Raw genomic sequence first — 85,641 nt, 5'->3', positions numbered from 1 at the left:
TTCGTGTCTGGCCGGTATCGCCGACTGCTGTCTACGAGAGAAACGTTAGACCCACCCACGAGCAATGTCTACTCCGGCGCACACAGATTTTGCGATGCTCTGGGGTGAGGTAACCTTCCGCTGCGCGGCGGCGGCAACCCCCCGAGCCGCCGCCGCGCGCGGCCTTGGCCGCTGGGGCCACTCTTTCTCGACAAGCGGAGCCGCCCCCGTGTGGGCAACGACTACACCGCGTGGAAGCTGTTGCGGAAGGCGGCGTCCGACTGGACCGTCATCGACCTGCCTGCCATCGCGGGCAGCCCCGACGATGCCGTCGGCCGCAAGGTCGGCGAGTCGCTGTGGCTGGCCCGGTACGGCTGCAAGGCGCTGGTCGGTATCTGGCACGCCGTCGGCGAGCGGCTGTGGTGGTTGTTGTTCATGTAGAAGCCGCGCCCCGTCGAGGGGTGGGGTGTGGCGGCGGGCGTGGATCGACACGGCCCGGATCGTCCCCGTCGAGTTCTCGGGCCGAGGGCATCACGTCGGGCACTACCCGGAGCTGGAAGGACAGATGCTGGCCTGGGTCACCGGGATGGACAGCCCCGACAGGATGGACGCCGCGGTGTACGGCCCGACCGAGCTGGCCGGCGCCGGGCAGCTCGACGTACTCGCGCAGGGCATGGACGACAACCGCCTGTCCGGACGCCGCTGACCAACCCGGATGGGAATGGGGTGCGGGGGTGCAGCCCCAGGGCCGCACCCCAGACTGTCAACGCCGAGGTCGAGACCCTGCTCGCCGCCCAGAGGAACGGCGACGTCGTGATGGTGGCCGCTGCCCTGCAGTCGTCGGTGCTGCGGGAGCTGGACCAGTAGCAGAAGGGGCTCGGCAACCTCAACCTCGCCTATGCCTTCGCCGCGCTACTGACCCAGGAGTGCCCCCAGAGGGGTGCGACGTCCTCGGCGTGCCGGACCTGCGCCGGTTGGTGCGGGCGGCGACCGACGAGACCCTTCACGCCCGACTGGAGATCGCCGACGAGATCGGGATGCCGTTCGGCATCGCGGATGCCAAGGCCGAAAACGCCCGGTTCATCGCCGCCGTGCCGCTCGCGCAGGAGTTCGTGAAGCTCTGCCGCCTTCAGCCTGACGCCACCGCCGAGTTCGTGCGGCAGGCCCGCCGGTCCGCCGTGATGGTCGACGAGGTGTGGGCTGTGCTGTACGAGGCATGCGCCACGGTGCGCGGCCACTGCCTGTAAGCGGGATAGCGGACTTCGTCGCGGCGTGGAGGATTTCATCTCAGAAGTGCCTTGTCGATTGTGCGTGCTGGAAGCGTGAAGAACTCCCATCATCGCATGTCACAAGGCACTTCCTCGTTTCTGAGGGAACTATCCACGGGCATCAGGCCGGTGGATCCGGGTTCAGTGGACCGTCACGCTCGGCCCTTCGACAAGGGGGTCCAGGGTCGTGTAGTTGTCACTATCATCCCACGGTTGAACTTTCACGGTAATCCTGGGCGAACCATTGGGATTGTTCAGGGTCGGAGTGTAGAGTTGATAATCACCTGGACCATGAAGGGAGAGTGTGTCGACCTTTACTTCACCGGCCCGGGTGTTAAATTCCGCTTTATGATAGCCGGGCTCCTTTTTTATGCGACTACCCTTTTTCCTGAGTGAGAGGCCATCGCGACCCATGACGCACTCCACGTTGTCCCCCCACCCTTCGGGCGTATAGTACCAAAGGGCTTTCCCGAAAGGACTTCGATAGTGCCCGCATCCGCGGATCCTGAGGACCGGGGCAACCTCTTTTTCGGGGGTGACTTGCAGGCAGGACTGTAGCCATGCTTGAACCCAATTATCGCGGTAATGGGTCCTTGTCAGTTCATTGCACTTTGTCCTGTTTCGCGCCCTGGGGGCGTACTTGTCTTCTTCTCCGATGGTCGTTTCGGCGAGTGTGTCCAGGGTTTTCTCTTGCGTCCATGGGTCGTTATAGTATTCGCCATGGGGCAAGCATGTCGTGACGATATTTTCTGCCCCTCGGAGGGTGGAGGTCTTTCCGCCTCGAACATTCGGGCCCTTTCCTTCGTACGCCCAGGCGCCCTGTTCGGTAATTCCGAATACGACACCGTCGCACAGGCCAATCTGGGGCTTAAATTTGTTTCTGGTATTGAGGTAGACCGCCGGCTCGTCGTCTATGTTGGAGCGGAAGGTTGTGTACCTGGGGTACCCATCAGCCCCATGTGGCGCCTCGTCTCCCGAGTTCAGCGACCGCAGGAAAGCTGACCCGCTTGCCATGTCATGGCATTGAAAATCGCAATTCTCGGCAAGTTCCTTTGCGTAGCCAACCAGGATATTATGGTCCCCCAGGAATGCCCCGATTGCACGGACGGCTTCGGATGCTCCAACTCCCACGTCGGCCACGATTGTTCCATGGTGGGGGCTTCCCATGGATACGAAGTGTTTCACTTTTTCTGCTCCGCCCAAATTCTTGATATAGGCGCGTGCTACGAGACCTCCCATCGAGTGGGCCACAATATCGACCTTGCCGTCCGGTGACGTCTTTGCGATCTCGTTGACTTCCCTGGCGAAGCCTGCGGCGATGTGGTCGATTCCAGGATTGGGAGGATTGGTCTGGCCGGGCTTTGTCATCTTGCTGTAATCGTAGACGTGCAGTTCGCTTTCTTTGTATCCCTGTGTTTCGGCGTATCCTTTCATCCCGTTCCAGACCGCACCTTCGGAGTGCCAGCCATGGACGAAGATGATGGGCCGGTGTGGCCCGCTGGCGTATGCGCTCCGCTGGGCCTGATTCGGGGCGGCAGGCGCTGGTAGTGCGCTAGCGGGTGTGGCCGTCGCCATCGAAAGGCAAAGGGCGCCGGCTGTCACCGCGGTCCACGCGGGGCTCGGCCGCCTCCTCTGCTGGACGGTGATATTGTTCAGGCTGGCCGGCAGGAGCCGGGCCTTCAGTTCACTGTGGATCATGTTCAGCAACCTTTCGCTGTAGCTTGGGTCGGAACTTTCACCGTGCACACTGAAGATGCCAACACGCGACCGCCCCGACAGCGGCCGCGCATAATGAAGCACGCTTCATGAAACTCCCTTTCCTTCATTGATGTAGGCCAGCTTCCAAATACTCCTCAATGTGGACGAAAATTCCTCACATGCGGAATGGTGTCGCGCATGATGGTGCGGCCAAACAGTGATCATCAGGCCGAGATCCACTTTCGCAACGTGCCCTCGGCGGTGGGGCGGGACGTCTGGCGCACTACCTGGACGCCGCCGCAACGCTGTCCCGCAGCACTTTGATGGCGGGCGTCCACGTGTTCACCCCGTCCAGGGCGTGCAGTCAGTGGCCTTGTGGGGTTGGTGGGCAGCTGCTGGGCCGGTCGCCTCCGGGGGTGCCGTAGGCGAGGGCGGCGACCGTGCGCAGGTCGACCTGGGATCCGCGTGCGCGGGTGGCGTCGTGGACCAGCCGGGACATCGCCTGCCGGCCGGAGCGGCCGAGTTCCCGCATCGTGGCCCGCACGGTGGTCTCGTGGATGCCGCCGCGTCGGGTGAGGTTGCCGAGGACCGTGCCGATGCTGGGGCCGCCGACACGGTGGGCCTGTCGGTCGGGTGCGGTGACGGTGAGTGCGGCGTGGACGGCGAGGGCGTTCTCCTCGGCGAGGACCTGATCGCGGTGTTCGCTAAGTGGAACATAAATGCACCATCCTGGATCTGGCAAGGCGAGATCAGCCGAGTGCGGCAGGGACCGGCGGACGCCGCACGATGATCACGGGCAGGTGGAGTTCGCGTGCGGCGGTGAGTTTGGGTGCGGTCGCGGCGCCGCCGCTGTCCTTGGTGACCACGACGTCGATGCGGTGCTCGCGCAGGAGTGCCCGTTCGCCGTCGAGCGTGAACGGCCCCCGGTCCAGCAGGACTTCGAAGGACGGTGGCAACGGGGGCTTGGGCGGGTCGACTGACCGGGCGAGGAAGTGGACCCCGTCGAGGTGGGCGAAGCCGCCGATCCTCACCTCTCCGGCGGGCAGCCGGGGTTGGGCGACCCGGCCGGCCAGTGAACTGGTGACCCGCAGGGACGGCGGCTCGGCGAGTGCGGCGGCCAGCGCTCGCCCCTCCGTCGTCCCGCCGAGGATCAGGACGTGCCGGGTCATGGGGTTCACGCCCCGCAGGGCTCGTGCGGGCGTTCGCGTTCCGCCGAGTAGAGGTGGCTGTCGCGGAAGTGCTCGGCGGCCAGTGTCCGTCCGACCAGGATGACGGCGGTGCGCACCACGCCCGAGGCCTTGACCTGCCCGGCGATGTCGGCGAGGGTGCCGCGCAGCACCAGCTCGTCCGGGCGGCTGGCCATCGCGACGACGGCGGCCGGGCAGTCGGCGCCGTAGTGCGGGAGCAGTTGCTCGACGACGTCGTCCACGTATCCGGCGGCCAGGTGCAGTACCAGCAGGGCGCCGCTGCGGCCGAGGGTGGCCAGGTCCTCGCCCTCGGGCATCGGGGTGGCGCGCTTGGCGATCCGGGTGAGGATGACGGTCTGGCCGACGGTCGGGACGGTCAGCTCCCGCTTGAGGGCGGCTGCTGCGGCGGCGAAGGCGGGCACGCCGGGGACGATCTCGTACGGCACGCCGGCCGCGTCGAGGGACCGTCATCGCCGCGAAGGAACCGACCGCCGGCACTGTCGGCCGGACCTGGCAGGCCCTCGATCCGGGCGGGGCCAGCACCGTGGAAGTCGTGCGGATCATCAGGCTGGACGAAGTAGTTCTGTCCTGACCGGTCCAGGTGCGGTCTCGGTCTCTGGTGGGGCCGGTTCACAGAGTGGTCCCACCGGACGTCGTCGTGGTGTCGGTTACCCGATGTTCTCCGCGAGGTGGATGAGTTCCTCGTTGGTGAGTCGTGGGGGGCCGCCGGTGGTGACGACGAAGGTGTAGGTGCCGTCGGACCAAGTCAGCGAGTGGGGGTCGCCTTGGGAATCCGAGTGCGTGATGGTCGCGGGGTGGCCCTTGACGGTGGCGGCCTTGCCGGGTGGTGGTGTGCTGCTCCGGAGGGTCTGGCTGATGATCAGAGAGCCGGCTTCGGGACCGGTGCCCAGCCGGTAACCGACGGCCCAGGCCGGGGTGTCGGTCGGGATCGCTTCCAGGCCGGGCAGGAAGACCATCCTGCCCGCGGGGTAGGGGTAGTAGTTCTCCGGCAGGAACGCGGGCCGGAGAAGGTCGCGCTCGTCGAAGTGGACGGCGGGCTTGCCCGTGGCGTCGTTCAGGGCCCTGGTGCCGAGCGGTTTGTTCAGGTGAGTGGTGATCTGCGCGAAGCCGCCCGGGCCGCAGAACCCCGGATGGACCGTGTGCCGCAGGGAGACCTTCACCATGCCGGTGGACTCACGGGTCACGAGCTCCGGTCGGTCCTCGCAACCCCAGCCGATGTTGAGTGTCAGGGTTTGGCCGTCGGAGCTGACCAGTAGCGGGTAGCCGGCCACGGCGCCTTCGTGGGCCTTGATCTCCGGGCCCCGGTTCATCCATGCGTTGATTGCGAACCCGCTACCGAGAACGGCTATCGCAGCCACGGCGGTCAAGCGATTCCGTCGCCCGCGCTTCGACTTCTGACGGACGGTACTTTGCGTCACGGGCCCTCCCCGGCAGTCATGGCCATGCTTGCGGTAGGTCGCGCCTGCCGGATGCAAGCCCGGCAGGCGTGACCACCCCGGCCTTCACCAGAGGTGCAGGAAGGTCCGGATGTCGTCGTAGCCGTCGAGGGCCCGTCCGTCCACGTCCGCCGGGTCGGCGGCGGCCCGCTTCGACAAGGAGTGCGCCAGGTCGAGGGCTTCGTCGCTGAGGCGGCCGAAGCGGCGGGCGATGTGGCTCAGACACAGGACGGCCAGCCCCAGCAGGGGACTGCCCGGTGCGGCCCGTGTGCCGGTCTTCACGCAGCAGTGCTCGGCGAAGTCGCGGTCGTCTCCGTGCAGGGCGATCCCGACCAGGGCCTCAGCCGTGTGGTCAGCTGCGGATCGGTCGTCCAGAGCCCCTTCCAGGGCTTCCGTCACCATCTCGCGAGCCGGCGCGGGCGGGTTCTCCAGGGTCCTGTGCATGCCGCGAGACTACGGCCTCCGCCACGGTCGCGTTGCCCAACAGCCAGTGGTGAGCGATGGGTTGGGCGAAGTGGCGCTGGAGTGCGAAGCCGGCGTGCGGTGGGCGTGCGTGCCGGGCCGCGGTCGGGAACGGCCGTCGTGTCCGTCGAGGCTCCTGGGCTCGCGACCATGACCCCCACCACCAACCCCCCTGAGCAGCGGCATGTCCGTATCCAGGCGACCGGCCCGACCGCGCGTCTGGAGATCGACGGCCAGGACCTCGCCGACCAGGTCCGCTCGTACGAGCTGCGGCACACCGTCGGGCAGCTCCCCGAACTCCAGTTGCTGCTGCGCCCGACCGCCAACCCCGTGTGGGAGGGCGCCGCCCGCGTCGTGGTCGGCGAGGACCCGGACCCGGACCCGGATCCGGCGGACGCGGCGTTCCTGGCCGCCCTCGGCCCCGCCGAGACCGAGCGGGCGCTCCTCGCCCGGCTCGACCTCCTCGACGGCGGCGCGCACGAGTTCGCGAGGGCGCTGCTCACCCAGCTGGGCGAGTGGGCGCCCGGTGTGCGGCAGCCCGGCGAGCACGGGGCGGTGGACGGTTGATGGCGCAGGTGACCAGCGACGCCGGGGTCCTGGCCGCGCAGCTGGAGTCGAGGGCCGCCGTCGCGGTGCCGGCGGCCACGGCGGTGGTGCGGCACCACGCGATGATCCTGGAGACCGCGATCCGCGCCGGCGCATCGGGCCGTCCTGGGCCCGGCGTTTCAGAGCGGCGAGTACCGGAGGTCGTGGACCACGGAGGTCCACGCCACCGCCACCGGTGTGGAAGCGACCGTGGGCACCAGCCGCCCGCAGGCCGTGCGCCGTCGATGCGGACCATGTCCGCCAGCGCGTGGGCGCCGCCCTTGTCGCTCTTGGCCCCCGAGGTGCCGTACCTCTCCTTGAACCGGGCAGCCTGGCGGGGGTTGGCCGCGTGGACGCGGCAGCCAGCGGCGATCAGGGCCTGCACCCACGGGCCCCGGTCGGTCTCGATGCAGACCGTCACCTGCCCGGGCTCCAGGTCCTGGCCGCCGTGGCGGGCGACGAGGCGTGCAGCTTCGCGGTGCCCTCGGAGCCCTCCGGTAGTCGTGCGCTCGCCGGCTTCCGGCCCGTCTCGTTCTGCAGCTCCGCGTCGTGGTGGCCTTCGGCCCAGTCGTCGCCGATGAACAGTACTGGTCTTCTCCGGCTTCTCTTGGCGTTCTGTGTGTGCAGCCTGCGGAAGGCGTGGCTCGCGTTCTCATGGATCAAGTGCTCACGCCCAACCTGCCTGGCGGGCACGCGATCCCATCAGCAGTCAAGCCCCCGGCCGACCAGAGGCGGCACGGTCTGACCTCAGAGCTCACGATGGCTCCGAAGAAGGAAGTGCTCACCTGCTGGCGGCTACGGGCCGTAGTCTCTCCTACGGCCCGACGGGGCCATTAGAAGGAGCTGCTGCTTCCGGCGAAGGGGCTGGGCTCCTCCGAAGGACTGAGCTCGCCCGGGTGGCTGGGTGCAGTGAAGAAGCTGGGTTCCCCCGAGGGGCTGAGCTCGCCCGGAGGGCTGGGTGCGGCCGGGGAAGCGGGCGTGGCCGAGCGGCTGGGCGCGGCGGAGGGGCTGGGCGCAGCGGAGGGGCTGAGCTCGTCGGAGGGGCTGGGTGCGGCCGGGGAACCGGGCGTGGCGGAGGGGCTGAGCTCGTCCGAGCGGCTCGGGTACGGCTGAGGGGCCGGCTGTGGGCGAGCGCCGCTGGGTGCGGCGGAGAGGCTGAGCCCGTTCGAGGGGCTGGGCGTGGCCGAGGGACTGGGTGCGGCCGGGGAACCGGACTTGGCGGAGGGGCTGGGCGTGGCCGAGGCGCTCGACGTGGCGGAGGGACTGACCGTGGCCGAGGGGCTCGGGCGGGGGTCGTGGGGGCAGAGCACGGCAGGGTCTTTGAACCCGTAGCTCAGGTCCCAGTCCCTGTCGCAGCCGCCCCAGTAGGTCCTCACCCAGCCGCAGTAGGGTCCGCCGTAGCTGAAGCAACGGGGCACCGAGTCCTCCGAGTCCTCCGAGTCCGGATTCGTGGAGGGAGACCAGGATGATTCGGCTTCGCTCTGCGAGGTGCCGAGGGCGTTGACCGCGCGGACCTGCGTGGCATCGGAACTCTGGGACGTCCCGCCCGTGAAGAGGACGGCCAGGCCAAAGGCTGAGGCGGAAGCCGCCACGATTGAAGCGGCGAGAACGCGGCGGGTGGAGCGCATGGCTGGTCCTCTTGGCTGCGTGGTCTGTGGCACGTGGGAATGCACTCCGGGCACGAGCACCGCCGCTGTGAGCGCCGGAGTTAAACATATGGTCGGAAGACCTTTTCATCGCCGACGAAGCGCCAGTCAGGCGGCCTTGCTCCGGTTTTTCACTCGAAGAGGCTCGCCTCGACCCACGTGCCGCGACCGCGCGCAGATCTTCGCCCACGGGGGCCTCGGCCGGGCCCGGTGATCGGCGGACGACCGGCGATCGACACGGTCAGCGCAGGGAGCGGACCGCCGGGCTCGTGGCGACCAGGCCGGCGCAGGCCAGGACGGCGCTGCCGCAGACCAGGAACAGCGTGGTCGTGCCGTAGGGGAGCAGGGCGCCGGCGATCACGTAGGAGAACGGGTCGAACGCCACCGTGGCCAGCACGACGAGGCTGAGTACCCGGCCCAGCAGTTGCTCGGGCACCCGCTCCTGCAGAGTGGCCACGACCACCACTCCGAGGAACCCGGATCCGAGGCCGATGAGCGAGACGACCGCCGTCGCGGCGACGACATGGGTGACGGCGGCGAGTCCGGCCATGCCTGCGCCGATCGCCGCGACACCGCCGACCACGGTCCGGCCGCGCCGGGCGGGCGGCCGCCACCCGGCCATCAGGGAGCCGGCCAGTGAGCCGGCACCGAAACCGGAGAGCACGACGCCCAGAGATCCCGCGCCGCCGAGGCGTTGATCGGCGAGCACCGCGCCGCCCACGAGCACGGGGCCCACGACCGCGATGTTGATCAGGGCGATGGCTGCCAGCATCCCTCGCACCAGCGGTTCGTGCCAGGCGTACCTCAAGCCCACGCCGAGGGCACGCGCACTGCTGAACTGCTCGCCGTCGACGGTGGCCGGACCGGCGTCGTCCCCGGCACCTCCGCCACGTCGCACCACCCGGATCAGCGTGCTGAGGACGACGGCGGCCAACGCGGCCATCGCCACGATCCCACCGAGCGTCGCGGCGAAGCCGACTGCGGCGATGCATCCGGCGGCCACCGCCGGGCCGACCAGGTCGCCCCCCGACTCCGCGCCCTGCACCAGCCCGTTGACCCGGGAGAGCTTGTCGGTCGGCACGACGGCGGGTAGCAACGCCAGGGCCGCCGGGAAGTAGGCGGCGTCGGCGGCGCCGAGCAGCCCGCCGAGCAGCGCGACCGTCGTCAACGACGGTGAGGTGAAGGTGACCAGGGCGCCGAGGGCGAGCAGGACGGCGACCCGGAGCCAGGCGGCACTGGCCACGACACGGGCGGGACCGAGGCGGTCGACCAGTACTCCCGCAGGAGGCAGGAGCACCGCTCGCGGCAGCGCCACGGCCACCAGAACCAACCCCGTGGCGATTCCGGGTTCCGACAGGTCGAGCACGAAGAGCGTGAGCCAGACGATGAACAGCGCATCGACCACGGCCGCCAGCCCTTGACCCACGATCAGGCGGCGCAGGTGCGAATCGCCGAGCGGTTCGCGCGGAAGGGGCGGGGCGGTCGGCTCCGTCGTCATCGGTGGCTCTCCGGGGCTCGGGTACGGGGCGTCAGCCATGGCGTGGCGGCGGCCCACCGGCGACGCCGGCGGGTCCGGCGCCGGGTGTCACTATGCGATGTGGGTGCCCCCATCGACCGTCAGGGTGGTGCCGGTGATGTAGGACGCCGCGTCGGAGACGAGGAAGACCAGAGCCGCAGCGAGCTCCTCGGGCCGCCCGATGCGGCCTGAGAGCACCCGCGGCATCATCGCCTCCAGGTAACCCTCGGCGTAGCCGTCGGTCATCGCGGAGGTGAAGAGGCCCGGCGCGAGGGCGTTCACGCGAATGCCCTTGCCGGGGGTCCACTGCTGGGCGAGATCGCGGGTGAGCCCGAGGATCCCGGCCTTCGACGCCGAGTAGGCGGCCTGCGGCAGCCCGCCCGTGACCAGGGCGAGGATGCTCGAGACGTTGACGATGGAGCTGCCGGGCAGCATCACCGCGCCCGCGGCCTGGGCCATCCAGTAGGAGCCGTTCAGATTGATGTCGATGACCTCGCGGAACTGCTCCGGGGTCTCCTCCGCCGCGGGTTGCTCACTGCTGATCCCGGCGTTGTTGACGAGAATGTCCACCCGCCCGAATGCCCGCACGGCCGCGTCGACCAGCCTGCGGCAGTCCTCCGGCTCGGCGACGTCGGTGCGCACGGCGACGGCCCGGCGGCCGAGCTTCTCGACGGCCGCGCGCACGGTCTCCAGCCGCTCGGTGCGCCGCGCCCCGAGCACGACGTCGGCGCCGGCCTCCGCCACCGCGGTGGCGAAGGCGACGCCCAGCCCGGAGGAGGCGCCGGTGACCACGGCGACGCGACCGTCGAGCCGGAAGCGATCGAGGACGCTCATGGCTGTCCGACCTCCTGGGGAGCCTCGTGGGGAAGGGTCGTCCCGGCGGAGGTCACCGGTGCTCGGCGACGTAGTTCACCGCGTCGCCGACGGTCCTCAATCCGGTGACCCGGTCGTCCGGGATCTTCACCTCGAACCTGTCCTCGACCGCCACGGCGATCTCCATCATGGCCAGGGAGTCGACGTCGAGGTCGTCGGTGAACGACGTCTCGGCGCTCACCTCGGCGGAGTCGATGCCGAGGACCTCTTCGACGATCTCGGCAATGGCGTTGAGGATGTCGATGTTGTCCACCACGGGTTCCTTCCTCTGGGGATGGGGATGGGGATGGGGTCGGCGTCGGTCAGAGGTCGGTGGGGCGAGCCTCGGTGCGGCGAGCGTCGGTGGGGAGGTCAGAGCCCGAGGCGTCGTCGGTAGGCGAGGAGGGTGTGCAGGAAGCCGTCCATCTGCTCCTCGGTGTGGCCCGCGTGCGGGAACAGGCGCAGGAGCGCCTGGTTGCGCGAGACGGCCGGGTAGGAGAAGACGGGTACGAGGTAGCCGTCCTCGACGAACCACTCCCGCATCTGCAGGGCGGCGGCGTCGCTTCCGATCGGCACCGAGAGCATGTACGACTCGGTCGGCGTCGTCGCCGTGCCGGCCTCGTGCATCTGTCGGCGAAGGCGGGCGGCATGCGCCAGGTAGTCGTCGACGATCCCCGGATCGTCGGCGAGGACGCCGATCGTGCGGTCGGCGGCGTAGGCGGTCGGCGGCTGGATGGCGGCCGTGAACATCGAGGTGCCGGAGAGCAGTTCGAAGGCGTCGATGGCCGCCGCCGGCCCGGCGATCGCGCCGCCTTCCAGACCGATGGCCTTCGACAGCGACACCATGACGAAGTCGGCCCGCTCCCGGATCGCCGCCGCCTCCCGGGCGTAGGGACGGTTCTCGGGCCCGTAGACCATGAAGCCGTTCGCGTCGTCGATCATGCTGACGGCGCCGTGCCGGTCGCACTCGTCGAGGATCTCCACGATCGGTCCCATGGTGCCGTCGGCCGAGTAGATGCTCTCGGCGATCACCACGGTCTTGTGGGTGCGGACCCGCTCCAGGACGCGGGCCAGGTCGGAGACGTCGTTGTGCCGGAACGCGTGGACGTTGCGGCCGTAGCCGAGCCCCTGGAGGCCCTTCCAGATGCTCCAGTGGACGTCGCGGTCGACGACGAACACGGTGTCGTGGTTGCGCACCTCGATCCCGGCGTCGAAGTGCGCGGAACTGCTCATGGCGTGGACGAACCCGATGTTGGCCAGGAGCCCCGTGGCGAAGCTGATGGCTCGCTCCTTGCCGGTGTGACGGGCGATCGTCTCCTCCAGCACCTGGTGCGGGCGGCAGATCCCCTGGGTCATCCTGGATCCGCTGGTGCTCAGGCCGTGGGCGAGCGCCCCCTCCGCGAAATGACGCCGTACGGGGACGTGGCGCTCCAGATCGAGGAAGCTGATGCTGGCGAAGTTCACCAGCTCGCGGCCGTTGCGGACGATGGTCGGCCCGACGGGACCGTCCACCACCGGCGGGCGGTAGGCCGTGTCGTGGGTGTTCGCCTCGACGAAGGCGGCGAAGGCCCACGGGGCCAGGCGGTCCGCGGACGGGCCGGCGGTGCGGGACGCGGTCATGGCGAGGTTTCTCCTCCACGATGGGCGCGGGGCGGTGAGGGCTCCAGGGCTGTGGCGAGGTGGCCGAGCGAGGCCGTTCCGGCCAGTTCGTCCGACGCGATCCCGGTGAAGCCGGACCGGTGGAGCAGCGCCAGCAGACGGGGGACGGCGACCAGGGTGACGCCGTGGTCGGCGAGGCAACGGTTCATGTCCACCGCGTCAGGGCTGTCGGAGGAGCCGTCCGGCGGATCGCCGGGTGCGACAGCGGCCACGGCGGCGGCCAGCGCCCGTTCGGCGCCCGTCGCGGGCGGGCGCGACGGGACCCGCGGCGTTCCCGCGCCGGTGGTGGCGGTGCGGGACCGGTCGGACCCGGGGCCGGCCGGGGACAGGACGTAGCGGCCCGGGGCCGCGATGCCGGGCACTTCGTCGAGGTGGTCCAGGACGTGGCGGTGCAAGTCGTCGGGGGTGACACCGGGGGCGGTGCGAGCGCGTGCGACGAGGTGCGGTTCGCCTTCCCCCGCTGCGTCCCCGCTGGGCGCCACTGTCACGTCGAGCACTCCGGGGTGGCCGCGCAACACGGCCTCGACCCTGGCCGGGCACACCCATCCCTGCGGGGCGCGCCACCATCCGGCGGCGGCCGGTGTCGGCGGGCGCGCCGGAACCGGGCACTCGGCACCGTCGGCGAGCGCGCGCAGGAAGGCGCACAGACGGACGGGCAACGCCACGGCCTGCCCGGCGTCGAGCAGGTGGTCCCCGACGGTGACATCGAGGGTGACGACCCCCGCGTCGAGGCTGAGGTCGACGTACAGCGTGTCGCAGGGCTCGTCGGGTGCGCTGCGGATCCAGGTTGCGGACCCGTCCGGCGGAGCGTACTGCGCGGGGACCAGGTACCCGGGGACCAGGTAGTCGCGCGGCCACGAGTAGCAGTTGTACTCGATGGTCGGTACGGTCACGACACCCCGGCGACGGTGCATCCGCGCCTCGGCGGCGACCAGTTCCGCGGGGCGCCACTGACCGTGCCGGTAGGCGGCGGAGGAGGCGGCGGCGACCGAGGCGACCACCTCGCCGAACGCCGCGCCCGGGCGGAGGTCGATCTGCACCGGAACCGTCAGGGCCCGGACGCCGACGCTGTTCCGCAGAGCGGCCCGGGCGCGGTTGGAGACGACCACGGACGCGAGGAACCGGTGCTCACCGGTGCGGGTGGCGACGTCGTGGGCCAGCGCCGCGAGCACGACGACCTCCGGACCGGCCCGATGGCGCCGGGCGACGCGGTGGAGGTCGTCGTACGCACCCGCCGAGCGGTGCTGGAGGCGGTGGCGCCCAGCGCCGTCGTCGGTCCCGCCGAACGGGGCCAGCACGCCGGTCGGGTTGCTCGCGAGCCGCGTGAGCCACTCGCGCTCCGCCGCGCGGGCGCGTTCCACGGGCTGGGCGGCGACCGTGTCGAGGGGATGCTGCACGCGTGCCTCCGCCGGTGCGCCGACGCCGCGCAGTTGGTCGTGCAGCTGGTTGATCAGCACCGCCAGCCCCCACCCGTCGATCACGACGTGATGGGCGGCCAGCAGGACCGCACGCGGCCTCCCCGCCTCCAGCAGCACCCTGGCGCGCCAGGGCGGGTTCCGCTCGGGATCGATCGGACGGGCGGCCAGCGCGGCGGTGGCGGCGTCCAGGGTGTCGGCATCGACGGCGCGGACGTCGACGTGGTCGACCGGCAGCGGCGCCCAGTCCGCACGGTGGACGTGTTGGACCGGGCGGAGCGGGTCGACCGTGGTGCGCAGCGCCTCATGGCGGGCGGTGAGGGCCGCGAGTGCCGCGTGGACGTCGGCGACGGTGGCCGGGGGCGGGACGTGGCAGTGGTCGGCGAGCGGCGTCGGGTTCACCCGCCGTGGTGCGGGAACGGTGCGCTCGAACCAGTGCCACTGCTGGACCCAGGTCAGCGGCCCGCTGCGGGTGACGGTGGCGGCGCTCGGGGGCGGCTCCGGGAGGCGGTTCACGGCCGGGCCCTCACACGGCTCGGACCACGAGAGCGGCATTGTGGCCGCCGAAGCCGAACGAGTTGCTGAGAGCGATCCGCATCCGCTCGTGGTGCTGCGCCCGGTGCGGCACGAAGTTGATGTCCGGGTCGATCGGGTCGTCGCAGTTGATGGTCGGCGGGACGTCACCCGTGCGCAGGACCTGGATCGAAGCCACCAGCTCGACCGCTCCGGCGGCACCGATCATGTGCCCGGTCATCGACTTGGTGGAGCTGACCGGGATCCGGGTGACACGGTCACCCAGCACCGTGCGCAGGACGGCCGTCTCGGTGGCGTCGTTCAGCAGCGTTCCGGTGCCGTGCGCGTTGACGTAGTCCACGTCCGCCCCCGTGATGCCCGCGTCGCGCAGCGCCGCCTCGACGGCGAGGCACGCGCCGCGTCCCTGCGGATGCGGGGCGGTCCAGTGATGAGCGTCGGAACTCGCTCCGTAACCCGCGAGTTCGGCCAGAGCCGTGGCCCCTCGCCGGTCGGCCACCTCGGCGGCCTCCAACACCACCACGGCGGCCCCCTCGCTCATCACGAACCCGTCGCGGTGCGCGTCGAACGGCCGGCACGCCGCGGTCGGGTCGTCGTTGCGCGTGGACAGCGCGCGGGCGTTGCCGCTGCCCGCGAGGTCGACGGTGGTGACGCAGGCGTCGGCGCCGCCGACCAGGACGACGTCGGCCTCCCCGTTGCCGATCATGCGCATCCCCGCGCCCACCGCGTCCGCGCCGCTGGCGCACGCCGTGCTCTGGGCCCGGCTGGGCCCCTGCGTGCCGAGACGCATGCTGATCTCGCAGGCGGCGCTGTCCATGGCGGTGGTGACCTGGGTGAACGGGCTGATGCCCCGGGGCCCTTTGTCGCGCAGCGTGTTGGCGGCGCGGTAGATCGACCCGACCGGGCCGTAGCCACTGCCGATGATCACGGCGACCCGCGGCGCCAGGCGGTCGTCGACGACGAGTCCGGCGTGCTCGCACGCCTCCAGTGCCGCGGCGAGGGCGTACTGCGCGTACGGGTCGGCGCGGCGGCTGACCGTCAGCGGCATGTAGCGGCCGGGTGTGAAGCCGCGCACCTGGCCGCCGATCCGGACTCCGAGACCGGTCACGTCGATCGCGTCCACGGTGGCGATGCCGCTGCGGCCGGCGAGCATCGCCGCCCAGGTCTCGCCGACACTGTGGCCGAGCGGCGTCACCGCCCCGTACCCGGTGACCACCACCTGGCGCCGGGGTCGGCTGGGCCCGGCGTCGCCCCGCTCTCCTGCGTTCGTCACTGGGGAACCACCTCGGCGTCGCGGATGCAGGGGAGGATGTCGTCGGGTGCGACGGGCACCATGAGCACGGCTGTGCCTCCCCGGGAGCAGAACCGCCGCGCGGCGAGAATCTCAGCGGTCAGCGCGGCCTTGTCGCGCAGCACTCGACAGTGGATGTCCGGCCCGTCCACCACGGGCGGCGGTGCGCCCGGACGGGTGAAGGGGTGGCGTTCGGCGTCGAGACCGAGGCGGGCGCGTTGGGCGTCCAGCCAGCCGTAGCCGCCGTTGCACAACACCACGTACAGCACGCCGCCGTGGGCCGGAGCGGTGACGGCGATGTCCGCGCGGGCCGCGAGGAACGCTCCGTCTCCGATGAACGCGGTGACCTCGTGGTCCGGGGCGGCCCGTTTGACCCCGATGGCCGCGGCCGCGCCGAAGCCCAGGGGGGTCTGCTCCGACGGCACGACGGACCCGCCACCGACGTGGAAGGGGAAGCCGTAGGACCACATGTCCTGCAGCCCGTTCTCCTGGACGAGCACGCGGGGCTCGCCGGCGGTGGCATCGAGCGCGGCGAGCAGTTCGGCGATGCGGATCCCCGGGAGTGTCGCCGCGCGGACCAGTTCCGCCTCCGCCTCAAGTGACATGGCCTTGCGGGCGACGGCGATCCTGTTCGCCCACACCTCGGTCGCGGCCGCGCGCTCGGCCTCGCCGTCCTCCTCCAGCGCCCGCGACCAGCCGAGCACGGCGTGCCGGGCGTCCCCGAGCACCCGCGGGCCCGAGAACTCGGCCGACAGGCCGCCCGGATCCACGTTGACCTGCACCACCGCGACCGGGGGCCACGGTGTTCCGCCTTCGACGACCGTCTCCTCCAGCCGCCCGGCGAGCGAGACCACCAGGTCGCAGGACGACCACAGTTCGCGGGCGGGGGCCGCGGCGTAGAGGCCCGCCACGCCGCAGAACAGCGGGTGGTGCTCGTCGACGGCACCGCGGCCGGACGCGGTGGTGAAGAGTGCCGCGCCGAGGCGTTCGGCGAAGCGCTCGACCACGCCAGCGCCGTTGCGGTGCCGCATTCCGCCGCCCACCAGCACCACCGGACGCCGGCTCTCGCGGATCGCCGCCAGGGCCGGTCCCGGCGTCACGGGAACGGATTCGAGGACCAGTGGTTCGGGCAGCGTCGGCCACGCTCCGGTGACGAGGACCTCCGCCGTGCGGACGTCATCGGGTACCTCCAGGTACACGGGCCCGGACGGCGGCCCCACAGCCCGGGTCAGCGCCGTCACCGCCGCGGGGACGACCCGGTCCGGGTGCCCCACCCGGTGCGCCCACCGCACGAGCGGCGCTGTCACGGCGACCTGGTCGAGTTCCTGGAATCCGCCGCTGCCCCGGCGGCGTTCGGGCACGCCGGCGGCGAGCACGAGGACGGGTGCACCGGACTCCCGCGCTTCGAGCAGCCCCGTGGCCGCGTGGGTGACAGCCGGGCCCTTGCCCAGTGCGCATACGGCGAGCCGGCCGGACTGCAGCGCGTAACCGGTCGCCATGTACATCGCGTTGCGCTGGTCACGGCACGGCACGAGGTCCAGGCCGGCGGCGTCGAGGGCGCGGAGCAACTCCAGATCGTCGCCGGGCAATCCGAAGCAGGTGTCCACCCCGTTCGCCACCAGCAGGTCGACGATTGCGGACCACGCGTCGGCGTACCGTTTGCTCACCTTGCTCACCTGGCTCACCTGGGTCACTCCCCACTCGCCGTGACGGGCGCAGCCGCCGGGAGGGTCTGCGCCACGGCCTGCGACATGAGCAGCGGTTCGGCGTGCCGCTCGCCGCCGTAGGAGATGTAGTTCGCCCGCATCCCGAATCCGCCGAACGGGCGGTTGCCGTCCTCGGCGTCGAGCAGCGTGTGGTCGACACAGGTCTGGTGACGCCTGGCCAGGACATCCACCGTCTGCGGATCGTTCCCGTAGACCATCGCTCCCAGCGCGCGTTCGCTGAAGTAGGGGTTCGACAGCCGTTCACGCAACAGCCTCGCGCTGGGGTAGGCCACGACGTTGAACACCGGGGCGAACATCTCCTCGAGGGGGATCTTGTCGTCGAAGCCCCAGAGCAGCACGGTCGGCTCGATCTTGCGGGACGGCAGGTCGATGCGCCCGCCGTGCCGGATGCGGCGGGCATGGTGCACCAGGTAGCCCGAGCAGTTCACCAGCGCCGAGTCGTAGAAGATCGGACCGTAGTCGGCGCCGGGGTCGCCGTTCTGCCCGAAACGCAGCGAAGCCAGTTCGGCGGACAACAGGTCGACGAATTCCTCGGTGCGGCCCTTAGGTGTGAACACGACGTCGGGACCGAAGCAGTCCTGTCCCGAGTTGTAGAGCCGGAGCCTCGTGACGTCGTGCACGGCGCGGGTGAGGTCGGCGTCGGGTGCGACCACGAAGGGATTGATGCCGTTACCGAAGAAGAGGAGGAGTTGGTCCTCCGCCAGCCCCTCGCGGACGGTCTCGGCATTGGCGTAATTGCCGGTGAAGACGATGAGGTCCGCTTCGCGTACCGGTCCCGTCACGAACTTGCGCTGGCTGAGCTCGGAAAGGCTGATGGGCAGGCCGTGAACCGGTGCCAGCAGGTCGTGCAAGCGCCGCATCTGGCTTTTGATCTCCGAGGACGGCCGAAAGGTGATTCTTTCGCTGTAAAGGGATGCTATGAGCATGTAGAGCGCGTAGGAATGGAGCGGCATGTTGGAGGGCATGAAGACCGCGACCCGAGGCACGCGGCCGGGCCGGACGCGACGGATCTCCTCCTCCGCTCCGTCCAGGGTGGCGAGGAACGAGCGGATCTCCGCGCCGGCGGTGTGGTGGGGCGAGATCTCGGTGAGGATCCCCATCACCGCGTCCTCGTGGTCGGCCACGTACCGGCGCACTGCGCGCAGCGCGTCGACGCGGTCGGCGAAGGGGATGCGGTAGCCGCTCGCACCGCCGGCCGAGCCGGTGGTCGAGCCGGACGCGGTGACGTCGGTGGTCGTCCCGGGTGATGCGGACAGCGAGCTCATGGCGATCTTCTCCAGAACGGCCCGGTCGGGCTTTCCCGTGTTCGTGAGGGGCAGCGAGGGAAGCACGACGATCTGATCGGGCTGCTCGTAGCGGGCGAACACAGGGCGCAGCAGCCGTTTCCAGTGCGCAGGCTCGTGAGCGTCCGGGTCCGCGATCACGAACACCAGGCGGCAGCCCAGACGGGCGTCGGGGACCGCGACGACCTCCGTCTGCGCGCCGGCCGACTCGGCCAGCTTGGCGAGGTGGTCGGGATAGAGCGTGTGACCGTCGCGGTGCGCGGCGTGCTTGCGCCCGACCGGGAAGACGCGGCCGGCGTCGTCGATCAGGCCGATGTCGCCGGTGCGGTGAACGGGACTCGAAGCCGGAACGATCTCACCGTCAGTGCCGAGGTGGCCGGTCATCAGGCCGTCACTGCGGACGACGAGCTCGCCGAGCCGGCCGTGGGGAAGCGGCCTGCCGTGGTCGTCGTGGACTTCGACGACCACACCGGGCAGCGGCGTGCCGCACCCGACCGGATCGGTCGGGGGCGCCAGCGCGATGTTTCCGGCCTCGGTCGCTCCGTAGCCGTCGAGCAGGTGCCGGCCCGTGCGGGCGTGGAACCGGGCTGCCAGGTTGCTCCCCAGTGGCGCGCCGCCCACGCACCAGGCTCGTACCGTCCCCAGCGCGTTCACGAGGGCGGGGCGACGGTCGAGCAGGTTGAGCAGGCTGTAGTAGGTCGACGGGGCCCCGTCGACGATGGAGAGGCCGTGGTCCACGCCGACCGCGAGCGCACGGTCCAGGCGCGTGGTCGATCCGTAGACCACGAGCGTGCCTCCGCCCAGCCACCAGCAGAGGACCAGTGACAGACCGTACTGGTGGGAGTACGGCAGGATCGGCAGGAAGACGTCGTCAGGCCGGTACCCCATGCGTTCCGCACTGAGCGCGAGGTTGTCCAGGATCGAACGGCCGGAGCGGACGATGCCTTTGGGGCTGCCGGTCGTCCCCGACGACCAGGAGATCGCGGCGTCCTGACGCCGTGCCCAGCTCGCGACGTCGGGCACGGTCGCGGTGTTCGAAGCGGGGCGCGGCGCCGCGGTGCGGCCCGCACCGTCGCTGATTTCGAGCACCACGCGCGCCTGGGTGCGGATCTTCGATCGCTGTGACGGGGTGGCTCGATGATCGGCCAGGACCACCGAAGCGTCGAGGTGAATGAGCGCGAGCAGGGTGACGACCCATTCCGGGGAATTGGCCCCGCTCATCATCACCCGTGAACCGGGTTCGACGCCACGGCGTGCAAGAAGTTCGGTGGCGGCGAATACGCGGGCCACGATTTCGTCGGTCTCCCAGATGCGCCCGTCGGGCGAGATCAGTCTCCTGGAAACGGGCAACTTGTGCTCCTCAAAACCAGGTGGTTCAAATTGACTGTCCCATAACTGCGGAACGGTGTCGAGTGCTTCGACGAAATTCCGCTACCTGTGCAGGGTGATTGGGTGCGCAGTGACGAAAGAGGCATATGAGGAGCGAGATATTCTCAATATAAATAATTTCATATTGCTATTGAAGGTGAGGGTGGCCCCGCCACCCCGGCCCGCGCTCCGGACCGGCCCTGGCTCAGCCCAGGGCGTCCAGCAGGGCGGTGACGTAGGCGTCCAGCCGCTGCTCCACGGCTCGCGTCGTCAGCTCCGTCCGTCCAGCCTCCTGCCAGGGCTGCGCCACCGACCGTACTTCCTCCGAGCACGCCAGTCCGTCCCGCACCCGCCAGTACAGCCGCTCGCTCGCGGTCACGGCCAGCACCCCGCCGGCCTCCTCGTACGCCTCGGCGAACCGCTGACCCCACTCCGGGCCGTGCAGCAGCGCGAGATTGGTGGAGCAGTGCGCCACGTCGAGATCCGCCGGGCCCCAGGAGGCCGCCGCCCAGTCGACGACGCCGGTGATCCGCGCACCTGCCGGCCCTGGGGGCGGCACGTCGAACAGCACGTTGCCGGGTTGGAAGTCCCGGTGCAGGAACCGCCCTTCACCGGGCGGCGGGGGCCTGCGGATCACGTCGATCGCCGCGGCCCATGCCGCCGCGTCGGCGCCCTTCGGCACCACGACGGTGTCGGCGGTCGTCAACGCCACATAATCCCGGGGCCGTTCGGCGGGCCGCAGCGCGTGGATCGCCACGAGCTGACGGGCCAGCAGGGGGACGCGTTCCTCCACCCCCTCATCGTCGAGGACCGTCCGGCCCGCCAGATGCGTCATGAGGAGCGACGGATACTCGCACTGTGCGGCGCTCGGATCAACCGCGACCAGCGCGGGAGCCGGGACGCCGGTCCCCGCCAGCAAGGCCAGGGCGCCGGCCTCCCTGTCCAGCCAGTCCTCGGCGCGTTCCACGGAGAACGGGTCGACGAAACTCCGCAGCACCAGGTCGCGGGTGCCTCCGTCCCGCGTGCCGATGGTCAGCCTCCGCATTTCGGCGGTGATGCCGCCGTGCAGCGCCTCGATTCCGACGATCCGTTCGCCGGCCTCCAGGTGCCGGCCCACCCAAGCCAGTGTCAACGGCCGCACGGCTGAGATCTCATGAGGGTCGGTCACCCTTCCACCTCATCATCCGGGCGGCAGCACGCGCAAAGGACTTCAGCGGTACGACGGTCAACGGTCAGCCGCAGGCCGCCGCGATGCCGCCGGACGGTGAGGTCCCCCGATCGCGGCGGTACCGCCCGTGCCGGCTTCCTGGCCTTCGACGGCGGAAGTCAGGCCGTCGAGGAGCGTCTTGAGGCCGAATTCGAAGAGCGCGTCGAGACGCAGGTCGTAGCCGTCCTCGAAGGCTCCGACCGCCTTGGTGAAGGCCGGGAAGCGGCCGGATTCCACCAGTTCCTGGAGGGCGGGGGCGCGGCTGTCCATCCACTGGTCTTCCGACTGGCCCGTGGCGGCTTCGGCGTGCGCCTCCATCTCCAGGTGCACCGCCAGGCCCTGGACATGGCTGTAGAGCAGGACGTGGATGTCGAACAGCGTCGTGGGGTCGAGTCCGTGGCCGTCGAGGGCGCCCAGCACCCACTCGCCGTGGACCATCAGATTGGGTACGAGCAGCGGGCGCGTGAGGCAGCCGAGCTGGGCCAGCCACGGGTGCTGCCGGTACAGGCTCCACAGGGTCCGGGCGCCCAGCTCGATGCGGGTACGCCAATCCTCGGGGGCTTCCGCGGGGTAGGACTTCTCATGGGCCTGCTGGAGCAGGCGAGCCGCGTACGGACCCGGATGCGCGGCATGTCGATCCTCGACCCCGACGGCCGCGAGGTCGGCCGCTCCACCGAGGCGACCTTCAGCAGCGGACGGCTCGACAGCGAAGACCTCGAGGTGCTGCGTGAGGACCTGGTGAGGATGGTGCACGAGCACACGCGCGCAGGCGTCGAGTACCTCTTCGGCGACAGCATCACCGCGCTGGACGAGGACGAGACCGGCGTGCGCGTCGACTTCGCGCACGGACCGTCCCGCACCTTCGACCTCGTGGTCGGGGCCGACGGCCTGCACTCCACCGTACGGCGCCTGGCCTTCGGTCCGGAGGAGCACTTCGCCCACCACCTGGGCAGCTACCTCTCGGTGTTCAGCGCGGACAACTTCCTCGCCCTGGACGACTGGCAGGTGTGGCTGCGGGGCGGCGACACGGGTTTCGGCATCATGCCCGTACGCGACAACACCGAACTCAGGATCGCCTTCGGCTTCGAGTCCGTGCCCCTCGCCCACGACCTCCGCGGCGGGGGCGCCCTCCGGCAGCTCGTCGTGGACAAGCTCGCGTCGATGCGATGGGAAGGGACCCGCTTGGCCGAGGCCGCCCGGACGGCCCCCGACTTCTACTGCGACGCCATGGCCCAGATCCGCATGGACCCGTGGTCGCGGGGCCGGGTGACCCTGCTCGGAGACGCCGGCTACTGCCCTTCCCCCCTCTCGGGGCAGGGCACCAGCCTGGCCCTCGTGGGCGCCCACGTGCTGGCCGACTGCCTTGCCCGGGCCGGCGGCGACCACCGCACCGCGTATGCCCGCTACGAGCGGCGGATGCGCCCGTTCGTCACCCTCAACCAGGCCCTGGCCACCGAGAACCCCGGCGGACCCGCCTCGGAGGAATCCGTCGCGCACGCCAAGAACGCACTCTCGCTGGACGGCTGAGCCCTGCCCTGGACGGGCACCGAAGCCGACAGGGGAGGGCTTGAAGCGGTGGCGAGGCCTGCCCGACGCAGGCGTCGGCCCCCTCTACCAGGAGGGGGCCTCTACTGCTCCTGCGACTTACACTCTCGTTCCTGACGCCTGCAATGCTTTCGAATGCTTTCGTTGGTGCCGTCCGTGCTCACTGGCCGGACGGAGCGTCGCGTACGACGCGGCGAGATGCTGTTCCGAGAGCGACCCCCGCTGGGGGCCTCCGTCCGTGCGCAGTCGGACCGGACGGTTTGTTTCGTTTCACCCGGGTGTGCTCGGGATGGGCCGCTCCTCCGGACGGGCGGTGACGCTCCCGAACTCCCTGCTTTCCGTGGGGCTCTCGCCCTACGCGGCTTCCAGGGGACAGCTCCAGCCTGCGCCTTGCCGGCCGCGGAGGCAACCCCAGCCGGGCCTTCACCGAAGGTGACGGCGGAGGAGCGCGGTGTCGCCGGGCCGCGCGTGGGCGGGCAGTTGACCGGGCTTGCGCCTTCAGCCGGTGGGGGTGCCGACCTGGTCGCGTTCGAGCGCGGAGCGCAGCCGGCGGAGGGCCCGGGCGGCGGCTGCCGTCGTGGACTGGTCGAGGGCGCCTTCGACCAGTTCGCTCAGGCCCGCGGTGAAGGTCGCCTCGGCGGCGTCGAGGAGCTGTGAACCGTCGTCGGTCAGGGCCAGGAGCGAGGACCGGCGGTCCGCCGGGTTGGCCTGGCGGACGACCCAGCCCTGCTTCTCCAGACGGTCGACGCCCTTGCTGGTCGCGCCGGCTCCGATGGCGAACTCCGCGGCGAGGTCAGCGACTCGGGCCCCCGGGTGCTCGCGCAGGAACCGCAGGAACTCGAACTGCGAGGTCACGATCCCGTGCCGCTCGCGCAGGCGGTCGTTCAGCGCGTTGTACAGGCGCGTCTCGCAGCGGACGAGATCCGCGAAGAATCCTTGGAGGTCGGCGATGCCATCCGATGTATATTCCACGGCATATAGTGTAGAGGAAGTCATTCCATAGGAGGAGCGCAGATGAGCAAGGAACAGCTCGCCAAGATCGACGCGATGCTCCGCCGGCCCCGGCCGGAGGGCCGGCGCTCCGTCGAGGAGCTGCGCGCCGGGTTCAGGGCGCTGATGGACACGATGATCGTGCCGGACGACGTCCGCACCACTCAGGCCGCGCTCGGCGGCCGGCCCGCCCTGCACGTCACACCGGACAGCGGCGCGCGCCCGGGCACGATCCTGTACTTCCACGGTGGCGGCTTCGTCTTCGGCTCTCCCGAGACCGCGCTGTCGCTGACCGCGCAGCTCGTCTCGAGGACCGGGTTCGACGCGTACTCGGTGGACTACCGGCTGGCCCCCGAGCACCCGTTCCCGGCTGGTCTGGAAGACAACCTGAGCGCTTACCGCGCCCTCCTCGACAGCGGCCTGGACCCGTCCGCCATCGCGTTCGCCGGGGACTCCGCCGGCGGCGGTTACGCGGTCACCACCGCCCTCGCCGCCCGCGACGCGGGCCTGCCGCTGCCCGCCGCGATCGTGGCCTTCTCCCCGGGCGTGGACGCCACCCGGAGCGGGGAGAGCATGACGACCAAGGACGGCATCGACCCGATCTTCACCCGCGAGGCCGTGATGCACACCGGGGCCATGTACCTCGCCGGCCAGGACCCCGCGCAGCCCCTCCTCAGCCCGGCCCTCTTCGCCGACCTGACCGGCTTCCCCCCGCTCCTCATCCAGGTGGGCGCCAACGAGATCCTCCTCGACGACTCCACCCGCCTCGCCGCCCGCGCCCGCGACGCCGGAGTCGACGTCATCCTCGACATCACCGCCGACGCCCCCCACGTCTTCCAGGCCTTCGCGGGCGGCCCCCTCGACGAAGCCGACCAGGCACTCGACCGCGCCGCCCTCTTCCTCGCCCAGCGCATCCCCGCTCCCTGACGCTCCGCGCCCTCACCGGCCGCCGGGCCGCTGGCGTGGCCAGGTGATCGTTCAGGCCGGTGCCTGCGGTCCGGCGGCTGCTCGTCGCCGGGGCGACCAGTTCAGCAGCCGGGCCGGGTTCACGGTGACGGCGGCGCGCAGGACCGACGGGTCGACGTGCGCGGCCGGCCAGGCGAGGCAATCGGCGAACGTCCTGCCGCGTTCGTGGCGGGTCCAGGGCCAGTCGCTGCCCCACAGCAGGCGCTGGTGGCCCGCTTCCTCCAGCACGCGCCGCAGCATGAGGCCCGGCGCGTCGGGCGCGCCGGGGGCGCAGCGGTAGGGCGCGGAGGCCTTGATCCACACGTGGTCGCGCGTGGCCAGATCCAGTACCGCGCGGTCGGCGCCCTCGGACGCGCCCGGCAGACCGAGGTGGTCGATCACCACGGGGGACGGCCAGCTACGGAGGGCGGGCGCGATCGCCGTCCACTGTCCGCCCGCCGCGTGCACCTCCAGGTGCTGCCCGCGCTCGGCCAGCAGTGCGGCCACCTGCCGCCAGTGCGGCCCGGCCAGGTCGGGCACCCGCCGGCCGATCAGGTTGAGGCGGATGCCCGCGACGCCGTCGAGGGCGAGCGGGGCGAGCGCGTCCGGCCGGCAGGGGCGGTCGTGGTCCGGCACGATGACGGCGCGGAACCTGGCGGGGTGCCGGGCCAGGCAGCCGAGCAGGAACTCGTTGCGCGATCCCAGGAAGCTCGGCTGGACGAGGACCGCGCCGCCGATGCCGTGCCGGTCGAGCAGCGCCAGGTACGTCGCCGGGAGGGCGTCGTAGTCCGGCACGTAGCGGGGGCGGTCGGCCCTGGGCAGGCCGCGGTGGAACACGTGGGCGTGGGTGTCCACCGACTCCACCGACTCGGCCGATTCGCAGATCACCCGTCGATGGTAGGTCCGGGGAGCCAAGGGTCGGGGGCCTCTGGACCTTCACCTGACCGACTGTCATATTGGCCTGCATGTTCGACGACGTACTGACGTGCTCATGTTCAGGGCGGCCGGTGCCGCGGAGGCGCTGCCGCTGCGCCGTGCCGGTCGTTGGTTCCTTCCGGCACCGCACCGACCTCGGGTAAGGAGCGAGCATGCGTCAGTGGTACCGCTCGGCGTCGCCCGGGGGGCGACGGGCGTTCTGGGCCACCTTCGGCGGCTGGGCGCTGGAAGGGGCCGACGCGCAGATCTACGGCCTGGTGCTGCCGACCCTCACCGCGCTGTGGCATCTCACCAACGGCCAGGGCGGGCTGGCCTCCTCGGTCACCCTGGTCTGCACCGCGCTCGGCGGCTGGCTGGCCGGGGCGGCCTCCGACCGGTGGGACCGGGTGGCCGTCCTGCGCTTCACCATCGCCTGGTACGCGGTGGCGACCGCGCTCGTCGGCTTCGCCGACGGCTTCGAGTCCCTGCTGGCCTTCCGGTGCCTACAGGGCATCGGCTTCGGCGGTGAGTGGGCCGCGGGCGCGGTACTGATCAGCGAGTACGTGACCACGCGGTACCGGGGGAGGGCCCTCGGGGCGGTGCAGAGCGGGTGGGCCGTCGGGTGGGCCCTCACCCTCGCCGCCTACTCGGTGCTGGTCGCCGTCCTGCCGCAGGCCTGGGCGTGGCGGGCGATGTTCTGGCTCGGCGTGCTGCCCGCCCTGCTGGTGCTCGCCCTCCGCCGCGGGATCGCCGACCCCACGGCCGACCAGCGGCGGCGGGAGAAGGCCTCGCCGACGGAGATCTTCCGCCCCGGCCTGCTGAGGGTCACCGTCTTCGGCGCGCTGCTCGGGCTCGGCAGCCACGGCGGCTACTACGCCCTCACCACCTTCCTGCCCACCTACCTCCACACCACCCGGCACCTGTCGGTGATGGGCAGCAGCGGGCACCTCGCGGTCTTCATCGCCGGCTCGTTCCTCGGCTACCTCGCATCCGGGTGGCTCTCCGACCGGGTCGGCCGCCGCCGCAACGTCGTCCTCTTCGCCCTGTGCTGCCTCGTGACCCTCGTTCCCTACCTGCTGCTGTCACTCGGCGATCTCGGCACCCTCATCGCGGGCGCGCCGCTCGGGTTCTTCTCGGCCGGCATCCCCGGCGGACTGGGCGCCCTGTTCGCGGAGTTGTACCCCACCCGCGTCCGGGGTACCGGGCAGGGCTTCTGCTACAACCTGGGCCGCATCGTCAGCGCCGCTTTCCCCGCCCTCGTCGGCTACCTCTCCGGACGCCTCGGACTCGCGGCGAGCATCGCCCTCTTCGCGGGGCTCGCCTACGCACTGGCGGCCATCGCCGCCACCTGCCTCCCCGAGACCCGAGACCGCGAACTGCCCCATGACCCGGCTCCCGTGGCCTATCCAGAGCGAACCGCCAAGCTCCCCAGGTAGGGGGCGGGCTGCGCGGACGCTCGGGAGCGTCCGCGCGGCCCAGGGGTGGGGCAGCGTGAGCCTGCGGATCCTGACCTGACCGGCTCTGCCGTCGCGCCCCTTCCGGGGGGAACGCCTCACGACATTCAACCGGCCGAGGTCGCGCCGGCACCGACCTGGTGGACGTAGGTGGTCACAGTGTCAGGAGGCCTCCTCGACGGTGTCGGAGAGGCGGTGGGCGGTGGAGGTGTCGACGCCGAGGGCGGCGAGCAGGTCGAGGACGACGGTGAGGGGTGGGGCTCCGGCCAGGCGAGCGGCTGCAAGGTGGGTGGGGAGGCGGTCGGCGGCGATCAGGGCTGTCCACTGGGTGGCGGAGAGGGCGAGGTAGCGCAGGCCGGGGAGATCGGCCAGCAACGCCAAGTCCGCGGTGGGGCAACGGGACAGGTCGAGGGAACGCAGTCCGGGGAGGGTGCGCAGCGGGGCGAGGTCGACGGGTGACGGGACGTCATTGAGGTGGATCGCCTGGACGCCCGGCGCGAGCCGTTCGTCCAGGGCTGAGGCCACCAGCTGGCGCGAGTCGTCCCCGGACTGCTGCGGGGCGTGCGGATCGGGCTGGCCCAGGATCTGGCCGAGCCAGGCGGTGACGGAGGAGGCGACGTAGCGCGGGCCGCCGTTGTCCGGAAGAAGGAGCCCGGACGGCTCGGCACCACGTACCCGCCGCCGGACAGGCCGACGCTCCCTCGGCTCCCGTGCCCGCGCAGCACGCACTTCGTCCAGCCCTCCGGCGCCTGTGCGACGACCTCCGCCGTGATCTGCCGCGCCGCCTGTTCCACCGTCAGGTCCACACCCACCCTTTTCGTCCCACTGTTCGGACGATCATGTCAGCAGGGTGTGACAGAGCGACCGGCAGTCGGCGCCGACGAGCCGCTTGCCGTCTCCGATCTCGTCAACGCCAACCCGGCCGACCTTCTCGGTCACGGCGCGGGCGTTTTGCGTCGGACGTCTGGGCGAACCCGTACCCGGGACCCACCGCGGCCACCGGCTGGCGTGCGGGTTCCGGCTCCTCGGCGCTCAGGATTCCGGGAACCCGCGCGTGTTACCGCGAACCGGAGCGATGCCCGCCATGGGTCACGCGGGTCACGCGGGTGACGCGGTGACCTTGGCGACGAAGCCGGCGACGTTGGCCACGGTGCGCCGGATCTTCTCCTCGACGGTGAGCGACTCGTGCAGCCGGGTACCGGTCTCCCGCTTGCCGCGCACGTAGAGCGAGCAGGCGAGGTCGCTGCACATGTAGGCGCCGACGGAGTTGCCCTGCTTGCCGGCCTTCCCGGCCAGGGGTGCGACCAGCAGCGAGACGCCCCCGGTGTGGGTGGTCACGCAGAGCGAACAGATGCTGCGGCGGGCCTGCCAGGAGGCGGCACCGGAGGAGCGCAGCGCGACCGCCACCGCGCGGCCGTCCGACTCGGCCGCGAGGTAGGCGCGATCGGGCGCCTGCGGGTCGCGCCACCCGAGGAAGTCCAGGTCGTCCCAGGGCTGTTCGGCCAGGTCGCGGGGGATGTGCAGTCGCTTCGCCTCGCCCTTGGTGCAGTTCACGAAGGCGGCACGGATCTCTTGGTCGGTCAACGGCTTCATAGGAGCCAACGTAAATTACCTAGGACTATTAGGCAAATGTATAATGGCCTCAGTCGATCGGAGGGAAGGCCATGGCGCGCGTAGGACTGAACGCGGAACGACTCACCCGGGCGGGAGCGGAACTGGCCGACGAGGTCGGCTTCGACAAGGTCACGGTCTCGGCGCTGGCACGACACTTCGGCGTCAAGGACGCGAGCCTGTACTCGCACGTCAAGAACTCCCAGGACCTCAAGACCAGGATCGCCCTGCTCGCACTCGAGGAACTCGCCGACCGGGTCGCCGCCGCCCTGGCCGGACGCGCCGGCAAGGACGCCCTGGCCGCCTTCGCCAACGCCTACCGCGACTACGCCCGCGAACACCCCGGTCGCTACGCCGCCGCGCAGCTCGAACTCGACCCCGAGACCGCGCGCGCCAGCGCCGGCGTCCGGCACTCGCAGATGACGCGCGCGATCCTGCGCGGCTACGACCTCGCGGAACCCGACGAGACCGACGCCGTCCGGCTGCTCGGCAGCACCTTCCACGGTTACGTGGCCCTGGAACGGGCCGGGAGCTTCCAGCACACCCCGCGCGGCACGGAGGACACCTGGGCGCGCATCCTCGACGCCCTCGACGCACTGCTGCGCAACTGGCCGGCGGCCTGACCGCCCGCTCGCAGGCCGCCTGCGCCCCGGGGCGGCCGGTAGGAGGCCATCACCGCGAGGCGGGTGAGCCCGAGTCCGCCCCGGGCCCGGCGGTCGGCGCCGGTGTCGGCGGCGCGGCCACACCGGCCCTCTGACGGGGTGACCCCAACCACCCCGAAGAACTCAATGGCGGGCGTCCGCTCCCGGGCCCCTCACCATGGAGCCATGACCGGATCACTGCACACCACACTCGTTCTCGGCGGCACCGGCCGCACCACCGGTTGCATGCCGACCGCGTTCCGGGAGTTCGCGCAGCGCAACGCCCACGCCTGGACCGCAAAGGCGGGTGCGTGACCATGACCATCGGGAACCTCGAGGACTTCGCGGCGCTGGACCCGTTCTTCCGGATCATCCAGGAAGGCCTCGCCGGTCTGGTCGACGGCGGCCACTTCTTCGACCTCCTGGCCGAGGACGTCGTCGTCGAGTACGTGGTCTCCGTCCCCGGCTACCCGCGCCGAGTCCAGGGTCGCCAGGCGGTCGCCGACCTGTACCGGGGTTACGGCGACGCGATGGTCCTGACCGGCGCGGACGAACTGGCCGTCCACCGGGACCCCGACACGTCCGTGGTCGTCCTGGAGTACGCCGTGCATGGGCACGCCGTCCACACCGGGCTCCGCTACGACAACCACTTCGTCTCAGTGATCACCGTCAAGGACCGCCGGGTGACGCACTGGCGCGACTACCTCGACCCCGTCGCCGTCTTCCGCGCCCTCGGATGGCCGTCCGATCGCCACTGACGGAGCGAGCCGCGGTCGCGCACGGGTGACACTGCCACGGCCGTGTCCCGGGCCGACCCGGCCGCCCGGGCCCGAGGCCAGCACCCGTTCCCGAGTCCTGGCCTGTCGCGACGGGCACGGAGCGGCCGCGCGGTAGACATGGAGACCATGGAGCGCGCGCGAGACGACGTCTCGGACCCGGACCGGGCCATGCCGAGGCCCGGTCGCCCCCGGGCCTGGGCTGGACTCTGGTACCCGGGCCGTGTGCGGCGGCGGGAGGAAGGTGGTCCGTGAACGTCGTGTTGAGCGAGGTGACGCCGCTCGCCCTGGCCATCGCGCTGTCGCCGCTGCCGATCGTTCCGGCGCTCTTCCTGCTGTTCACTCCCCGGCCCAGGGCGACGGGCGGAGCCTTCCTGGCCGGGTGGGCGGCCGGGATCCTCGTGGTGGCGTCGGTGTCCACGGCCCTCGCGGCCCTCATCGAGACCCGCGAGGAGACGCCCACCTGGGCGTCCTGGACGAAGGCCGTCCTCGGCGTGGTCCTCGTCCTGCTCGCCGGGCGGCAGTGGCGCTCCGGCTCCAAGACGGGGACCCCGGCCTGGATGCGGAGCCTCACGGATGCCACGTCGGCCAAGGCCCTGCGGCTGGGCCTTCTGCTGTCGGCAGCCAACCCGAAGAACATCCTGCTGTCCGCGGCGGCGGGGCTGACCATCGGCTCCGCCGAACTGGGTCCGTCCCGTGGCGTCACCGCCGTGGCGGTGTTCACCGCGATCGCCGTTTCCACCGTCGGGCTTCCCCTGCTGCTCCACATCGCGGCGGGGGAGCGGGTCCTCACTCCGCTGGGCAGGGCCAGGACGTGGTTGGAGACCCACAACAGCGCCGTCACCGCCCTGGTCCTGGCCGTGATCGGCGTGCTCCTCGTCGTCGAGGGTGTCACCGGACTGTGACCGGTACGAGGACCGCCTCCGCGGCGGTCCCCTCTCGGACCGTACGGCCCGGCCCTCCCGGCCGTCGCACGATGCGGCAGGAGGGCTGAGGCCGTGAGCGCGCGAGGCTAGAAGAACGTGGGCCGGCGCGGGACGTAGGGCTCTTCGAGGGAGTCGGTCTCCTCGGCGGTGAGCGTCAGGTCGAGCGCGGCGACGGCGTCGGCGAGGTGGTGCGGCTTGGTCGCGCCCACGATCGGGGCGGAGACCACCGGGTTCTTCAACACCCAGGCCATCGCGACCTGTGCCATCGACACACCGCGGGCCAGGGCGATGCGCTGGACAGCCTCGACGACGGCCCGGTCGCTGTCCAGGAAGATCGGCCGGTCCTGCTGGTCGACTGTCCGGTTGAGCTCCGCACGTGGCGTGGAGCGTTCGCCCCAGGGCCGGGTGACCAGCCCCCCGCCCAGGGGGCTCCACGGAATGCTTCCCACGCCCTGGTCGGCGAGCAGGCCGAACATCTCGCGCTCCTCCTCGCGGTGGATCAGGCTGTACTGGTCCTGCATGGAGACGAACCGGGTCCACCCGCGGGCCTGCGCGGCATGCTGCATCTTGGCGAACTGCCAGGCCCACATCGACGAGGCACCGATGTAGCGGGCCTTGCCCGCCTTGACCACATCGTGCAGCGCCTCCATCGTCTCCTCGACCGGCGTCTGCGGGTCGAAGCGGTGGATCTGGTAGACGTCGACGTAGTCGGTGTCCAGGCGCCGCAGCGAGGCGTCGATCTGTTCCATGACGGCCTTGCGGGACAGCCCCGACCCGCCCGGTCCCTGGTGCATCGGCGCCCACAGCTTGGTGGCCACGACGATGTCCTCACGCCGGGTGTACTTGCGCAGCGCCCGCCCGACGACCTCCTCCGAGGTGCCCAGACCGTAGATGTTCGCGGTGTCCCAGAACGTGATGCCGAGTTCGACGGCCTGGCGGAAGACCGGCTCGGCCGCGTCGTCGTCGAGCGCCCAGGTCGTCCTCCTGGCCGGGTCGCCGAAGCTCATACAGCCCAGGGCGATCCGGCTGATCCTGAGCCCCGACGTTCCCAAACGCGTGTACTCCATGGCGTACTCCTCTTCCTCGGTGACGTGGACGTGTGCACCTGCTCCGAAAGGCCGCCGCGCTCACTCCCCCCCCCCACCGTGAACTCACCCTCGGCTACGAGGCCCTGGAACTCGCCGCGACACCGGACTGACCCTCATGGCCTACGGCGCCGAACCCGCCATACCCGCGTGCGACGCCCTGAACCTGCTGGCCGGCTGGGCCGCGACGATGGATCGGGACCATGATCTCCGGCTCGGAAGCTCATCCCTCTCCCACCCTGCGGCCCGGCACCTCCGCCTGACCTCGCGCTCTCATCGCGCGTCCTCCCCGGCGACTGGTCAAGGGCGATCGTCGGCATTCATGGGGTCTGCTCTGTCGTGGGAGGGCCGGAGCGGCCGGCGGCCCTCGCGAGCGGTCAGGTGTCCGGGACGACGGCGACCGGGCAGCGGACGTGGTGGATCGCGGCGTGCGCCACCGGGCCGAGGTGGGCGCCGAGAGGCATCCGCCGGACGTGGCGGCCGAGGACGACCATCCGGGCCGTCTCCGACGCTTCCACCAGGACGATGGCGGCGTTGCCCCGGACGAGCTCGGACGTCACGGTCACCTGGGGGTAGCGGGCCAGCCAGAGGGCCAGGACGTCGGCGAACCGCTTCCGCTCGGAGGCGGACAGCTCCTTCTCCAGCCCTCCGATGGCGTCGAACGCCATGTACTCGCTGCCGGCCGGCGGCGCCCAGACGTGGACGATCCGCAGGGGTGCCGAGCGGTGGGCGGCCGCCTCGAAGGCGAACGCGAGGACGTCGTCCGGCGGATGCGCGAGGTCGACGCCCACCAGGACGGGGTCGGTGGCGGCGCCCCCCTCGCCCTCACCGGCCCGGACCAGCACCACCGGGCAGGTGGCCCGGCGCAGCACCTCCTGGCTCACCGAGCCGACCAGGAAGCCGCGCACGGGCCCCAGCCCCCGGGAGCCGAGCACGAGGACCGCGGAGGTCCGGCCGGCGGTCTCCAGCGCCTTGGCCGGGTCGTCGGGGACCTGGCGGGAGGAGACCTGGAGGCCGGCGTGCGTGGCGCGCAGCTCCGCCTCGCGGGCGGCCAGGGCGTCCTGGCTGCGGTTGTACACCTCGCTGGTGCCGACCGAGTCCCGCTTGGGCCAGGGCCAGGCCTGGAGGAGTTCGAGGGCGAGCCCGCGGCGCAGCGCCTCCCGGGCGGCCCACGCGGTGGCGGCGAGGCTCTCCGGCGAACCGTCGAAGCCCGCGACGACGGGACCGTTCACGGTGACGGGACCGTTCACGGCGACCTCCCAGGGGTCGGGTCCGGGCCGGTCGGGCCCGCAGCGAGTCGAGGGCGGCGGCGACCGTTCGACCGCCTGCCGGAAGGGGCGGTCGAGCCGGACGCCGCGACCGTGGTCCATGCCGCGTCCCGCAGGTCGTACGTGGCCCGGGCACCCCGGCCAGTATCGGCGGGAGCCGCTGCCGGCGCCTCCCGGCGCAGGGCCGCGCCCCGGGCGGTCCGGCCCCGGCTCGGCGGATCGGCCTGGGGAACGTGGGTGGTCAGAGCACCGGTCAGGCGCGCGGGGCGGTGTGCAGGACGGCGAACAGGCCCCGTGCGCGCGTGCCGTCGGGCAGCTGCCAGAGGCCGCCGAGGTGGCCGGCCGTCTCCGGGGCCGGGAGGGCCGCGTCGTCCGCGGCGGGGTGCAGCACCCGGTGCAGGCGCAGGGTCGCGCCCCGGGGTGCCGACAGCTCGGTGCCCTCCTGGTCGTCGTCGACGGCGGTGGGGCTCAGGGGAGTGTCGCCGCGGTAGGAGCGGGTGACCTCCAGGTCGGGGGTGTCGCTGATGTTCTGGTCCTGGGCTTGGACCCGGCCCTCGATCAGGGCCGACAACTGGGCGACCAGCACCGGGTCGTGGCAGCCGTCGTAGGCCCAGCGCCGCCCCAGCTCGCCGTGCTCCATGGTGCCGACGAGCGCGTGCTCCGCTCCGTCGAGCGGGGCGCCGCGGTAGGTGAGCGGGACGAAGTAGGTGGCGGGGGCTGGGCCCGAGGTGTCGGTGACCACCATGAACTCGATCCCGACCTCGCCCTGCGGGTCGTCCAGCCGGAAGCCGCCGGCCTTGGCCAGGTCCGGGGCTCCCGCGCCGCCGCGGTACCAGGGGCGGGAGGGGAGCCAGGAGGCGAGCAGTTCCAGCTTGCTCGGCTGGAGGGTGGTCTGGTGGATGACGGACATGCCGGGGGTCTCCTCCGTTGTGCGAATGCGATGGTCATACCCTCCCACCCATGCGGGGCTGACGGGCGGGCAGGTTCCGCTGCGACGTTCGTTGCCGTTCCGGCCCGGTCCTGGTCCTGGTCCTGGCCCAACTCGCCTCCCCGTCCTCCGCCGTCCACCGGCGGGTCTCCCGCCCGGCACCCGCGCGGCCGTCGGGCGGTAGGGCGTACCGGCACCAACTCGCCAGTCTGGCTGGAAAGATGGTTTCGGGTCGGCCGAACTTGCGATCTTTCGGACAAGCAGGCGATCAAGGTCTTGATCTGCTGAGGGGTCACCCTTAGATTGCAGTGCAATGTCACACTGAACCGACCGACACGGCGTGCCTGGGGGACCGGTGCCGGACACTGCACAGCAAGTACCGCACCAGAGCGCCGACAAGCTGCCCCGGGTGTTCTACCGGCTGGCACTGGGCGACGCCCTGTCCACGTACGGGAGCCAGCTCGACCTGGTGGCGCTCAGCCTGTTCGCCTACGAGGCGGCCGGGAACGCGCTCGGCACGGCCGGGTACCTGATCATCCGGCTGGCCGGCGGCCTCGTCGGCGGCCTGGTCTCCGGGCGGCTGGTGGCCCGGACCGACCGGCGGCGGCTGATGACGGGTTGCGCGCTGGCCCAGGCGCTGGCCCTGGTCGTGGTGGCCCTCGCGCCGGTCCCGGCACGCATCCCGGTGCTCTACTCGCTCGCGCTGGTCTTCGGCGGCGCGGCCGCGGTGTGCGCCGTCGCGCTGCGGACCAGCATCCCGGAGATGGTCGGCTCCGAACGCAGGGCCCGTGCCAACAGCCTGATGGCCAGCTGCCGTTCGGCCGCTATGGTGCTCGGCTTCGCCTCCGCCGGCGTGGTGGTGGCCTGGGCCGGGTTCCGCGCGGCGCTGCTCATCGACGCGTCCAGCTTCCTGGTGTTCGCTGCGGTGGTGCTCCGGCTGCCGCTGCGCACCCGGGCCGAGCCCGCCGAGCAGCCCGCCACAGAACCGGCTGATCCCGCCGGTCCCGCCGCGGGGGCGAAGCGGCGCGGGAGCCGGTGGCAGGCGCTGATCGTCCTGCGGGCCGCCCCGGTGGTCGGCGCGATGGCGGCGATCCGGCTGCTGGACGCCTTCGGCTCGGCCGCGCACAACATCAGCCTGCCGGTCTTCGCCAACCAGCACTCTCCCGGCAACCCGGCCGCGCTGCTGGGCATGTTCTGGGCCACCTGGGCGGTCGGCAACCTCGGCGCCCAGCAACTGGTCTCCCGGCTCCTGCTGCGCCGGGGCATCGAACCGGGCGAGCGCGCCTTCGCCCTGGGCACCTGTCTGATGTCCGGCTGTTTCATCCTGGTCTTCACCGGACTGCCGACCCCGCTGTTCCTGCTGGCGGCGATCGGTGCCGGGCTCGGCGACGGCTTCACCGAGATCTCGTACACCACCCGGATCCAGGCCCTCGCCGACGAACGGCGCGGCCAGGCCTTCGGGCTGCTGACCTCCGCCGAGAACGTCGGCATGGGCACCGGGATGCTGCTGAGCGGATCGCTGCTGGCGCTGCTCAGCCCGCTGACGGTGGTCGGTGTCTCGCACGCCGTTCCGATCGTGCTGGCGCTCGGCTTCCTGGTCGTGGTCGCCCGGTCCCGCAAACGCTGAACCCTCCACCCCGCCGCAGTCACCCCACCGCACCCCACCACAAGCACCGCGCCACCGGATCCGCCGGCGCCACCGCGCCGCAGGCACCAGCCCGATCCGCTCACCCTCCGTACCCCGGGGCGGTCCGTACCCGCGCGCCCCGGCACCGATCCGAAAGGTGCCGTACCTGATGAGCTCCACCGGTCCCGACCGCGCCCGGCTGCGTGCCCTGGAGGCCCGGCTGCTGCTGCGTCCCGAGGTCGCCGACTGCGCGCTGCTGCCGGTCGAGCGCGCCGACGGCCGCCGCGGGCTGCTGGCCTACCTGGTGCCCGCCGCCGACACCGACACCGCCGCGCTGCGCCGCCGGGCCGCCGCTGCCCTGCTGGACGCCGACCCGAGCGCCGAGGTGCACCTCCTGGACGGCATCGTCCGCACCCCGCAGGGCGAGCCCGACCGCGCCGCACTGGCGGCCGCCGCCGCCCGGCCACCCGCCGAGCCCGGACCCGCCCTGCGCCACCTGCGCGAACTCACCGCGCACTGGCGGCCGTTCGGCGACACCGGGACGACGACGGGCCCCGCCCCGGACGGCCCGACGGCCGCCCCCGAGGGCGCCGGGACCGAGGCGGTCGGCGCCCCGCTGCCCGACCCGGCGCCGGCCGCGCCCCGGACGCTGCCCGAGGCGCTGCTGCGCGCCGCCGAGCGGCACCCCGGGCGCGGCCTGCACCTGGTCCGGGCCGACGGCGGGGCGACCCGGCTGACCTATCGCCGACTGCTGGAGCAGGCCCGGGAGACCCTCGCCCTGCTGACCTCCGCCGGGCTGCGGGCGGGCGACCGGGTGATCCTCCAAGTCCCCGACCCGGAACGCTACTTCCCCACCCTGTGGGCCTGCCTGCTGGGCGGGGTGCAGCCGGTCACGGTGGCCCGCCCGCCGGCCTACGACGAGCGCAATCCCGTGCTGGAGAAGCTCTGGCACGCCTGGCAGACCCTGGAGGAGCCGCCGGTACTCGCCTGCGGCCCGGCCGTGGCGGGCCTGGCGCGGCTCGGGGAGCTCTACCCGGCGCCCGGGCTGCGGGTCATCGCGGTCGACCACCGGCCCGCCGATACCGGTGCCGCCACCGTCACCGGCGCCGCGCTCGACACCATCGGCGTGCCAGGCGCCGAGCACGCCCCGGACCCCGGCGACGTCGCGATCCTCCAGCTGTCCTCCGGCAGCACCGGCCGGTCCAAGGCGGTGCAGATCACCCACCGCGGCATCCTGGAGTACGTGGCCGGAGCCACCTCCCAGGGCAGCTCGCCCGAGGACGTCACCGTCAACTGGCTACCGCTGGACCACGTCGCCGGGCTGCTGATGTTCCACCTGCGGGACGTGGCGCTGGCCGCCGACCAGGTGCAGGTGCCCACCGAACTGGTGCTCGCCGACCCGCTGGTCTGGCTGGACACGCTGGAGCGCTACCGGGGCGCGCACTCCTGGTCGCCCAACTTCGGCTTCCGGCTGGTCGCCGAGGCGGTCCGGGCCGCCGACCCCGGCCGGCACTGGGACCTCTCCGCGCTCAAGTCGCTGATCAACGCCGGGGAGCAGTGCACCGAGGCGGTGCTGGACGAATTCCTCGCCGCCACCGGTCCGTTCGGCGTTCGCGCGGACCACGTCCTGCTCGGCTGGGGCATGGCCGAGACCTGCACCGTGATCACCTACAAGCGCTACCACGAGGACGGCGCCCGCCGCCTGGTGCGCACCGACTCGCTGACCGGACGGCTGGAGCCCACCGACCCCGCCTCGCGCGAGCGCGGCACCGGCTTCCTCAGCATGGGGCGTCCCGCGCCCGGCACCCGGATGCGGGTGGCGGGCGAGGACGGCCGGGCCCTGCCCGAGCACTGGGTCGGCCGGCTCCAGGTCAACTCCGGCCGGGTGACACCCGGTTACCTGAACAACCCGGCCGCCGACCGGGAGTCCTTCGTCGGCGACGGCTGGTTCGACACCGGAGACCTGGCCTTCCTGGCCGACGGGGAGGTGGTGCTCACCGGCCGTCGCAAGGAGATCATCATCGTCAACGGGGTGCACTACTTCTGCCACGAGCTGGAGGACGTGGTCGCCTCGGTGGCGGGGGTGCGCTCCGGGCACGTCGCCGCCTTCGGGGTCCCGGACGACCGCACCGGCACCGAGCAACTGGTGGTCGCCTACGTGCCGAACGACCAGGACGCCCCCGCACCGCCCGTGGCCGCCGAGGTCCGGCGGCTGCTGGCCGCCCGCCGACAGCCCGCCCCCGCCCTGGTGCTGCCGGTGCCGCCGTCGGAGTTCCCGCGCACCACCAGCGGCAAGATCCAGCGCACCGCGCTGCGCCGACGGCTGCTCGACGGCGAACTCGACGAGCACATCGTGGCCCTGGACCTGGCGGAGGCCAACTCCCGGACCCTGCCGGACTGCGTGCGCCGACTCGCCTGGGAACCCCGCCCGGTGCCGCAGGCCCCGGCGGCCGGAACGGTCCCGGGCGACGGGGCTCCGGCGGGGCCGACCCTGCTGCTCGGCCCCGCCGGCCCCGGCACCCTCGCCGAGGCGCTGCGCGCCGCCCTGCCACAGGCCGTGGTGGTGGACCGGCCGCCGACCACCGACCCGGGGGAGTGGCTGCGGGCGCTCGGCGAGGAGCGTCCCGCGCGGGTGGTGCACCTGTGGGGCGCGGGGCCCGAGGGTGCGCCGCGGCCCTCGGACGCCGCTGCGCGGGACGAAGCGCTGCTCGCCCTGCTGCGGGCCCTGGCCGGCCGGCCGCCGATCGGCGAGCTGGTCACCGTCAGCGCCGGGTTGCATGCCGTGCTCCCCGGTGAACTCCCGGACCCGAGTGCGGATTTGACGGCAGCGCTGATCGCCGGAGCCCGGGCCGAGCAACTGGTGCCGGCCGCCCGGCACATCGACCTGCCGGCGGGCGCACCGGCCGCCGAGCAGGCCGCCGCGCTGCTCGCCCTGCTGACCGAGGCCCGGCCGGAGCCGGAGTGCGCCTGGCGCGAGGGCCGCCCGTGGGTGCCCCGGCTGGGACCGGCCGGGACCGTGACCGGGACCGCCACCGCCACCGCCACCGCCACCGCCACCGACGCCGACGCCGACGCCGGGATCGTGAGCGGGCCCGGCGCCGGGACCGCAACCGAGGGCTGCTCACTGCTCACCCCCGGCGCCCGCTACCTGGTCACCGGCGGCCTCGGCGGGATCGCCGCCGAGCTGCTGCCCGGCCTGCTCCGCGACCACGGCTCCCGGCTGCTCGTGATCGGCCGCACCGACCTGGACGCGCCGACCGCCGAGGCGGCCGAGCGCCGCGCCGCGCTGCACCGGCTGTCCTCCTACGGCGGCCGGGTCGACTACCGCCGCGCCGACGTGACGGACCCCGAGCAGCTGGCAGCGGTGGTCGCCGAGGCCGAACGGGACTGGCAGGCGCCGCTGGACGGCGTTCTCCACCTCGCCGGCAGCTACCGGCTCGCGCTGCTCGCCGACACCGGCCCCGACGGCTGGCGCGAGGCGGTGCGCGCCAAGACGACCGGCACGGACCACCTCGTCGAGCTGGTCCGGAAGCGGCCCGGCGCCCAGTTCGTCGGCTTCTCCTCGATGGTCGGCTTCCAGGAGGCCGTCGGTTCCACGGCGTACGCCGCCGCCAACCGCTACCTGGAGAGCGCCGTGGAACGGCTGCACCGGGAGACCGGGGCCCCGGCCTGGACGATCTCCTGGGGCCTGTGGAGCGGGGTCGGCATGAACCGCGCCACCGACCACGAGCAGGCCGCCGCCGACCGGGGCATCGCCGTGCTGAGCGCCGCGCACGGCCGCCGACTGGCCTCGCTGCTGCTGGCCGCCGCCCCGGGCCGCTGGTACGCCGGGCCCGACCCGAGCGCTCCGGCCGCGCGCCGCCGCCTGCTGGCCACCGCACCGCGACCGGTCCGCGAAGCGCCCGACGAGCGGCCGACCGCCGCGCGGCCGACCGACGAGCGGGCCCCACAGCGGGCCACCGAGCCGCCCGCAGCCGTACCGTCCGCCGCCACCGGGCCCGCCGGCCCCGTCCACCCCGCCACCCCTGCCGCCGCCGAGTTGCGCCGGGCCGTCCTGGACGCCTTCGAGGCCGTCCTCGACACCCCGCTCGACCCGGGCCGCCCGCTCGCCGAACTCGGCATCGGATCACTCCAGTTGATGCGGGTGCACGGCGCGCTCGGCGCCGTCCTGCCGACGCCCCCGGCGCCCACCGAGCTGTTCCGGCACCCCACCGTGGACGCCCTGATCGCGCACCTGGCCGAAGCGCCCACCGCCGCCACGACCGCCGCCGCCACGACCGCCGCCGCCGCGCCCGGCGCCGCCCAGGACGGCGGCCCGGACGGCGGCGACCGCCGGGTGGCCATCGTCGGCCTGGCCCTGCGCTTCCCCGGCGCCGACACCCCCGAGCAGTACTGGCGCAACATCGTCGACGGCGTCCGCAGCACCACCCGCTTCACCGAGGACGAACTGGCGGCGGCCGGTCTGCGCCCGGCGGAGTACCGCCACCCCGACTTCGTCCCGGTGACCGGCGCGCTGCCCGACACCGACCGCTTCGACGCCGAGGCCTTCGGCATCAGCGGCACCGAGGCGGCGCTGATGGACCCCCAGCAGCGCCTGCTGCTGGAGATCTGCCGCCAGGCCCTGGAGGACGGCGGCTACGACGCCCCCGACCCGCGCCGCCCGGTCGGGGTCTTCGCTGGCACCGGGATGACCCTGTACGCGCTGCGCAACTACTACCAGCACACCCTGGCCGCCACCGCCGACCCGGCCGAGCCGGTGGCCGCGCTCCAGACCGCGATCGGCAACCAGGCCGACTTCGCCGCCACCAGGGTCGCCTACCGGCTGGGCCTGACCGGGCCGGCGATCGGCGTGCAGACGGCCTGCTCGACCTCGCTGGTCGCGGTGCACCTGGCGGTGCAGTCGCTGCTGGCGGGCGACTGCGACCTGGCGCTGGCCGGGGCCGCCGCCCTGCACATCCCGCAGGCCGCCGGATACCGCTACGAGGAGGGGTCGATCCTCTCCCCGGACGGCGCCTGCCGGGCCTTCGACGCGGCGGCCGGCGGCACGGTCGGCGGCAACGGCGTCGCGGCCGTCCTGCTCAAGCGCCTGGACCGGGCGCTGGCGGACGGCGACACCGTGCACGGCGTGATCCTCGGCTCGGCCGTCAACAACGACGGCGGGCTCAAGGTCGGCTACACCGCGCCCAGCGTGGACGGGCAGGCCGCCGTGGTCGGCCGGGCCCTGGACCTGGCCGGGGTGCCGGCCGAGAGCGTCGGCTACATCGAGGCGCACGGCACCGGCACCCCGCTCGGCGACCCGATCGAGTTCCGGGCGCTGTCCCAGGCGTTCCGCGCCCGCACCGAGGCCGCCGACTTCTGCTCGCTCGGCTCGGTGAAGCCCAACATCGGCCACCTGGACACCTGCGCGGGAATGGCGGGGCTGATCAAGGCCCTGCTGGTGCTGCGGCACGGCACGATCCCGCCGCTGGTCAACTTCAGCCGCCCCAACCCCGCGCTGGAGCTCGCGGGAAGCCCGTTCCGGCTCTCCGCCGAGCGCCGGGACTGGCCGGCCGGCCCCACCCCGCGCCGGGCCGGGGTCAGCGCGCTGGGCGTCGGCGGTACCAACGCCCACCTGGTGCTGGAGGAGGCGCCGGCCGCGCCCGGCATCGCCGACCCGCGCCCCGCCCCGACCGTGCTGCCGCTGTCCGCCCGCACCGAGCAGGGCCTGACCGCCCTGGCCGGCCTGCTCCGCGACCGGCTGGCCACCGGGCCTGCCCCCGCCCCCGGCGACCTGCCGCTCACCCTCGGCGGCGGCCGTCGCGCGCTGCGCCACCGCCTCGCCGTCACCGGCGCCGACCCCGACGAGCTGCGCCGGGGCCTGGAGGCCCACCTCGCGGGCCGCACCTCCGGCGCCGCACCCGCTGCGGGCCGTACCTCCGGCGCCGTACCTGTGACGGGCCGCACCTCCGGCGGCGTACCCGTCCACCGCGAGGCCCGGCGCGGCGACGTGCAGCCGGTGCTGCTCTTCACCGGCCAGGGCGCCCAGTACCGGGGCATGGCCGCCGAACTCCACCGCGCCTTCCCGGTCTTCCGGGCCGTGCTGGACGAGTGCGACCGGCTGCACCGCGACGCCTGGGGCGAGCCGCTGCTGCCGCTGCTGCTCGACGCCGTGCCCGAGGGCGCCGACGACGCCTGGACCACCGAGGCGGCGCAGCCCGCGCTGTTCGCCCTGCAAGCGGCCTACCTGCGGCTCTGGCAGGAGCTCGGGCTCCGTCCGGCCGCGGTCGCCGGGCACAGCGCCGGCGAGTACGCGGCCTTCCACGCGGCGGGTGCGCTCGACCTCGCCGACGGGATGTTCCTCACCGCGTTGCGCGGGCGGCTGATGCACCGGGCGACCGAGCCCGGCGCCATGACGGCGGTGATGGCCGGCCCGCAGCGGCTCGCCGCACTCGGTGACTGGCTGCCCGGGGTGGAGCTGGCCGTGGTCAACGGCGCCGGCCAGTGCGTGCTGGCCGGCGCGCCGCGCGAGATCGCGGCAGCCGAGGCCGTGCTGGCCGCCGACGGCGTGACCACCGAACGGCTCGCCACCGACCGGGCCTTCCACTCCCGCCTGCTCGACCCGGTGCTCGACCCGTTCCGCGAGCAGCTCGCCCGGCTGCGCCTGCGGCCGTTGACCGTACCGCTGGTGAGCAACCTGGGCGGCGAGGTGCTGGCTCCCGGCACCGTGCCCACGCCCGACTACTTCGTCCGGCAGACCCGGGAGACCGCGCGCTTCGACCTGGTCCTGGCCGCCCTGGACGGGCAGGGCCGCGAGCTCTTCCTTGAGCTCGGCCCGCACCCGACGCTCACCGGCATGGGCCGCCGGGAGCTGCCGCACCGCCACTTCGTGGCCGGCGCCCGGCGCGGCGCACCGCCGGAGCGGCAGTTCGGCGTCGCGGCCGCCGCGTTGTGGTCCCACGGCGTCCCGCTCGACTGGGCACGCTTCGCCGCCGCCCGTGACTGGCCGGACGGCCCGGCCCGCCGCGTTCCCCTGCCGACCACCGTCTTCCAGCGCCGCCGCCACTGGTTCACCGCCCCCGACCGGCCGACCACCGAGGACTCCGCCATGCACCAGGCACCGCCGCCCCGGCAGCCCGTTCCGCCGTCGTCCATACCCGAGGCCGTATCGACGCCCGGCCCGGTGCCCGTCGTATCGGCACCCGCCGCAGTGGCGCCCGCAGTGACGCCCGCAGCGAGCCCCGAGCAACTGGCCGAGGAGGCCGTGCTGCGCCAGGTGCTGGAGCAGACGGCCCGCCAGCTCGGCCACGACGAGGGGTCGGTCGGAGCCGACGAGCCCTTCTTCGACCTCGGCGCCGACTCGCTCTCGATGATCAACATGATCCGGGACCTGGAGCGGACCTTCCGGGTACGGGTCTCGATGCGCGAACTGTTCGAGGCGGCGGACACCCCGGCCCGGCTGGCCGGGCTGATCGCCGGCCGGCTGGAGCCCGCCGTCCGGGACGCGCTGCTACCGGCCGCCGCGCCCGAGCCGGCGGCGGCTCCGGCACCGGTCCCTGCCTCCGTCCCCGCCTCGGCCCCGGAAGCGGCACCGATACCGGCACCGATACCGGCTCCGGCACCCCCGCCCCAGGTGGTCGCGGCAGCCGCCGTCCCCGCTCCGCCCGTCCACCTCGCTCCGCCCGTCCCGTCCGTGCCCGCGTCACCGCCCGCGCTCGCCCCGGTGGCCGACGGCGCCGGCCTGATCGAGCGCCAGCTCGACCTGCTCGGCCAGTTCTCCGACCTGATGCGCGACCAGCTCGGCCTGCTGGCCGGGACCGGGGCGGCGCCGCCCGCGCTCCCCGGGGCTGCCGCCCCCGTCGCCCTGCCGCCGGCCGTCGCCCAGGTCGCTGCCGTCACCCCGGCCGCCGCTGCCCCCGCCGTCACCTCCGCCGCCGCCGCCGCACCCGCGTCGGCCACCCCGCCCGCCCCGCAGGTGCACGGCCCCCGGGTGACCGTCTCCCGGGAGTCCGGCATGGCCTCCGGCGGCCTGACCGACCAGCAGCGCGCCCACGTGGACGAGCTGGTCGCCCGCTTCACCGCCCGGACCGCCGCCTCCAAGGCGGTCACCCGCCGCCACCGGCGCACCCTCGCGGACAGCCGCGCCGTGGTCGGCTTCCGCTCCGCGACCAAGGAGATGCTCTACCCGCTCGCCGCCCGCCGGGCCCGGGGCTCCCGCCTGGAGGACCTCGACGGCAACACGTACGTCGACATCACCATGGGCTTCGGCGTCCTGCTGTTCGGCCACGACCCGGAGTTCGTCTCCGACGCCGTCCGCGAGCACCTGGCCGGCGGACTGCGGCTGGGCCCGCGCGGCCCGGAGACCGGCGAGGCCGCCGAACTGCTGGCAGAGCTGACCGGCACCGAGCGGGTCGCGTTCGCCAACTCCGGCACCGAGGCGAACGCCGGGGCGATCCGGCTGGCCCGCGCGTACACCGGCCGCGACAAGATCGTCATGTTCGAGGGCTCCTACCACGGCCACTTCGACCACACCCTGGGCCGGACCGTGGGCCGCGGCGCCGACCGGGAGACCGTCCCGGTGTCGATCGGCATCCCCGGCAGCGCGGTCGCCGACCTCGTGGTGCTGCGGTACGGCGATCCGGAGAGCCTCCAGGTGATCGAGGAGCTCGGCGACCGGATCGCCGCCGTGCTGGTCGAACCCGTCCAGAGCCGCCACCCGGGGCGCCAGCCGGTCGACTTCGTCCGCGCGCTGCGCGAACTGACCGCCCGCCGCGGCATCGTGCTGGTCTTCGACCAGATGCTCACCGGCTTCCGGCCGCACCTGCGCGGCGCCGAGGGCTTCTGGGGCGTGACCCCGGACGTCTCCACCTACGGCAAGGTGCTCGGCGGCGGCTACCCGATCGGCGCGATCGCCGGGCGCGCCGACATCCTGGACGGGATCGACGGCGGCCACTGGGACTACGGGGACGACAGCTACCCGCCCAGGGACACCACCTTCTTCGGCGGCACCTACATCCAGCACCCGCTGGCGATGACCGCGGCGGGCGCCGTGCTGCGCCACCTCAAGGCGTCCGGCCCCGGCTTGCAGGAGCGGCTGAACGCCCGCACCGACGAGCTGGCCGCGACCCTCAACGGGTTCTTCGAGGAGGAGGAGTTCCCGCTGCGGCTGGCCCACTTCGGCTCGCTGTTCCGGTTCGAGCCGCGGGCCGACATGGAACTGCTCTTCCCGCAGCTGCTGACCCGCGGGGTCTACGTGTGGGAGTGGCGCAACTTCTTCCTCTCCACCGCCCACACCGACGGCGACCTGGAGTTCGTGGTCGACGCGGTCCGCGACTCGCTGCGCGACCTGCGGCACGGCGGCTTCTTCCCGGCCTCGCCCGGGGTACGGCTCCCGGCCCCGCGCCCGGCGGCCGCACTCCCGAAGCCCGCGGCGGACGACCGTACGAGCACCGGCACCACCGGCACCACCGGCACCACCGGCACCACCGGCGCCGGCCACACCGAGCCCGCCGGGACGCCGTACCACCCGGTCAGCGACCCGCAGCGCCCGGTCGACTTCAGCCTCTACTTCTTCGGCGACTACCCCCTGGACTCCCCGGAGGACGAGAAGTACCGCATCGTCCTGGAGAGCGCCCGCTTCGCCGACCGGCACGACTTCCACGCCGTCTGGCTGCCGGAGCGCCACTTCCACTCCTTCGGCGGGATCTTCCCCAACCCCTCGGTCCTGGCCGCCGCACTGGCCCGGGAGACCACCCGGATCCGGCTCAACGCGGGCTGCGCGGTCCTGCCGCTGCACCACCCCGTCCGGGTGGCCGAGGAGTGGTCGGTGGTCGACAACCTGTCCGGCGGCCGGGTCGGCCTGGGCTGCGCCAGCGGCTGGCACCCCAACGACTTCCTGTTCTTCCCCGAGAACTACGGCGGCCACAAGGAGCTGATGCACCAGCAGATCGACACCGTCCGGGCGCTGTGGCGCGGCGAGCCCTACCGGGGCCGCAACGGCAAGGGGGAGCCGATCGAGGTGACCCTGCACCCGCGCCCGCTGCAGGAGCAGCCGCCCATGTTCACCGCGATCGTCGGCAACCCGGAGAGCTTCCGCGAGGCCGCCCGGCACGACCTGGGCATCATCACCAACCTGATGACCCAGGACGTCGCCCAGCTCGCCGAGAACGTCGCGCTCTACCGGCGCACCCGGGCCGAGCACGGCCTCGACCCGGAGGCAGGCCGGGTGGTCGTGCTCGTCCACACCTACCTGGGCGCCGACCTCGCCACCGCCCGCGAGCAGGCGTACCGCCCGTTCTGCCACTACCTGCGCTCCTCGCTCTCGCTGTTCGGGCAGATGGCCAACAGCCTCGGCCTGACCCTGGACTTCGAGAACACCCCGGAGGAGGACCTGGAGTTCGTGCTGGAGCGCGCCTACGAGCGGTACTGCGCCTCCCGCGCGCTGATCGGCACCCCGGAGAGCGTGCGGTCCGTCCTGGCCGAGCTACGGGCGGCCGGCGCGGACGAGATCGCCTGCTTCGTGGACTTCGGGCTCGCCCCCGACCTGGTGGCCTCCGGCCTGCCGCAGATCGACGCCCTGCGCCGCTCCGCCCAGCGCGGCGCCCCGCTGTCCTACGCGCAGCAGCGGATGTGGTTCCTGCACCGGATGCTGCCCGACACCGGGCAGTACAACGAGGTCAAGGCCATCGAGCTGGACGGCCCGCTCGACCCGGCCGCACTCGACACCGCGCTGCGCGCGCTGGTCGAACGGCACGTCGGGCTGCGCAGTGCCTTCCGCGAGCAGGACGGCGAACCGTTCCAGCAGGTGCTCCCGGTGCCCGAGGGCCCGCTGCTGGAGCGGGTCGCGGCCGACGGGCCCGAGCACGAGGCGGTGGCCGCGCTGGTCGCCGCCGAGGGTACCCACCGCTTCGACCTGACCGAGGGCTCGCTGTTCCGGGCCCGGCTGCTGGAGACGGGGCCCGACCGGCAGGTCCTGGTGCTGTCGATGCACCACATCGTGATCGACACCCTGTCCACCGTGGTGATCACCCGGGAACTGGGCGAGCTGTACCGGGCCGCCCGGGAGCAGCGCCCCGCCCGGCTGCCGGTGCTCACCACCACCCCGGCCGCCGAAGCCGCCCGGGAGCGGGCCGCGGTGGCCGCCGGGGCGTACGACGAGAGCCTCGCGTACTGGCGCAAGGTGCTCGGCGGCGACCTGCCGGTGCTGGCCCTGCCGACCGACCGGCCGCGCCCGGCGGTGCCGGACGGCCGGGGCCGCTCCCACGTCCGCCAACTTCCCGCCGAACTCTCCGACGGCCTGCGGGACTTGGCCCGCAGCCGCCGCTCGACCCTGTTCATGGTGCTGCTCACCGCCTTCGCCGGGGTGCTGCAGCGCTACGGCGGCCAGGACGAGGTGGTGCTGGGCACCCCGGTGGCCAACCGGACCGAGGGCACCGAGGACCTGGTCGGATTCTTCGTCAACTCGCTGGCGCTGCGGCTGGACCTGTCCGGGGAGCCGGACTTCGCCGAGGCGCTGGACCGGGTCCGCTCCAGCGCGCTGGACGCCTACGAGCACCAGCAACTGCCCTTCGAGGTCCTGGTCCAGGAGCTCAACCCGCAGCGGGACACCAGCCGCAACCCGCTCTTCCAGGTCCTCGTCGAGTTCGAGAACCACGCCGTCTTCGAACTCGACCTGCCCGGGGTGACGGCCCGCCCGCTGGACCACGTGGTGGACCGCTCCGCCTTCGACCTGTCGCTCTTCCTCACCAACCTGCCGGACGGCATCCGCTGCCACGTCGAGTACGCCGAGGCCCTGTTCGACCGGGCCACGGTGGACCGGCTGTTCGACGCCTTCCAGCGGCTGCTCACCGCCGCCGTCGCCGACCCGGCCCGCCCGCTCGCCGAACTGACGGCCACCCCGGCCGACCCCGCCCTGGAGTGCGGGCCCGAGGCGCAGCCGGCGCCCGCGCACCCGCTGGCGGCGGTGGCCGCCGTCGCGGCCGCCCGTCCGGACGCCCTCGCGGTGGTCGCCGCCGACGGCACCGGGACCGACTACCGGACGCTGCACGCCCGGGCCGGCGAGCTGGCCGGCCGGCTGCTGGGCGCCGGGGTGCGGGAGGGCAGCCGGGTGGGCGTGCTGCTGCCGCGCTCGGTGGACCAGGTGGCCGCGCTGCTGGCCGTGCTGCGCCTCGGCGCCGTCCACGTGCCGATCGACCCGCTGCAGGGCCCGGAGCGCTGCCGGCTGATCGCCGCGGACAGCGCACCGGCCGTGCTGCTCACCGCCTCGGACACGGACCTGATGGGCCTGTCCCTGCCGACGGTCCTGACGGACTCCGATGCCGAGGCCGATGCCGATGCCGAGGCCGTCGTCGCCGCCGAACTGCCGCCGCTGCCCGCCCCCTCCGCGCAGGCCCCCGCGTACCTGCTGTACACCTCCGGCTCCACCGGCCGCCCCAAGGGCGTGCTGATGCACACCCTCGGCCTGTCCGCGCTGCTGGCCTGGAACGTCGCCGAGCACCCGGCCGCCCGCACGCTGCAGTACGCCTCCTGCGGGTTCGACGTCAGCGTCCAGGAGGTGCTCACCACGCTGGCCGGCGGCGGCACCCTGCTGCTGATCGAGGAGGAGACCCGCTACGACGTGACGGCGCTGGCCGCCGTGGTCCGCGCGACCCGGGCCGAGCGGCTGCACCTGCCGTACACCCCGCTGGCCGCGCTGGTCGACGCCCTCGGCGGCGAACCGGTGCCCCACCTGCGCGAACTGATCACGGGCGGCGAGCAGTTGCTGCTCACCCCCGGGCTGCGGGCCTTCCTCGCCCGCAACCCCGGCTGCCGGCTGATCAACCACTACGGCCCCACCGAGACCCACGCCGTCACGGCCGGCGAGGTCGCCCCGGACGGACCGGACCACGCGGCGATCGGCCGCCCGGTGCCGGGCACCCGCATCCTGCTGCTGGACGCCGCCGGGCGCCCCGTCCCGCCCGGGGCGGTCGGCGAGATCCACGCGCTCGGCGTCCAGGTCGGGCTCGGCTACCCCGGCCGGGAGCAGGAGAGCGCCGCCGTCTTCACCGACACCCCGGACGGCCGCCGCTACCGCACCGGCGACCTCGGCCGCTGGCGGCCCGACGGCACCCTGGAGTACCTCGGCCGCGCCGACCGCCAGGTCAAGGTGCGCGGCTACCGGATCGAGCCGGGCGAGGTCGAGACCGTGCTGCGGTCCGTCCCGGGCGTGCGCGGCGCGGCCGTGACGGCCCGCCGCACCGAGACGGGCACCACGCTGGCCGGGTACGTGCAGTGCGCCGCCGCCGAACTGCCCCGGGTCCGCGACCACCTGGCCGACCTGCTGCCCGAGCACATGGTGCCGGGGCTCTGGGCCGCGGTGGCGGCGCTGCCCTTCACCGCGCACGGCAAGCTGGACGCCGCCGCCCTGCCGGAGCCGCTGCCGCTGGGCGCGGGCCGGGCCGCCGTCGCCCCGGCCACCGAACTGGAACGCACCGTGCAACGGCTGTGGGAGGAGGAGCTCGGCCGCCCCGCAGGCGTGGAGACCTCCTTCTTCGACCTCGGCGGGCACTCGCTGGCCGCCACCCGGCTGCTGAACCGGGTCCGCGAGGCCACCGGGATCCGGACCGGCGTCCTGGACTTCTTCCGCCGCCCGACCATCCGCGCCATGGCCGCCCAGCAGCCGCAGACCGAGGACCGCCAGGCCCCGGCCTACGAGGAGGGCACGCTGTGACGACCCCTATCGACGATGGCTGGCACCGGCTCGTCCGGCTGCTCGACGAGCGCGAGATCGTCCTGCGCACCACCGGCGACCGGCTCGGCTACCTCGCCCCACCCGGCGCGCTCGACGAGGAGGCCACCGGGCTCGTCCGGGCCCACCGGGAACGGCTGCTGACCACCCTGACCGGCGCCGGCACGGCCCTCGCCGCCGCGCCCGCCGGGGTGGCACAGCGCCGGATGCACCGGGCGCACGACCGGGCGGCGGACCCGGCGGTGTGGAACATCACCCAGCGGATCGCCCTGCGCGGGCCGCTGGAGCCCGAGCGGCTGGCCGCCGCGCTGACGGCGCTGACCGGGCGCCACGAGAGCCTGCGCACCAGCTACCGGGACACCGACCTGGGCCTGCTCCAACAGGTGCTGCCGAACGCCCCGGTGCGGCTCCCGGTCGCCGACCTGCGCACGCTCACGCCCGGTGCGCGGGACGCGGCGCTCGCCGAGGCCACCCGGGCCGAGAGCGACCGCCCCTTCGACCTGGCCACGGCCCCGCTGCTGCGCGCCCGGCTGCTGCGGCCCGCCGATGACGCGTGGGTGCTGCTGCTGACACTCCATCACATCGCGGTCGACGGCTGGTCGTTGGCCACTCTGCTGGCCGATCTGGGCACGTTGTACCGCCCGGACGGGCGGCTGCCGGAGGACCCGGGCCGGATGACCGACCACGCCTGCTGGGAGCGGACCGTGGTCACCCGCGCCGCTGTCGCCGAGGCCGCCGACCACTGGGCCAAGACCCTGGACGGCGTCGCGTCGGCGGTGGACCTGCCCACCGCCCGCCCCCGCCCCGCACAGCGCTCCGGGCGGGGCGCCACGGCCGCCTTCCGCCTCCCCGCGGCACTGGCCGAGGCGGTGGGCCGCTACGCCGCCGCCCGCTCCACCACCGCCTCGGCCGTCCTGCTCGCCGCCTACGCGCGGCTGCTGGGCGAGCTGAGCGGGGCGGCGGAGACCCTGGTGGTGCTCTCCCACGCCAACCGCACCCGGCCGGCCGACGAAGGGGTCGTCGGCCTGCTCACCTTCGGCCTCCCGATCCGGCTGCCCACCCGCTCCCCGGGCGGGTTCGGGGCGTCGGTCGACACGGCCGCGACGGCGATCGCCACCGCCCTCGACCACGCCACCGTCCCCTTCGGCCTGCTGGTCGAACCGCTGCGCGAACGCGGCGTCCGGCTGCCGGACGCCTACCCGCAGGTCCTGCTCACCGTGCAGAGCACCCCGCCCGCCGTCCTCGACCTCCCCGGCCTGACCGCCGAGGTCGAGGACGTGCCGGGCCCCTCGGCCCGCTCCGACCTCCTGCTGCTCCTCACCCCGGACGCGGACGGCTACGAGGGCCTGGCCGAGTACGACGCCGACCTGTTCGACCCGGACACCGTGCGCTCCTGGCTCGACACCCTGGTGAACGACCTGGCCCGGCACCTGACGGACCGGCCGGGCTGACCGGGCGGGCTGACCGATCGGCGGCTGACCCGGCCGAGAGGGCCTACGACCGGGTCAGCCGCCGCTCGGGCTCCTCGGCGTCGGCTTGCCGGGGGAGTGGAAGCACCCCGGGCAGTGCGATCGGAGACCAGAATTTTCCGTGGAAAATTCTCCCAGCACGAGAGCACACCGGGGGGAGCATCACCGGCACCCCGCTCACGGACGGCTGTCCTCCCTGGTCCAGGCGCCGACGCCGAGCCGTCCCGTGGTACCCAGGTCGATCTCCGGGACGACCATCACCGGGGCCGCGTCAGGGGTGGCCCGGACCCGCACGTACGGGGCGTTCACCGGGCTGCCGGCCTCCACGGTGTTGCGCCACACCAGCGTGGAACGGGCGCCCTCTTCGGGGCGCAGCACGATCTCCTGCGGCGGGTCGTCCGCGCCGGTGCCGCTGGCGATCCCGGCGCCGCCGGACAGGAAGCGCACCCCGTCGACCGGCCGGTGCTCCACGTCGAGCAGTTGCAGCTTCGGGTAGCCGTTGACGGACACCGCGGACGTCCCGCAGTTGCGCAGGTGCAGCCCGACCGCGCGCAGGCCCATCGCGGCGTCGCCGTCATCCGCGTACAGCCGCAGGCCCGAGGCCGGGCAGGGGCCGCCCGGCCGCGAGGCCTCGGCGCTGGGCACACTGCGGACCTGGACGATCTTCACCAACGGTCCGGCGCCCGGCCGCGCCTGCCCGTGCCCGTCCAGCTCGATCCGACCCTTCGCGGTGGCCCCCGGAGCGAGCGAGGTGACGACCTGCGTCACGTTGTCCAGCGCACCCCCGGCCGCCGAGAGCCGGCTGAACACCGCTGTGACATCAGAGGTCTCGTCCTCCGGATTGGTGACCTCGTACTCGGCGCAGGCCGCACTGGCGGCCGTGATCCGCACCCCGCCCTGTGCGGGCCCGGGCGACGCCTGCGCATCGCGGGACGACGACGGCGACGGCGCCCCGCACGGCCCGGCACTGCCGGAGGCCGCCGGAATCCCCGTCGCCCCGTCTGCGCAGCCCACGAGCAGAGCCGCGCAGGCCGCGACCACCACAACCGCGGCAGCCGGCCGGCGGGCCGTCAGGTGATTCCCGGCGTTCTCGAACTGATGCATCAGCCGATGCGATCACGAACCACCCGGAACGACTATGAGCTGCGCCACTGCCCGCGCAACAGGACCGCAACGATCCGCCCGGCACCCGCCGAACCGAGCCCGGTCGGAGCTGCGGGCGCCCCTTCGCGCCGGCTGGCACCGTTGCCATCGGTGACCGGACCCCGCTGCCCGATGGTCCGAACCGGTCGCCTTCCGGCGCGGGGCGTGGTCTGCCGCGCGCGGTGGGGGATGTTCCGCGCCGGAGGCGACCAACAGAAAGGATTCTTCATGGTGGAGCACGTGTTCGCGCGCGTGGTACGGACGGTGACCGTCTCGGCCCTCGCCCTGGCGACGAGCGTCGGTGCGAGTGGTACGGCCGGCGCCGCCTCGCCGGAGGACCACCCCGTCGAGGTGAGCATCGGAGCCTCCGGTCTGCAAGCACCGGACACCGCGAAGGGCGGCCTGGTCAGTTTCCGGGTCAAGACGGACGACCCGAACGGCCGGCAGCTACAGCTGCTGCGTCCGCACGGGGGAGTGACCATCGACCAGGTCATCCGGAACCTCGCCGACGCGGTCAGCCCGTCGCCGGCCACCGCGAGCGCCGGGATCCGGGCGGTGAACGGTGAGGCGGACCTGCTGGGCGGGGCGCTGGTCACCTCGCAGGTGCACGAGCAGTTCACCGAGGAGGTCAGCCCCGGGCCGGTCTACCTGCTGGACCTCACCGCGTTCCGGGCGGACCCGGCCCACCCGGTCTCCAGGCTGCTGAACCTGGTGGGTACGAACGGTCAGAACGACAACCAGGTCCGCTTCGACGACGGCATCGTGATCGAGAAGGACACGGCCGAGGGCCCGCGTTTCCAGACCGAGGACGTCGACCACGCGCACCTGGCCTACCTGGTGCACGACGGGTCCGAGCAGATCCACGAGATGCAGCTGCGGCCGATCGGTGCGGACACCACCGACGAGCAGATCGGGGAGTACCTGAGGGACGTCGCGCTGGGCGGCCTGCCGGCCCGGTCCCCGTTCACCGGGCCGGCCACCGGCCTCGGCGCCATGTCCGGCGACCGCACCGCCTCCGTGCAGGCCCACGGCCTGCAGCCCGGACGGTACGTCCTGCTCTGCATGATTCCCGACGAGCGGACGGGCGTCCCGAACGCCGGCCTGGGCATGCGCAAGATCGTCACCCTGAAGTGACCGGCCGGGCCCTGGCACGCCGGCGGCAGCGGGCTGCCAGGGCCGACCGCCCCGGTCGGCGCATCTTCGCGATGGCGGGCCGGGTCAGGCGCCGAGCACGTCGTCGGCGCTGCGGGGTTCCGTGCGCGGCTGCTGGTTGAGCTTGTGGCGCGCGATGGAGGACCGCCGGTAGACCTCCTTGCGGGCCCGCATGATGTTGCCCAGGGGCGCGTGCTCGGCGGTGACCCGCCAGGGCGTGAAGGACAGCGAGTCCATCCTCTCCAGGTTCCCGGGGCCGGAGATGTCCTGCTGCGGCAGCCGCAGCTTGGCCACGGTGACGGACGGCGAGAGCTGCTCGGGCCACTCCACGGTGGTGTCCTCCACCGGCATGCGCTCCAGGTCGGTGCAGAGCTGGACCTGGATGTCGAAGGCGTAGGGCCGCTCCTGGAGCTCGGCTTGCAGGGCCGGCCGGAAGACCTCCGCCCCCGAGGCCGGGTCGATGGTGCGCCGGACCACCGCCGCGGCGAAGGCCGGGTCGGGGGTGATGCGCACCTTGGCGATGTAGTCCCCGTGCCGGACCGCGCCCATCGTCCAGTAGCTGGACAGCAGCAGGTTCGCCGGAGGCGTCTTCGACAGGCGGAGGAAGGCCAGGAACTCGTCCCAGGCCCAGTCGTCCTGGTCCAGCGTTCCTTTTCCGGTCACGAACTCGGTGAAGAACCGATGTGCGCCGGGTCGGCCCTGGGAGAAGTACGCCGGCGCGTTCAGGAACAGTTCCTGGATGAACAGGTAGTGCTCGACCGTGTTGCAGAAGAAGACCGGCCCGTTGATGTTGGCGTAGTCGAACGTGCCCGTGTCCGGTTCGTCCTCCAGCAGGGTCGGGCCGGGGATGTCGAACATCTTCAGCGCCAGTCCGGTGGCGGCGCCCAGACGCGCGTCGGCTCCGGCGTGGGGCGAGCCGTTGGAGAAGCGGATCAGCGCGTCGTGGGTTCCCGCAGTCGCGTAGATTCCCTGGGCGTACTCGGGGGGCAGCCCGTCCAGGATCTCCACTTCCCCTCGGACCAGCCCGTAGCCCTTGGCGTGGGCGTCGCGCAGGGCCCGTCCGGTGCCACCGGCCTTGACCGACTCGGCGATGTAGCTCTCGGTCTTCTCGATCACGGTCTGCACGTCGCGGTCGAAGTGGGGGTCGTCGTCTTCGACGTCGGGCGTGTAGCGGACGAACTGTGCTGTCATGACTCCGACCTCTCCTCGGAGAGTGCGACCGGACCTCAGGGGGTGGGAATCGCCCTCAGCCCTCCAGCTCGGCGAGCCAGCGCAGGGCGCGCAGACCCGGCAGGAAGCAGTACTCGCCGCCGCGGGTGACCACGAAGCTGGGCAGGTTCCTCAGACGACGCCGGACCGGCTTCTCGGGGATGGTGACGCTGCCGGTTCCGCCGTGATGCCCGGCCACCGGGTCCTTCTCGCCGGGGTAGCCGATGAAGTTGCCGTCGTTGACCCACTCGGCCTTGATGAACTCGAACTGCCGTTCCAGATGGGCCCCCATGAACACTCCGACCAGGCCGCGGTCGGCGCCGTCGTCCTCCAGCACGCCCTCGGGCAGCGGCGGGCCGTAGGTCGTGCCGCGCCGGATGAGCCGGTGCATCCGCGCGTCGCCGATGATGGTGGAATCACGGGGGTTGGTGCGCCGGATGTGCGCACCGGCCGGGCACCGGAAGCCGCGATCGTCGTTCTCCCGGTACAGGAAGTCGTTGACGCGGCGCGGATCGGCCGCCAGCTCCGGATCATCGTGCTCCGGCGCCAGCGTCAGCGGCGCCCCGCTCGGCCAGCGCCCGACCATCTTCGCCGCCAGCAGTGACTCCTCCTCGGCGCTGGAGCTGTTCGCCCGCAGGTACCGGCGCCATGCCGCCACGTCGGTGTGGATCTTGCGAACGGCCACGTAGGTCCCGTTGCGTCCCAGGACGTCGGGGCTGGGCACGGGCGGCAGGCTGCCGGTTTCGTCGGGGTAACCGAGGATGAACTCGCCGGCCTTGATCGGGGCTTCCTGCGGGTTGGAGCCGGGCAGCCCGACGCCCTCGATGTTCGGATGGCTGATGCCGTCACGGAAGCCGAAGGTGGTACGCCCGGTCGGGAGCTGGTGGACCTCCTGCTGCCAGATCACCTGGACACCGGGTGTGTCCTCGTAGGCGACACGGGCCCGCTCCAGCTCCCTCTCCAGCTGCGCCGCGTCGGAGGAGAGGGCGCTCAACGCGATGTGGACCTCACCGGTTCCGAACGGTGCCTCCCAGTGGGCCGGTGCACTCTCGCCCACGTCGCCGATCAGCCCGGCCCGAGCGGCCATGCCCTCGCGGAACGCCCGCGGAAAGCTGTCCAGCGACTCCCGGGGCACCCCCAGGGCCCTCAGCCCCTGGTAGGTGAACGCCACGGTCACCCAGGCATCCCGGCTCGGGTCCACGCTGGGCAGACCACCCGAGGTCAACGGGAGCAGCCGGCGCAGCAGGGCGCGCCCGACGTGGCGGTCATCCACGCGCAGGAAGACGAACCTTCCCTCGTAGGGCACGGGCCGTGGACGCAGGGCCCCGCTCTGGACGTCGTCGATCTCGACGCGCACGCCCGCCGCGCTGCTGCCGTCCGCTGTGTTCATGGTCGCTTGTGCCTCTCCATACCTGTCTCCACACCTGTCTCTGCATCTGTCTCTGCCTGGACAGCCCGGCAACGGCCGACTCGCACCGGCCGAGTTGCTCCACCGATGGTGGGTGGGCTCCGACCGTCGGCCGTGCCCGGGTTCTATGCCGAGGCTTCCTCCAGCAGCTTCCGGAACGCCGGCGTGGCCACCAACTCCGCGTTGGCCGGGTTGTCCAGCGCCGCCCGGAACTGGGGGGTGTCCAGCACCTCCTGGAACGCGTCGTCCACGCGGTGGTCCTTGTAGATCTGCTGAACGGTGAGGTCGGGATAGGCGCTGACGAAGACCCCCGCGGGCTCCTGGTGGGCGACGAACCAGTCCTTCGCCCCCGGATCGGTGACGCCGGGGAACCCTTCGCTGTGCGAGAAGATCCTGTCGAAGCGGGACCCGACCACCGTCTGGGCGAAGTCGTCGATGTAGGTGTCCCAGGAGCCGTCGAAAACGCTGGCGAACATGAACCGGGTGTCGTTGTCGAAGATCACGTGCCGTGCGTCGTGCAAGGTGCCGATCTGGCGCACTGCCGCATGGACCTTCTCGTCGTCCGCCGAGTCGGCGAGCGTGGCCAGGTCCTCACGCAGCGCATCCGCATGGCCCGGCTTGATCCTGGTGAAGACGGTGAACTCGCTGCAGACCCCATCCGACCTGCCCGGGCGTTCGGGGTGAGCCGATGGCGTTGCGCCTGTCGTCGCGGTCATCATGGACCTCCGTGGATACCCCCGGCTTCAGCCGGGGGAGGAATTGGACTGCCCGCGTAGCGGGTCAGGTGGCTGCGTTTCGCCCCCGGGGCGGACCGCAGTGCTGTGACGTGCGGGATTCGAGCTTCACAGATTGCCCCGCTAGGTTGTGAGTCATGACCACGACTCACGTGAAGCGGGCGTTCAAGTACCGCTTCTATCCGACGGATGCGCAGGCGGCTGAGCTGTCGCGCACCTTCGGGTGTGTGCGGAAGGTCTACAACATGGCGTTGCAGGCCCGTTCGGAGGCGTGGACGCTGCGTCAGGAGCGGGTCAACTACGACGCCACGTCGGCGATGCTGACGGGGTGGAAGAAGACCGGGGAACTGTCCTACCTGTCCGAGGTGTCGTCGGTTCCGTTGCAGCAGGCGCTGCGGCACTTGCAGGGGGCGTTCACCAACTTCTGGCAGAAGCGGGCGAAGTACCCGACGTTCAAGTCCCGGAAGAAGTCCCGCAGGTCCGCCGAGTACACGTCCTCCGCGTTCCGGTTCCGGGACGGCCGGCTGACGCTGGCGAAGATGGACCAGCCGCTGGACATCGTGTGGTCCAGGCCGTTGCCGCAGGGCGCTGCGCCGTCCACGGTGACCGTGTCGCAGGACAGCGCGGGGCGCTGGTTCGTCTCCCTGCTGTGCGAGGACCGCCCGTCGATGCCCGCGCCCGTGAACCCGGCCGTGGGCATCGACGCCGGTATCACCAGCTTGGTGACGCTGTCCACCGGGGAGAAGATCGCCAACCCCCGGTACGAGCGCGAGGACCGGGAACGCCTGGCCAGGGCCCAGCGGGAGCTGTCCCGCAAGGCCGCGGGCAGCGCCAACCGGGAGAAGGCCCGGCTCAAGGTCGCCCGTGTGCACGCGCGCATCGCCGACCGCCGCAGGGACTTCCTGCACAAGCTCACCACTCGACTCGTCCGCGAGAACCAAACGGTCGTGATCGAGGATCTGACGGTCCGGAACATGCTCAAGAGCCGGACGCTCGCCCGTGCCATCAGTGACGCGGGCTGGACCGAGATGCGGTCCATGCTGGAGTACAAGGCCCAATGGTACGGCCGGGACCTGGTGACCATCGACCGGTGGTTCCCCAGCTCGAAACTGTGCTCGGCCTGCGGCGCGACCGCCGCGAAGATGCCACTGAACGTCCGCGAGTGGGCATGCGCCTGCGGCGCACAGCACGACCGGGACGTGAACGCGGCACGCAACATCCTGGCCGCCGGACTGGCGGTTACAGCCTGTGGAGACGGTGTAAGACCTCAACGGAGAACTCCGGGCGGGCAGTCGTCGGTGAAGCAGGAAACATCCCGACCGCAGCGCTCACGCGCAGCGGCTCAGCCGCGAGGCTGAGGGGAATCCCCCGGCTTCAGCCGGGGGAGGAAGTCAACGTGACGTCCTCCTGCCATGGCCATGGTTGGTCGGTGCGAGGGTCGCCAACCGCCCGAACATGAGGCGCCATCGCCCTCACCTCTTCATCCTGACCCGAGCGCGACGGGGGCACCACCGGGCAACGAGCAGGCCGAGGCCCTCAGAGCTCCGAGAAGCTCACGAGGACAGCTTCGTCAGAGCGCAGGATCATGGAACATGGGCCTGCCGGGTTCGTCGTCACGCGCTCTGACTCCCGTCTGGAGGCAATCATGGGCAAAGTTCTCGGTGACGTCCTGGGTCTCGCAGCCGGCGTCGCGATCAGCCCACTGCCGATCATCGCCATCATCCTCATCCTCGCCACGCCTCGGGGACGCCTCAACGGAGTCCTCTTCGCCGTCGGCTGGATCCTGGGGCTCTCGGCGCTGGGCGCGGTGATGCTGGCGGTCGCTTCCCCCGCAGGCGCCTCTGCCCACGATCACCCGGCCACCTGGGTGGGAGTCCTCAAGCTCGTTCTGGGCCTGCTCCTCGTCCTCTTCGGCGTCCGGCAGTGGCACCGGCGCCCGAAGGATCCGTCGCAGGCCCAGCTGCCGAAGTGGATGAGCGCGATCGACCGCCTCACGCCGGTCAAGGTCCTCGCACTCGGACTGGCCCTGTCCGCGCTCAACGCCAAGAACGCCCCGCTGACCATCGCCGCGGGCGCCGCGATCGGTTCGGCCGGACTGCCGGTAGGGCAGCAGATCGCCTCACTGGCGGTCTTCGTCGTGATCGCCACCCTCGGCCTGTTGGCCCCACTGGGAGTCTTCGTGCTCGGGGGAGAGCGAGCCCAGACCACGCTCGGTAACTGGAAGGACTGGGCAGCTCAGCACAACGTCGCCGTGATGGCGGTCCTGTTCTTCGTCCTCGGGTTGAAACTGTTCGGAGACGGGATCTCCGTCCTCACCTCCTGACAGGCCGCTCGTGAATCCCTTTCCTGGCGCGGAAGTCCGTGACCATGGAGGCGTCAGGTCGCGCCGATCGACAGGGCGCGGCACTGCCTAGTTTTCGCGCCGGGCCTCGCGCCGGGTCTCACGCCGGGTCTCGCGCTGGAGATCGGCCACGTGGTGGAGGGCGGTCTTGAAGGCGGCGTACTCCCGCGCGCCCAGCGCCTTCTCGTGGCGCTCCTCGATCGAGCGCATGATGGCGGCGGCCGCCTCCATCTGGAGCAGGCCGCGTTCGGTGGGGTGGATCAGTTTGGCGCGGCGGTCCGCGGGGTCGGGTCTGCGTTCGACGTAACCCAGGCGTTCGAGGTCGTCGACGAGGGTCCCGATGACCTGCTTGTGCTGTCCGGAGGCGCGGGCGAGTTCGCTGGCGCGGATGCCGTCGGTACGCAGGTAGGCGAGCACGGCGCCGGCGCGGGGCTGGATGTCGTCGAAGCCCTGCTCGGCGAGCACGGTGAACAGCTCGCGCTGGACGGAGAAGAGCACCCGGGCGGCGAGCACGCCGAGGTCCGGTTCCGCCGCCTGGTGTCCGCTCAACGCGTCTCCCGCTTCCGCCGTCTCTGGGCCCGCCCCGCGCTCCGCCCTGTGACCAGCAACTTTAGTCGCCCGCCCGGTGGGCTCGGGCGACACCCCAGGCGTTTCGGCGCCCCGCCCTGACCAGTGCTTGCGCCCCGGGGGACAGGGGTATAGCGTCAAAGTAGTCACTAATCTTGACTATCAATATCGGTGACTACTAGTGGCCAATGGAGCCGTGGCTCAACCCGAAGGAGCGCACGATGAGCGAGCACAGCAAGTTCCTGGAGCCGGTCACCCGGGAGAACGCCGCCGTGGTCCTGGTCGACCACCAGGTGGGCCTGCTGTCCGGCGTCCGGGACATCCCGCTCGGCGAGCTGAAGCACAACGTGGTCGCGCTGGCGCGCGCGGCGACCGTGCTCGGCATCCCGCTGGTCGTCACCACCACCGCGGCCGACAGCATGTGGGGGCCGACCGCCCCGGAACTGGTCCAGGCCCTGCCGGCCGGACAGCGGATCATCGACCGCAGCACGGTCAACGCCTGGCACGACGGCCGGGTCCGCGAGGCCATCGAGGCCACCGGGCGGCAGAAACTGATCTTCGCCGGAGTGTCCCTGGAGGTGTGCGCGGCGCTGCCCGCGATCGCCGCGACGGCCGCCGGGCACCACGCGTACGTCGCCGTGGACGCCTCCGGCACCTTCAGCCAGGCCAAGCGCGAGGCGGGACTGCTGCGCATGCAGCAGGCGGGCGTCACCGTCTCCGACTACGCCACCCTCATGGTCGAGGCCCTGGCCGACAACGCCGCCCCCGAGGCCGGCGACCTCTACGCCGCCCTCGACATGCCCTTCGCCGTCCTGGTCGGCCAGATCTCGGCGGCCGCCCGCCCCGCGTAACGGCCGGCGTACTCAGCTGATCCGGCCGTCACCGACCCACCCCACGGGGGGATGCGCCTCGCCCGTCGCCCGTCGCCCGTCGCCCGTCGCCCGTCGCCCGTCGCCTGTCAGTGCCAGCTGGCATGCTGCCGGACGGAAGAGGACGGCAACGGGTGGCAAGGGCTGTGTGCGATGGGTTTTGAGGGCGGGGTCTGGCGTCTGGTGCGCCGGGAAGAGCCGGTGGGCGAGATCGTGGTCGAGGAGACGGACTTCCCGTGGCTCCACGGGCGCTTCGTGCCGGGAACGGCGTTCCCCGCCGTCCAGCCGCTCTTCGCCCGTTCGCTCGCGCTGTCCGAGGCGGAGGACTGGGAGGCCTTCGACGACGCGTACGACGAGATCGCGAGCACCGTGTCGATGCTCTCGCCCTCGGGCCCGGTCGCCGAGTTCCTGCTGCACATCCAGGACGACAGGGCTTGGTTCCGGTGGAGTGACGAGCCGTTCGAGGACGCGGACGGGCCGGGCGGAGGGGAGGCGGGCAGTGCCGGACCGTCCGCCGCCTGACCGAAGTTCTCGCACGCGAGCCGCTGGGCCGGAGCATCGGCTTCGGTGAGCGTCTCGCCGAGGCGCTCCACCGCCTGGACCAGGAGCAGTTCGGGACGCTGCCGATCACCGGGGCGGTGTTGCCCGACGGCTCGCCGTTCCCTCAGTCGAGCGACCACTTCCTGTACGCGCGAGCTGCGGTCGTGGCTGCGGGCCGCGACGTGTACGAGAGCGTGTTCCACGATCCCGAACGGTTCGCTCCGTTCACCGCGCGACAGTGCGAACCGCTGCTCTACGTGCACGAGGAGGCGTTCGAGCTTGTGACCGGGACGGAGTGGGACCGCCTCACCCGCTACGACTACGAGTCCTGCTCGAACGCGGACGGCTGGCCCGAGCTCCGCCGCTGAGCACCAACCGTCGCAGAGCACCGTTCACCGTAGAGCCGGTCTCCGGTCGCGGCCCGGTCCGCGTGGCGGCCGCACAGTGCTCAGCGGGATCGAGGAGTGGGCCCGGGCCCCGCTCGGCGGGCGAGCGGGGCCCGGTCCCCTGGCGGCCGCCGGTCCGGCAGGCAGGCAGGCAGACAGCTCAGGCTTCGATGTTCTCCAGGTCCGCGAGCAGGCCCGGGTGCGTCGGCTCCCAGCGGAGGGCGGTGCGGGTGTGAGCGCTGGAGGCAGGCTGGTCGGCCGCGAAGATCGGGCCGAGGGGACCGAAGCTCTCCTGCGGCACCGGCTCGACGGGAAGGTCGAGCCGCCGTCCGATGACCGCGGCGATGTCGCGTACCGCGTCGCCTTCGTCGGCGACGGCGTGCCACGCGCTTCCGGCCGGGGCCTTCTCCAGGGCGAGCCGGAACAGGACGGCGGCGTCGAGCGCGTGGACGGCGGGCCAGCGCTGCGCGCCGTCTCCGGGGTAGCCGGCGACGCCGGTGCCGCGGGCGATGTCGGTGAGCAGCCCGGCGAACCCGCCCTGGCCCCGGTTGTGGACCGTGCGCGGCAGTCGTACCGCCGAACTGCGTACGCCTCGTGAGGCGAGTGCGAGTGTGCGGTTCACCGACAGGCTGCGTCCGCTGACAGGTCCGTCCAGCGGCAGCGGGTCTTCCTCGGCCGAGGCGCGTCCCACCACGAGGGGCGTGCCGGACGCGGTGACGAGCGGCCTGTTCGTGCCGACGAGGGTGTCGCCGAGGGCCGCGAGTGCGGCGCTCTCCTCGGCGATCCCTCGCGCGAGTGCGTCGGGCGAGCTGAAGTCGTTGCTGAAGGCGAGGTGGATGACGCCGTCCGCCTGTTCCGCGCCGGTCCGCAGCACGTCGAGGTCGGCGAGCCCGCCACGGAGCACGTCGGCGCCGGCGGCTTTCGCGGTGGCCGCGGAGGCGTCGGATCGGGCGAGGGCGGTGACCAGGTGGCCTGCGGTGAGCAGTTCGGCGACGACGGCGGAGCCGATCAGGCCTGTGCCGCCGGTGATGAAGACGCGCATGGTGAGCTCCGAGGAGTGATGCGACTGTTGTCCCATCACTGTACGACGCGATGCGACACTTGTCCCGTCATCTAGACTGGCACTATGCCGCGATGGAAACCCGATGCCCGACAACGCCTGGTCGTGGCTGCGCTCGGCCTGTTCGCCGAGCAGGGCTACGACGAAACGACCGTCGCTCAGATCACCGAGCGGGCAGGGCTCACGCGGAGCACCTTCTTCCGCCACTTCACCGACAAGCGCGAGATCCTCACCATGGGACAGACGGCGCTCAGCCGCCTGCTGGCCGAGGGCATCGACGGCGCCCCTGCGGACGCGACGCCGATGACGGCCGTCGCGGCCGGACTCGAACGCGCATCGGGCGAGATGACGTCGTTCAACCGCGAGCTCAGCCCGCTGCTGCACGCGGCGATCGAGGCGAACGCGGAGTTGCAGGCGCGCAACGTGCTGAAGTGCATCGGCATGGCCACGGCGATGGTCGACGCGCTGAAGCGACGGAACGTCGCGGAACCCACGGCGCAGGTGGCCGCCGAACTCGGCGTCCTCGCGTTCAGGCTCGGCTACGCCCGGTGGGCCGACCCCAGCCGCGACGAGGACCCCGGCGAGCTGGCGCCCCACACGCGAGCCGCATTCGACCAACTCCGCGCGGCAGCCGCTGAGCTCCGCTGAGCTCCGCTGAGCTCAGCATCAGCCGCCACGAGGAGTCCTGCCGCCGGTTGTCGCCGCGTAGAGTGGACACAGAGAGTGCTGGATCACGGCTTCCCTTCTCGGAGGGTTATCGGTGAGACGCACGGATGCCTCCGGCGAGGCGGTGCCGGTCCGGCGGTTCCTGGACTTGGTCGACGGCGGCGCGAGTCGCGCCCGGCCGATCTGATCTGCGCGTCGGCGCCTCGTCTCGGGAGAGGCGATCCTGCTCGCGGAGGTTGCGGCGCGCGGGAGGAGACCTTCGCCATGAAACTGACCGCCGAGCGGCTGCGGACCTCCGTCCGCAGTGCCGCTCCGACCTCCACGCATCCGCCACCGGTGTCCGCCGCCGACGTCGGCCTGCTGGTACTCCGGCTCGCCGGCCTGCTGCTGGCCGGCCACGGTGCCCAGAAACTCTTCGGACTGTTCGGTGGCGCCGGCCTGAGCGCGACCGGTAAGGGCTTCGAGGCCCTGGGCTACCGGCCCGGTGTGCTCTTCGCCGCGCTGGGCGGCGCCTCGGAGCTGGGCGGCGGCCTGGGCCTCGCCCTCGGGCTGTTCACCCCGCTGGCCGCCGCCGCCGTGATCGGGGTGATGATCAACGCGATGTCCGTCAGCTCGGGCGGCGGCCTGTGGGCCGACAAGGGCGGCATGGAGTACCCGCTGTGCCTGGCGCTGATCGCGATCGCGGTCTCCGCCATCGGACCCGGACGCCTGGCGCTGGACCGTTCGTTCCGGTGGGGCCAGGGCGGGTGGTGGAGTGCGGCCGTCGCCCTGGGGATGGGCGGCATCGGCGCGGCCATCGTGCTGTCCCTGCAAGGGGTGACCCTCTAGCGCCACCAGCAACCAGGCGCACCCCTCACCCAGGACGTGCTCGGCATCGACCTGGACGGCGACCTGGTCGGCACCGTCGAAGCAGGGTGTGGCCGCCGGGCGGCAGAACCGCGTCCAACTCGCTGAGCCCGGCACGCGGGCGCGCTCATCCGGCGTGGTCGTAGTCCGGCAGGATCACGCCGTTGTGGGCGGCGCGTCCCTCGGCGCCCGCCGGGTTGGTGGGGTTGCGCAGGGCCGCGTTGCGGGTGTCGAGCATGTCCTGGGTGCCGGGGATGAGGGTGGTGCCGCCGGAGGCGGCCAGCGCCTGGTTCCGCTCCACGAAGGGACGTGCCTTGCGCTCGTAGGCCGCGAAGGCGGCCGCGTGGTCGGTGTGGCCGGCCAGTTCTCCGGCCAGGAGGTAGGCGCCGACGAGCGAGACGCTGGAGCCCTGGCCGGACAGGAACGAGGTCGCGTGGGCCGCGTCACCGGCGAGGGCGACGCGGCCGCGGGACCAGGTGGGCATGTGGATCTGGCTGACGACGTCGAAGAACAGGTCGTCGGCCTCGCGCATCGCGTTCACCAGGCGCGGGATGTGCCAGCCGTGCTCGGGGAAGGCGGCGGCGACGAGTTCGCGCTGCGCCTGCGGGTCCCGGAAGGCGTCGACGGGGGCGTCCTTCCGCTTGAGGACGAGGAACCCGTGTACGCGCTCGGCGGGTTCGTGGGCGTAGAGGACGGCCGCCCGGCCTGGCGTGTTCCAGACGATCCCTTCGTGGGCGAGGCCCAGGTCGTTCGCGAGGGTGAAACCGGCGAAGACGTGGCCGAGGTAGTGGTGGAACGCGTCCTCGGGGCCGAAGACCAGCCCGCGGGTGTTGGAGTGCAGCCCGTCCGTACCGATCACCAGGTCGAAGGTGCGGTGGGCGCCGCTGTCGAAGGTGACGTCGACGCGGTCCGCCCGGTCGTCCAGGGTGGCGATGGAGTCGCCGAAGAGGAATTCGACCCGGTGGCGGAGCGGAGCGTAGAGGGCGCTCGCCAGGTCGCCACGCCGTACTTCCAGGTCCAGGCCTGCGGCGCCTCCGTTGACGGTTTCGGGGGCGACGGAGCCGATGGGCGCCCCGTCGGCGTCCACGAACGAGAGCTTGCGCGTGTCCACGTGGGCCTCGCGCAGTTGCGGGAGCAGCCCCATGCGGTCGACGACCTCGCGGGCGGCGCCGCGGATGTCGATGGCGTACCCGCCGCCCCGGACGGCTGACGCCCGCTCGACGACGGTGACGTCGAAGCCGTAGCGGTCGAGCCAGTAGGCGAGGGCCGGGCCGGCGATGCTCGCGCCCGAGATGAGGACCTTGCGGTTCGCGGAGTGGTTGTTCACGGTGTGCTCTCCTCCTGGCGGTCGCATCCTGGCGGCCACGCCGAAGATGCGTACCTTAGGTATCTTTGTGGACGGCACAGCGCACCCGCGAGAGCGGGCGCAGCCCCAGGATATAGATACCTAAGTTAGGTATTCAAGTGGAGGTGGTGGTCCGATGACCGCGGACTCGCCGGACAACCCCGGCGCGGACGAGCAGGCGGCAGCCGTCTGGGCGGCCCTGCCCCGGCTGGCCCAGCTGAGCAACGCCATGACCCGCGGCCGCCTGGCCGAACGGGCGGCCGAGGCGGCGGGACTCGCCCTGGACCGCCCCGCACTGAGCGCGCTCATGACCCTGCACATGGCGGACCGGCCGCTGCGCATCGGGGAGATCGCCGAACGGATGCAGGTGGTCGGCCCGCACGTCACGCGACAGGTCCAGGCGCTGGAGCGGCGCGGCCTCGTCCATCGCGTCGGCGACCCGCACGACCGGCGTGCCAGCCTCATCGAGGCGACCGCTGAAGGGACGAGGGCCGCGAACGCCTACGCGACGTCCATGATCGGCTGGTTCACGGACGCGACGGCGCACTGGTCGGACCAGGACCGCGGGGACCTGGGCCGATTGCTCGCGAGGCTGGCCGACGACGTCATCGCCCGCTTGGCCCTCCTCGACGACGACAGGCCATCGCCCGCCACCTGACCGCACACGGCCGCAGCCGCGCCGTTGACCGTCGATCACCACCCGTCCGGTCCGCGGCGGCGCGCCCCGCCGTTGCGCCCCGCCGTTGCGTCGCCTCCTATCGGGCGGCGGCCTCGTGGTGAATCATGGAGGCGGCCGAACGGAGCGAGGGCCTCGGGCGGACGGCACCAGGTCGGCCGTCGGGGGTCCTCATCGAGTGGGATGGGAACAGCATGCCTCTTAGCGGCGAATACCAGCCGAGCCCGGAGAAGTGGGTCAGCGACCAGGTCGCGTTGTACGAGGGCTCCGGGGGCACCGAGGGCACGACGCTCCGGGGCGTGCCGGTGGTCGTCCTCACCAGCCTGGGGGCCAAGAGCGGGAAGATCCGCAAGAACCCGCTGATGCGGGTGGAACACGAGGGGACGTACGCCCTGGTGGCCTCGCAGGGCGGCGCGCCCAAGAATCCGACCTGGTACCACAACCTGGTCGCGCATCCGCGGGTCGAGCTCCAGGACGGCGGCGTGCGCCAGGACATGACGGCCCGCGAGGTCGAGGGCGCGGAGCGGGAGCTGTGGTGGTCCCGCGCGGTCGAGGTCTGGCCGGACTACGCCGAATACCAGACGAAGACGGACCGGGTGATCCCTGTCTTCGTGTTGGAGCCGGAGACCGCCGGCCGTTGACCCCGAACGGCTCGGGCGGGGCCCGGACGGTCAGAAACCGCCCACCCGCCCGAGCCCTTCGGCCGGGACGGCAGCTCCAGTGCGCGACATGACACGACGCGACATGGCACGAACGGAGAACCCGGCCGAAGCGGGCGAACCACTCGGACGAGGTCCTGCCGCCGCTCAAGCGTGCCGTCGGTGGGGTGGCGGCCGTCGACGTCAGCGGGGCCGTCGGGGCCTGGAGCCCCTCGTACCTCAGGAAGGCCGTCGAGCGGTACACCGACGGGTCGGCCCCCGAGCCGACGGGTGACGCGAAGGGGATCGGTGACGTCGTGGCCGAGCTCCCGGGCGACCGCCACGGGCCGGCCCGGCCCGGATCCGACCCCGTAGGCGGTGCGTTCGGCGTCCACGGGTCAGTCCGCCGACGCCCGACAGCCGCAGGGCCGTTGTCGCCCCCGGCACCACACCATCCTCACCGTCAGATGGCGGTCGGCCGCGGCCCTGGAGATCACGACCCCGGCCTCGGTCGCGAGATCGATGCCGAACCCGACCTCCACCTCGGCCGGCTCCGCCTCGCGCAACCGGGCCAGCACGGTGCTCGCCGTCGCGGTGACCGGGCCCAGCACCGTGGACAGCCCCACCGGTAGATCGCGGCACCGGCCCGGCCCGCCTTCACCGGGTCGGCCGCTCCGTCCACGGCCTCGACGAGGATGGATCCACCGCCGTCGAGCGGGACCCGGACAAGCTGCTGACCCATGTCTGCACGTCCCAGCCTTCGCCGCGCAGCGCGGGTGTCAACGCCTTGGCCGCGAGCACCCGCGCATGGAGCTGATGAACAGTCAGATAGCTTGCCGAGCCTGACGATCGAACGTTCAAGGCCACATTCCGAACCGTCACCGGCCGCATTCCGGAACGTCGATCGCCCTGCCGTCGTATGCGCCGGCCCGAGGCACTGGGCGTCCGCATCCGACCACGGTGGACGGCTTGGGCCAATGCCGGTTCAGGCCAGCGCGGACCCCTAGTTGGGCCACTGGCCAGAGGGCAGGATCGTACCCAACGGCAGCGACAAGCAGCCGAAAGGAACCGGGGCAGCGTCACCGCGGGACGCACCGGATCCGGACCACCTCCTGTTGCGCGTGTGTTCCGAAGGAGCCCTGCCATGATCCGCACCCGCATCGCGAAGGCCGCCGCGGTCGCCGCCCTCGTCACCCCGCTCGTCACCGCCACCCCGCTTCCGACGCCGCCCCTTGTGAGCATCGACACCATGGGCCGGCAGTAGCAGCCCACTTCGGGCCCACCCGCACGTCACCGGCCCGGGCGCCGCGTCCGTCGCCGTGACGGCGCCGCGCGGCCGGGGCGGTCGCCGGACCGGGGCGTTCTCACTCTGCTCTCACGTGTTGCACACCGGGCTCGTCCATGCCCTGTCCGGCGCACGGTCGAGGCGAATTCCCTCAGTGCCCTCGAGACCTGTCGTGGCCCGGATCTCTGGCGACGACACATCCGACCCGCGAACGAAGGAAACATTTCACGATGAAGAAGGCTGTGCGCAATGCCCTGCAACTCCTCGTGGTGAGTGCGGTGCTGGCCGGCGGGGCGATGGCCGCGACGAGCCCCGCGCACGCGACCCTGCCCGATGTGTCCTGCGGCACGATCACCTCCGCCGACACCACCGCCGCCGCCCAACTGAACCAACAGCTCACCGGCAGCCTGCGGAACGCGATGAACGCGTACCGGATGTCCTGCGCCCGGGCCATCGTCAACACCGTGCGGGCCAACGGACTACCGCAGCAGGCCGAGGTCATCGCGATCACCACGGCGATCGTGGAATCCACCCTGCGGAACAACCCGAACATGGAGGACCACGACAGTGTCGGCCTGTTCCAGCAGCGGGCCTCGTGGGGCACCACCGCGCAGCGGCTCGATCCGGCGACGACGACCCGCAAGTTCATCAGCGCGATGCTCTCGACGTATCCGAACAACACTTGGCAGAGCAAGCCGATCGGCGAGGTCTGCCAAGGCGTCCAGCAGTCGGCCTATCCCGACCTCTACCAGGTTCAGGCGGCCGACGCGCAGAAGATCGTCAACGCCATCGGCCAGAGCCCCGCAACTCCGGTGGGGATGACGGGTTTTGCGTCGGCTGACTTCAATGGTGACGGGAAGACCGACCTGGCGGCGGTGGACGCGGCGACGGGGAAGATGTATCTGTACCCGGGCACCGGTGTCGGTACGTTCGGTGAGCGGAGTCTGATCGGTACCGGTTGGGACACGGTCAGCAACGTGACACCGGGTGACTTCAACGGTGACGGGAAGATCGACCTCGCCGCGGTGAACACCGCCAACGGGAATCTGTACGTCTATCCGGGCAATGGCGCCGGCGCGTTCGGCGCGCCGTGGTCGGCAGGTACCGGCTGGAACAACCTGGACCACCTCATCGGAGGTGACTTCAATGGTGACGGTAAGTCGGATATCGCCGCGGTCGGCACTGGCGACGGGAATCTGTACGTCTATCCGGGCAACGGCGCCGGTTCCTTCGCGGCGCCGATCAACGCCGGTACCGGCTGGAACACCCTGGGCAAGTTCGCCGGCGGTGACTTCAATGGTGACGGTAAGTCGGACATCGCCGCGGTCGGCACTGCTGACGGGAATCTGTACGTCTATCCGGGCAACGGCGCCGGTTCCTTCGCGGCGCCGATCAACGCCGGTACCGGCTGGAACATCATGCGCGACCTCATCGGCGGTGACTTCAACGCCGATGGCAGGACCGACCTCGCCGCCGTCCAGGCCCCCCAGGGATCGACGGGTGACATGTACTTCTACCCCGGCACCGGCCAGAGCACCTTCGGCAACCGCACCAACATCGGCACCGGCTGGTAGCCGCCCCCCAACCCAGTCGCCTGCACACACCATTCACCAGATCGAGGTAGACAGCCATGCCCAAGAACAGCCGCTTCCGCCGCGTGTCCGTTCTCGTTCCGTTAATCGCCGCCGTGGCCGCCGCGGGCCTGACCGCGCCGCCCGCCCAGGCCGGCTCCTCCCTCGGAGGCCCCGTCAACCGATCCGAGATCTTGCAGCGCGCCCAGTACTGGGACGCCCAGAACGTCCAGTACAACCAGGGCGCGACGTACGGGGACGGCGACGGCCATACCTACCGCACCGACTGTTCAGGATTCATCTCGATGGCTTGGCACCTGTCGGCCACCGGGCTCGGTTCGCCGACCACCAATACCCTCGACAGCCGATCGCTGAGCACGCGCATCAACAAGAGTGAACTCCGCCCCGGCGACGCGCTGGACAACATCAGCGACCACGTCGTGCTCTTCGTGAGGTGGAACAACCAGGCGACCGGGGACTTCACCTACATCCACCAGTCGAACCCGAGGACCGACGTGACCTATGGGAACGGGAACGTCTACAGCGGAAACATCTCAAGCTACCCGGCAAGCAGCTACGTGGCCCTCCGTCTCAACAAGGTCGTTGAAGACAACACCACGCCTCCGCCGGCTACTCCGGTGGGGATGACGGGTTTTGCGTCGGCTGACTTCAATGGTGACGGGAAGACCGATCTGGCGGCGGTGGACGCGGCGACGGGGAAGATGTATCTGTACCCGGGGACCGGTGTCGGTACGTTCGGTGAGCGGAGTCTGATCGGTACCGGTTGGGACACGGTCAGCAATGTGACACCGGGTGACTTCAACGGTGACGGGAAGATCGACCTCGCCGCGGTGAACACCGCCAACGGGAATCTGTACGTCTATCCGGGCAATGGCGCCGGCGCGTTCGGCGCGCCGTGGTCGGCAGGTACCGGCTGGAACAACCTGGACCACCTCATCGGAGGTGACTTCAATGGTGACGGTAAGTCGGATATCGCCGCGGTCGGCACTGGCGACGGGAATCTGTACGTCTATCCGGGCAACGGCGCCGGTTCCTTCGCGGCGCCGATCAACGCCGGTACCGGCTGGAACACCCTGGGCAAGTTCGCCGGCGGTGACTTCAATGGTGACGGTAAGTCGGACATCGCGGCGGTCGGTACTGGCGACGGGAATCTGTACGTCTATCCGGGCAACGGCGCCGGTTCCTTCGCGGCGCCGATCAACGCCGGTACCGGCTGGAACATCATGCGCGACCTCATCGGCGGTGACTTCAACGCCGACGGCAGGACCGACCTCGCCGCCGTCCAGGCCCCCCAGGGATCGACGGGTGACATGTACTTCTACCCCGGCACCGGCCAGAGCACCTTCGGCAACCGCACCAACATCGGCACCGACTGGTAGACCCTGAGTTCCGCTCCCGCTCTGAGCTTGGCGTTTATCGTCGCAGGTCACTCGACCTGCGACGACGAACGCCAAGCTCAGAGCTCGGGGAGCGGGCAGCCCCGGCCGCTGCCGATCAGCTTGTTGACGATGCTCAGCGCGTCCTCGTGGCGGAACAGCACGGCGTACGGCAGTGCCGCCGCCGAGTGCCGTCGGACCAGTGTGGTCTGGTCCTCGGGAAGTTCCGGGTCCGCGACCAGCTCTGCCTGTGCGAGCAGTTCGGGTTGGTCGGTGCGGACCAGCTCCGCAGCGCAGAACCGTTCGAGTTGGTCCGGCCACGCCACGGCGACGCTCGGGCGCGGCCCGGGGGCAGCCGCCGGGGTCGCCAGCCAGGCCCGCACCGGGTCGTCGGAGGGGACGCGGCCGGGTTCGAAGAACGACCAGAACGTTCCCGGCCACATGGCGGAGGCGCGGTAGGCGGTGATCGACACATGGCTGCCCGTGGTCAGGTCGACTGCCAGGTGCACCGGTACGCCTTCCTCGTACCAGTGCGCTCCGTACTCACAGACGGCGAAGCGACGTCCGTCGTGGTCGAGGAGTACGAACGAGGTGTTACGGCGGCGCTCGGTGGCCAGGTCATGCCGTGTCACTAGGACGTCCAGCAACTCCTGGTGCCGTTCCGGTAGTTCCTCGCGGGAGAGGTCGAGCACGGGAGCCTCCAGGTCGACTGTTCGGCAGATCGGGTTCCCACTCTGCCCGTCCGGGGGCGATGAGGTGTGCGAATTCGATGTTTCGGGACGTCCCGTCTCGGCTGATCCGGTCCGAGCGCCCGGCGGTGGCCAGGTGGCGAACCGGCCGGTGGGGCGGCCGCTGTTCGGGCGGTGTCGGCGCCCGAGGCCGTGGGTTGTCCTGAGGTCCCCGGTGACCGGCGCGACGACTGACGGCGGGTCATCGCAACTCCCGGGCAGTGAGGCGGAGTTCCTCTGCTGCCGGTCTGCCGAGGCCCTGACCCGCCGTCGAGGGATCACCGCTGGCGGAGGCCGGCCTGATGGTCGATCCACGGGCCGATCGAGGCGGCGCCGTCCGTCAGGATGCCGAGGTGGTTGTCATGTGCCACGGTCTGGAAGGTGTCGTCGGCCGGGCGGCCGGCTTGTGCCGCGTAGGCGATCACCCGGGCCGGGTTGAACACCTCGTCCTGGGCGCCGATCCACACGCCGAGCGGCTTGGTCAGGCCGCGCAGCACGGCGGCGCTGTCGTCGGCGTTCTGCGCCAGTGCCATGTTCACCGTGTAGCGCGGGACCAGCTTCGCTGACTGGACCTCCTGGGACGTGTACGCGAACCCGAGCGCCGGGGTGTGTCCGTCGAGCACGTGGTTGCTGACCGCGTTGACCACGAAGGCGCGCTGGCAGACGGTGGCGAAGTTCGAGCCGCCGCTCACCTGTTCGGTGTCGGAGTGCAGGCCGAAGTCCGGGGCGAGGAGGACGTAGCCGGCTACCTGGTCGTCGATCCGGTCGAGGCTGTTGAGTACCAGGCCGGCGCCGGCCGAGTGGCCGCCGACGAAGAGCGGCAGTTTCGGCTGCTGCCGGTGCACGAAGTCGACCATGGTCCGGGTGTCCTGCCAGACCTGTTCCGGCGTCGGCGCGTCACCGCGCGGGCCGCCGGAGGCGCCGTGGCCCCGAATGTCCACCAGGTACGTCGCGATGTGGTGGTCGTCGGCGAGTTCGCGGCCGAGCGGGAGGTACCCGGCCGCGCTGTTGGCGCCCGAGCCGTGGTAGAACACCAGGCTCGCGACCGGGTCGGCGGGGAGGTACGCGTGGTACGCGAGCGGCACCCCGTCGGTCGCGGCGACCCGCCCGGTCGGGTCGGCGTTCGTGGCTGCGGTGGTCTGGTCCTGCTGCAATCCGCCCACCGCGGGCGTGGGGAAGGCGCAGGGCATCAGCGCGGCGGCGGCGCCCGCACCGGTCAGCACGCCCAGCGCGGCGACGGTGACACCCAGCACGCCCAGCGCCCCCACCCATCGGCGCAGCAGCGGCGCCCGACCGGCTGCTGTGCGCTGTGTCGCGGGCCCGTCCGCGGCGCCCTGCTCCAGCCAGCGGCGGACCGCAGGTTTGCGCAGCCGCCCGTAGGCCAGCAGCGGCAGGACGAGTCCGGCCGCCGGCAGCGCGCTGCCGAACCGGAGGGCCTGGTAGACCCGGATCGCCGCGAGCAGCCCGAGCAGCACCAGTAACCGGCCGAACAGCCGTGTTCCGGGCCGGCGCAGCCGCCAGACCGTCCACCAGCAGCCGAGGCCGAAGACGGCCAGCAACACGCCGAAACCCCGGGTGGTGGCCGGGTAGGTCGGGTTCTGTTCCAGTAGGCCGTTGAGTACGGTGGCGACGCCCGTGAAGAGCAGCAGCATCCGGATCACGGTCACGTCGCGTGGTCGCCGCCCGGGCAGGTCGCGGTCAGCGGACATCGTCGGACTCGCTGGAGGCGCCGAGTTGTTCGGCGATCAGGGCCTGGGCCTGGTCGCACCAGGCGAGTTCCGCGTCGGCCAGGGCGATCGTGTGGGCACGGACCAGCCAGGTGGCCGGGACGGTGTCGGCGCTGCGCTCGGTCTGTTCGGGCCATTGGGCGCCGGGCACGGTCGCCGTGGCCTGATCGCGGCGCCCGCGTGCCTCGTCGCGGCGCTGCTCGATCAGCCGCAACATCGCCCGTGGACCGGCGTGGTCGCTGAACAACAGCTTGACCATGCCCTCGTCGCGCCGCTGCGCCGGCTGGGCCGGGAGGCTGAGCCAGCCGTCCAGGGCTGTCGCGCCCTGCTCGGTCAGCTGCCAGACGGTCTGCCTGCCCCGCTCGGCGGCCGGCTCGTCCGCGGCGATCAGGCCGTTCGCCTCCAGGTGCTTCAGTTGCGGGTAGAGCTGGCCGTAGCTCACACCCCAGAAGTGTCCGACGGAGCGCTGCACGGCCTGCCGCAGCTGGTAGCCGTTGCGGGAGCTGAGCGACAGGAAGCCGAGCACCGTCCATCCCGTGGGCGTGAGCTTCGGCAGTCCGATGTCGGCGGCGTGAGGATCCTCGCTATATCTTCCAGATAGGGTCATGGGGCGAACGTACCATTCCCGCGGACCCTCGGGGCGGCGGCCGATCCCGGCCACCCGGAGTCAGCAGTTGAGGCAGGAACAGGGGCGGCGGACACGAGAGCAGGTGCTCGATCCTGATGGTCCGGTGGGCAACGGAATCGGCTTGTGTGGGCCTGCCATCGGCTGGGAGGCTCAGAATCATGATCGACAAGCACGTCGGAGCAGCGGAGACCACGGACGGCGCCTGGTGGCTGCGGGGCGTACCCGCGGCCGAACTGCCCTGCGGCCAGCGGCCGGAGTGGGCCGAGTTCGCCGAATCGGCCCTCTCCCGCGCCGAATCGGCCCTCTCCCGCGCCGAGTCGGCGCCGCGCGTGCCGACCGGGGAGCTGCCGGGCATCACCGGCTTCGCGGCCGTGCTGGCGCCCTTCGCCGAGCTGGCCGGAGTGCGACTCCCGACCGCCCTGCTGGACGCCGTGGCCGACCTCCGGGCCATCCGGGCGGACTTCGTCCGACAGCTCGCCGGTGCGCTGGCCCGACTGGCCGCCCGCACCCTCGTGCTGGAGCTCAACGTCGCGAGGGTGACGGGCCGCCTCGACGGCGCGGCACCATCAGACCGGTTCCGGAGCTTCCTGCTTCTGGCCGGACGTCAGGACGGGCTGTCCGCGCTGCTGGGCGAGTACCCGGTGCTCGCCCGCCTCCTGGCGCAGGCCTGCCGCCACGGCGGTTCGGCGTTGGCGGAACTGCTCGACCGGTTCGCCGCCGACCGGGCCGACATCGTCGCCACCCTGCTGGCCGGCGCCGACCCCGGGCGGTTGGTCGCGGTCGAACGGACCACGGGCGACGGGCACCGCCGTGGGCGCAGCGTCGCGGTGCTGCGGTTCGCCGACGGTACCCGGGTGGTGTACAAGCCGAGATCGCTGCGCGTGCACGGGCGCTTCAACGAGCTGGTCGGCTGGTTCAACGCGCGGCCCGGTACACCGGGGCTGCGGGTCCTCGCTCTGCTGGAGCGTGACGGGTACGGCTGGGTGGAGTTCGTCGCGCCCGGCTCCTGCACGGCGGAGCGGCAGTTGGAGCGGTTCTACCTCCGGCAGGGTGCGTGGCTGGCGCTGCTGTACGCACTGGACGGCACCGACCTGCACTTCGAGAACCTGATCGCCTGCGAGGACGAACCCGTCCTGGTCGACGTCGAGACCCTCTTCCATCCGTGCGTCCCGGCCGACTCGCAGGAGGATCCGGCGGCTCGCGCGCTGGAGTCCTCGGTGTACCGCAGCGGCCTGCTGCCGCGTCTGTTGCTCGGCGACGAGACGGCGGTCGACGTCTCTGGCCTGGGCGGTGACGCGGGGCGCCGCTCACCGGTGGAGGGTGTGGACTGGGCGGCCGGCGGTACGGACGAGATGAGACTGGTCCGCCGGGCCGGAGAGATCACCGGCGCCGGGAACCGCCCCCTGCTCGACGGAGCCGAAGCGGACCCGGCCGGGTACACCGAGGCCCTCGTCGCAGGCTTCCGCGCCGGATACCGCGCGATCGAGGCCGGCCGGGACGAACTCGTGGGACCACAGGGCCTGTTGCGCGGGTTCGCGGAGGACGAGGTGCGCGTGGTGGCCCGGGCCAGCCTCGTCTACGCGACGCTGCTCGACGAGTCGACCCACCCCGACGTCCTGCGGGACGCGGCGGACCGGGACGAGATCCTGAGCCTCCTGGGGACGGACGCGCTCGAAGCCTCCGGTTGGCCCGCGCTGCTCGATGAGGAGATCGCCGAACTGTGGGACGGCGACATCCCGTTGTTCACCACCCGGCCGGGTTCGTCGGACCTCTGGAGCGGCACGGGTCGCCGGCTGCCCGGCGTACTCGACCGGCCGGGTCTGGACCGGGTGTCGGACAAGATCCGGGCGATGGGCCGAACGGACCGCGACGAGCAGGAGTGGATAGTCCGGGCGGCGATGGCCGGCAGGTCCACCGCCTCCGCCCACGGCGTCGGCGCCCCGCCCGGGCTTCCTCCCCGGCCCGCCCGCGGATCCGCCCTGGATCCGGCACGGCTGCTTGCCGCCGCCCGGGGCATCGGCGACCAGCTGGTGGACAGGGCGAAGCAAAGCGGGACGCGCATCAACTGGCTCGGGCTCGAACTCCTCGCGGACCGGTACTGGCGGGTCGGACCGTCCGGTGCCGACCTGGGCGCCGGCTACCCGGGGGTGGCGCTCTTCCTGGCGCAACTCGCCGGCCTCACCGGCGAGGCGCGCTACGCGGAGGTGGCCCGCCGTGCTCTGCGGCCGCTGCCCCGCCTGCTGGAGCGGCTTGCGGAGCACCCGGAGGAACTCGGTGTCGTCGGGTCCGGGGCCTTCGCCGGTCTGGGCGGTATCGCCTACGGCCTCACCCAGGTGTCCACCACCCTGGACGACGCCGAGATCCGCAGCTGGATCGGACCGGCCGTGGCCCTCACCACCGCTGCGGCCCGGGCCGAGGACGCGTCCGGTGTCTTCGACGGCACCGCCGGCGGCCTGGCGGCCCTGCTCTCGGTGCACGCGGCCACCGGCTCCGCCGAAGCCTGGCAGGGTGCGCAGCTGTGCGCGGCCCGCCTCGCCGATCGTCCCCTCCCCGCCGCCCCCGGCTTCGGTACCGGATCGGCGGGCATCGGCTGGGCTCTGCTCAGGTTCGCGGCGGAAGGCGGCGGCGCCAGGTACGAGCAGGCGGGGCTGGCCGCCCTGCGGGCGGCGGTCGGGCAGGACCTGGACCACTCCTGGTGCACGGGCCTGCCGGGCATCGCGTTGGCGGCCTCCGACAGCGCAGCCGGGCCGACGGAGCTCGTCGACAGCGCGGTCAGGGTGCTCGCGCTGGGTGACCCACTGCCCAACCACAGTCTCTGCCACGGTGAACTCGGCGCCCTCGAACTGCTCACCGGTACGGCCGAGCACTCCGTTGGGCACACCGTGCGGAACCGGCGCGCGGGCGCGCTGCTGGAGACGCTCGACCGGAGCGGACCGCGCTGCGGCACCCCTGGAGGGCTCGGCACACCCGGCCTGCTGACCGGGCTCGCCGGTATCGGACACGGTCTGCTGCGGCTCGCCGCCCCCGAACGAACAGCTTCGGCGCTGCTGCTGCAGCCGCCGATCACGCCCCGGTCGTCATCGTGGACGCCGTGGCCTCAGGAAAGGAACGGCCGAACACCATGAACACCCCCGATCTGGTCCGCCAGTGGAAGCAGCCCGGCATGCGGCAGGGCGAAGCCGTGGATCACCCCGCCGGGGAGATCAGGCTCCGGGCGGCCGGCGGGCTTGCCCGTCGCACCGCTCTGCTCGCCGCGCACGACGGCGTGCGGTTCTCCCACCAGTTCCCGACGATGACCTTCACCGGCGGCCCCGAGGTGAGCCGGTAGCCGGCATCCGCCGACCGGCAGCCGGTGCCTCCGACAGGGTCGCACCGGCTGCCGGGTGTGAGAAACCCCCCTTGATCCATTCCTGTCGGACCGTCACAACCCTCCAGTAACCTGCGCGGTATGCGTACAACCTCGTCGGTCACCATCGGCCGGGAAGCCGAACTTTCCCAGCTCAGCGGCGCCTTGACGGCGCTCCGAGAGAGGGCGGGTCGTGCCGTGTTCCTGCTGGGAGATGCCGGGATCGGCAAGTCCCGGCTGCTCGGCGACTGCTGCGGCCAGGCCGCCGACCTGGGCCTGCCGGTCCTGCGCGGCCGGGGCAGCCCGACGAGCGCGGGAACCCCCTTCCGCCCGCTCGTCGAGGCGCTGTCGTCCCGTTTCCGGACCAGCGGGCCGCCCGAGGACGCGGAGCTCGAACCCTACCGTCCGGCCCTGGCCCGGGTCGTTCCGGAATGGCGGCACACCACCGTCCCCGGCTACCCCGAGAGCGTGGTCGAACTCGCCGAGGCGCTGCTGCGCCTGCTCGCCGTCCTCGGGCGGGGGACGGGCATGGTGCTGGCGCTGGAGGACCTGCACGACGCGGACACCGAGACGATCGCCGTCGTCGAGTACCTCGTCGACAACATCGCCGGACTGCCGGTGCTGCTGCTGGCCACGCTGCGCCCCGAACCCGGGGCCGCCTTCGACCTGGCCCGCGCGGCCGAACGGCGCCGGACGGCTTCCCTTCTCCCACTGCGCCCACTGGCCGCGCCGGACGTCCGCGCGATCGCCGGCGGCTGCCTCGCCGTTCCCGTCGACGAGGTACCGGTGGCCGTGGCCGACCGGTTGGCCGAGGGCGGCGACGGGAACCCGTACCTGATCGAGGAACTGTTGAAGGAGATGGTCGGCTCCGGGGCGCTCCGCCTGGAGGCCGACGGCTGGCACGTGGTCCGCGACCTCTCCGCGACCGTTCCGGAGAGCGTCGTCCAGAGCTACGGGCACCGGATCGATCTGCTGGACCCCGCGCTGCGGGAACTCCTGCTGATCGGGGCCACCCTGGGCGCCCGCTTCTCGGTCGGCACGCTCCGGCTCATCACCGGGCACGACGAACAGACCCTCTTCGCCCATCTCAGGTCCGGCGTCGAGGCAGGCCTGCTCGTCCCCGACTGGGCCGGTACGGACCAGTACGCGTTCCGGCATGCGCTCACCGCCGAGGCGCTGCTGGCGAACCTCCCCCGGGCGGAGCGCGCGGCCATCGCCCGCCAGGCCGCCACGTCGCTGCTGGAGGCCGATCCCGAGCTGACCGACGGCCGGTGTCAGGTGGTCGCGGGGCTCCGTCTCGCCGCCGGGGACGAGGCCGCGGCGGCGCTGGCGTACGCGGAGGCGGGCCGACGGGCGCTGGCCGACGGCACGTCGGGGTCGGCGGTCCGGTTGCTGGAGCGCGCTCACGACCTCGCCGACCAGGCGGACCGGACCGACATCACGGAGGCGCTGCTGTCCGCCCTCGCCGAAGCCGGTCAACTCGACCGCGCCTTCGCCTCGGCGGACACCCTGCCGTCCGTCGGGGCGGGGTCTCTCGGCACCGACCGCAGGATAGCGCTGCACACCCGGCTCGCCTGGGCCGCCGTGATCGCGGAACGGAGCGCCGACACCATCGCGCACGTGGCGGCGGCCAGGGCGCTCCTCGACAGCTGCGCCGGCCCCGAGCAGACCGCCGCGCTGGCCGTGGTCGAGGGGCACCTCGCCCTGCTCCCGGGCCAGGGCGAGCGGATGGTCGACGCCGAGCGGTCGGCCCTGGAGGCGGCGGCGGTGGCGCAGCGCGAGGGGCTTCCGGTGGTCGCCTGCCAGGCCTGGCAGTTGCTCGCGCTGCTGGCCCGGGAGCGGGGCTTCGACGACGCGGACGAGTGCCTGCGGCGGATGCTGGCCGTCGCCGAGACCCACAGCCTGCCGGTCTGGCGCATCGAGGCCGCGCTGCGGCTCGGCGCCAACAGCTTCATGCGGACCGGTGACACCCGCACGCTCGAACAGGCGCGGGACGCCGCGCGAGGGCTGGGTGCCATCATGCTGACCCAGCGCGTGGAGGCACTGCTCGCGATGAACGCGGTGCTCACCGGGAACGGCGCGAAGGCGCGCGAGACCATCGACCGCTGCCTGGACGCCAGCGCGCGGATGAGCGACCTCGGGACCCACCGCTACCTGCTGCTCACCTCGGCGACGCTCGCCGCGCACGCGGGACGCCGCCGCGAGATGGAGCACGAGCTGCTGCTCTTCCGGCAGTCCGGTGGTGGTGAGTCCTTCCTGACCCCGGTGATGCTCGGCCTCTGTCGCACGATCTGCGCGCTGTTGGAGGAGGACCGGATCCAGGCGGTCACCGAACTCGCCGCCGCGGCGGCATGGGAGGAGCGGCACCCGAACGTCTTCTACCTCTCCGGACGGTACGGGCTGGGCCCCCTGCTGGACGTTCTCGCGGGCACCGCAGGCCGGGCCGAGTACGAAGCCGTGGCCGCCGCCCCGGCGGCGGGGCTGGTCTGGAACCGGCAGTTCCTGCTGCTGGCCCACGCGGTCCTGTTGGGCCGGGAGGGGCGGGCCGAGGAGGCCGCCCTGGCCGTCCGTAGGGCCGAGCAGAGTGCCGGGCTCTTCCCGATGGCCCATCACCTCGGACTGCGGCTGGTCGCCGAGGCGGCGATCGCCGACGGCTGGGGCGAGCCGGTGGCATGGCTGCGCACCTCCGAGGAGTACTTCCACGACCACGACATCCCCTCGGTGGCGGGCGCCTGTCGGGCCCTGTTGCGTCGCAGCGGCGCGACGGTCGCCCAGCGCCGCAGCGGGTGGGACCGGATCCCGGCCCAGCTGCGCGCGCAGGGCCTCACCGCTCGCGAGTACGAGATCCTCGCCCTGCTCGTGGAGCGGCCCGGCAACCAGGACATCGCCCGGCGGCTGTCCATCTCGCCGCGCACGGTGGAGAAGCACATGGCCACGCTGATCAGCAAGACCGGCAGTCCCGACCGTGCGGCGCTCTGCCGGTTGGCCATCGAGGTCTCCCCCCGTGCCTGACCCCGTGCCTGACCCCGCGACCGGCCTGCGGGTACCGGGCGATGAACGTCCCGGTCCGGGAACCTACGTGCCCGCCGGCCGGATTCGCCCGGTCGCCGACCGGAACCTACGTGGGCCGCCCCGATGCCGGGCCGGCGGATCGCCGGAAGGATCGGTGATGCAAACGGAGCAGAGCGGTCCGCCGCCGCCCCGCACCGCCGCTCCCCACCGCCGCAGGAGGCCCGCTGATGACAGGTACGAGAGCGACGCCGAGCGCGGTCCGCGACGAGGACTCCGACCTGCTCCCGGACCTCGTGGCGTCGGTCCTGCACCGGCTGGGTGCGCGCGGCTGGACGGTCGGTTCGCGGGAGTTCTGGTGCCACGTCGCTCCGGAGGGCCGCACCATCCCGGCGCAGGGGTGGAAGCTGCACCTCTCGGCGACCCCGCTGTCCGCGCCCATCGTCCTCCTCAAGGCAGCAGAGGTCCTGGTCGCCGGGCGGGCCTCGTTCAAGTTCGCCGGCACTCTCGACCGGGTGACCGAACTGGTCTCCGCGAGCTACGACCGGGGTGGCGGTGGCAAGTTCATCACCGTCTATCCGGATGACGACGACCACTTCCGCGCACTCGCCGAGGAGCTCCACCACGCCACCCGCGGGCTGCCCGGCCCGGGCATCCTCTCCGACCGGCCGTACCGCCCCGGCAGCCTGGTGCACTACCGCTACGGCGTCTTCACCGGCACGACGCAGCTCGGCAACGACGGCACCGTCGAGTCCCTGCTGCGCACCCCCGACGGCGCTCTGGTCAGGGACCTCCGCCTGGCGCGGTTCAAGCCACCGGCCTGGGCGCGGTCGCCGTGGCCGCAGCAGCGGCCGGAGCCCGGTCCGCAGCCGCAGCCGCAGTCGCAGCCCGGTTCGCAGCCGCAGGCGGCGAGCCGTCCGGCCGCCGTCCTTCTCGACGGCCGCTACGTGGTGCGCTCGGCCGTCCGGCACACCTACAAGGGCGGGGTGTACTACGGCACGGACCGGGAGACCGATCGGCAGGTCGTCATCAAGGAGGCCCGACGCCACGTCGGGTCGACCGTCGCCGGCACGGACGCCGGCGACCTGTTGCAGCACGAGGCGCGGATGCACGCGGCGCTGGCACCCCTGGGCGTGTGCCCGCAGGCGTTCGGCGTGTTCACCCAGGGGGGCAATCTCTACCTCGTCCAGGAACGCGTGGACGGAGAGAACCTGCGGGACTGGGTGGTGGCGAATCCCGCGCCGGTCAGCGCCGTCCTGCTGGACCTGGTCGAGCAGCTGGTGACGATCGTCGAGCGTGTGCACGCCGCCGGCCATGTGCTGCGGGACCTGAACCCGAACAACCTCATGCTCACCCGAGACGGGGCGCTGCGGCTGATCGACCTGGAGATGATCGTTCGACCGGGCGACCAGGTCCAGCGCGCCTACACCCCGGGGTATGCCGCGCCCGAGGTGGTGGCCGCGGAACACAGCGGCCCGGCGCCGGACTTCACCTCGGACCTGTTCAGTCTCGGCGCGGTCCTGTTCCACCTGGCGAGTGGCGCCGAGACGGTGCTCGCCGCGGACCGCCCGACAACCCGCACGAACGGCGAGCGTCTGGCCCTTCTGGTGTCCCGGGCCCTTGCCGACAACCCGGTCGCGCGGCCGTTCGCCCCCGCGATCCTCGGGCTGATGGCGGAGTCCGTCGATCAGCGGTGGAGCCTGGAGCGGCTGCGCGAGCTCCTGGCCGAACTGCGGTCCGGCCGGCCGGAGCTTCCCGGGGAACCGGCACGCCCGGTCCTTGCGGCGGACGTCGAGGAGCGGGTCCTGGCCGACGGGCTGACCCACCTGCTGGACACCATGACCCCGGCCGGGCAGCCGCGGCTGTGGCCCGCCGACGGGTTCGCCGCCCTCAACGACCCGCTCAACGTGCAGCACGGCGCCGCCGGGGTCCTGGCGGTGCTCACCGCGGCCGACGTCGCGCGGACGGACCCCCGGCTCAGGTCCGGGGTCGCCGAGGCGGCCGACTGGACGGCGGGCCGTCTGCGGCTGGACGAACCACAGCTCCCCGGCCTGTACTTCGGCCGCTCCGGCACCGCCTGGGCACTGCTGGACGCAGCCCGGCTGCTGGACGACGACAAGCTGGCCGACACCGCGGCACGCCTGGCCCGGGCGGTGCCGGTGCGCTGGCCGAACCCCGACGTCTGCCACGGCGCGGCCGGCGCGGGTCTGACACAGCTGCACTTCTGGCAGGCCACCGGCGAGCCGGACTTCCTGGCCCGGGCGGTCGAGGCCGCCGAGGGGCTGGTGGCCGCCGCCGAACCGGGCCGGTCCGGAACGCTCTGGCCCGTTCCGAAGGACTTCGACTCCGCGATGGCGGGAGCCAAGCACCTGGGATTCGCCCATGGCGTCGCCGGAATCGGCACCTTTCTCCTGCTGGCCGGCCAGGCCACCGGACGGGACGACTTCCTGGCACTCGCACAAAGCGCCGGTGACACCCTGGTGGCGGCAGCGCGGACCGGCGACGGTGCGGCCTGGTGGCCCGAGAGCGACCACGACGAGAACGCCCCCTTCCGTCCGCCCTACTGGTGCAGCGGATCCTCGGGAGTGGGGACCTTCCTGGTGAGGCTCTGGACCGCCACCGCCGACCAGCGCTACCGGAACCTGGCCGAACAGGCGGCAGCAGAGGTGTACCGCAGGAGGTGGCAGCTCTCTCCGGCGGCCTGCCACGGACTGGCGGGCAACGCGGAGTTCCTGCTGGACCTGGCCGCCGCCCTGGACGACCCGGACTACCGCCAGCGGGCGGCGGAACTCGTCGCCTGTGCCCACGCGCGCCACACGCTGCGCGACGGTCTCCTGCTCCTGCCCGACGAGTCGAACACCGAGGTGACGGCCGGTTACAGCGGTGGGACGGCCGGCATGCTGGCCGCACTGGTCCGGCTACGGCACGGCGGCACCCGGCTCTGGCTGCCCGACTCCCTCGCACTCTCCGTGCCGACGGACGAGCCGGTCGGGATCGAGGCCGGCGCATGGTGACCTGGACCCCGGCTCCGAGCCGCGCGCCCGAGTTGCCCGTGGTGCCCGCGCTGCCGGCCACCCGGACGAGTTTCGCCTTCTCCGCGACGGCCGAGCATGCTGCGTGCCTGACGACAGGCTCGCGGGGCGGCCTGGTGCCCGAGCACCGGTCGTTCGACGGGCCGTCGTCCCGGCGCCGGACGCTCGCGCTGGAGGAGTCCCTGCGGACCCAGCCGCTGCCGACCGAGGACGGGAGACTCCTGCTGCTGCGTGGTGCGGCCGGCCGGCACGAACTCGTCCTGGCCGACCCGGAGACGGGGCGGGCCGGTGAGCGCCTCACCGTCGAGCGCCTCACCGTCGAGTGCCGCGCGCTGCGTCTGGTCGCCTCCGCCGAACCGGGCACCCTGGCGCTGGCGGTCCGCTCCGACAGCCCGGGCCGGTCGACGCTGTACCGGGTGCTCGACAGTCCGTTGCGGTGGGAGCCGGTCGCGGCCCTGCCCGGCACGGTCGGCCGCATCTGCGGGTTGGACCACAGCGGACGGCTGCTCGGCGTGGCCCTGCGACACGAGAGCCGCTCCCGGACCGTACTCGTCGATCTCACCGACGGCAGCCACCACGACCTGCCCTGCGCGCCCGGCCGGGAAGGCGACGCCCTCCTGCTGGCAAGCCCGTCCTCCGGTCTGCTGCTGATGGCGACCGACACGCCACAGGGACGCCGGCTGGCGTGGAGATCCCTGGCCGATCCGGCCGGACTGCGCGCCCCCGAGCGGCTCAACACCATCGACGGCGCCGTCCTGCCACTGGCCTTCGACCCGGCCGGTGAGCGGGTGGCCCTGCGAGTGCTCCGCGGAGCCCGGGCCCGGCTGCTGGTCCACGACCTGCGCCAGGACCGGCTCACGGAGGTGCCGCTGGCGGCGGGGGCGGTCCAGCAGGTGGCCGGCTGGGGGCGCAGTGGCCTGCTGGTGCCGGTCTCCACGGCGGACCGCCCGGCCGAGATCGCGGTGCTCTCGCCCGAGGCCACGACGGAGTGGGCCCCAGCCGGAAGCCAGGCGGCGGGACGCTCGCGAGTCGAGCGGTTCTCCGGCCCCGCAGGGCAGTTCGAGGCCGTCTGCCAAGGCGACTGGCGCAGCGCCGACGCCGTACTGGTCGCCCTGCACGGCGGGCCCGAGGCGGCCTGGGACCTCGGATACGAGCCGGTGCTGCACCGGCTCGCCACCGCCGGCATCGCCGTCGTCGCCCCGAACCAGCGCGGCAGCACCGGCTACGGGGCCGCGCACGCCGAGGCCCTGCACGGCGCCTGGGGCGGACCCGACCTCGCCGACATCCGCGCCCTGGTCAGAGCCCTCGCCGCAGGGCGCCCCGGATCGGCGCCACCGCCCATGCTGTACGGGGTCAGCTACGGTGCCCATCTCGCCCTGCTGGCGGCTGCCGCGGACCCGCAGCTGTGGTCCCGCTGCGCCGTCGTCGCCCCCTTCCTGTCCGCCGCCCGGCTGCACGCTCAGGCGTCGCCCGCGGTCCGTGCGCTCATCGACCGGCTCGGCGGCCGGACCGAGGTCGAGGACGGACTGGGCCCCCGCGACCTGTGGACCCTCGCCGACCGGATCCGCACCCCACTGATGATCGTCCATGGCACGGACGACCGGACGATCCCGGTCGACCAGTCCCGGCAGCTGCGGCAACGGCTGCTCGACACCGGCCACAGCGAGGGCACCCACTTCCGCTACGCCGAAGTACCCGGCGGCGGACACTCCCCGCTGGAGAACCTCGCGGGCGCGCACCTGCGGGAGCAGCTGGTGGAGTTCCTCTCCCAGCGCCCCGGGAACGCGTGAGGACCGCTCGGGACCGCGGGACCAGAGACTCACGGCCATTCGGGCCGTGCGACGCCGGTACGGCCGGCGTCATCTGCGACGACCTTCAGGAAAGGGGGTGAACACGATGACCGTTGATGTCGATGCGCTGCAGGCGCTGGACGGGGAGGAGGAGGCCGCTGGTCTGCGGCCCTGCCAGAACACCTGTAGCTGGACCTGCACCTACACCGGCCAGTGATGTCGGGTCGGTCGGATGGTGGGTTTTCTGCCTGAAAGGGGGTGAACACGATGACCGTTGATGTCGATGCGCTGCAGGCGCTGGACGGGGAGGAGGAGGCCGCTGGTCTGCGGCCCTGCCAGAACACCTGTAGCTGGACCTGCACCTACACCGGCCAGTGATGTCGGGTCGGTCGGATGGTGGGTTTTCTGCCTGAAGGGGGGTGAACACGATGACCGTTGACGTCGATGCGCTGCAGGCGCTGGACGGGGAGGAGGAGGCCGCTGGTCTGCGGCCCTGCCAGAACACCTGTAGCTGGACCTGCACCTACACCGGCCA

The 85,641-nt window shown here is 72.4% G+C and carries 70 protein-coding genes and 1 pseudogene; 36 read left to right on the top strand and 35 right to left on the bottom strand.

What is annotated here, in order from left to right; all coding sequences use genetic code 11:
• Positions 1–210 precede the first annotated feature (210 nt).
• From ACIP37_RS31155 to ACIP37_RS31140, 4 genes are all read left to right on the top strand, one after another.
• Complete coding sequence (locus ACIP37_RS31155; RefSeq protein WP_363589683.1) at positions 211–420, top strand: hypothetical protein; 210 nt, start codon at positions 211–213, stop codon at positions 418–420.
• 124 nt (positions 421–544) lie between these two features.
• Positions 545–685 (top strand): hypothetical protein, encoded by a 141-nt coding sequence (locus tag ACIP37_RS31150; protein WP_363589685.1) that lies wholly within the window; start codon positions 545–547, stop codon positions 683–685.
• A gap of 20 nt (positions 686–705) precedes the next feature.
• The gene (locus ACIP37_RS31145; protein ID WP_363589687.1) at positions 706–846 is read left to right on the top strand and encodes a hypothetical protein; all 141 of its coding nucleotides are present in this window, start codon (positions 706–708) and stop codon (positions 844–846) included.
• An 89-nt stretch (positions 847–935) separates the two neighbouring features.
• Complete coding sequence (locus ACIP37_RS31140; RefSeq protein WP_363589689.1) at positions 936–1,226, top strand: hypothetical protein; 291 nt, start codon at positions 936–938, stop codon at positions 1,224–1,226.
• Positions 1,227–1,388: 162 nt separating this feature from the next.
• Here the strand turns inward: ACIP37_RS31140 and ACIP37_RS31135 are convergent, their stop codons facing one another.
• The 6 genes and pseudogenes from ACIP37_RS31135 to ACIP37_RS31110 all read right to left on the bottom strand — a co-directional run bounded on the left by ACIP37_RS31135 (position 1,389) and on the right by ACIP37_RS31110 (position 6,033).
• Positions 1,389–2,945, bottom strand: coding sequence for an alpha/beta fold hydrolase (locus tag ACIP37_RS31135; protein WP_363589693.1), 1,557 nt, complete (start codon positions 2,943–2,945; stop codon positions 1,389–1,391).
• A 364-nt stretch (positions 2,946–3,309) separates the two neighbouring features.
• Positions 3,310–3,687 (bottom strand): hypothetical protein, encoded by a 378-nt coding sequence (locus ACIP37_RS31130; RefSeq protein WP_400810832.1) that lies wholly within the window; start codon positions 3,685–3,687, stop codon positions 3,310–3,312.
• Between the two features lie 7 nt (positions 3,688–3,694).
• A complete protein-coding gene (locus tag ACIP37_RS31125) occupies positions 3,695–4,114 on the bottom strand; it encodes a precorrin-6A/cobalt-precorrin-6A reductase (protein ID WP_400810833.1) in 420 nt (139 codons plus the stop codon).
• Between the two features lie 5 nt (positions 4,115–4,119).
• Positions 4,120–4,599, bottom strand: a pseudogene (locus ACIP37_RS31120) (SAM-dependent methyltransferase); the annotation flags it as partial.
• A gap of 201 nt (positions 4,600–4,800) precedes the next feature.
• Positions 4,801–5,571: a hypothetical protein gene (locus ACIP37_RS31115; RefSeq protein ID WP_400844877.1), complete on the bottom strand. Its 771-nt coding sequence runs from the start codon at positions 5,569–5,571 to the stop codon at positions 4,801–4,803.
• A gap of 84 nt (positions 5,572–5,655) precedes the next feature.
• Positions 5,656–6,033, bottom strand: coding sequence for a hypothetical protein (locus ACIP37_RS31110; protein WP_363633438.1), 378 nt, complete (start codon positions 6,031–6,033; stop codon positions 5,656–5,658).
• A 168-nt stretch (positions 6,034–6,201) separates the two neighbouring features.
• On the opposite strand from ACIP37_RS31110, the gene ACIP37_RS31105 reads away from it, so the two are divergent.
• Positions 6,202–6,618, top strand: coding sequence for a hypothetical protein (locus tag ACIP37_RS31105; protein WP_363633436.1), 417 nt, complete (start codon positions 6,202–6,204; stop codon positions 6,616–6,618).
• Here the strand turns inward: ACIP37_RS31105 and ACIP37_RS31100 are convergent.
• On the bottom strand, positions 6,551–7,057 hold the full coding sequence (locus tag ACIP37_RS31100) for a transposase (protein WP_363633434.1): 507 nt from the start codon (positions 7,055–7,057) through the stop codon (positions 6,551–6,553). The genes ACIP37_RS31105 and ACIP37_RS31100 overlap by 68 nt on opposite strands.
• A gap of 488 nt (positions 7,058–7,545) precedes the next feature.
• On the opposite strand from ACIP37_RS31100, the gene ACIP37_RS31095 reads away from it, so the two are divergent.
• Positions 7,546–7,749, top strand: a complete 204-nt coding sequence (locus ACIP37_RS31095) for a hypothetical protein (protein ID WP_363633432.1) — start codon at positions 7,546–7,548, stop codon at positions 7,747–7,749.
• Between the two features lie 774 nt (positions 7,750–8,523).
• On the opposite strand, the gene ACIP37_RS31090 is transcribed toward ACIP37_RS31095, so the two are convergent.
• From ACIP37_RS31090 to ACIP37_RS31045, 10 genes are all read right to left on the bottom strand, one after another.
• Positions 8,524–9,780 (bottom strand): MFS transporter, encoded by a 1,257-nt coding sequence (locus ACIP37_RS31090; protein WP_363633430.1) that lies wholly within the window; start codon positions 9,778–9,780, stop codon positions 8,524–8,526.
• A gap of 90 nt (positions 9,781–9,870) precedes the next feature.
• Entirely contained in the window at positions 9,871–10,632 is a 762-nt protein-coding gene (locus ACIP37_RS31085) for a glucose 1-dehydrogenase (RefSeq protein ID WP_363589296.1), read from the bottom strand.
• Positions 10,633–10,684: 52 nt separating this feature from the next.
• Positions 10,685–10,927 carry an acyl carrier protein gene (locus tag ACIP37_RS31080; protein ID WP_363589294.1) on the bottom strand — a complete coding sequence of 81 codons (243 nt, stop codon included), beginning with the start codon at positions 10,925–10,927 and terminating at the stop codon, positions 10,685–10,687.
• A 95-nt stretch (positions 10,928–11,022) separates the two neighbouring features.
• On the bottom strand, positions 11,023–12,270 hold the full coding sequence (locus tag ACIP37_RS31075; protein WP_400330665.1) for an aminotransferase class I/II-fold pyridoxal phosphate-dependent enzyme: 1,248 nt from the start codon (positions 12,268–12,270) through the stop codon (positions 11,023–11,025).
• The gene (locus ACIP37_RS31070) at positions 12,267–14,240 is read right to left on the bottom strand and encodes a condensation domain-containing protein (RefSeq protein WP_400810652.1); all 1,974 of its coding nucleotides are present in this window, start codon (positions 14,238–14,240) and stop codon (positions 12,267–12,269) included. The genes ACIP37_RS31075 and ACIP37_RS31070 overlap by 4 nt, the downstream gene beginning before the upstream one ends.
• A 10-nt stretch (positions 14,241–14,250) precedes the next feature.
• Entirely contained in the window at positions 14,251–15,528 is a 1,278-nt protein-coding gene (gene fabF, locus ACIP37_RS31065) for a beta-ketoacyl-ACP synthase II (protein WP_400810654.1), read from the bottom strand.
• Positions 15,525–17,222, bottom strand: coding sequence for a thiamine pyrophosphate-binding protein (locus tag ACIP37_RS31060; RefSeq protein WP_400844872.1), 1,698 nt, complete (start codon positions 17,220–17,222; stop codon positions 15,525–15,527). Before ACIP37_RS31060 ends, fabF begins: the two co-directional genes overlap by 4 nt.
• A gap of 14 nt (positions 17,223–17,236) precedes the next feature.
• Positions 17,237–19,906: an aldehyde dehydrogenase family protein gene (locus ACIP37_RS31055; protein WP_363589284.1), complete on the bottom strand. Its 2,670-nt coding sequence runs from the start codon at positions 19,904–19,906 to the stop codon at positions 17,237–17,239.
• Positions 19,907–20,129: 223 nt separating this feature from the next.
• Positions 20,130–21,041 (bottom strand): phosphotransferase, encoded by a 912-nt coding sequence (locus ACIP37_RS31050; RefSeq protein WP_363589282.1) that lies wholly within the window; start codon positions 21,039–21,041, stop codon positions 20,130–20,132.
• A gap of 108 nt (positions 21,042–21,149) precedes the next feature.
• Complete coding sequence (locus tag ACIP37_RS31045; RefSeq protein WP_400844884.1) at positions 21,150–21,647, bottom strand: TetR/AcrR family transcriptional regulator C-terminal domain-containing protein; 498 nt, start codon at positions 21,645–21,647, stop codon at positions 21,150–21,152.
• 66 nt (positions 21,648–21,713) lie between these two features.
• Between ACIP37_RS31045 and ACIP37_RS31040 the strand changes: the two genes are divergently transcribed.
• Positions 21,714–22,658, top strand: coding sequence for an FAD-dependent monooxygenase (locus ACIP37_RS31040; protein ID WP_400844867.1), 945 nt, complete (start codon positions 21,714–21,716; stop codon positions 22,656–22,658).
• Between the two features lie 516 nt (positions 22,659–23,174).
• On the opposite strand, the gene ACIP37_RS31035 is transcribed toward ACIP37_RS31040, so the two are convergent.
• On the bottom strand, positions 23,175–23,648 hold the full coding sequence (locus tag ACIP37_RS31035) for a MarR family winged helix-turn-helix transcriptional regulator (RefSeq protein ID WP_400844864.1): 474 nt from the start codon (positions 23,646–23,648) through the stop codon (positions 23,175–23,177).
• A 42-nt stretch (positions 23,649–23,690) separates the two neighbouring features.
• On the opposite strand from ACIP37_RS31035, the gene ACIP37_RS31030 reads away from it, so the two are divergent.
• Positions 23,691–24,593 (top strand): alpha/beta hydrolase, encoded by a 903-nt coding sequence (locus ACIP37_RS31030; RefSeq protein WP_400844861.1) that lies wholly within the window; start codon positions 23,691–23,693, stop codon positions 24,591–24,593.
• A gap of 51 nt (positions 24,594–24,644) precedes the next feature.
• Here the strand turns inward: ACIP37_RS31030 and ACIP37_RS31025 are convergent, their stop codons facing one another.
• Positions 24,645–25,499: an amidohydrolase family protein gene (locus tag ACIP37_RS31025; protein WP_400844858.1), complete on the bottom strand. Its 855-nt coding sequence runs from the start codon at positions 25,497–25,499 to the stop codon at positions 24,645–24,647.
• Positions 25,500–25,699: 200 nt separating this feature from the next.
• Here ACIP37_RS31025 and ACIP37_RS31020 point away from each other — a divergent pair, with 200 nt between their 5' ends.
• Positions 25,700–26,962 carry an MFS transporter gene (locus ACIP37_RS31020; RefSeq protein ID WP_400844855.1) on the top strand — a complete coding sequence of 421 codons (1,263 nt, stop codon included), beginning with the start codon at positions 25,700–25,702 and terminating at the stop codon, positions 26,960–26,962.
• Positions 26,963–27,142: 180 nt separating this feature from the next.
• Here ACIP37_RS31020 and ACIP37_RS31015 read toward each other — a convergent pair whose 3' ends face one another.
• Together ACIP37_RS31015 and ACIP37_RS31010 are read right to left on the bottom strand one after the other, a co-directional pair.
• Positions 27,143–27,709 carry a hypothetical protein gene (locus ACIP37_RS31015; protein ID WP_363633418.1) on the bottom strand — a complete coding sequence of 189 codons (567 nt, stop codon included), beginning with the start codon at positions 27,707–27,709 and terminating at the stop codon, positions 27,143–27,145.
• A gap of 369 nt (positions 27,710–28,078) precedes the next feature.
• Positions 28,079–28,573, bottom strand: a complete 495-nt coding sequence (locus tag ACIP37_RS31010) for an FBP domain-containing protein (RefSeq protein ID WP_400844852.1) — start codon at positions 28,571–28,573, stop codon at positions 28,079–28,081.
• 71 nt (positions 28,574–28,644) lie between these two features.
• Here ACIP37_RS31010 and ACIP37_RS31005 point away from each other — a divergent pair, with 71 nt between their 5' ends.
• From ACIP37_RS31005 to ACIP37_RS30990, 4 genes are all read left to right on the top strand, one after another.
• Positions 28,645–29,214 carry a TetR/AcrR family transcriptional regulator gene (locus tag ACIP37_RS31005; RefSeq protein WP_063351909.1) on the top strand — a complete coding sequence of 190 codons (570 nt, stop codon included), beginning with the start codon at positions 28,645–28,647 and terminating at the stop codon, positions 29,212–29,214.
• Between the two features lie 204 nt (positions 29,215–29,418).
• The gene (locus ACIP37_RS31000) at positions 29,419–29,547 is read left to right on the top strand and encodes a hypothetical protein (RefSeq protein ID WP_400844849.1); all 129 of its coding nucleotides are present in this window, start codon (positions 29,419–29,421) and stop codon (positions 29,545–29,547) included.
• A gap of 2 nt (positions 29,548–29,549) precedes the next feature.
• Positions 29,550–29,990, top strand: a complete 441-nt coding sequence (locus ACIP37_RS30995; RefSeq protein ID WP_363586655.1) for a nuclear transport factor 2 family protein — start codon at positions 29,550–29,552, stop codon at positions 29,988–29,990.
• Between the two features lie 269 nt (positions 29,991–30,259).
• The gene (locus ACIP37_RS30990; protein ID WP_363632185.1) at positions 30,260–30,913 is read left to right on the top strand and encodes a GAP family protein; all 654 of its coding nucleotides are present in this window, start codon (positions 30,260–30,262) and stop codon (positions 30,911–30,913) included.
• A gap of 107 nt (positions 30,914–31,020) precedes the next feature.
• Here ACIP37_RS30990 and ACIP37_RS30985 read toward each other — a convergent pair whose 3' ends face one another.
• The 3 genes from ACIP37_RS30985 to ACIP37_RS30975 form a co-directional block, all read right to left on the bottom strand.
• A complete protein-coding gene (locus ACIP37_RS30985) occupies positions 31,021–32,001 on the bottom strand; it encodes an aldo/keto reductase (RefSeq protein WP_363586653.1) in 981 nt (326 codons plus the stop codon).
• A 395-nt stretch (positions 32,002–32,396) separates the two neighbouring features.
• Complete coding sequence (locus tag ACIP37_RS30980) at positions 32,397–33,269, bottom strand: universal stress protein (RefSeq protein ID WP_400810667.1); 873 nt, start codon at positions 33,267–33,269, stop codon at positions 32,397–32,399.
• Between the two features lie 271 nt (positions 33,270–33,540).
• Entirely contained in the window at positions 33,541–34,197 is a 657-nt protein-coding gene (locus ACIP37_RS30975; protein ID WP_400810669.1) for a 1,4-alpha-glucan branching protein, read from the bottom strand.
• A 373-nt stretch (positions 34,198–34,570) separates the two neighbouring features.
• On the opposite strand from ACIP37_RS30975, the gene ACIP37_RS30970 reads away from it, so the two are divergent.
• The 3 genes from ACIP37_RS30970 to ACIP37_RS30960 all read left to right on the top strand — a co-directional run bounded on the left by ACIP37_RS30970 (position 34,571) and on the right by ACIP37_RS30960 (position 50,995).
• Positions 34,571–35,842 (top strand): MFS transporter, encoded by a 1,272-nt coding sequence (locus ACIP37_RS30970; RefSeq protein WP_400810671.1) that lies wholly within the window; start codon positions 34,571–34,573, stop codon positions 35,840–35,842.
• A 169-nt stretch (positions 35,843–36,011) separates the two neighbouring features.
• The gene (locus tag ACIP37_RS30965) at positions 36,012–49,526 is read left to right on the top strand and encodes a MupA/Atu3671 family FMN-dependent luciferase-like monooxygenase (RefSeq protein WP_400844846.1); all 13,515 of its coding nucleotides are present in this window, start codon (positions 36,012–36,014) and stop codon (positions 49,524–49,526) included.
• On the top strand, positions 49,523–50,995 hold the full coding sequence (locus ACIP37_RS30960) for a condensation domain-containing protein (protein WP_363632190.1): 1,473 nt from the start codon (positions 49,523–49,525) through the stop codon (positions 50,993–50,995). Before ACIP37_RS30965 ends, ACIP37_RS30960 begins: the two co-directional genes overlap by 4 nt.
• Positions 50,996–51,190: 195 nt before the next feature.
• Here ACIP37_RS30960 and ACIP37_RS30955 read toward each other — a convergent pair whose 3' ends face one another.
• Positions 51,191–51,904, bottom strand: a complete 714-nt coding sequence (locus ACIP37_RS30955) for a DUF4232 domain-containing protein (protein ID WP_400810675.1) — start codon at positions 51,902–51,904, stop codon at positions 51,191–51,193.
• 480 nt (positions 51,905–52,384) lie between these two features.
• Between ACIP37_RS30955 and ACIP37_RS30950 the strand changes: the two genes are divergently transcribed.
• On the top strand, positions 52,385–53,290 hold the full coding sequence (locus ACIP37_RS30950; RefSeq protein ID WP_400810677.1) for a hypothetical protein: 906 nt from the start codon (positions 52,385–52,387) through the stop codon (positions 53,288–53,290).
• An 84-nt stretch (positions 53,291–53,374) separates the two neighbouring features.
• Here the strand turns inward: ACIP37_RS30950 and ACIP37_RS30945 are convergent, their stop codons facing one another.
• The 3 genes from ACIP37_RS30945 to ACIP37_RS30935 form a co-directional block, all read right to left on the bottom strand.
• Positions 53,375–54,499 (bottom strand): catalase family protein, encoded by a 1,125-nt coding sequence (locus tag ACIP37_RS30945; RefSeq protein ID WP_400810679.1) that lies wholly within the window; start codon positions 54,497–54,499, stop codon positions 53,375–53,377.
• Between the two features lie 55 nt (positions 54,500–54,554).
• Complete coding sequence (locus tag ACIP37_RS30940; protein WP_400810681.1) at positions 54,555–55,907, bottom strand: Dyp-type peroxidase; 1,353 nt, start codon at positions 55,905–55,907, stop codon at positions 54,555–54,557.
• 143 nt (positions 55,908–56,050) lie between these two features.
• Positions 56,051–56,644 carry a hypothetical protein gene (locus ACIP37_RS30935; protein WP_363586643.1) on the bottom strand — a complete coding sequence of 198 codons (594 nt, stop codon included), beginning with the start codon at positions 56,642–56,644 and terminating at the stop codon, positions 56,051–56,053.
• A gap of 152 nt (positions 56,645–56,796) precedes the next feature.
• On the opposite strand from ACIP37_RS30935, the gene ACIP37_RS30930 reads away from it, so the two are divergent.
• Both ACIP37_RS30930 and ACIP37_RS30925 read left to right on the top strand, forming a co-directional pair.
• Positions 56,797–58,017, top strand: coding sequence for an RNA-guided endonuclease InsQ/TnpB family protein (locus ACIP37_RS30930; RefSeq protein WP_400810683.1), 1,221 nt, complete (start codon positions 56,797–56,799; stop codon positions 58,015–58,017).
• A gap of 287 nt (positions 58,018–58,304) precedes the next feature.
• Positions 58,305–58,982, top strand: a complete 678-nt coding sequence (locus ACIP37_RS30925; protein ID WP_400810685.1) for a GAP family protein — start codon at positions 58,305–58,307, stop codon at positions 58,980–58,982.
• 87 nt (positions 58,983–59,069) lie between these two features.
• Here the strand turns inward: ACIP37_RS30925 and ACIP37_RS30920 are convergent, their stop codons facing one another.
• Positions 59,070–59,549, bottom strand: coding sequence for a MarR family winged helix-turn-helix transcriptional regulator (locus tag ACIP37_RS30920; RefSeq protein WP_400810687.1), 480 nt, complete (start codon positions 59,547–59,549; stop codon positions 59,070–59,072).
• Between the two features lie 239 nt (positions 59,550–59,788).
• Between ACIP37_RS30920 and ACIP37_RS30915 the strand changes: the two genes are divergently transcribed.
• From ACIP37_RS30915 to ACIP37_RS30905, 3 genes are all read left to right on the top strand, one after another.
• Positions 59,789–60,418, top strand: a complete 630-nt coding sequence (locus ACIP37_RS30915; protein ID WP_363586640.1) for an isochorismatase family protein — start codon at positions 59,789–59,791, stop codon at positions 60,416–60,418.
• 219 nt (positions 60,419–60,637) lie between these two features.
• Positions 60,638–60,958: a hypothetical protein gene (locus ACIP37_RS30910; protein ID WP_400810691.1), complete on the top strand. Its 321-nt coding sequence runs from the start codon at positions 60,638–60,640 to the stop codon at positions 60,956–60,958.
• Positions 60,955–61,344 carry a DUF4240 domain-containing protein gene (locus ACIP37_RS30905; RefSeq protein ID WP_400844881.1) on the top strand — a complete coding sequence of 130 codons (390 nt, stop codon included), beginning with the start codon at positions 60,955–60,957 and terminating at the stop codon, positions 61,342–61,344. Before ACIP37_RS30910 ends, ACIP37_RS30905 begins: the two co-directional genes overlap by 4 nt.
• A gap of 178 nt (positions 61,345–61,522) precedes the next feature.
• On the opposite strand, the gene ACIP37_RS30900 is transcribed toward ACIP37_RS30905, so the two are convergent.
• The gene (locus ACIP37_RS30900) at positions 61,523–62,404 is read right to left on the bottom strand and encodes an SDR family oxidoreductase (RefSeq protein WP_400844842.1); all 882 of its coding nucleotides are present in this window, start codon (positions 62,402–62,404) and stop codon (positions 61,523–61,525) included.
• A gap of 84 nt (positions 62,405–62,488) precedes the next feature.
• Here ACIP37_RS30900 and ACIP37_RS30895 point away from each other — a divergent pair, with 84 nt between their 5' ends.
• Both ACIP37_RS30895 and ACIP37_RS30890 read left to right on the top strand, forming a co-directional pair.
• Positions 62,489–63,070: a helix-turn-helix domain-containing protein gene (locus ACIP37_RS30895; RefSeq protein WP_363586637.1), complete on the top strand. Its 582-nt coding sequence runs from the start codon at positions 62,489–62,491 to the stop codon at positions 63,068–63,070.
• A 282-nt stretch (positions 63,071–63,352) separates the two neighbouring features.
• A complete protein-coding gene (locus tag ACIP37_RS30890) occupies positions 63,353–63,916 on the top strand; it encodes a DoxX family protein (protein WP_363632200.1) in 564 nt (187 codons plus the stop codon).
• A gap of 145 nt (positions 63,917–64,061) precedes the next feature.
• On the opposite strand, the gene ACIP37_RS30885 is transcribed toward ACIP37_RS30890, so the two are convergent.
• Positions 64,062–65,288 (bottom strand): FAD-dependent monooxygenase, encoded by a 1,227-nt coding sequence (locus ACIP37_RS30885; protein WP_400810721.1) that lies wholly within the window; start codon positions 65,286–65,288, stop codon positions 64,062–64,064.
• Between the two features lie 127 nt (positions 65,289–65,415).
• Here ACIP37_RS30885 and ACIP37_RS30880 point away from each other — a divergent pair, with 127 nt between their 5' ends.
• Both ACIP37_RS30880 and ACIP37_RS30875 read left to right on the top strand, forming a co-directional pair.
• Complete coding sequence (locus tag ACIP37_RS30880) at positions 65,416–65,937, top strand: MarR family winged helix-turn-helix transcriptional regulator (protein ID WP_400810694.1); 522 nt, start codon at positions 65,416–65,418, stop codon at positions 65,935–65,937.
• 212 nt (positions 65,938–66,149) lie between these two features.
• Positions 66,150–66,596: a nitroreductase family deazaflavin-dependent oxidoreductase gene (locus ACIP37_RS30875; protein ID WP_400810696.1), complete on the top strand. Its 447-nt coding sequence runs from the start codon at positions 66,150–66,152 to the stop codon at positions 66,594–66,596.
• A gap of 395 nt (positions 66,597–66,991) precedes the next feature.
• Here ACIP37_RS30875 and ACIP37_RS30870 read toward each other — a convergent pair whose 3' ends face one another.
• On the bottom strand, positions 66,992–67,219 hold the full coding sequence (locus tag ACIP37_RS30870) for a CU044_2847 family protein (RefSeq protein ID WP_400810698.1): 228 nt from the start codon (positions 67,217–67,219) through the stop codon (positions 66,992–66,994).
• An 889-nt stretch (positions 67,220–68,108) separates the two neighbouring features.
• Here ACIP37_RS30870 and ACIP37_RS30865 point away from each other — a divergent pair.
• The gene (locus ACIP37_RS30865) at positions 68,109–69,452 is read left to right on the top strand and encodes an FG-GAP repeat domain-containing protein (protein WP_400810700.1); all 1,344 of its coding nucleotides are present in this window, start codon (positions 68,109–68,111) and stop codon (positions 69,450–69,452) included.
• Positions 69,453–69,508: 56 nt separating this feature from the next.
• On the top strand, positions 69,509–70,849 hold the full coding sequence (locus ACIP37_RS30860; RefSeq protein ID WP_400810701.1) for an FG-GAP-like repeat-containing protein: 1,341 nt from the start codon (positions 69,509–69,511) through the stop codon (positions 70,847–70,849).
• 77 nt (positions 70,850–70,926) lie between these two features.
• On the opposite strand, the gene ACIP37_RS30855 is transcribed toward ACIP37_RS30860, so the two are convergent.
• The 3 genes from ACIP37_RS30855 to ACIP37_RS30845 all read right to left on the bottom strand — a co-directional run bounded on the left by ACIP37_RS30855 (position 70,927) and on the right by ACIP37_RS30845 (position 73,908).
• Positions 70,927–71,538, bottom strand: a complete 612-nt coding sequence (locus ACIP37_RS30855; RefSeq protein ID WP_363586631.1) for a hypothetical protein — start codon at positions 71,536–71,538, stop codon at positions 70,927–70,929.
• A gap of 314 nt (positions 71,539–71,852) precedes the next feature.
• Complete coding sequence (locus tag ACIP37_RS30850) at positions 71,853–73,283, bottom strand: alpha/beta fold hydrolase (RefSeq protein WP_363632205.1); 1,431 nt, start codon at positions 73,281–73,283, stop codon at positions 71,853–71,855.
• Positions 73,273–73,908: a PadR family transcriptional regulator gene (locus ACIP37_RS30845; RefSeq protein WP_363586629.1), complete on the bottom strand. Its 636-nt coding sequence runs from the start codon at positions 73,906–73,908 to the stop codon at positions 73,273–73,275. Before ACIP37_RS30845 ends, ACIP37_RS30850 begins: the two co-directional genes overlap by 11 nt.
• 179 nt (positions 73,909–74,087) lie before the next feature.
• On the opposite strand from ACIP37_RS30845, the gene ACIP37_RS30840 reads away from it, so the two are divergent.
• The 8 genes from ACIP37_RS30840 to ACIP37_RS30805 form a co-directional block, all read left to right on the top strand.
• Positions 74,088–77,054 (top strand): type 2 lanthipeptide synthetase LanM family protein, encoded by a 2,967-nt coding sequence (locus ACIP37_RS30840; protein WP_400810704.1) that lies wholly within the window; start codon positions 74,088–74,090, stop codon positions 77,052–77,054.
• Positions 77,051–77,257, top strand: a complete 207-nt coding sequence (locus ACIP37_RS30835) for a hypothetical protein (protein ID WP_363586627.1) — start codon at positions 77,051–77,053, stop codon at positions 77,255–77,257. The genes ACIP37_RS30840 and ACIP37_RS30835 overlap by 4 nt, the downstream gene beginning before the upstream one ends.
• Positions 77,258–77,377: 120 nt before the next feature.
• The gene (locus ACIP37_RS30830; RefSeq protein WP_363586626.1) at positions 77,378–80,287 is read left to right on the top strand and encodes an AAA family ATPase; all 2,910 of its coding nucleotides are present in this window, start codon (positions 77,378–77,380) and stop codon (positions 80,285–80,287) included.
• Between the two features lie 227 nt (positions 80,288–80,514).
• Positions 80,515–83,298, top strand: a complete 2,784-nt coding sequence (gene lanL / locus ACIP37_RS30825) for a class IV lanthionine synthetase LanL (protein WP_363632208.1) — start codon at positions 80,515–80,517, stop codon at positions 83,296–83,298.
• Positions 83,292–85,106 (top strand): alpha/beta hydrolase family protein, encoded by a 1,815-nt coding sequence (locus ACIP37_RS30820; protein ID WP_400810707.1) that lies wholly within the window; start codon positions 83,292–83,294, stop codon positions 85,104–85,106. The genes lanL and ACIP37_RS30820 overlap by 7 nt, the downstream gene beginning before the upstream one ends.
• Positions 85,107–85,212: 106 nt before the next feature.
• Positions 85,213–85,323, top strand: coding sequence for an ALQxL family class IV lanthipeptide (locus ACIP37_RS30815; RefSeq protein WP_363586623.1), 111 nt, complete (start codon positions 85,213–85,215; stop codon positions 85,321–85,323).
• Positions 85,324–85,373: 50 nt separating this feature from the next.
• On the top strand, positions 85,374–85,484 hold the full coding sequence (locus ACIP37_RS30810; protein WP_363586623.1) for an ALQxL family class IV lanthipeptide: 111 nt from the start codon (positions 85,374–85,376) through the stop codon (positions 85,482–85,484).
• A 50-nt stretch (positions 85,485–85,534) separates the two neighbouring features.
• Positions 85,535–85,641: ALQxL family class IV lanthipeptide (locus tag ACIP37_RS30805; RefSeq protein WP_380424506.1), on the top strand; the 107-nt coding region annotated here is incomplete at its 3' end.

The sequence above is a fragment of the Kitasatospora sp. NPDC088861 genome (assembly GCF_044750105.1).
Lineage (GTDB): Bacteria > Actinomycetota > Actinomycetes > Streptomycetales > Streptomycetaceae > Kitasatospora.
This window is presented reverse-complemented; position numbering and strand designations above follow the sequence as displayed.

Coding starts and splice junctions, on each gene's coding strand:
- ACIP37_RS31150 (WP_363589685.1), top strand. CDS start 545: ATGCTGGCCTGGGTCACCGGGATGGACAGCCCCGACAGGATGGACGCC.
- ACIP37_RS31135 (WP_363589693.1), bottom strand. CDS start 2,945: ATGATCCACAGTGAACTGAAGGCCCGGCTCCTGCCGGCCAGCCTGAAC.
- ACIP37_RS31125 (WP_400810833.1), bottom strand. CDS start 4,114: ATGACCCGGCACGTCCTGATCCTCGGCGGGACGACGGAGGGGCGAGCG.
- ACIP37_RS31110 (WP_363633438.1), bottom strand. CDS start 6,033: ATGCACAGGACCCTGGAGAACCCGCCCGCGCCGGCTCGCGAGATGGTG.
- ACIP37_RS31105 (WP_363633436.1), top strand. CDS start 6,202: ATGACCCCCACCACCAACCCCCCTGAGCAGCGGCATGTCCGTATCCAG.
- ACIP37_RS31090 (WP_363633430.1), bottom strand. CDS start 9,780: ATGACGACGGAGCCGACCGCCCCGCCCCTTCCGCGCGAACCGCTCGGC.
- ACIP37_RS31085 (WP_363589296.1), bottom strand. CDS start 10,632: ATGAGCGTCCTCGATCGCTTCCGGCTCGACGGTCGCGTCGCCGTGGTC.
- ACIP37_RS31075 (WP_400330665.1), bottom strand. CDS start 12,270: ATGACCGCGTCCCGCACCGCCGGCCCGTCCGCGGACCGCCTGGCCCCG.
- ACIP37_RS31040 (WP_400844867.1), top strand. CDS start 21,714: ATGGGCCTGCTGGAGCAGGCGAGCCGCGTACGGACCCGGATGCGCGGC.
- ACIP37_RS31030 (WP_400844861.1), top strand. CDS start 23,691: ATGAGCAAGGAACAGCTCGCCAAGATCGACGCGATGCTCCGCCGGCCC.
- ACIP37_RS31020 (WP_400844855.1), top strand. CDS start 25,700: ATGCGTCAGTGGTACCGCTCGGCGTCGCCCGGGGGGCGACGGGCGTTC.
- ACIP37_RS31010 (WP_400844852.1), bottom strand. CDS start 28,573: ATGAAGCCGTTGACCGACCAAGAGATCCGTGCCGCCTTCGTGAACTGC.
- ACIP37_RS31005 (WP_063351909.1), top strand. CDS start 28,645: ATGGCGCGCGTAGGACTGAACGCGGAACGACTCACCCGGGCGGGAGCG.
- ACIP37_RS31000 (WP_400844849.1), top strand. CDS start 29,419: ATGACCGGATCACTGCACACCACACTCGTTCTCGGCGGCACCGGCCGC.
- ACIP37_RS30995 (WP_363586655.1), top strand. CDS start 29,550: ATGACCATCGGGAACCTCGAGGACTTCGCGGCGCTGGACCCGTTCTTC.
- ACIP37_RS30985 (WP_363586653.1), bottom strand. CDS start 32,001: ATGGAGTACACGCGTTTGGGAACGTCGGGGCTCAGGATCAGCCGGATC.
- ACIP37_RS30975 (WP_400810669.1), bottom strand. CDS start 34,197: ATGTCCGTCATCCACCAGACCACCCTCCAGCCGAGCAAGCTGGAACTG.
- ACIP37_RS30965 (WP_400844846.1), top strand. CDS start 36,012: ATGAGCTCCACCGGTCCCGACCGCGCCCGGCTGCGTGCCCTGGAGGCC.
- ACIP37_RS30950 (WP_400810677.1), top strand. CDS start 52,385: ATGGTGGAGCACGTGTTCGCGCGCGTGGTACGGACGGTGACCGTCTCG.
- ACIP37_RS30945 (WP_400810679.1), bottom strand. CDS start 54,499: ATGACAGCACAGTTCGTCCGCTACACGCCCGACGTCGAAGACGACGAC.
- ACIP37_RS30940 (WP_400810681.1), bottom strand. CDS start 55,907: ATGAACACAGCGGACGGCAGCAGCGCGGCGGGCGTGCGCGTCGAGATC.
- ACIP37_RS30935 (WP_363586643.1), bottom strand. CDS start 56,644: ATGATGACCGCGACGACAGGCGCAACGCCATCGGCTCACCCCGAACGC.
- ACIP37_RS30930 (WP_400810683.1), top strand. CDS start 56,797: ATGACCACGACTCACGTGAAGCGGGCGTTCAAGTACCGCTTCTATCCG.
- ACIP37_RS30925 (WP_400810685.1), top strand. CDS start 58,305: ATGGGCAAAGTTCTCGGTGACGTCCTGGGTCTCGCAGCCGGCGTCGCG.
- ACIP37_RS30915 (WP_363586640.1), top strand. CDS start 59,789: ATGAGCGAGCACAGCAAGTTCCTGGAGCCGGTCACCCGGGAGAACGCC.
- ACIP37_RS30900 (WP_400844842.1), bottom strand. CDS start 62,404: ATGCGCGTCTTCATCACCGGCGGCACAGGCCTGATCGGCTCCGCCGTC.
- ACIP37_RS30895 (WP_363586637.1), top strand. CDS start 62,489: ATGCCGCGATGGAAACCCGATGCCCGACAACGCCTGGTCGTGGCTGCG.
- ACIP37_RS30890 (WP_363632200.1), top strand. CDS start 63,353: ATGAAACTGACCGCCGAGCGGCTGCGGACCTCCGTCCGCAGTGCCGCT.
- ACIP37_RS30885 (WP_400810721.1), bottom strand. CDS start 65,288: ATGCGACCGCCAGGAGGAGAGCACACCGTGAACAACCACTCCGCGAAC.
- ACIP37_RS30880 (WP_400810694.1), top strand. CDS start 65,416: ATGACCGCGGACTCGCCGGACAACCCCGGCGCGGACGAGCAGGCGGCA.
- ACIP37_RS30875 (WP_400810696.1), top strand. CDS start 66,150: ATGCCTCTTAGCGGCGAATACCAGCCGAGCCCGGAGAAGTGGGTCAGC.
- ACIP37_RS30865 (WP_400810700.1), top strand. CDS start 68,109: ATGAAGAAGGCTGTGCGCAATGCCCTGCAACTCCTCGTGGTGAGTGCG.
- ACIP37_RS30860 (WP_400810701.1), top strand. CDS start 69,509: ATGCCCAAGAACAGCCGCTTCCGCCGCGTGTCCGTTCTCGTTCCGTTA.
- ACIP37_RS30850 (WP_363632205.1), bottom strand. CDS start 73,283: ATGTCCGCTGACCGCGACCTGCCCGGGCGGCGACCACGCGACGTGACC.
- ACIP37_RS30845 (WP_363586629.1), bottom strand. CDS start 73,908: ATGACCCTATCTGGAAGATATAGCGAGGATCCTCACGCCGCCGACATC.
- ACIP37_RS30840 (WP_400810704.1), top strand. CDS start 74,088: ATGATCGACAAGCACGTCGGAGCAGCGGAGACCACGGACGGCGCCTGG.
- ACIP37_RS30835 (WP_363586627.1), top strand. CDS start 77,051: ATGAACACCCCCGATCTGGTCCGCCAGTGGAAGCAGCCCGGCATGCGG.
- ACIP37_RS30830 (WP_363586626.1), top strand. CDS start 77,378: ATGCGTACAACCTCGTCGGTCACCATCGGCCGGGAAGCCGAACTTTCC.
- lanL (WP_363632208.1), top strand. CDS start 80,515: ATGACAGGTACGAGAGCGACGCCGAGCGCGGTCCGCGACGAGGACTCC.
- ACIP37_RS30820 (WP_400810707.1), top strand. CDS start 83,292: ATGGTGACCTGGACCCCGGCTCCGAGCCGCGCGCCCGAGTTGCCCGTG.
- ACIP37_RS30815 (WP_363586623.1), top strand. CDS start 85,213: ATGACCGTTGATGTCGATGCGCTGCAGGCGCTGGACGGGGAGGAGGAG.
- ACIP37_RS30810 (WP_363586623.1), top strand. CDS start 85,374: ATGACCGTTGATGTCGATGCGCTGCAGGCGCTGGACGGGGAGGAGGAG.